At 67.1% G+C, this 114,210-nt stretch carries 104 protein-coding genes, 1 tRNA gene and 3 pseudogenes (2 of these 108 cut by a window edge); 63 read left to right on the top strand and 45 right to left on the bottom strand.

Annotation, left to right across the window (positions count from 1 at the left end):
• The 5 genes from NNX37_RS01545 to NNX37_RS01525 form a co-directional block, all read left to right on the top strand.
• Positions 1–237: the 3' end of an ABC transporter ATP-binding protein gene (locus NNX37_RS01545; RefSeq protein ID WP_255790894.1), read on the top strand. Its footprint begins 864 nt before the window's first position; the window shows 237 of its 1,101 coding nt (coding positions 865–1,101); its start codon lies beyond the left edge, outside the window; the stop codon is at positions 235–237.
• A gap of 1 nt (position 238) precedes the next feature.
• Positions 239–991: an ABC transporter permease gene (locus NNX37_RS01540; protein ID WP_255790397.1), complete on the top strand. Its 753-nt coding sequence runs from the start codon at positions 239–241 to the stop codon at positions 989–991.
• A gap of 2 nt (positions 992–993) precedes the next feature.
• Positions 994–1,755 (top strand): ABC transporter permease, encoded by a 762-nt coding sequence (locus NNX37_RS01535; protein WP_255790395.1) that lies wholly within the window; start codon positions 994–996, stop codon positions 1,753–1,755.
• The gene (locus tag NNX37_RS01530; RefSeq protein WP_255790893.1) at positions 1,755–2,705 is read left to right on the top strand and encodes an ABC transporter substrate-binding protein; all 951 of its coding nucleotides are present in this window, start codon (positions 1,755–1,757) and stop codon (positions 2,703–2,705) included. Before NNX37_RS01535 ends, NNX37_RS01530 begins: the two co-directional genes overlap by 1 nt.
• 85 nt (positions 2,706–2,790) lie before the next feature.
• Positions 2,791–4,008, top strand: a complete 1,218-nt coding sequence (locus NNX37_RS01525; RefSeq protein WP_255790394.1) for a pyridoxal phosphate-dependent aminotransferase — start codon at positions 2,791–2,793, stop codon at positions 4,006–4,008.
• Between the two features lie 185 nt (positions 4,009–4,193).
• On the opposite strand, the gene NNX37_RS01520 is transcribed toward NNX37_RS01525, so the two are convergent.
• Together NNX37_RS01520 and xseA are read right to left on the bottom strand one after the other, a co-directional pair.
• Entirely contained in the window at positions 4,194–4,430 is a 237-nt protein-coding gene (locus NNX37_RS01520) for an exodeoxyribonuclease VII small subunit (RefSeq protein ID WP_255790392.1), read from the bottom strand.
• A 72-nt stretch (positions 4,431–4,502) separates the two neighbouring features.
• Complete coding sequence (gene xseA, locus NNX37_RS01515) at positions 4,503–5,771, bottom strand: exodeoxyribonuclease VII large subunit (protein ID WP_255790391.1); 1,269 nt, start codon at positions 5,769–5,771, stop codon at positions 4,503–4,505.
• 144 nt (positions 5,772–5,915) lie between these two features.
• Between xseA and NNX37_RS01510 the strand changes: the two genes are divergently transcribed.
• The 8 genes and pseudogenes from NNX37_RS01510 to NNX37_RS01475 all read left to right on the top strand — a co-directional run bounded on the left by NNX37_RS01510 (position 5,916) and on the right by NNX37_RS01475 (position 13,729).
• Positions 5,916–6,737, top strand: a complete 822-nt coding sequence (locus NNX37_RS01510; RefSeq protein ID WP_255790389.1) for a hypothetical protein — start codon at positions 5,916–5,918, stop codon at positions 6,735–6,737.
• 67 nt (positions 6,738–6,804) lie between these two features.
• Positions 6,805–7,890 carry a 4-hydroxy-3-methylbut-2-enyl diphosphate reductase gene (locus NNX37_RS01505; RefSeq protein WP_255790388.1) on the top strand — a complete coding sequence of 362 codons (1,086 nt, stop codon included), beginning with the start codon at positions 6,805–6,807 and terminating at the stop codon, positions 7,888–7,890.
• Positions 7,891–7,911: 21 nt separating this feature from the next.
• The gene (ychF, locus tag NNX37_RS01500) at positions 7,912–8,997 is read left to right on the top strand and encodes a redox-regulated ATPase YchF (protein ID WP_229949860.1); all 1,086 of its coding nucleotides are present in this window, start codon (positions 7,912–7,914) and stop codon (positions 8,995–8,997) included.
• Between the two features lie 1,102 nt (positions 8,998–10,099).
• Positions 10,100–10,264, top strand: coding sequence for a hypothetical protein (locus tag NNX37_RS01495; protein ID WP_255790386.1), 165 nt, complete (start codon positions 10,100–10,102; stop codon positions 10,262–10,264).
• An 892-nt stretch (positions 10,265–11,156) separates the two neighbouring features.
• The gene (locus NNX37_RS01490) at positions 11,157–11,609 is read left to right on the top strand and encodes a hypothetical protein (RefSeq protein WP_255790384.1); all 453 of its coding nucleotides are present in this window, start codon (positions 11,157–11,159) and stop codon (positions 11,607–11,609) included.
• Positions 11,610–11,762: 153 nt separating this feature from the next.
• Positions 11,763–12,284, top strand: a complete 522-nt coding sequence (locus NNX37_RS01485; protein WP_255790383.1) for a hypothetical protein — start codon at positions 11,763–11,765, stop codon at positions 12,282–12,284.
• A 344-nt stretch (positions 12,285–12,628) separates the two neighbouring features.
• Positions 12,629–13,158: pseudogene (locus NNX37_RS01480) on the top strand (putative immunity protein).
• Positions 13,151–13,729 carry a GNAT family N-acetyltransferase gene (locus NNX37_RS01475; protein WP_255790381.1) on the top strand — a complete coding sequence of 193 codons (579 nt, stop codon included), beginning with the start codon at positions 13,151–13,153 and terminating at the stop codon, positions 13,727–13,729. The pseudogene NNX37_RS01480 and the gene NNX37_RS01475 overlap by 8 nt, the downstream one beginning before the upstream one ends.
• On the opposite strand, the gene NNX37_RS01470 is transcribed toward NNX37_RS01475, so the two are convergent.
• Entirely contained in the window at positions 13,726–14,337 is a 612-nt protein-coding gene (locus tag NNX37_RS01470; protein ID WP_255790380.1) for an NAD(P)-dependent oxidoreductase, read from the bottom strand. The two genes, NNX37_RS01475 and NNX37_RS01470, sit on opposite strands and share 4 nt — an antisense overlap.
• Before the next feature lie 371 nt (positions 14,338–14,708).
• Between NNX37_RS01470 and NNX37_RS01465 the strand changes: the two genes are divergently transcribed.
• The 6 genes from NNX37_RS01465 (at position 14,709) to NNX37_RS01440 (ending at position 22,762) form a co-directional block, all read left to right on the top strand.
• Positions 14,709–16,358 carry a peptide ABC transporter substrate-binding protein gene (locus NNX37_RS01465; protein WP_255790379.1) on the top strand — a complete coding sequence of 550 codons (1,650 nt, stop codon included), beginning with the start codon at positions 14,709–14,711 and terminating at the stop codon, positions 16,356–16,358.
• Between the two features lie 132 nt (positions 16,359–16,490).
• Positions 16,491–17,417, top strand: coding sequence for an ABC transporter permease (locus NNX37_RS01460; protein WP_255790378.1), 927 nt, complete (start codon positions 16,491–16,493; stop codon positions 17,415–17,417).
• Positions 17,410–18,363, top strand: a complete 954-nt coding sequence (locus NNX37_RS01455; protein ID WP_255790377.1) for an ABC transporter permease — start codon at positions 17,410–17,412, stop codon at positions 18,361–18,363. The genes NNX37_RS01460 and NNX37_RS01455 overlap by 8 nt, the downstream gene beginning before the upstream one ends.
• Complete coding sequence (locus tag NNX37_RS01450) at positions 18,360–20,054, top strand: ABC transporter ATP-binding protein (protein ID WP_255790376.1); 1,695 nt, start codon at positions 18,360–18,362, stop codon at positions 20,052–20,054. The genes NNX37_RS01455 and NNX37_RS01450 overlap by 4 nt, the downstream gene beginning before the upstream one ends.
• Positions 20,055–20,393: 339 nt before the next feature.
• Entirely contained in the window at positions 20,394–22,316 is a 1,923-nt protein-coding gene (typA, locus tag NNX37_RS01445; RefSeq protein WP_230020977.1) for a translational GTPase TypA, read from the top strand.
• Between the two features lie 62 nt (positions 22,317–22,378).
• Positions 22,379–22,762: a hypothetical protein gene (locus NNX37_RS01440; RefSeq protein ID WP_255790375.1), complete on the top strand. Its 384-nt coding sequence runs from the start codon at positions 22,379–22,381 to the stop codon at positions 22,760–22,762.
• Positions 22,763–22,878: 116 nt separating this feature from the next.
• Here NNX37_RS01440 and NNX37_RS01435 read toward each other — a convergent pair whose 3' ends face one another.
• Complete coding sequence (locus tag NNX37_RS01435; RefSeq protein ID WP_255790373.1) at positions 22,879–23,124, bottom strand: putative acetyltransferase; 246 nt, start codon at positions 23,122–23,124, stop codon at positions 22,879–22,881.
• A 142-nt stretch (positions 23,125–23,266) separates the two neighbouring features.
• On the opposite strand from NNX37_RS01435, the gene fdxA reads away from it, so the two are divergent.
• The 3 genes from fdxA to NNX37_RS01420 all read left to right on the top strand — a co-directional run bounded on the left by fdxA (position 23,267) and on the right by NNX37_RS01420 (position 26,257).
• Entirely contained in the window at positions 23,267–23,590 is a 324-nt protein-coding gene (fdxA, locus tag NNX37_RS01430; RefSeq protein WP_230020973.1) for a ferredoxin, read from the top strand.
• Positions 23,587–24,762, top strand: a complete 1,176-nt coding sequence (gene dapC, locus NNX37_RS01425; RefSeq protein ID WP_255790372.1) for a succinyldiaminopimelate transaminase — start codon at positions 23,587–23,589, stop codon at positions 24,760–24,762. Before fdxA ends, dapC begins: the two co-directional genes overlap by 4 nt.
• A gap of 202 nt (positions 24,763–24,964) precedes the next feature.
• Positions 24,965–26,257 (top strand): citrate synthase, encoded by a 1,293-nt coding sequence (locus tag NNX37_RS01420; protein WP_255790371.1) that lies wholly within the window; start codon positions 24,965–24,967, stop codon positions 26,255–26,257.
• A gap of 69 nt (positions 26,258–26,326) precedes the next feature.
• On the opposite strand, the gene galE is transcribed toward NNX37_RS01420, so the two are convergent.
• From galE to dapD, 3 genes are all read right to left on the bottom strand, one after another.
• Positions 26,327–27,343: a UDP-glucose 4-epimerase GalE gene (gene galE / locus NNX37_RS01415; RefSeq protein ID WP_255790369.1), complete on the bottom strand. Its 1,017-nt coding sequence runs from the start codon at positions 27,341–27,343 to the stop codon at positions 26,327–26,329.
• Positions 27,344–27,407: 64 nt separating this feature from the next.
• Complete coding sequence (locus tag NNX37_RS01410) at positions 27,408–28,277, bottom strand: hypothetical protein (protein ID WP_255790368.1); 870 nt, start codon at positions 28,275–28,277, stop codon at positions 27,408–27,410.
• A 13-nt stretch (positions 28,278–28,290) separates the two neighbouring features.
• Complete coding sequence (dapD, locus tag NNX37_RS01405; protein WP_255790366.1) at positions 28,291–29,271, bottom strand: 2,3,4,5-tetrahydropyridine-2,6-dicarboxylate N-succinyltransferase; 981 nt, start codon at positions 29,269–29,271, stop codon at positions 28,291–28,293.
• Between the two features lie 33 nt (positions 29,272–29,304).
• Here dapD and dapE point away from each other — a divergent pair, with 33 nt between their 5' ends.
• Entirely contained in the window at positions 29,305–30,396 is a 1,092-nt protein-coding gene (dapE, locus tag NNX37_RS01400) for a succinyl-diaminopimelate desuccinylase (protein WP_255790365.1), read from the top strand.
• A 78-nt stretch (positions 30,397–30,474) separates the two neighbouring features.
• On the opposite strand, the gene NNX37_RS01395 is transcribed toward dapE, so the two are convergent.
• From NNX37_RS01395 to NNX37_RS01380, 4 genes are all read right to left on the bottom strand, one after another.
• Positions 30,475–31,380, bottom strand: a complete 906-nt coding sequence (locus NNX37_RS01395) for an amino acid ABC transporter permease (RefSeq protein WP_255790364.1) — start codon at positions 31,378–31,380, stop codon at positions 30,475–30,477.
• Complete coding sequence (locus tag NNX37_RS01390; RefSeq protein ID WP_255790363.1) at positions 31,377–32,054, bottom strand: amino acid ABC transporter permease; 678 nt, start codon at positions 32,052–32,054, stop codon at positions 31,377–31,379. The genes NNX37_RS01395 and NNX37_RS01390 overlap by 4 nt, the downstream gene beginning before the upstream one ends.
• Before the next feature lie 83 nt (positions 32,055–32,137).
• Entirely contained in the window at positions 32,138–32,971 is an 834-nt protein-coding gene (locus NNX37_RS01385) for a glutamate ABC transporter substrate-binding protein (protein ID WP_255790362.1), read from the bottom strand.
• A 118-nt stretch (positions 32,972–33,089) separates the two neighbouring features.
• Complete coding sequence (locus NNX37_RS01380; protein WP_255790361.1) at positions 33,090–33,869, bottom strand: amino acid ABC transporter ATP-binding protein; 780 nt, start codon at positions 33,867–33,869, stop codon at positions 33,090–33,092.
• Positions 33,870–34,017: 148 nt separating this feature from the next.
• Here NNX37_RS01380 and NNX37_RS01375 point away from each other — a divergent pair, with 148 nt between their 5' ends.
• From NNX37_RS01375 to NNX37_RS01350, 6 genes are all read left to right on the top strand, one after another.
• Positions 34,018–34,788 carry an LOG family protein gene (locus NNX37_RS01375; protein ID WP_255790359.1) on the top strand — a complete coding sequence of 257 codons (771 nt, stop codon included), beginning with the start codon at positions 34,018–34,020 and terminating at the stop codon, positions 34,786–34,788.
• 48 nt (positions 34,789–34,836) lie between these two features.
• On the top strand, positions 34,837–35,178 hold the full coding sequence (locus NNX37_RS01370; protein WP_255790358.1) for a DivIVA domain-containing protein: 342 nt from the start codon (positions 34,837–34,839) through the stop codon (positions 35,176–35,178).
• On the top strand, positions 35,175–35,753 hold the full coding sequence (locus NNX37_RS01365; protein WP_255790357.1) for a DNA-3-methyladenine glycosylase I: 579 nt from the start codon (positions 35,175–35,177) through the stop codon (positions 35,751–35,753). Before NNX37_RS01370 ends, NNX37_RS01365 begins: the two co-directional genes overlap by 4 nt.
• Positions 35,743–36,978: a hypothetical protein gene (locus tag NNX37_RS01360; protein ID WP_255790355.1), complete on the top strand. Its 1,236-nt coding sequence runs from the start codon at positions 35,743–35,745 to the stop codon at positions 36,976–36,978. The genes NNX37_RS01365 and NNX37_RS01360 overlap by 11 nt, the downstream gene beginning before the upstream one ends.
• A 146-nt stretch (positions 36,979–37,124) precedes the next feature.
• Complete coding sequence (locus NNX37_RS01355) at positions 37,125–37,292, top strand: DUF3117 domain-containing protein (protein ID WP_146361313.1); 168 nt, start codon at positions 37,125–37,127, stop codon at positions 37,290–37,292.
• Positions 37,293–37,302: 10 nt separating this feature from the next.
• A complete protein-coding gene (locus NNX37_RS01350; RefSeq protein ID WP_255790353.1) occupies positions 37,303–38,943 on the top strand; it encodes a leucyl aminopeptidase family protein in 1,641 nt (546 codons plus the stop codon).
• On the opposite strand, the gene map is transcribed toward NNX37_RS01350, so the two are convergent.
• Entirely contained in the window at positions 38,940–39,719 is a 780-nt protein-coding gene (gene map / locus NNX37_RS01345; protein WP_255790351.1) for a type I methionyl aminopeptidase, read from the bottom strand. The two genes, NNX37_RS01350 and map, sit on opposite strands and share 4 nt — an antisense overlap.
• 50 nt (positions 39,720–39,769) lie before the next feature.
• Positions 39,770–40,405, bottom strand: a complete 636-nt coding sequence (locus NNX37_RS01340; RefSeq protein ID WP_255790349.1) for an O-methyltransferase — start codon at positions 40,403–40,405, stop codon at positions 39,770–39,772.
• Positions 40,406–40,732: 327 nt separating this feature from the next.
• Between NNX37_RS01340 and sigE the strand changes: the two genes are divergently transcribed.
• From sigE to NNX37_RS01325, 4 genes and pseudogenes are all read left to right on the top strand, one after another.
• Positions 40,733–41,338, top strand: a complete 606-nt coding sequence (gene sigE / locus NNX37_RS01335) for an RNA polymerase sigma factor SigE (RefSeq protein WP_255790347.1) — start codon at positions 40,733–40,735, stop codon at positions 41,336–41,338.
• Positions 41,339–41,341: 3 nt separating this feature from the next.
• Positions 41,342–41,434: pseudogene (locus NNX37_RS16595) on the top strand (zf-HC2 domain-containing protein); the annotation flags it as partial.
• A 108-nt stretch (positions 41,435–41,542) separates the two neighbouring features.
• Positions 41,543–42,262, top strand: a complete 720-nt coding sequence (locus tag NNX37_RS01330) for a hypothetical protein (RefSeq protein WP_255790334.1) — start codon at positions 41,543–41,545, stop codon at positions 42,260–42,262.
• Positions 42,263–42,310: 48 nt separating this feature from the next.
• Positions 42,311–42,757, top strand: coding sequence for a Sec-independent protein translocase family protein (locus tag NNX37_RS01325; protein ID WP_255790331.1), 447 nt, complete (start codon positions 42,311–42,313; stop codon positions 42,755–42,757).
• 25 nt (positions 42,758–42,782) lie between these two features.
• Here the strand turns inward: NNX37_RS01325 and NNX37_RS01320 are convergent, their stop codons facing one another.
• Genes NNX37_RS01320 through NNX37_RS01310 form a run of 3 tightly spaced genes read right to left on the bottom strand, consistent with a single transcriptional unit; the run spans position 42,783 to position 45,847 of the window.
• The gene (locus NNX37_RS01320) at positions 42,783–43,973 is read right to left on the bottom strand and encodes an Mrp/NBP35 family ATP-binding protein (protein ID WP_255790329.1); all 1,191 of its coding nucleotides are present in this window, start codon (positions 43,971–43,973) and stop codon (positions 42,783–42,785) included.
• A 4-nt stretch (positions 43,974–43,977) separates the two neighbouring features.
• Complete coding sequence (locus NNX37_RS01315) at positions 43,978–44,568, bottom strand: DUF1003 domain-containing protein (RefSeq protein ID WP_255790328.1); 591 nt, start codon at positions 44,566–44,568, stop codon at positions 43,978–43,980.
• Positions 44,561–45,847, bottom strand: coding sequence for a magnesium transporter (locus NNX37_RS01310; RefSeq protein ID WP_255790326.1), 1,287 nt, complete (start codon positions 45,845–45,847; stop codon positions 44,561–44,563). Before NNX37_RS01310 ends, NNX37_RS01315 begins: the two co-directional genes overlap by 8 nt.
• Before the next feature lie 119 nt (positions 45,848–45,966).
• Here NNX37_RS01310 and NNX37_RS01305 point away from each other — a divergent pair, with 119 nt between their 5' ends.
• Positions 45,967–46,878, top strand: coding sequence for a general stress protein (locus NNX37_RS01305; protein WP_255790323.1), 912 nt, complete (start codon positions 45,967–45,969; stop codon positions 46,876–46,878).
• Positions 46,879–46,948: 70 nt separating this feature from the next.
• Here the strand turns inward: NNX37_RS01305 and NNX37_RS01300 are convergent, their stop codons facing one another.
• Positions 46,949–48,532, bottom strand: coding sequence for an aminopeptidase P family protein (locus NNX37_RS01300; protein ID WP_255790321.1), 1,584 nt, complete (start codon positions 48,530–48,532; stop codon positions 46,949–46,951).
• 101 nt (positions 48,533–48,633) lie between these two features.
• Between NNX37_RS01300 and NNX37_RS01295 the strand changes: the two genes are divergently transcribed.
• Positions 48,634–49,491, top strand: a complete 858-nt coding sequence (locus NNX37_RS01295; RefSeq protein ID WP_255790318.1) for a PHP domain-containing protein — start codon at positions 48,634–48,636, stop codon at positions 49,489–49,491.
• Positions 49,492–49,512: 21 nt separating this feature from the next.
• Here NNX37_RS01295 and NNX37_RS01290 read toward each other — a convergent pair whose 3' ends face one another.
• Positions 49,513–50,409 carry a DNA-methyltransferase gene (locus NNX37_RS01290; protein WP_255790315.1) on the bottom strand — a complete coding sequence of 299 codons (897 nt, stop codon included), beginning with the start codon at positions 50,407–50,409 and terminating at the stop codon, positions 49,513–49,515.
• Positions 50,410–50,428: 19 nt separating this feature from the next.
• Positions 50,429–52,072, bottom strand: coding sequence for a DEAD/DEAH box helicase (locus tag NNX37_RS01285; protein WP_255790892.1), 1,644 nt, complete (start codon positions 52,070–52,072; stop codon positions 50,429–50,431).
• A gap of 403 nt (positions 52,073–52,475) precedes the next feature.
• On the opposite strand from NNX37_RS01285, the gene NNX37_RS01280 reads away from it, so the two are divergent.
• Positions 52,476–53,189, top strand: coding sequence for a ferritin-like fold-containing protein (locus NNX37_RS01280; protein WP_255790312.1), 714 nt, complete (start codon positions 52,476–52,478; stop codon positions 53,187–53,189).
• A 109-nt stretch (positions 53,190–53,298) separates the two neighbouring features.
• On the opposite strand, the gene NNX37_RS01275 is transcribed toward NNX37_RS01280, so the two are convergent.
• Genes NNX37_RS01275 through NNX37_RS01265 form a run of 3 tightly spaced genes read right to left on the bottom strand, consistent with a single transcriptional unit; the run spans position 53,299 to position 54,496 of the window.
• Positions 53,299–53,598 carry a hypothetical protein gene (locus tag NNX37_RS01275; RefSeq protein ID WP_255790301.1) on the bottom strand — a complete coding sequence of 100 codons (300 nt, stop codon included), beginning with the start codon at positions 53,596–53,598 and terminating at the stop codon, positions 53,299–53,301.
• An 11-nt stretch (positions 53,599–53,609) separates the two neighbouring features.
• Complete coding sequence (locus NNX37_RS01270; protein ID WP_255790299.1) at positions 53,610–53,834, bottom strand: DUF3107 domain-containing protein; 225 nt, start codon at positions 53,832–53,834, stop codon at positions 53,610–53,612.
• 47 nt (positions 53,835–53,881) lie between these two features.
• Complete coding sequence (locus NNX37_RS01265) at positions 53,882–54,496, bottom strand: TetR/AcrR family transcriptional regulator (RefSeq protein WP_255790296.1); 615 nt, start codon at positions 54,494–54,496, stop codon at positions 53,882–53,884.
• Between the two features lie 118 nt (positions 54,497–54,614).
• Here NNX37_RS01265 and moeB point away from each other — a divergent pair, with 118 nt between their 5' ends.
• The gene (gene moeB / locus NNX37_RS01260) at positions 54,615–55,805 is read left to right on the top strand and encodes a molybdopterin-synthase adenylyltransferase MoeB (protein WP_255790294.1); all 1,191 of its coding nucleotides are present in this window, start codon (positions 54,615–54,617) and stop codon (positions 55,803–55,805) included.
• Positions 55,806–55,812: 7 nt separating this feature from the next.
• On the opposite strand, the gene NNX37_RS01255 is transcribed toward moeB, so the two are convergent.
• Entirely contained in the window at positions 55,813–57,162 is a 1,350-nt protein-coding gene (locus NNX37_RS01255) for a glutamyl-tRNA reductase (RefSeq protein WP_255790292.1), read from the bottom strand.
• A gap of 144 nt (positions 57,163–57,306) precedes the next feature.
• Here NNX37_RS01255 and hemE point away from each other — a divergent pair, with 144 nt between their 5' ends.
• From hemE to hemL, 8 genes are all read left to right on the top strand, one after another.
• On the top strand, positions 57,307–58,368 hold the full coding sequence (gene hemE / locus NNX37_RS01250) for a uroporphyrinogen decarboxylase (protein ID WP_255790290.1): 1,062 nt from the start codon (positions 57,307–57,309) through the stop codon (positions 58,366–58,368).
• A gap of 3 nt (positions 58,369–58,371) precedes the next feature.
• A complete protein-coding gene (gene hemG / locus NNX37_RS01245; RefSeq protein WP_255790288.1) occupies positions 58,372–59,889 on the top strand; it encodes a protoporphyrinogen oxidase in 1,518 nt (505 codons plus the stop codon).
• A 74-nt stretch (positions 59,890–59,963) separates the two neighbouring features.
• Complete coding sequence (gene hemQ / locus NNX37_RS01240; RefSeq protein ID WP_255790285.1) at positions 59,964–60,671, top strand: hydrogen peroxide-dependent heme synthase; 708 nt, start codon at positions 59,964–59,966, stop codon at positions 60,669–60,671.
• Positions 60,668–61,861 carry a ferrochelatase gene (locus tag NNX37_RS01235; RefSeq protein ID WP_255790282.1) on the top strand — a complete coding sequence of 398 codons (1,194 nt, stop codon included), beginning with the start codon at positions 60,668–60,670 and terminating at the stop codon, positions 61,859–61,861. The genes hemQ and NNX37_RS01235 overlap by 4 nt, the downstream gene beginning before the upstream one ends.
• Positions 61,861–62,820: a hydroxymethylbilane synthase gene (hemC, locus tag NNX37_RS01230; protein ID WP_255790280.1), complete on the top strand. Its 960-nt coding sequence runs from the start codon at positions 61,861–61,863 to the stop codon at positions 62,818–62,820. Before NNX37_RS01235 ends, hemC begins: the two co-directional genes overlap by 1 nt.
• Positions 62,821–62,844: 24 nt before the next feature.
• Positions 62,845–63,708, top strand: a complete 864-nt coding sequence (locus tag NNX37_RS01225; protein WP_255790278.1) for a uroporphyrinogen-III synthase — start codon at positions 62,845–62,847, stop codon at positions 63,706–63,708.
• A gap of 34 nt (positions 63,709–63,742) precedes the next feature.
• Positions 63,743–64,726, top strand: a complete 984-nt coding sequence (gene hemB, locus NNX37_RS01220) for a porphobilinogen synthase (RefSeq protein ID WP_255790276.1) — start codon at positions 63,743–63,745, stop codon at positions 64,724–64,726.
• Positions 64,726–66,051, top strand: coding sequence for a glutamate-1-semialdehyde 2,1-aminomutase (gene hemL, locus NNX37_RS01215; RefSeq protein WP_255790274.1), 1,326 nt, complete (start codon positions 64,726–64,728; stop codon positions 66,049–66,051). Before hemB ends, hemL begins: the two co-directional genes overlap by 1 nt.
• Before the next feature lie 73 nt (positions 66,052–66,124).
• On the opposite strand, the gene NNX37_RS01210 is transcribed toward hemL, so the two are convergent.
• The 4 genes from NNX37_RS01210 to NNX37_RS01195 form a co-directional block, all read right to left on the bottom strand.
• On the bottom strand, positions 66,125–66,964 hold the full coding sequence (locus NNX37_RS01210; protein ID WP_255790272.1) for a MetQ/NlpA family ABC transporter substrate-binding protein: 840 nt from the start codon (positions 66,962–66,964) through the stop codon (positions 66,125–66,127).
• Between the two features lie 122 nt (positions 66,965–67,086).
• On the bottom strand, positions 67,087–67,875 hold the full coding sequence (locus NNX37_RS01205; protein ID WP_255790270.1) for a methionine ABC transporter permease: 789 nt from the start codon (positions 67,873–67,875) through the stop codon (positions 67,087–67,089).
• The gene (locus tag NNX37_RS01200) at positions 67,872–68,852 is read right to left on the bottom strand and encodes a methionine ABC transporter ATP-binding protein (protein ID WP_255790269.1); all 981 of its coding nucleotides are present in this window, start codon (positions 68,850–68,852) and stop codon (positions 67,872–67,874) included. The genes NNX37_RS01205 and NNX37_RS01200 overlap by 4 nt, the downstream gene beginning before the upstream one ends.
• Before the next feature lie 259 nt (positions 68,853–69,111).
• Positions 69,112–69,834, bottom strand: a complete 723-nt coding sequence (locus NNX37_RS01195) for a 3'-5' exonuclease (RefSeq protein ID WP_255790267.1) — start codon at positions 69,832–69,834, stop codon at positions 69,112–69,114.
• 75 nt (positions 69,835–69,909) lie between these two features.
• Here NNX37_RS01195 and NNX37_RS01190 point away from each other — a divergent pair, with 75 nt between their 5' ends.
• The 3 genes from NNX37_RS01190 (at position 69,910) to NNX37_RS01180 (ending at position 77,206) form a co-directional block, all read left to right on the top strand.
• Complete coding sequence (locus tag NNX37_RS01190) at positions 69,910–70,269, top strand: MGMT family protein (protein ID WP_255790266.1); 360 nt, start codon at positions 69,910–69,912, stop codon at positions 70,267–70,269.
• Between the two features lie 86 nt (positions 70,270–70,355).
• Positions 70,356–73,685, top strand: coding sequence for an ATP-dependent helicase (locus NNX37_RS01185; RefSeq protein ID WP_255790262.1), 3,330 nt, complete (start codon positions 70,356–70,358; stop codon positions 73,683–73,685).
• The gene (locus NNX37_RS01180; protein WP_255790261.1) at positions 73,682–77,206 is read left to right on the top strand and encodes an ATP-dependent helicase; all 3,525 of its coding nucleotides are present in this window, start codon (positions 73,682–73,684) and stop codon (positions 77,204–77,206) included. Before NNX37_RS01185 ends, NNX37_RS01180 begins: the two co-directional genes overlap by 4 nt.
• Positions 77,207–77,248: 42 nt before the next feature.
• Here the strand turns inward: NNX37_RS01180 and NNX37_RS01175 are convergent, their stop codons facing one another.
• The 4 genes from NNX37_RS01175 to NNX37_RS01160 all read right to left on the bottom strand — a co-directional run bounded on the left by NNX37_RS01175 (position 77,249) and on the right by NNX37_RS01160 (position 80,828).
• Positions 77,249–77,938 carry a hypothetical protein gene (locus NNX37_RS01175; RefSeq protein ID WP_255790259.1) on the bottom strand — a complete coding sequence of 230 codons (690 nt, stop codon included), beginning with the start codon at positions 77,936–77,938 and terminating at the stop codon, positions 77,249–77,251.
• A complete protein-coding gene (locus NNX37_RS01170; RefSeq protein WP_255790257.1) occupies positions 77,935–78,873 on the bottom strand; it encodes an ABC transporter ATP-binding protein in 939 nt (312 codons plus the stop codon). The genes NNX37_RS01175 and NNX37_RS01170 overlap by 4 nt, the downstream gene beginning before the upstream one ends.
• Positions 78,870–79,250, bottom strand: coding sequence for a GntR family transcriptional regulator (locus tag NNX37_RS01165; protein ID WP_255790256.1), 381 nt, complete (start codon positions 79,248–79,250; stop codon positions 78,870–78,872). The genes NNX37_RS01170 and NNX37_RS01165 overlap by 4 nt, the downstream gene beginning before the upstream one ends.
• Before the next feature lie 177 nt (positions 79,251–79,427).
• A complete protein-coding gene (locus tag NNX37_RS01160; protein WP_255790252.1) occupies positions 79,428–80,828 on the bottom strand; it encodes a phosphotransferase in 1,401 nt (466 codons plus the stop codon).
• A 142-nt stretch (positions 80,829–80,970) separates the two neighbouring features.
• On the opposite strand from NNX37_RS01160, the gene nudC reads away from it, so the two are divergent.
• Positions 80,971–81,933 carry an NAD(+) diphosphatase gene (nudC, locus tag NNX37_RS01155; RefSeq protein WP_255790251.1) on the top strand — a complete coding sequence of 321 codons (963 nt, stop codon included), beginning with the start codon at positions 80,971–80,973 and terminating at the stop codon, positions 81,931–81,933.
• Entirely contained in the window at positions 81,930–84,056 is a 2,127-nt protein-coding gene (locus NNX37_RS01150) for an ATP-dependent DNA helicase UvrD2 (RefSeq protein ID WP_255790249.1), read from the top strand. The genes nudC and NNX37_RS01150 overlap by 4 nt, the downstream gene beginning before the upstream one ends.
• 13 nt (positions 84,057–84,069) lie before the next feature.
• On the opposite strand, the gene NNX37_RS01145 is transcribed toward NNX37_RS01150, so the two are convergent.
• Positions 84,070–85,158, bottom strand: coding sequence for a ThiF family adenylyltransferase (locus NNX37_RS01145; RefSeq protein WP_255790247.1), 1,089 nt, complete (start codon positions 85,156–85,158; stop codon positions 84,070–84,072).
• Positions 85,159–85,327: 169 nt separating this feature from the next.
• Between NNX37_RS01145 and NNX37_RS01140 the strand changes: the two genes are divergently transcribed.
• A complete protein-coding gene (locus NNX37_RS01140; protein ID WP_255790246.1) occupies positions 85,328–85,912 on the top strand; it encodes a M48 family metallopeptidase in 585 nt (194 codons plus the stop codon).
• A 67-nt stretch (positions 85,913–85,979) separates the two neighbouring features.
• Here the strand turns inward: NNX37_RS01140 and NNX37_RS01135 are convergent, their stop codons facing one another.
• A complete protein-coding gene (locus NNX37_RS01135) occupies positions 85,980–87,488 on the bottom strand; it encodes a zinc-dependent metalloprotease (RefSeq protein WP_255790245.1) in 1,509 nt (502 codons plus the stop codon).
• 276 nt (positions 87,489–87,764) lie between these two features.
• Here NNX37_RS01135 and NNX37_RS01130 point away from each other — a divergent pair, with 276 nt between their 5' ends.
• The 4 genes and pseudogenes from NNX37_RS01130 to NNX37_RS01115 all read left to right on the top strand — a co-directional run bounded on the left by NNX37_RS01130 (position 87,765) and on the right by NNX37_RS01115 (position 92,979).
• Entirely contained in the window at positions 87,765–88,973 is a 1,209-nt protein-coding gene (locus NNX37_RS01130; RefSeq protein WP_255790244.1) for a YlbL family protein, read from the top strand.
• 212 nt (positions 88,974–89,185) lie between these two features.
• The gene (locus NNX37_RS01125) at positions 89,186–92,188 is read left to right on the top strand and encodes a UPF0182 family membrane protein (RefSeq protein ID WP_407079901.1); all 3,003 of its coding nucleotides are present in this window, start codon (positions 89,186–89,188) and stop codon (positions 92,186–92,188) included.
• Positions 92,189–92,278: 90 nt separating this feature from the next.
• Positions 92,279–92,352 (top strand) — tRNA-Met (locus tag NNX37_RS01120).
• A gap of 82 nt (positions 92,353–92,434) precedes the next feature.
• Positions 92,435–92,979 (top strand): annotated as a pseudogene (locus NNX37_RS01115) (DUF6328 family protein).
• A 91-nt stretch (positions 92,980–93,070) separates the two neighbouring features.
• Here NNX37_RS01115 and NNX37_RS01110 read toward each other — a convergent pair.
• Positions 93,071–93,805: a PspA/IM30 family protein gene (locus NNX37_RS01110; RefSeq protein WP_255790243.1), complete on the bottom strand. Its 735-nt coding sequence runs from the start codon at positions 93,803–93,805 to the stop codon at positions 93,071–93,073.
• Positions 93,806–93,907: 102 nt separating this feature from the next.
• The gene (locus NNX37_RS01105; protein WP_255790241.1) at positions 93,908–96,025 is read right to left on the bottom strand and encodes a TPM domain-containing protein; all 2,118 of its coding nucleotides are present in this window, start codon (positions 96,023–96,025) and stop codon (positions 93,908–93,910) included.
• Between the two features lie 325 nt (positions 96,026–96,350).
• Here NNX37_RS01105 and NNX37_RS01100 point away from each other — a divergent pair, with 325 nt between their 5' ends.
• The 4 genes from NNX37_RS01100 (at position 96,351) to NNX37_RS01085 (ending at position 100,606) form a co-directional block, all read left to right on the top strand.
• Positions 96,351–97,769 carry a S1C family serine protease gene (locus tag NNX37_RS01100; RefSeq protein ID WP_255790239.1) on the top strand — a complete coding sequence of 473 codons (1,419 nt, stop codon included), beginning with the start codon at positions 96,351–96,353 and terminating at the stop codon, positions 97,767–97,769.
• 237 nt (positions 97,770–98,006) lie between these two features.
• Positions 98,007–98,846, top strand: coding sequence for an electron transfer flavoprotein subunit beta/FixA family protein (locus NNX37_RS01095; RefSeq protein ID WP_255790238.1), 840 nt, complete (start codon positions 98,007–98,009; stop codon positions 98,844–98,846).
• A 67-nt stretch (positions 98,847–98,913) separates the two neighbouring features.
• Positions 98,914–99,861 (top strand): electron transfer flavoprotein subunit alpha/FixB family protein, encoded by a 948-nt coding sequence (locus NNX37_RS01090; RefSeq protein WP_255790237.1) that lies wholly within the window; start codon positions 98,914–98,916, stop codon positions 99,859–99,861.
• A gap of 1 nt (position 99,862) precedes the next feature.
• Entirely contained in the window at positions 99,863–100,606 is a 744-nt protein-coding gene (locus NNX37_RS01085) for a PIG-L deacetylase family protein (protein WP_255790236.1), read from the top strand.
• A 57-nt stretch (positions 100,607–100,663) separates the two neighbouring features.
• Here the strand turns inward: NNX37_RS01085 and NNX37_RS01080 are convergent, their stop codons facing one another.
• The 4 genes from NNX37_RS01080 to NNX37_RS01065 all read right to left on the bottom strand — a co-directional run bounded on the left by NNX37_RS01080 (position 100,664) and on the right by NNX37_RS01065 (position 103,867).
• Complete coding sequence (locus tag NNX37_RS01080; RefSeq protein ID WP_255790229.1) at positions 100,664–101,464, bottom strand: class I SAM-dependent methyltransferase; 801 nt, start codon at positions 101,462–101,464, stop codon at positions 100,664–100,666.
• 15 nt (positions 101,465–101,479) lie between these two features.
• Positions 101,480–101,947, bottom strand: coding sequence for a tRNA (cytidine(34)-2'-O)-methyltransferase (locus NNX37_RS01075; protein ID WP_255790227.1), 468 nt, complete (start codon positions 101,945–101,947; stop codon positions 101,480–101,482).
• Between the two features lie 41 nt (positions 101,948–101,988).
• Positions 101,989–102,957 carry a J domain-containing protein gene (locus tag NNX37_RS01070; protein ID WP_255790223.1) on the bottom strand — a complete coding sequence of 323 codons (969 nt, stop codon included), beginning with the start codon at positions 102,955–102,957 and terminating at the stop codon, positions 101,989–101,991.
• Positions 102,958–103,114: 157 nt separating this feature from the next.
• Positions 103,115–103,867: a nucleoside/nucleotide kinase family protein gene (locus tag NNX37_RS01065; RefSeq protein ID WP_255790222.1), complete on the bottom strand. Its 753-nt coding sequence runs from the start codon at positions 103,865–103,867 to the stop codon at positions 103,115–103,117.
• A gap of 158 nt (positions 103,868–104,025) precedes the next feature.
• Here NNX37_RS01065 and NNX37_RS01060 point away from each other — a divergent pair, with 158 nt between their 5' ends.
• From NNX37_RS01060 to NNX37_RS01045, 4 genes are all read left to right on the top strand, one after another.
• Positions 104,026–105,252 (top strand): cysteine desulfurase family protein, encoded by a 1,227-nt coding sequence (locus NNX37_RS01060; protein WP_255790219.1) that lies wholly within the window; start codon positions 104,026–104,028, stop codon positions 105,250–105,252.
• A complete protein-coding gene (gene mnmA / locus NNX37_RS01055) occupies positions 105,249–106,400 on the top strand; it encodes a tRNA 2-thiouridine(34) synthase MnmA (RefSeq protein ID WP_255790218.1) in 1,152 nt (383 codons plus the stop codon). The genes NNX37_RS01060 and mnmA overlap by 4 nt, the downstream gene beginning before the upstream one ends.
• 131 nt (positions 106,401–106,531) lie before the next feature.
• The gene (locus NNX37_RS01050; protein ID WP_255790217.1) at positions 106,532–106,909 is read left to right on the top strand and encodes a chorismate mutase; all 378 of its coding nucleotides are present in this window, start codon (positions 106,532–106,534) and stop codon (positions 106,907–106,909) included.
• Positions 106,893–108,011, top strand: coding sequence for a uroporphyrinogen decarboxylase/cobalamine-independent methonine synthase family protein (locus NNX37_RS01045; RefSeq protein ID WP_255790215.1), 1,119 nt, complete (start codon positions 106,893–106,895; stop codon positions 108,009–108,011). The genes NNX37_RS01050 and NNX37_RS01045 overlap by 17 nt, the downstream gene beginning before the upstream one ends.
• 13 nt (positions 108,012–108,024) lie before the next feature.
• On the opposite strand, the gene NNX37_RS01040 is transcribed toward NNX37_RS01045, so the two are convergent.
• The 6 genes in view from NNX37_RS01040 to NNX37_RS01015 are tightly spaced (at most 5 nt apart) and all read right to left on the bottom strand, a layout consistent with a single transcriptional unit that may run on beyond the window.
• A complete protein-coding gene (locus NNX37_RS01040) occupies positions 108,025–108,699 on the bottom strand; it encodes a DUF4166 domain-containing protein (RefSeq protein WP_255790213.1) in 675 nt (224 codons plus the stop codon).
• A 2-nt stretch (positions 108,700–108,701) separates the two neighbouring features.
• Positions 108,702–109,994 (bottom strand): DUF58 domain-containing protein, encoded by a 1,293-nt coding sequence (locus tag NNX37_RS01035; protein ID WP_255790212.1) that lies wholly within the window; start codon positions 109,992–109,994, stop codon positions 108,702–108,704.
• Positions 109,995–109,999: 5 nt separating this feature from the next.
• Positions 110,000–111,034 carry an AAA family ATPase gene (locus NNX37_RS01030; RefSeq protein ID WP_255790210.1) on the bottom strand — a complete coding sequence of 345 codons (1,035 nt, stop codon included), beginning with the start codon at positions 111,032–111,034 and terminating at the stop codon, positions 110,000–110,002.
• Positions 111,031–112,269: a DUF4350 domain-containing protein gene (locus tag NNX37_RS01025; protein WP_255790207.1), complete on the bottom strand. Its 1,239-nt coding sequence runs from the start codon at positions 112,267–112,269 to the stop codon at positions 111,031–111,033. Before NNX37_RS01025 ends, NNX37_RS01030 begins: the two co-directional genes overlap by 4 nt.
• Complete coding sequence (locus NNX37_RS01020; protein ID WP_255790206.1) at positions 112,266–112,976, bottom strand: DUF4129 domain-containing protein; 711 nt, start codon at positions 112,974–112,976, stop codon at positions 112,266–112,268. Before NNX37_RS01020 ends, NNX37_RS01025 begins: the two co-directional genes overlap by 4 nt.
• A gap of 2 nt (positions 112,977–112,978) precedes the next feature.
• On the bottom strand, positions 112,979–114,210 hold the 3' portion of the coding sequence (locus NNX37_RS01015; RefSeq protein ID WP_255790204.1) for a glycerophosphoryl diester phosphodiesterase membrane domain-containing protein. Its footprint extends 88 nt past the window's final position; the window shows 1,232 of its 1,320 coding nt (coding positions 89–1,320); the start codon falls outside the window, past its right edge — the gene reads right to left on this strand; its stop codon occupies positions 112,979–112,981.

The raw sequence follows: 114,210 nt of genomic DNA, 5'->3' as shown, positions 1-114,210 counted from the left end.
CTGGGCTGGGTGCCTGCAGGCCGCCGGGGCGCCATCACCGGCACCGGGGACCTGGTGCCGGGCGGTTCCCTCTATCCGGAGGGAACCAGCCTGCGCCGCGCGCTGGACGCTGCCCTCTCCTCCCCGTCCGGGCTGGGCGTGGCCGTGGACGCGGCCGGGCGGGTGACCGGCGTCGTCCGGGCCACCGAAATCCTGGCCCTGATCGAGGCCGCACGCCTGCAGCGGGCCGGGGGCTGAGATGGAATGGTTCCTGGCCCACACCGACGACGTTTTCCGGCTCGGCGGGCTGCACCTCTACCAGTCGGTGCTGCCCCTGGTGATCGGCGTCCTGATTGCCCTTCCCCTGGCACAGCTGGTGCGCGGCCGGCGGAAGATCCGGGGCTTCGTCCTCTCCGCAGGGTCGCTGCTGTACACCATTCCGTCGCTGGCCCTGTTCGTCACCCTTCCGGCCATCCTGGGCACCCGCATCCTCGACCTCGCCAACATCATCGTGGCCCTGACCATCTATGCCGTGGCGCTGATGCTGCGCGTGGGCATCGACGCGTTTGATTCCGTGGACGACGGCGTCCGCCAGGCCGCGGTGGCCATGGGCTACCGGCCGCTGCGCCGGTTCCTCACCGTGGATCTGCCGCTGTCCGTTCCGGTACTCATCGCCGGGCTGCGCGTAGTCTCGGTCAGCAACATCTCCATGGTCAGCGTCGGTGCCCTGATCGGCGTCGAAAACCTCGGGTTCTTCTTCACCGACGGACTGCGCCGCTATTTCCTGACCGAGATCGTGGTGGGGATCATCGCCACTCTCGTCCTGGCGTTCCTGATGGACCTTGTCCTGGTCCTGGCGCAGCGACTGCTCACGCCCTGGACCCGCGCCGGCGGATCCGGCCGGGCCGCGCGTAGCCGCGCCAACCGCGCCGGCGGCACGGACGGCGGGGGACCGGCACCCGCCGCCCGCCCGGCGGCGGCCGCGCCCGACGTCGCGCTGAAGGGGGCGTAGGCATGGTTGGCATCCCGCGCACCGACTACACCAGTACCAACGCCCTCGGGCAGGGTTGGGAATGGCTTCTGGACCCGGCTAACTGGTCCGGGCCGGCAGGCATCCCGGTGCGGACCCTGGAGCACCTGCAGTACACCGGCCTGGCCCTGCTGATCGCCGCGCTCATCGCGGTGCCGCTGGGCCTGTTCATCGGGCACACCGGACGCGGGCAGGTAGCGGTGGTGGCAGTCTCCGGGCTGCTGCGGGCACTGCCCACCCTGGGCATGCTCACCCTGTTCGTCCTGCTGGCCGGGCTGGGGCTGATGCCGCCCATCTGGTCACTGGTGCTCCTTGCCGTTCCGCCGCTGCTGGCCGGGACCTACGCGGGGGTCGCCTCGGTGGACCGGGCCGTCGTCGACGCCGCCCGCAGCCTGGGCATGAGCGAGGTACAGGTACTGTTCCGGGTGGAGGTCCCCAACGGGATGCGCGTGATCCTGGGCGGGCTGCGCGGTGCCACCCTGCAGGTGGTGGCAACGGCCGCCGTGGTGGCCACGATCAACCTGGGCGGCCTGGGCCGCTATCTGATCGACGGCCTGGCGGTGGGAGACTACGGGCGGGTCTTCGGAGGAGCGGTCATCATTGCCCTGCTGGCGCTCGCCGTGGATGCCGTGATTGCGTTGGGATCACGCTTTCTGATCCCGTCAGGACTCGGCCGCCCCGGCGCGGCCGGTACATCGACCGGCAGCGGAGTACCCGCCGCCGGCGCACAAGGAGGAAAACCATGATGCAGCACCCGCGCCCCACCGCACGGCGGAAGGCCCTGGCCGTCCTGGCCGGCGGCATGGCCCTGGCCCTGGCCGGCTGCAGCGGAGGAGGGGACCCGCTGGAGAACGAAGCCACCCCCGAAGCTTCCGGCAGCAGCACCGAGCAGACACTGGTGGTGGGCTCGGCGGACTTCCCGGAAAGCAGCACCATCGCCGAGATCTATGCCGGCGCCCTCAACGCGGCGGGCATCGAGACCGAAACCCGGCTCGGCATCGGCTCCCGCGAGGTCTACATCCCCGCCCTCGAGGACGGCTCGATCGACCTGATTCCGGAGTACACCGGAGCCCTGCTGGTCCACGCGGACCCGGAAACGGACCTGGTGGACGCCGGCGAGATAGTGGATTCCCTCAGCGAAAAACTGCCGGAGAACCTGGTGGTTCTGGAGCCCTCCGAGGCCGAAGACAAGGACGCCATGGTGGTCACTGCCGCCACGGCTGAGAAGTACCAGCTTGAGAGCATCGAGGACCTGGCCAAGGTCTGCGGTGAACTGACCCTCGGTGCACCTGCCGAGTTCGCGGAGCGGACCCAGGGCCTCGCCGGCCTGAAGGAAAAGTACGGCTGCGAATTCAAGGAATTCACTCCCATCGGTGACAGCGGCGGCCCGCTGACCGTCGACGCCCTGCTGAACGATGACGTCCAGGTGGCGGACATCTACACCACCACCCCCGCCATCGAGGAAAACGGACTGGTGGTCCTGGAGGACCCGAAGCAGAACTGGCCTGCCCAGCAGGTCATCCCGCTGATCGCCGATGACCGCGTGAACGACGAGGCCCGGAAGGTGCTGGACGAGGTATCCGCCCAGCTGACCACCGAAGACCTCATTGCCCTGAACCAGGCCGTCAGCGGTGACCAGAAGCTCGACCCGGCCGAGGCTGCGCAGGACTGGCTGGAGGAAAAGGGCCTGGCCTGACCCGTCCCGCCTTCCGGGCTGCAGGCGGCGTCCGGAGCAGCGAAACATACGCTGCTCCGGACGCCGCCTGTGGCATCCTAAGGAAATGGCAGAATTCAAGCAGTCGCACAAACTCCACAACGTCCTGTATGACATCCGTGGACCGTTGCTCGAACACGCGCAGCGGATGGAAGCAGCAGGCCACCGGATCCTCAAGCTGAACATCGGCAATCCCGCCCCGTTCGGTTTTGAAGCGCCCGAAGCCATCCTGGTGGACATGATGCGGCACCTGCCCAAGGCCCAGGGCTACAGCGACTCCCGCGGCATCTTCTCCGCCCGCACCGCCGTCGTGCAGTACTACCAAAGCCGCGGGATCAACAACATCGACGTCGACGACGTGTACCTGGGCAACGGTGTCAGCGAACTGATCACACTCTCGATGCAGGCGCTGCTGAACAACGGCGATGAGATCCTCGTCCCGGCGCCGGACTACCCGCTGTGGACCGCCTCGGTCTCGCTGGCCGGCGGCACGGCGGTGCACTACCTGTGCGACGAATCCGAGCACTGGTGGCCTGACGTGGAGGACCTCGCCTCCAAAATCACGGACCGCACCAAGGGCATTGTCCTGATCAACCCGAACAACCCCACCGGTGCCGTCTACCCGGAGCATGTGGTGAAGGCCATCGTGGACCTGGCGCGCAAGCACGGGCTGATCATCTTCTCGGACGAAATCTACGAAAAGATCCTTTACGACGACGCCGTGCACGTGAACTCGGCAACGGTCACCGGCGACGACGTTCTCTGTCTGACCTTCAGCGGCCTGTCCAAGGCCTACCGGATTGCCGGCTACCGCAGCGGGTGGATGGCCATTTCCGGGCCGAAGCGGGACGCAGCGGACTACATCGAGGGCATCAACCTGCTGGCGAACATGCGCCTGTGCGCGAATGTGCCCGCCCAGCACGCCATCCAGACCGCTCTCGGCGGCTATCAGAGCATCAATGACCTGATCCTGCCTGGCGGACGCCTGCGCGCCCAGCGCGACAAGGCGCACCAGATGCTCAACGCCATCCCCGGTGTCACCTGTGAACTGGCGCAGGGCGCCCTCTACCTGTTCCCGCGCCTGGACCCCGAGGTCTATCCGATCAAGGACGACGAACAGTTCGCCCTGGACCTGCTCAAGCAGCAGAAGATCCTGGTGTCTGTCGGCACCGCGTTCAACTGGGTGCGCCCGGACCACTTCCGGATGGTGACCCTGCCCAACGTGGAGGACATTGAGGACGCCATGACACGTCTGGCCGAGTTCCTGGGGAGCTACAAGCCGTAGGGGTCGGGCGGGGGCAGGGCCCTGCTGGGGGCAGGGCAGGCGACAGCCCGCCGCCCCTTAGCGCAGCGAACCACCCCTCGCCTCGCATGCTCGGTCAGGGAACCCTGGTTCGCTGCTTCCCCGCTCGTTCCTCGCTCGGCGATGCGGGGCTGGGCAGGGCTGTCCCAGCCCTGCCCAGCCCCGCCTTACTCGCCGGCAGCCTGCCCGCGGGCAGCGTCCAGGCGCTGGCGGGCGCCCTCGAGCCAGGATTCGCAGCGGGTGGCCAGATGCTCGCCGCGCTCCCACAGGGCCAGGGACTCCTCCAGGCTGGCGCCGCCGGTTTCGAGCCGGCCCACGACGGACAGGAGCTCGTCGCGGGCCTGCTCGTAGCTCATGGCCTCGATGTCTGCCGGTACTGCGGGTACTGCCGGTGTTTCACTCATGTTCTTGTCCTTTACGGGCTTTGCTGGGGCTGGGTAAACGGGCTGGGGAAACGGGGTGGGCAGCCGGGCCGGCTAGCGGGTGCCTTCGGTGGCCGTGAGTTCGCCGACGGCCACGCGGATCCGCAGCTGCGCGCCGGCCGGGACCGTTTCGGCTTCGCGCACCACGGAGCCGTCCTGGAGCTGGACGACCGCGTAGCCGCGGTCCAGGGTGTTCTGCGGCGACAGGGCACGGACCTGTGCGCGCAGATGGCCGATCCGGTCCGCATCGCGGCGGACCTCCGCAGTAACCGCGGACAGGGCGCGGGACCGCAGCCGGGAAACCTCTTCCTGGCGCCGGTCCACCATGGACAGCGGTGCGGCCAGGGCCGGGCGGGAGCGGACGTGGTTCAGCCGGTCCGTTTCCCGGCTCAGGACCGTGCCGAGGATGCGCCGCAGCTGGGCCCGTGACTGCCGGATCCGTGCCAGTTCCTCGCCGACGTCGGGCACCACGCGCTTCGCGGCATCGGTGGGGGTGGAGGCACGCAGGTCGGCCACGTCGTCGAGCAGGGGACGGTCCGCTTCGTGGCCGATGGCGCTGACCACCGGAGTCGAGGCCGCCGAGACCGCACGGACCAGATCCTCGTGGCTGAAGGCCAGCAGGTCCTCCAGCGAGCCGCCGCCGCGGGCAATGATGATCACATCCACTTCAGGCATGGCATCGAGCTCCGCCAGGGCCCGGGACACCTCGGCCACCGCATTGACGCCCTGGACCGCCACTTCGCGGACTTCGAACTCGACGGCGGGCCAGCGGAGCGCGGCATTGCGCATCACGTCCTTCATGGCGTCGGAGTTCCGGCCGGTAATCAGCCCGATCCTGCCCGGCAGCAGCGGCAGCGGGAGCTTGCGGTCCTCGCGGAAGAGTCCTTCGGCGGCCAGGGCATGGCGCAGGCGTTCAATCCGGGCGAGCAGATCGCCCAGCCCCACTGGCCGGATGTCGCGGGTCTGCATGGACAGGCGTCCGGTCTTGACCCAGAAATCCGGCTTCACCAAGGCCACCACCCGGGCACCGCGCTCCAGCGGCAGCTCCAACCGGTTCATGACCGTGCTCCACGCCGTCAGGGACAGCGAGACCTCGGCGTCGACGTCGCGCAGCGTGATGTAGGAGGCATTGGCCCGGCGGTTCAGTTCGATCACCTGGCCCTCCACCCAGGTGGCGGGGGCGCGGTCAATGTAGCTTTTGAGGTTCTTTGAAAGCAGGGCAAGCGGCCAGGGGTTCTCCGGGGACGTCTGCGCGGCCGTGGCGGGCAGGGTTGTCTGCTCCGGGGTATTCTCGGGACTCAACGGTCCGCTGTCGTCTTGCATCTGGATGCTCCCGCGGTGGATTGGCACTGGCTCTCGGTCCGGTGGAGGAACCGGCCCAGGCTTAATGTCTATCAGGTGCTTCCCCCGGTCCGGTTCTCCCGGCCTTCCAACGGCCGCCCGGAACCCCACGGACAAGGAACTTTTATGCGCACATTCGTCTCGGCCGTTTTCGGCCTGCTCGCCGTCCTGCTTGCCGCAGCGGCCTTCTGCGGGGCGTGGCTGAACACGAACGTGGTCTCGGAAAACGGGTTTGCCTCCCTGGGCGAGCCGCTGGCACGGGACGAATCCCTCCAGGATGAACTCGCGGTGTCCCTGTCCGACGCCGTGTCGGCGGAGGTTCCCGCACCGTTGGCCGGGCTGGTGGGGCCGCTCATTACGTCGGCCGTGGAACAGGTCCAGTCGCTGCCGGAGTACCCGGAGGCCTGGAGTGAGACGCTGCGCCGCTCGCATGCACTGACCTTCGGCAATGCCGCAGAGGGGGCGGGCAGCGCGGTGACGCTCGACGTCGCGCCCCTGGTGGGACTTGTCACCGGAAGCGTGGGAGGGGAACTCGGCACCTCGGTGCCGGCCCCGGAGCAGGTTCCGGTGGAGATTGGGGGAGCGGGGCATGCGGACCTGATCTCCAACGTCCAGCGGGCCGGCGAGGCCTGGCCGCTCCTGGCGCTCGCCGCCGCCGTCGCAGGCCTCCTTGCCCTGATCGCTGCACGACGCCGGTCCACGACGTTCGCGCTGTTGGGAGTGGGGGTGGCGCTTGCCGGTGCAGTGCTGTGGCTGGCGGCGGGGATGTTGCCGGGCATAGTGTCCGCGCAGCAGGTGGGCAGCGCGGTGGCGTCCGCCTTCGCGGAGGCCTTCGCCGGGCAGGCAGCGGACAGCTTCCGCACCTGGACCGTCGGCCTGATGCTGGCCGGTGCCGGAGTGTTCGTCGCCGGGCTCCTGGCGAGGGTGCTGAGCAGGTCCGGGCGGTAGCTCCGCTGTGAGCGTACCCACGGCGCGCGGGGACGGGATCGCATAGCCCACCCGATAGCATAGGGACATGACCAGCACAGTTATCTCCGTGCCGATGCCCACCGTGCCCCGGCGGCGCCGCACCCCCGAGGAAGTGGCAGCTGCCGCTCCCGTTTTCGGTCCGCGGCGCGTGCTGCTGGCGGCACCGCGCGGCTACTGCGCCGGAGTGGACCGGGCGGTCATCGCCGTCGAAAAGGCGCTGGAAGCCTACGGTCCGCCTGTGTACGTCCGCAAGCAGATTGTCCACAACCTCCACGTGGTCACCACGCTGGAGGAAAAGGGTGCAATCTTCGTGGACGAGACCGACGAGGTGCCCGAGGGCTCGCTGCTGATCTTCTCCGCCCACGGCGTCTCACCCGCCGTCGTGCAATCCGCGGCGGACCGGCAGCTGCGCACCATCGACGCCACCTGCCCGCTGGTCACCAAGGTGCACCGCGAAGCCGTCCGGTTTGCCCGCGACGACTTCGACATCCTGCTGATCGGACATGAAGGCCACGAAGAGGTCGAGGGCACCTACGGCGAAGCGCCGGAGCACATGCAGATCGTCAACGGTCCCGAAGACGTGGACAAGGTCACCGTCCGGGACCCGGACAAGGTCATCTGGCTCTCCCAGACCACCCTCAGCGTGGATGAAGCCATGCACACCGTGAATCTGCTGCGCGAACGCTTCCCCTCCCTGCAGGATCCCCCCAGCGATGACATTTGCTACGCAACGTCCAACCGCCAGGCCGCGATCAAGAAGATTGCCCCGGAAGCGGACCTGGTGCTCGTGGTGGGGTCGGCAAACTCCTCCAACTCCGTCCGGCTGGTGGAGGTGGCGCTGGAATACGGTGCCAAGGCCTCCTACCGCGTGGACTTTGCCAACGAGGTGGATGAAAGCTGGTTCGAGGGCGTGGCCACGGTCGGCGTGACCTCCGGCGCCTCCGTGCCGGAGAATCTGGTCCAGGACGTGCTGCACCTGCTGGCGCAGTACGGCTACGGCGACGTCGAAGAGGTAGTGACGGCCGAAGAGGACATCATCTTCTCCCTGCCGAAGGAAATCCGCGCCACGCTGAAGGCCATGGGGGACTCCTCCCGCGGCCTCGGCGGCCGCCGTCGTGCCGACGAGTCCTAGCGCCCGGTATCATTTACTAACGTGGCTCTTACTATTGGCATCGTCGGCCTGCCCAACGTCGGCAAATCAACCCTGTTCAATGCGCTGACCCGCAACAACGTGCTGGCGGCGAACTATCCGTTCGCCACCATCGAACCGAACGTCGGCGTCGTGTCCCTTCCCGATCCGCGGCTGGCCAAGCTGGCCGAAATCCACGGTTCGGCGCGCATCCTCCCGGCAACGGTGTCCTTCGTGGATATTGCCGGCATCGTCAAGGGCGCTTCCGAGGGTGAAGGGCTGGGCAACCAGTTCCTCGCCAACATCCGCGAAGCCGAAGCCATTGCCCAGGTTATCCGCGTGTTCGATGACCCCGACGTCATCCACGTGGACGGCAAGGTGGACCCGCGTTCGGACATGGAAACCATCAACACCGAGCTGATCCTGGCTGACCTGCAGACGCTGGAAAAGGCGATCCCGCGGGTGGAGAAGGAAGTCAAGATCAAAAAGCGCGACGCCGCGCAGCTGGCTGCCATGGAGGCCGCCCGCACCGTGCTGGAACGCGGCGACACGATCTTCTCCTCGGTGGCCAGCGACAAGCTGGACATGGAACACCTGCGCGAGCTGAGCCTGCTCACCGCCAAGCCGTTCATCTACGTGTTCAACGTCGACGACGCCGTGCTGGGCAACCCGGACCGCCAGGCCGAACTGCGCGAACTGGTGGCACCGGCGGACGCCATCTTCCTCGACGCCAAGCTTGAAGCCGACCTGGTGGAGCTGGACGAAGAAGAAGCCCGCGAAATGCTGGAAATGAACGGCCAGGAAGAATCCGGCCTGGACCAGCTGGCCCGCGTCGGCTTCCACACCTTGGGCCTGCAGACCTACCTGACTGCCGGCCCCAAGGAAACCCGCGCCTGGACCATCCGCAAGGGCGATACCGCGCCCCAGGCTGCCGGCGTCATCCACTCCGACTTCCAGCGCGGCTTCATCAAGGCCGAAGTTGTTTCCTTCGACGACCTGGTCGATGCCGGCTCCATGGCCGAGGCCAAGTCCCGCGGCAAGGTCCGCATCGAAGGCAAGGACTACGTCATGGTCGACGGCGACGTGGTGGAATTCAGGTTTAATGTATAGATTCTTCGCCTGAAGCATTGAGAAAGCCGCCCTCACGGAAACGTCGAGGGCGGCTTTATTTATACCCGAATCGATAGTTTTTCGAGAAGTAAATATCCTGGTGGGGTTCCTGGTCCAGAAGTGCTTTGGACGGTCGTAAACGGAAGGAATCTCCGGCCGACAGATGGTTCATTTCTCACGGTGGATCCGGTGTTGGCGGTCCGGTGGGCGTGGCGCTGATTGGTGCCGCCTCCGTTGCATTGATCAGCGGAGGCATGCCGATAGCAACGTCGAAGGCCCATGATGGGACAGCGGACTGGGCCAGGGGGGGCAAAGACGCTCTGATCGGCGGCCTTGGAGGCCTCGCCGGCGGTGTAGCGGCAGGAGTCAGCGGGAGTGTCCGGGGCTACATCCGGCGTTGCTGACTACAGACTCAATACCGCCGAGGGGGAGAGGACCGCGGGAGGATATATTCAGGCGGGAGGACTAGGCTTCGTAGTCAATGCAGGTTTCTGCTACGGCAGCGGCAAGCTCTCTGATCTGGCCACCTCAAGATTGCCCATTCCGCCCCTGTCGCCAGGGGCCAATTCTCATGTGACGCCTAGTTCACCTTGGACACCGATAGTGGAGGACGTTGTGGGGCGCGCAGCCGGGGTTACCCAAGCGGTGGTTGAGGAGACGATTGATGCAGGGCGTATCCCCAGCACAGAAGATCTGATTCCGGCCGTTATCAGCGGCGGGCTCAACGGCTCCGGTGGACCCATCGTTCGGCACCACGAGTTATCAAATTAGTATCAAGGGGGAACAGGTTTAATTGGATAAAGGGGAGGAGGATGAATTGAACCCACAAGCCGAGGGCAACATCTCAGCGGATCCGCCCAAAAAGCCGTCACGATCGTTGAAGAGTAATTTGGCCTTTTGGGGAATTTTGCCCACCTTTGGGCTGCTCGTCCTAGCGCTTACGGTTGGACCGTGGGTTATTACTTCCTATGACGACGACCACCGGGTACGAATGGAATGCACTGTCACTGATGCTGAGGGAGGCACCTATAGTCCTGCCGGCCGCAGTGTCGGTTCGAGGCCGGAGCTAATCATCAGGACCTCTGACTGCGGGACGTTGACCTTGATCCATGAATCTGACCAGGCCGCCAACGAGGTGATGGCTGCCGAGCTGGCACAGGGAGGTAGGTTCGAGTTCGAACTGGGCCAGGCAACGCGCACCTTGATGGGTTTCTTTGACGTCATCGGTATGACACCAGTGGTTTCTTCATACGAAAAAGTCGACTGACTCAGCTGAAGTCGAGGTGTTCTGCCTCCCAGAGACTGGTGGGCAGACGACCCAGCGCACCCGTCCGTTTTGCTTCACAGGGGCTGGATTCGGTGTCCTCCTGTTGGGACCACGTTTTCAGTCCATATAAACAACGCCTCGGCCTTCTGGCCGGGGCGTTGTTTATTGGACAGCCGAACTGGCTGTTGGCGGGCCTTGCCGTTACCGGAGGCGTTTTGGGCATGCGTTAGAGATCAAGAAACGCCCCCCGCAGTGTTGCCTGAAATCTCGGACCTGAGCTTCGCGTATTGGTGTTCCTGCGGGGACCGAGTCTGCTCTTCGAGGAGACCGAGCGGACGATGAGCAACGATCCGCTGAGAGGCGATCAGGCGGGGGCGTAGGCAGGGTCGGCGGGTCTGGTCGGCCTTTGGCGGGACTAATCAAGAGGTTGCCTGGCTACGGAACGTGGTTGAGTTTAGGTTTAATGTCTAGGTTTTTCGTCTGAAAAGAAATGCCGCCCTCGCCGGAAACGCTGAGGGCGGCATTTTTTGTAACCGGGGTCGATAGGTTTACGCTGACCTATTCGGGCAGAACTCCTTGGTCCAGAAGTGCGTTGGGCAGGCCGGATACTTGGACAAGAGAACAGAATCCTTGAAAGACACAGCCTGGGCGATCATGGGACTACCGGAGAAGATCACCGAGTATGCCCCGTTGGGGCCGGCTGAGCTGCAGAAGGCCTTACTGGAAGGAATGAACAGTGCCCGCCTTTAGGACACATATGTGGATGTTTACGGCGGCGGCCGCTGTGCTCCTAGTGGGGATGACCGGATGCGCTCAGAAGGGGTCAAACACGACAACGTCGGAGAAAAACGCCCCCGAGGAGACAATCAGTGCCAGAGAAGGACGGGACCGGGTGGTTGAGCTCGTTTTCAATACTGCCGAACAGCTCGACGTCACCGGGTGGTGGCCCCGCAACGGGTCAGCGGGGGCGCAGGAGTGCACCCCCGAAAGCAGCCATGGACTGGGGGATGCCACTGCCAGTTACAGCTACGACCGCTGGGCCCCTCAAGGAACGGACCATGTTGAGGACGCCCAGCGCGTCGCCGACTATTGGGAGTCCCTTGGCATGACCGTACGCACCATAAACCCGACAAAAGACCCGGTCGTGTTTGGCGAGGGGGGTCCCGTCCTCCGGGCTGAATTCGATACTGATGCACCTGAACAGTCGTACAGCATCGGGGCTACTGCCCCCTGCTCGCCGGGCGACGCTTGGACCTTGAATGAGGAGGACAGTGCAGAGCGGGATCAAGGCAAAGTACTCCCCGGAGACGAAGGCCTCGTGCTTCAGGAAGAGCCCCCGCAGTAACACCACGAAGCAATTACCCCTCCCGGCGCCCCGCCCGGAGGTTCCGGTGGGACCGGCTGGTCTTCTAAAGCCCTTAATCGAAGGAATGAATTGTCCGCCGCTAAGCCACATATAAGGATCCTCACGACCGCGGCTGCCGCGCTCATGATGGGAATGACAATAACGGCCTGCGCCGAGAAGGAGCCCAGTACGGCAATCAGTGCCAGGGAGGGACGGGACCGCGTGGTTGAACTCGTGTTCAATACCGCCGACCAGCTCGCGGTCACCGGGTGGTGGCCCCGCAACGGTGCGGCGGCGGCTGATGAGTGCATCCCCAAAAGCCGCAGCGGTATCGAGGATGCAACTGCCAGTTATAGCTACGACCGCTGGGCCCCCCGTGGAACCGACCATGTTGGGGACGCCAAACGCGTCGCCGAGTATTGGGAGTCCCTGGGCATGAGCGTACGCACGGTAAATCCGACAACCCACCCGACTGTCTTCGCCGAGGGCGGTCCCGTCCTCCGGGCTGAATTCGATACTTATGCGTCCGACGAGTCGTACAGTATCGGGGCTACTGCTCCCTGCTCGCCGGGCGACGCTTGGACCTTGAATGAGGAGGACAGTGCAGAGCGGGATCAAGGCAAAGTACTCCCCGGAGACGAAGGCCTCGTGCTTAAGGAAGAGCCTCCGCAGTAACTTCACGAGACAATCCCAGCCGCTCCGATACCGGGCGCCGACCGACAGTCGGGCAGTTCTGATTGGGTGTGTTCCCAGTAACCGTCTGAGCGCTGCTACTTTCTTTGCTGGACATCAAGGCGCCCATTCTTGAACGGGGAACGGACTCTTCACGTACGAGGGTGTTCCGCAGGCGAGCTGCTTCGACTGTTATAGGTAGCTTCAGAAGCAGCGCTCCCCTCTGGACCCGGCTGCGGCGAAGCAGCAGTCTTCAGGGCGTCCCGACTTCTGGCTGGGGTTCAGCGGGGAGGCGTCGTCCAGCAGCACCAGGGCGGGCCCGCAAGCCGGTGTGGCATCATCTGGAGATGGCGTCACCCCAGACTCTCAGCGATCCGAACCGGCGCGTCATCGCACGATGGGCGGCAGCATGCGCTGAACGTGTCCTCCCGCTCTACAAAGCAGATGAGGCCGCGGAAGAAACCGCCCGGAATGCGCTCGCCCGCACCCGTGCGTACAGTGCAGGATCGGGCACGGCCGCCGAAGAAATCAGCAAGCGGCTCGTCGTCGTAAAGATCGCGAATGCTGCGACCACGCCGGCCGGCGCTGCGGCAGCCCGCGCCGTCGCCCAGGCAGCCGCGGTCGCCCACATGGGCGCCATGCTCTGGGTGCGGCTGCCTACGCGGCGAAGGCAGTCTCGCTCGCGAACGCAGATCAAGCGGAGGCGGTCCAGCAGGAGATCCGATGGCAGCTGGCACATCTGAGCGAGAGCAAGCGAGAGGTGCTGCGGCTGCTTCCGCCCGTAGGTGCTGACTCCGCCGGTCCACTGGGAGAGGGACTGCTGTCACGCGGCATCCTGGGAGCGGCAATCCGTGAGATTCAGGTCCAGATTGCCTAGGTTCTACCGTCGCGGCCGCGGCACCAGCGCCATGACTGCGCAGGCCGGGCCGGACCCGGCAATACATGGCGCCGACTCCACGGCCCAAGGTGAAATCGCCCGGTCCTGGCCGGCGACTCAGGATCACCCCGTTCCCGACGACGTCGCCCGCCTTCTCGCCAGCGTGCCCGAATGGTTCGGGCAGCCCGACTCGAATGCCGAGTACATCGACGCTGCCCGAAGCAAGGAAACCTGGACCGTGCGCGACGTCGACGGGTCCGTGGTCGGGGTCACCTTGGTGGACCGGCACTTTCCGCACGTGGCGGAGATTCACCTGACCGTGGTCGAGCGCGCCGCTCACGGCACCGGCGTCGGCACTGCGATGCTCGCGGCCATCGAAGCCGGCGCGGTCCGGCGCGGGGTACGAATCCTTGAGGTGAAGACCCTCGGCCCTTCGCATCCGGACTCCGGCTACGCGCGAACCCGACACTTCTATGAGACGTGGGGATTCCTGCCCCTGGAAGAGACGGACCTGTGGGGAGACGCCACACCGTGCCTGATCATGGTGAAGCCGCTGGGTTCGGCGCCCTAGCTGCTCACGCCCAGGGCCTTACCGACGGTGGAATCGTCCGTGAGGATCTCCAGCATGCAGGCCGCAAGGTCGCGGCGGGGGACCGAACCTCGCAGCTTTCCCTCGCTGCCTACCTCCAGGGCACGCCAGGTGCCGGCCGGGTCCTTGTCGGTGAGACCGGTCGGGCGGACCAGTGTCCAGTCCAGCCCGGAGCCGGTCACGGCGGACTCCTGCTCGTTGTGGTCAGCCAGCGGTTTGGCCAGCGCAACCCGGGTGATCAGGCCGAGCGGGCCGGGCAGCTGCGAGGAGGAATCTCCCGCTCCCAGTGAGGACTGCACAACGAGGCGCCGTACGCCCTGCGCCTGCATCGCCTTGACGGTTGCCCGGGTAACTGCAGCCCTCTGGTGGGGGACTCCCTTGGCTCCGCCCACGGTGACGAACACAGCGTCGGCCCCGGACACCGCCGCGGACACTGTTTCAGGATCCGCAGCGTCGCCGGTGCGCGCGGAAACACCGGAGGGTGCACGGCCGGACCGGGAGAGCGCCGTGACCTCATGGCCGGCGTCCTGTGCGAGGGAAGCGAGCCGCGCACCGGTGCCCTGCGAGCCGCCGATAATCGTAATCTTCATGGAACCCCTACTTCGAGATGTCGTGCAGTTGGTACCCCATGAGCATCCTCCCACTCATGGCTGGAACCGACTCCTCCCTTGCCCGGGCGAGACACAAAAGCGCGCCATATGACATGTCATTGCATGTAATACAGGCCTCGTATGCCAAATCGTTACCAGACGGTATGGTTCGGCCTTTTCCCACGTCATCAGGGTCTTTGGCGCCATGTGATCGGCAGCACGGTGCCCATAAGGGTGCCACATGGCGGACTTGGTTACGTCTAGGCAACAAAGTGGGCTTATGCTTTTGGCTTTGTGAGTCGGTTCACCATTTGGCAGAGCCGCAACACCGGCGTTATCAACGCCGGAACCGAACAGAACTAGGAGGCGGAATGCGCGTCACACGCACTTCCAAAATGCTGAGCGTAGCGGCACTTGCCGCACTTACGCTGAGCGCCTGCGGTGGAGGATCCGACGAATCGGCCGAAGGCTCGGGTGAGACCGAGGGCAACAGCACCGCGATCATCACTGCCAACGGCACCGAACCGCAGAACCCGCTGATGCCGGTCAACACCAACGAAGTTGGCGGCGGACGCATCATGGACCTGCTCTTCGAAGGCCTGGTCAGCTACGACGCTGACGGCAATACGGTCAACGAACTCGCCGAGTCCATCGAGACCGAAGATTCCCAGACCTACACCATCAAGGTGAAGGCGGACCAGAAGTTCACCAACGGCGAGGCCATCACGGCCAAGTCCTTCGTTGACGCCTGGAACTTCGGTGCAGCTGCCAAGAACGCCCAGCTCAACTCGTACTTCTTCGAGAGTATCGAAGGTTACGACGTGGTCAGTGCGGAAGGTGCAACGGCCGACACGATGAGCGGTCTGACCGTGGTGGATGACAGCACGTTCACCGTGAAGCTCAGCCAGCCGGAATCCGACTTCCCGCAGCGACTCGGCTACACCGCCTTCTTCCCGCTGCCCGCCGAGGCCCTTACGGACCCCGCCGCGTTCGGCGAGGATCCCATCGGCAACGGCCCGTACATGCTCGACGGCGACGACGCCTGGCAGCACGAGATCCAGATCGACCTGGTCGCTAACCCGGACTACACCGGAACCCGTGTACCGCAGAACGGCGGAGTGACCTTCAAGTTCTACTCCTCCTTCGACGCAGCCTACGCAGACCTGCAGTCCAACGAGCTGGACATCCTCGACACCATTCCCAACATGGCGCTGAAGACGTTCAAGACGGATCTGGGTGAAGGCCGCTTCGACGAGAAGGCCTACGCCGGCAACCAGACCATCACCGTCCCCGGCTACCTTCCGGAGTTCTCCGGTGAAGCGGGACAGCTCCGCCGCCAGGCCATCTCCATGGCCATCGACCGGGACGAGATCACCGAGGTTGTCTTCTCAGGATCGCGTGAACCGGCCACTGAATTCACCGCTCCGGTCATCGAGGGCTACAACGACAGCATTCCCGGCAACGAGGTGCTCGAGTTCGACCCCGAGAAGGCCAAGGAACTCTGGGAAGAAGCCGAGGAGCTTTCGCCCTGGCCCGCTGACCAGCCCTTCACCATCGGCTACAACGCCGACGCCAACCACAAGGAATGGGTTGACGCCGTAGCAAACGGTCTGAAGAACAACCTTGGTATCCAGGCCGAAGGCAAGCCCTACGCAACGTTCAAGGAACTGCGCGCAGACGCTAGCGCCAAGACGCTGACCGGTGCCATCCGCACCGGCTGGCAGGCCGATTACCCGTCCCTGAACAACTTCCTCGGCCCGCTGTACGGCACCGGGGCGGGTTCCAACGACGGCGAATACTCGAGCGAAGAGTTCGACAACCTCCTGAACGAGGGCCTTGCGGCTTCCACGCCGGAAGAGGGCGCGGAAACGCTCAACAAGGCGCAGGAAATCCTGCTGAAGGACCTTCCCGTTATCCCGCTGTGGTACCAGGTGGCACAGTCCGGCTGGAGTGAAAACGTGGACAACGTTGAAACCGGCTGGAACGGCGTCCCGGTGTACTACAACGTCACGGCCAAGTAGCAGTATCTAGACCGACCGATCCGGGGCCCGGCCAGAAGGCCGGGCCCCGGCTTGTATTCGGGTTCTATCAGGAACAGGCATACAAAAAATGCGAGACTTCAATCCCCCACAGCTGGCAGGAGAGCACCCCTAATGGCCGGCTACGTCATTCGACGCTTCCTCCAAATGATCCCCGTTTTCTTCGGGGCCACCTTCCTCGTTTACTTCCTCGTGTTCTCCCTGCCGGGAGACCCCATCGCCGCGCTCTTCGGCGATAAGCCGGTTAACGAAGCCGTTGCCGCACAGCTGCGCAGCCAGTACAACCTGGACCAGCCCTTCATCATCCAGTACCTGCTCTACCTGCAGAACCTGGTCACCTTTGACCTGGGTGTCGACTTCTCCGGCCGCGAAGTTTCAGCCGTCCTGGCCCAGGCCTTCCCGGTCACGATGCGCCTCGCCGTGCTGGCACTGCTTTTCGAAGCGGTCTTCGGTATTGCCTTCGGCCTCATGGCCGGCCTGAAGAAGGGCAAGATCTTCGACAGCACCGTCCTGGTTGTGTCGCTGATCGTGATCGCGATCCCGGTGTTCGTGCTTGGCTTCCTGCTGCAGTTCCTCGTGGGCGTCAAGCTCCAATGGACCAGCCCCACCGTCGGCGGCGACGCCGGCTGGGCGGACCTGATCCTGCCGGCAGTGGTCCTGGGCCTGGCGTCCTTCGCCTACGTCCTGCGCCTGACGCGCACCTCGGTCATCGAGAACATGAACGCCGATTACGTCCGCACCGCCACCGCCAAGGGCCTTTCCCGTCCGCGCGTGGTCACCGTGCACATCCTGCGCAACTCCCTGATTCCCGTGGTGACCTTCCTCGGGGCGGACCTGGGTGCGCTCATGGGCGGCGCCATCGTCACCGAAGGCATCTTTAACGTCCCCGGAGTGGGACAGCGACTTTACCAGTCAGTCATCAGGGGAGAGGGGCCGACGATCGTGTCGATCGTGAGCGTCCTCGTTTTCGTCTACGTCATCGCCAACCTCCTGGTAGACCTCCTGTACGCCTGGCTTGATCCGAGGATCCGTTATGCATAAAGACACCACACACATCGAGCACTACGTCGCCCCGCTGGAGGAAACCCCTCTGGCGGCGACGGACAGCGTCAAGGAAGATGTCCAGCCGCTAAGCCTCTGGGGGGAGGCCTGGCGCAACCTGCGCACCCAGCCGCTGTTCATCATTTCCGCCCTGCTTATCCTGCTGATTCTCACGGTTGCGGCTTTCCCCGGCCTGTTCACGAATGCGTCACCGGATGAAAACTGCCTGTTGGCCAATTCCAACGGGGCGCCCACGGCGGGTCACCCGCTGGGCTTCACCTTCCAGGGCTGCGACGTTTACGCCCGGGTCATCTACGGCACACGCGCGTCCGTCCTGGTGGGTCTGCTGACCACCATCGCCGTCGTGATCATTGGCGGCATCGCGGGAGCACTGGCGGGCTACTACGGCGGATGGCTCGACGCCATCCTCGCCCGGGTCGGCGATATCTTCTTCGCCCTGCCGCTGATCCTCGGCGCCATCATCATCATGCAGCTGCCGGCTTTCCGTGAGAACCGCACGGTCATCACGGTGGTCTTCACGCTGCTGATCTTCGGGTGGCCCCAGGTGGCCCGCATTACCCGCAGCGCAGTGATCTCGGTCCGCAACTCGGACTTCGTGGTGGCGTCCCGCTCCCTCGGTGTCTCGCGGTTCTCGGCGCTGGTGAAGCACGTTATTCCCAACTCCACCGCTCCCGTGATCGTGATCGCCACGATCTCGCTGGGAACGTTCATTGTTGCGGAAGCCACGCTGTCCTTCCTGGGCATCGGGCTGCCGCCGGGCATCATGTCCTGGGGAAATGACATCTCGGCTGCCCAGTCCTCGTTGCGGTCCAACCCCTCAACGCTGCTCTGGCCTGCGGCCGCCCTCTCCATCACCGTGCTGAGCTTCATCATGCTCGGCGACGCGGTCCGTGATGCTCTTGATCCGAAGGCGCGCAAACGATGACCATCAATACCCCCAACACGCCCGTCCAGCCGCTGCTGGAAATCCGCGACCTGGCAATCACGTTCACCACCGCCAACGGCGACGTTGAAGCAGTCCGTGACGCACACCTGACGATCATGCCCGGCGAGACCGTGGCCATCGTGGGGGAGTCCGGCTCCGGCAAGTCGACGACGGCGCTGGCGGCCATCGGCCTGCTGCCCGGCAACGGCAGGGTCAGCTCAGGCCAGATCCTCTTTGACGGCGAGGACATTTCCAATGCCAGCGCCAAGCGGATCCAGGAGCTGCGCGGCAACTCGATCGGCATGGTTCCGCAGGACCCGATGTCCAACCTGAACCCGGTATGGAAGATCGGTTTCCAGGTCAAGGAAACCCTGCGCGCGAACGGGCTGCCGCATTCCGCGGCGGACATTGCGAAGGTCCTGGAACAGGCGGGCCTGCCGGATGCGGCAAACCGCGCCAAACAGTACCCGCACGAGTTCTCCGGCGGTATGCGCCAGCGGGCACTGATCGCCATTGGCCTGTCCTGCCGGCCGCGGCTGCTGATCGCCGATGAGCCGACGTCGGCGCTGGACGTCACCGTCCAGCGGCAGATCCTGGACCACCTGGGCACCCTGACTGATGAACTGGGCACCGCGGTGCTGCTGATTACGCACGACCTCGGCCTTGCCGCGGAACGGGCACAGAAGGTTGTTGTGATGTACAAGGGACGGGTGGTGGAATCCGGGCCGGCCCTGGAAATCCTGACCAACCCCCGCCACCCATACACGCGCAAGCTGGTGGAATCGGCGCCGTCGCTGGCCTCCAAGCGCATCGACTCGGCGAAGAGCCGCGGCCTGGAAAGCACAGACCTGCTCACCTCCGAAGACGGTGCCAAGCTGAAGGCTGCGGATAACGTCATTGAGGTGAAGGACCTGACGAAGGTCTTCAAACTCCGCAGCGGGCTCGGCAAGTCCACCGATTTCACCGCCGTGGACAACGTGTCCTTCAATATCAAGCGCGGCACCACCACGGCCGTCGTGGGCGAGTCCGGTTCGGGCAAGTCCACGGTGGCACGCATGGTGCTGAACCTGGAGACGCCCACCAGTGGATCCATCCTGTTCGACGGGGTGGACATGACCACGCTGAACAGCAAGCGCCTGTTCGAGTTCCGCCGCCGGGTCCAGCCGATCTTCCAGGATCCGTATGGATCCCTGGACCCGATGTACAACATCTTCCGCACCATTGAAGAGCCCCTTCGGGTGCACAAGATCGGTACGCCCAAGAGCCGCGAGGCCAAGGTGCGCGAGCTCCTTGACCAAGTGGCCCTGCCGTCCTCCGTCATGCGCCGCTTCCCGAACGAGCTCTCGGGCGGCCAGCGCCAGCGCGTAGCCATCGCCCGTGCGCTGGCACTGGATCCCGAGGTTGTCATCTGCGACGAAGCGGTTTCTGCGCTGGACGTCCTGGTGCAGGCCCAGATCCTGAACCTGCTGGCGGACCTGCAGTCGGAGCTGGGACTGAGCTACCTGTTCATTACCCATGACCTGGCGGTGGTCCGGCAGATTGCGGACTTCGTCTGCGTGATGGAAAAGGGCAAGCTCGTGGAGACCGGCACCACTGACGAGGTGTTCGACGCCCCGCAGCAGGCCTACACACAGGCACTGCTCGCCGCCATCCCGGGATCCCGGCTGGAACTGCCGCCGCAAGTCGCCTAGCGGCCCGGAAGCACATGCACTGAAGGCGGGGAACCGGACAGGTTTCCCGCCTTCGCTGCGTCCGGAACGGCCCCCCGCGCCGCGCCTGCCTTCGGCCCTGTCCGGGCCCCGGAGCAGCCTGCTCCGTTTCTCCCCGCAAAGGCACGCATTAGGGATCGTATGGTATTGCGACTAGAATGTTAGCGTGCCCGCTGACGGCGGGGCCTTCGGTGGATTCTGACTGGTGATTGAGCAAGCGATTGAATCAGCATTCGTACAGAACAGCCGGAAACGCCGGTACCAATCCGGCCGAAAAAAGATACACCCCGAACTGATCTCCTATGAATTGAGTCCTCACGCATGTCAGAAACCAACACGGCCGTAAATACCGCAGTACGAAGCGATCTCCGCAACGTTGCGATTGTGGCCCACGTTGACCACGGTAAGACGACTCTCGTCGACGCCATGCTGAAGCAGACAAACTCGTTTGCCGCCCACGGTGACGTGGAAGACCGCGTGATGGACTCCGGTGACCTGGAGCGCGAAAAGGGCATCACCATCCTGGCCAAGAACACCACCGTGTTCTACAACGGTCCGGCAGCCAAGGGTGAAACCATCACCATCAACGTCATCGACACCCCCGGCCACGCCGACTTCGGCGGCGAGGTCGAGCGCGGTCTGTCCATGGTCGACGGCGTTGTGCTGCTCGTTGATGCCTCTGAAGGACCGCTGCCCCAGACCCGCTTCGTGCTGCGCAAGGCGCTGGCCGCGAAGCTGCCGGTAGTCCTCCTGGTCAACAAGACCGACCGTCCCGATGCCCGGATCGACGAAGTTGTCAGCGAGTCCATGGACCTGCTGCTCGGCCTCGCCTCCGACCTCGCCGACGAAGTTCCGGACCTCGACCTTGACCTGGTCCTGAACGTTCCCGTTGTCTACGCCGCCGCCCGCGTCGGTGCAGCCTCCCTGGAGCAGCCGGCCGACGGCTCAGCCCCCGCGAATGACAACCTGGAACCGCTGTTCCAGACGATCATCGACCACATCCCGGCTCCCACGTACGACCCCGAGGGTGTCCTCCAGGCGCACGTCACCAACCTGGACGCCTCCCCGTTCCTCGGCCGCCTGGCCCTGCTGCGTATCTTCAACGGCACCCTGCGCAAGGGCCAGACCGTTGCCTGGGCCCGCCACGACGGCACCATGAAGACCGTCAAGATCACCGAGCTGCTGGCGACCAAGGCACTGGACCGCGTTCCCACCGAATCCGCCGGACCGGGCGAGATCGTGGCTGTTGCCGGCATCGAGGACATCACCATCGGTGAGACCCTGACCGACGTCGACAACCCCAAGCCGCTGCCGCTGATCACCGTGGACGATCCCGCGATCTCCATGACCATCGGTATCAACACCTCGCCGCTGGCCGGCCGGGTCAAGGGTGCCAAGGTCACGGCCCGCCAGGTCAAGGACCGCCTCGACAAGGAACTGATCGGCAACGTGTCGCTGAAGGTCCTTCCGACCGAGCGTCCGGATGCCTGGGAAGTCCAGGGCCGCGGCGAGCTCGCCCTGGCCATCCTCGTGGAGCAGATGCGCCGCGAAGGCTTCGAGCTGACTGTCGGCAAGCCGCAGGTAGTCACCAAGATCGTTGACGGCAAGGTCAACGAGCCGATGGAGCACATGACCATCGACGTACCCGAGGAATACCTGGGTGCCGTCACGCAGCTGATGGCTGTCCGCAAGGGCCGGATGGTCAACATGGCCAACCACGGCACCGGCTGGGTCCGCATGGAATTCATCGTTCCGGCCCGCGGCCTGATCGGCTTCCGCACCAAGTTCCTGACGGAAACCCACGGCGCCGGCATCTCCTCGTCCATCGCCGAGGGCTACGAGCCCTGGGCCGGTCCGATCGAGTACCGCACCAACGGTTCGCTGATCTCCGACCGCTCCGGCGTCGTCACCCCGTTCGCCATGATCAAGCTGCAGGAACGCGGTTCCTTCTTCGTGGAGCCCACCTCCGAGGTTTACGAAGGCATGATCGTCGGCGAGAACTCCCGCGCCGATGACATGGACGTGAACATCACCAAGGAAAAGCAGCTCACCAACATGCGTGCCGCGTCCTCGGATACCTTCGAGAACCTGACCCCGCCGCGGAAGCTCACCCTGGAAGAGTCGCTCGAATTCGCCCGTGAGGACGAATGCGTCGAGGTCACCCCGGAGTCCATCCGCATCCGCAAGCTGGTCCTGAACGCGAACGACCGCGCCAAGGCCAACCGCGCCCGCGCCAAGGCCTAGTCATTTCCGCTACGGCTGACACCGGCAAGAGGTCCCCGCGCTGGCGGGGGCCTCTTGCCGCCGTGGGCGGCGGAATCCTCGCCGCAGTGCTGGGCACCTCCCTGCACGGCCACGTGGTCTACGCCGGCGACAGCGGTCTGCCCGTCGGTGCGTTGCTGGCCGTGGTGTTCAGCTGCGCTGTGGCCCTGCTGATCGGCCTCTGGCAGCGCAGCGCGCTGCTCAGCGCCGTGACCGGCGTGGTTACGTACCTGGTGCTGGGGCTTTTCTCGCTGGCCCTGGTCAGCGAAGTGCCGCTGATCGTGACCGGCTCGTCCGCGCCGGAGCAGCCGCCGGTGGTTATCGCCGGGCTGGTGTGGCTGTTCGGGCAGGCTGTTGCCACTGTGGCAGCCGTCCTTGCCTGTGCACGCGTGCTGGGCCGGGACCGCGCAGCAGGAACCGCCGGGTAGCTCCGCGCAAGTTTTAAAGGCAAAAGGCCGTCGGAACCATTGGTTCCGGCGGCCTTTTTGCATCCGCCCTGCATCCGCCCTGCATCCGCCCTGCATCCGCCCTGCATCGCCCTGCATCAGCCCTGCAGCGGGCGTGCCCGCGCAGAGCGCCGCGGGGGAGCCGGCGGGACGGGCTTGGCAGCGGTGACCAGCGGATAGGCAATCACGACGTCGCCGCGCCGGGTGGATACAGTGCATTCCTCTGCCCCGATGTCGGTGAGGGTGCCGAGTGCGTCGGTAAAGCCGCCGTCGATCCGGTAGCGGACCACCACCCGCACACCGGGCTGCAGTCCGCGCAGCAGGGCGGCGGGGTCGGAAGTCATCCCACCATCCTACGGCGGGGCCGGAGTAGTCACCGGGACGCTCCGGCTGGGAGATAATGGACAAGGCTACTAACGTGGAACCAACACCCAGCGACCCGCCGTCCTACCGGCCGACGGTCCGCAGATCAGGAAGGCAAGGGACGTGACGTACGTAATTGCGCAGCCATGCGTGGATGTCAAAGACAAGGCATGTATTGAAGAGTGCCCCGTGGACTGCATCTATGAAGGCGAACGATCCCTCTACATCCACCCGGACGAATGCGTCGACTGCGGTGCCTGTGAACCCGTCTGCCCGGTGGAGGCCATTTACTACGAGGATGACACTCCCGAGGAATGGGCCGACTACTACAAGGCCAACGTCGAGTTCTTCGACGTCCTGGGTTCCCCCGGCGGCGCAGCCAAGGTAGGCAACACCCACACCGACCACCCGATCATCGCGGCCCTGCCGCCGCAGAACCAGGCATGAGCACGGCGGCGTCCCGGGCCTTCGGCCTGGATTTGCCGGAATACCCCTGGGACGCCATGGCGCCGTACCAGCGCCGGGCCGCAGAGCACCCTGACGGGGCCGTGAACCTCTCCATCGGTACTCCCGTCGACCCCACGCCCTCCGTCGTCCGTGAGGCGCTGGCAGCGGCAGCGGACGCTCCGGGCTATCCCACCACCCACGGCACCGCCGATCTGCGCGCCGCCGTCACGGAATGGTTTGCCCGGCGCCGGAACGTCCCCGGACTGGATCCGGAGGCAGTGCTGCCCACCATCGGTTCCAAGGAACTCGTCGCGTGGCTGCCGCTGCTGCTCGGGCTGGGGGAGGGCGACGTCGTCGTCCGCCCTGTGGTGGCCTACCCCACCTACGACATGGGTGCAGTTTTCGCCGGGGCGACGGCGGTCGCTGCCGATTCCCTGTCGGATCTGGATGAGGAGACACGTTCCCGCGTGCGGCTCGTCTGGGTGAACTCCCCGGGCAATCCCACCGGCATCGTGCGCTCCGCAGACTCGCTGCGCACGCTCGTGGAAGAGGCCCGCGCCGTAGGTGCCGTAGTCGCCTCCGACGAATGCTACGCCGAGCTCGGCTGGGACTCCTGGGATCCCTCCCGCGGCGGCGAACCCGTCCCCAGCATCCTGGATCCGCGGATCAGCGGCGGAAGCACCGAGTCGCTGCTCGCCGTGTACTCCCTGAGCAAGCAGTCGAACATGGCCGGCTACCGTGCCGCGTTCACGGCCGGGGACCCGGCACTGATCGCGAACCTGGTCAACAGCCGCAAGCATGCCGGAATGATTGTTCCGGCCCCGGTGCAGGCCGCCATGGCCGCGGCGCTGCGCGATGATACGCATGTGGCCGCGCAGAAGGACCTCTACCGCTCCCGCCGGGACCTGCTAGTCCCTGCCCTGGAAGCCTTCGGACTGAAAATCGAGCACTCCGAGGCAGGACTGTATCTCTGGGCGAGCGCGGGAGAGGACACCTGGGCGACCGTTGCACGTTTCGCGGAGCTCGGCATAGTGGTGGGCCCGGGGGTCTTCTACGGCGACGCGGGGGCAGGATTCGTCCGGATTGCCCTCACCGGCACCGATGAGGGCATCAGCGCCGCTGCGCAGCGCCTGCACGCAGCTGCCGGAGCCGGCAGCACCGGGCACGGATAAGCACCGGGTAGGAATAGTATTGGGCACTGCACCGTCATGCGGCGCCTGGCCATGTTGCGCTTGTACAACAGTGCCCGCCCCGATTAGTGGTAAGGGCACTGAAACCGGTAGCGTTTTAGCGAAATAGTTTAGTGGAATGCACTATGTCCGCCGGAAGCGGATGTACATAGCGGCGGTTTCGAAAACTCCTAAAGGAGAATTAATGACTGAGCAACCAAGTGCCAAGCTCCAGTACGGGCCAAACCCGGAAGACGAGCTTGTACTGCCCCGCGTTGCCGCAGCGGAGGGAAACAACGGCTTCGACGTTTCCAAACTGCTGAAGCAGACCGGTACCGTCACTTTTGACCCCGGCTTCATGAACACGGCGGCCACCACCTCCGCGATCACCTACATCGACGGCGACCAGGGCATCCTGCGGTACCGCGGCTACCCGATTGAGCAGCTGGCCAAGCACTCGAGCTTCCTCGAGACCTCGTACCTGCTGATTTACGGGGAACTGCCGACGCCCACCGAGCTGGAGAACTTCGACCAGCGGATCCGCCGCCACACCCTGCTCCACGAGGACCTCAAGGGCTTCTTCGGCGGATTCCCGCGCGATGCACATCCGATGCCGGTGCTCTCCTCGGCGGTCAGCGCCCTCTCCACCTTCTACCAGGATTCCCTGGACCCGTTCGATGAAGAGCAGGTGGAGCTCTCCACGGTCCGCCTGATGGCGAAGCTGCCCGTGATCGCGGCCTACGCGCACAAGAAGTCCATCGGCCAGCCGATGCTCTACCCGGACAACTCCATGAACCTGGTGGAGAACTTCATGCGGCTGTCCTTCGGCCTGCCGGCCGAGCCGTACGAAATGGATCCGGACCTGGTGAAGGCCCTGGACCTGCTGCTGATCCTGCATGCAGACCACGAGCAGAACTGCTCCACCTCCACGGTCCGCCTGGTCGGCAGCTCCAACGCCAACATGTTCGCGTCCGTTTCGGCCGGCATCAGTGCACTCTTCGGCCCGCTGCACGGCGGCGCCAACGAAGCGGTCCTGAACATGCTCCGTGACATCCAGTCCACCGGCATGCAGCCAGAAACCTTCATGGAGAAGGTCAAGAACAAGGAAGACGGCGTCAAGCTCATGGGCTTCGGACACCGTGTTTACAAGAATTACGATCCGCGCGCCAAGATCGTCAAGGCGACGGCGCACGACATCCTGGCCAAGCTCGGCGGCAACGACGAGCTGCTGGACATCGCCATGCGCCTCGAAGAGAAGGCCCTGGCCGATGATTACTTCATCGAGCGCAAGCTGTACCCGAACGTGGACTTCTACACCGGCCTGATCTACAAGGCCATGGGCTTCCCGGAGAAGATGTTCACGGTCCTGTTCGCCATTGGCCGCCTGCCGGGCTGGATTGCCCAGTGGCGCGAAATGATGCAGGATCCGCAGACGAAGATCGGCCGCCCGCGCCAGCTTTACACGGGCGCGCCGGAGCGGAACTACCCGCAGCGCTGATCTGGTTGGAAAGAGAAAAAGGGAAGGTCCCCGGAGAATTCCGGGGACCTTCCCTTTTTTGTTTATTTACTACTCGGCGGCATAACCCTGGGGGTTGTTCTTCTGCCAGCGCCAGTGGTCCTCGCACATGCTCGCCAGCGTGCGTTCGGCACGCCAGCCCAGGTCCGCGTGCGCAGCGGCGGGATCCGCATAGCTGACGGCGGCATCCCCGGGGCGACGGGCGGCGAACTCGTACGGGATTTCCCGGCCGGCCGCAGCTGAGAAGGCGGCCAGGACCTCCAGGACGGAAGAACCGTTTCCGGTGCCAAGGTTCCAGCGGTGCACACCGGGGGCTTCACCCAGGAAGTTCAGGGCGGCCAGGTGGCCGGCGGCGAGGTCCACTACATGGATGTAGTCGCGGACTCCGGTGCCGTCCGGTGTGGGATAGTCGTTGCCGAAAACCATAACCTTGTCGCGGCGGCCCACGGCAACCTGTGCCACGAACGGCAGCAGATTGTTCGGGATGCCCGTGGGGTCCTCGCCGATCCGGCCGGATTCGTGGGCACCGGCAGGGTTGAAGTACCGCAGTAGGGCAATGCTCCAGCGGGGATCCGCGGCGCCCAGATCACTGAGGATGTCCTCGATCTGCTCCTTGGTGCGCCCGTAGGGGTTCACTGCATCCATGGGGGAGTCCTCGGTGAGGGGAACCTCTTCGGATGCACCGTACACGGTTGCGGACGAGCTGAAGACAATGGTCCGGACGTCGTGGCGGTCCATGGCATGGAGCAGGTTGATGGTGCCGACCACGTTGTTGGAGTAGTAGTACAGGGGCTTGGCCACGGATTCGCCCACGGCTTTCAGACCGGCGAAGTGGATGACGGCGTCGATGGACCGCCCTTCGAAGGCCGCGTCGAGTGCGTCCTTGTCCAGCAGGTCTGCCTGGATGAACTCGGCCTTACAGCCGGTCAGCTCCTGGACCCGCCGGAGGGATTCCCTGCTTGAGTTCAGGAGGTTATCCACGACCACCACGTCATGGCCTGCTTCGAGCAGGGCGAGAGTGGTGTGGGATCCGATATAACCGGTGCCACCGGTGACTAGAATACGCATGGTCCTAAGCCTAAACGCTTCCGCAGCGGGATCCGCAGCGTAGTTGGCCGAAGACACGGACGGTCTAGTCCGCCGGAAGGGTGAATGCGGTGACGGCGACCTGGCCTGCGGCGGCATCCGACTCTTCCCAGACTGCCGTGCCCCGGTGCCAGGTCCGGCCCTCGTAGCCCACCGACTCGATGCCGAGGGACTTGGCATTGGCGACGAACCACTGCGCCACGGACCAGCCGTAGGCGCCCTCGACATCGGCCAGGTAGAGGGGGCCCAGCACGGAGCCGTTGAGCGGTCCGTAAATTTCCTCGACGGCGGCAGCACTCTGCGCGGGATCAGCGGTGGCAGTAGGGGTGTGCAGGGTGCAGGACAAGGCTGCGGGGGTCTGCCCGGTGAGGGCGGACGCGAAGGCCCGGGCAGGGCCTTCGTGCTTGGCATAGGCATCAGGGAAGGCGCTGCGCTGGACGGTCTGTGCTGCTTCCGTGATCGGGAGATCCAGGTAGCCGGGCACCTGCTCCAGCCCGTTGTAGAACGCGTTGGCGGCGTAGAAGGGGTCCATGACCTGTTCCTGGCTGCCCCAGCCCTGGGATGGACGCTGCTGGAAGAGACCGCGGGAGTCCGGGCCGGCGTCGTCACCGTAATCCACGTTGCGCAGGCCCGATTCCTGCAGTGCCGTGGCCAGGGCTATCGAAACGGCGCGCGGCGGCAGCCCGCGGGCCACCGCCACGCCGGAAATAGTCGAGGCATGTGCCGCCTGCTCGAGCGTCAACCGGTATTCCGCGCCGCCCACGACGGCGACGCAGCGTTCGGCAATCACCGGCGTCTCCTTCTTTCCCGTGAGGGCGGATACCGCGAACAGCGCGGCGAACGCGGCCAGGCAAAGCACCAGCAGCAGGAGCAGCACCCGGAAGCTGCGCGTCTCATGCTGCTGGAGCAGTTGCATGGTGACAGGGCCGCTAGTTCGCGTGCAGCGCGGAATTCAGCTCCACGGTGCGTCCGTTGCGGGGCAGCGCCTCCACGGCGCCGGTGGCGGAATTGCGGCGGAACAGCAGGTTCGGAACGCCGGAGAGCTCGGCGGCCTTGACCAGGCGGGGCTCGTCGCTGTCCAGCACACTGACCCGGGTGCCGGCCGTGACGTACAGCCCTGCCTCCACGACGCTGTCATCGCCGATGCTGATGCCGACGCCGGAGTTCGCGCCCAGGAGGACGCGTTCGCCCAGCGTGATCTTTTCCTTGCCGCCGCCGGAGAGGGTGCCCATGATGGAGGCGCCGCCGCCGATGTCGGTTCCGTCGCCCACTACAACACCGGCGGAGATGCGGCCTTCGACCATGGAGGTGCCGAGGGTTCCGGCGTTGAAGTTGACGAAGCCTTCGTGCATCACGGTGGTGCCCTCGGCCAGGTGCGCACCCAGCCGGACCCGTCCGGCGTCGGCGATGCGGACGCCGGAGGGCAGTACATAGTCGGTCATGCGGGGGAACTTGTCCACGCCGTAGACGGTCACGGTGCCGCGGCTGCGCAGCCGCAGGCGGACGGCCTCGAAGTCGGCCACGGCGCAGGGGCCGTGGTTGGTCCAGACCACGTTGGGCAGGGCGGCAAAGATGCCGTCAAGGTTGATGCTGTTCGGCGTTACCTGGCGGGTGGAAAGCAGATGCAGGCGCAGGTACGCGTCCGCTGTGTCTGCGGGGGAGGCGTCGAGGTCGATCTCGGTGGCGAGCACTTCGCCGTAGGTGCCGCGGATGCCGTCGGCCATGGCTTCGGCGGCGGCCTCGAGATCAGCCTGCAGCTCCTCGTCGGGAACGGAGGCGCCCAGCAGAGGGCGGGGGAACCAGACATCCAGGACAACACCGTCGGAAGTGACGGTGGCCAGGCCGAGGCCTGAGGCAGTGCGGCCGGCGTTGTCGGAGTCGGCGGGGGTGGGGGTAGAGCGTGAAGTCATGAGCCCCAGTCTACCGAGCGGTACTGTGGGATAGTGACTGACGCAGCTGTGATCCCCCTGGACCTGACCGGCGACGTGGCAGACCTGACGGCCGCCCTGATGAATGTCGAGAGCGTTTCCGGCAACGAAACCGCCCTCGCCGACGCCGTCGAAACCGCCCTCCGCGCCTACCCGCACCTTGAAGTATCCCGGGACGGTGACTCCGTAGTGGCCCGGACCCGGCTGGGGCGGGCGGAGCGGGTGATCCTCGCCGGTCACCTGGATACCGTGCCCCTGCCGACGGTGCCGGGATCCCGCGGAACCGTGCCTTCGGCGTGGGACGGCGAGGTCCTCTACGGCCGGGGCGCCACCGATATGAAGGGCGGGGTGGCAGTCCAGCTGGCCCTGGCGGCCTCGCTGACGGAACCGGCCCGGGACGTTACCTACGTTTTCTACGACCACGAAGAAGTCGAGGCCTCGCTCAGCGGGCTCGGACGGCTGGAGCGCAGCCATCCGGAGTGGCTGAAAGCGGACTTCGCCGTTCTCCTGGAGCCGACCAACGGGACAGTGGAGGGCGGCTGCAACGGCACCATGCGCTTCCACGCCACCACCACCGGCCGCGCCGCGCACTCGGCCCGCGCCTGGATGGGGGAGAACGCCATCCACGCAGCGGCAGACATCCTGGTGCGGCTGCGCGACCACTCACCGGCCACGGTGAACGTGGAGGGCCTGGACTTCCGCGAGTCCCTCAATGCCGTTCGGATCTGGGGCGGGACCGCGGGCAACGTGATCCCGGATGCGACGACCGTGGAAATCAATTACCGCTTTGCCCCGGACAAGGGCATCGAGGAAGCCGAAGCCTACGTCCGGGAGCTGCTGGCAGGGTTCGACGTCGTCCGCACCGACGCGGCGGCCGGTGCCCGGCCGGGGCTGAACCTGCCCGCTGCTGCGTCCTTCGTGGCCGCCGTGGGCGCCGAGCCGAGGCCGAAATACGGCTGGACCGACGTCGCCCGGTTCAGCGCGCTGGGGATTCCCGCCGTGAATTTCGGCCCCGGAGACGCCCTGCTGGCCCATACCGACAACGAACACGTGCCTGCCTCCGCCATCCGGGACTGCCTCGCCGCACTGCGGTCCTGGCTGGGCTAGGACAGCAGAAAAGGAGGGGACCGGCGGTGCCGGTCCCCTCCTTTTTCGTTGTGCAGTGCAGACTGCCTCCGGGTGGGGCTATTTGGCCGCGCCCTTTGCTGGTGCGGCAGCCGGTACCGGAGCTTCGATGCCCTCGGGCTCGATGGTGTCCTCAATCTTCAGGACCTTGCCGGCCCGCGCACCCAGGCGCCGGGAGAGGCGCTGGGCGGCGAAGGTGAGCAGCCAGTTGATGGCAATGAAGATCGCCGCGGTCACCAGCAGGGCGGGCAGGATGTTGCCCTCTCCCGAGGCCAGACGGCGGGCGTACTCCAGCAGTTCCGTGTAACCGATGAAGGTACCCAGGGCGGAATCCTTGAGGATCACCACGAACTGGCTCAGCAGGGCCGGCAGCATGGCCACCAGGGCCTGCGGCATCTCGATCGTACGCAGCGACTGTCCCGGCGTCAGGCCGATGGCCAGGCCGGCCTCGCGCTGGCCCTTCGGGAGACCGAAGACACCGGAGCGGACCAGCTCCGCGATTACCGAACCGTTGTAGAGGGTGAGGGAAATGACCACCGCAAAAAACGGGACCTGTGCCGGTTCAACGGACGTGGACTTGGAGAGGAACTGGTAGAAGAACACCATCATCAGCAGCACGGGAACAGCGCGGAAGAATTCCACCACGATCCCGCAGATCCAGCTGATCGGCTTGAAGGACGACAGGCGCCCGATGCCGAAGAGCAGCCCGAAGGCAATGGACGTCACCACGGCAACGGCGGCGGCCTTCAAGGTGGAGAGCAGCCCCGGGAGGATGTAGAACTCCCACGTTCCCCACTCCAGGAACGGCGTCCACTTGGCTGCCTCGAACTGGCCCTTCTCGGCCAGACCGGACACGGCCATCCACAGCAGCGCCAGAATCAGCAGGACACCCAGGAGGTTGCCGATCCTGATGTTCCGGCGGGTCTTGGGCCCGGGAGCGTCAAACAGGACGTTCTGTGCGCTCATCGTGCCACCGCCAGTTTCTTCGAGGCCCAGGTGGTGAGCAGGCCGATGGGGATAACGATGATGACGTAGCCGATGGCAAAGGTCAGGAAGATCTGCGTCATCAGGTTGGGGTGGAACTCGATCATGGTTTTCATCGTGCTGGAGGTTTCCACGGCAACACCGGCCGTTGCGGCCACGGTGGTGTTCTTGACCAGGGCGATCAGCACGTTGCCCATCGGGGCAATGGCGCCGCGGAAGGCCTGCGGCATGATGATGATCCGTGCCGCCGGAAGGAAGCCCAGACCGATGGCCCGCGCTGCTTCGGCCTGTCCCAGCGGAACAGTGTTTACACCGCTGCGGATCGCCTCACAGAAGAACGCCGCGTGGTAGATGGTCAGCGACAGGACGGCGAGGCGGAAGAAGTTGGTGGTGAAGTCGCTGGACAGGCTGACGTTCAGCTGCGACCACAGCGCAAGCGAACCGAACACCATGATGATGGTCAGCGGTGTGTTGCGGAAGATATTGACGTAGGCGGCACCGAACCACTGCAGGCTGGGGATCGGGGAGATCCGCATCAGCGCCAGGACGGTACCGAGAATCAGCGACCAGAGCGCCGCCCAGAACGCGAGCTGGATGTTTACCCAGAAAGCGCCGACGACGTCGTACTGCTCGAAGAGGGCAGTAAAACCCTCCATGTTTCACCTCTTTATGGTGGGAGAAGCCCGCAGCGGGGAAGCCGGCGGTGCCGGCTTCCCCGCGCAGGGTGGAACGGAATGAACTAGGCGCAGGCGTCCGTCTTCGGCGGGTTCAGCTCTGCATTGAAGGTGTAGTCGACGCCCTCGGTGTTCTTCTTGATGGCTTCGTCCCAGGCACCGTCTTCCACCATCTTGGCGATGGCGGTGTTGATGTCTTCACACTTGACGAGTCCTTCTTCCTTCGGCAGGCCGACGCCGTAGCGCTCCTCGGAGAAGGTGTTGCCGAGAACCTTGAACTTGCCCTTGTTGGCGTCGGTGGAGGCCAGGCCGGCAAGGATGATGTCGTCGGTGGTGACGGCGTCGATGGAGCCGCCCTGCATGGCGGTCACGCACTCGGCGTAGCTGGGCTGCTCCAGCAGGTTCACACCGGCGGCGTAGGAGTCCTTGATCTTCTGGGCGGAGGTGGAGCTGCCGACCGAGCAAAGGGTCTTGCCGTCCAGATCGTCGGGGCCGGTGATGTCGCTGTCGGACGGAACCAGCAGGTCCTGGCCGGCGACGAAGTACGGACCGGCGAAGGCAATGGTCTCCTTGCGGGCGTCCGTGATGGAGTAGCTCGCGAGGATCATGTCCACCTGGTCGTTCTCGAGCATGTTTTCGCGCTGCGGGGAGGGCGTCGAGATGAACTCGATCTGGTCCTCCTCGTAGCCGAGCTCACCGGCGACGTACTTGGCGACGTCGACATCGAAGCCGGTGTAGGCATCTCCGTCCTTGAAGCCCACGCCCGGCTGGTCGAACTTGATGCCGATGCGGATCTTCTCGCCGGAGCCTTCCGTGCTGCCGGAATCGCCGCCGCAGGCGGACAGGGTCAGTGCTGCCGCGGCGGCGATGGCCGCGGCGGCGTAACGGGTCTTGCGCATGTTTTTCTCCTTGCATTGCGGTCCTCCGCGAAAAAGCGGAGTTCCTAGCCTCATAAGGGTTGCTGCCAAGTGGTGAAACCCCGGTACTGCTGGTGGAGCTGGTAGTGCCGGAAAACTGCTAGTGGGACAGGATCTTGCCCAGGAAATCCTTGGCGCGGTCGCTCTTCGGGTTCGTGAAGAACTCCTCGGGAGTGGCTTCTTCGACTATCTGGCCGTCGGCCATGAAGATCACCCGGTCCGCAGCCTTGCGGGCGAAGCCCATTTCATGGGTCACGACCACCATGGTCATGCCGTCCTTCGCCAGGCCCACCATGGTGTCCAGTACCTCGTTGATCATTTCCGGGTCCAGGGCCGAGGTGGGCTCGTCAAAGAGCATGACCTTCGGTTTCATGGCCAGGGCACGGGCAATCGCCACGCGCTGCTGCTGGCCGCCGGAGAGCTGCGCCGGGAGTTTGTTGGCCTGGTTGGCCACGCCCACGCGTTCCAGCAGTTCCATGGCGAGCTTCTTCGCCTCAGCCGGCTTGGACTTGCGGACCTTGACCGGTCCCAGCGAAACGTTGTCCACGATGGACTTGTGGGCAAACAGGTTGAAGGACTGGAAAACCATGCCGACGTCGGCACGCAGCTTGGCAAGTGCCCTGCCTTCGGACGGCAGGACGGCGCCGTCAACGGTGATTTCGCCGTCATCGATGGTCTCAAGGCGGTTGATGGCACGGCACAGGGTCGACTTGCCGGACCCGGAAGGTCCGATCACCACCACTACCTCGCCGCGGGCAATATCGAGATTGATGTTCTGCAGGACATGGAGGTCCCCGAAATGCTTGTTCACGTTCTTCAGCGAAACAAGCGGTGCAGCGGATTCAGGCACGGATGTGCCTGGTGATGTGTCACTGGTCATAAGGAAAATCTAACCATTGATTATTGCCGGCGTGTGACACGATCCACCGGGGCAGGTAATTGTGACTCAAGCGCAACCTGTCCGGTGCGAACCCGGCCGATGACGCCGGCCGCGTTGCCACCGGCGTCATCATGGATAGCCTAGAGGCATGCCTATCAGTGATGATCCCCGTCCCGTGCCCGCCGACCTGCCGCGAAAGCGGGGCCCGGTGGAGCTGCGCCGGGGAGCGGCCCTGACTCCGCAGTCGGACCGTTTCCTGCTGGACACGGCGGGTTCCGCCCATTTCACGCATACCGACCCCTGGCGGGTGCTGCGGATCCAGAGCGAGTTCGTGGAAGGATTCGGCACCCTGTCCGAGCTGGGGCCGGCGGTGAGCGTGTTCGGTTCCGCCCGCAGCGTCCCCGGATCGCGCTATTACAAGCTTGCGGAAGAGGTTGGCCGTCTGCTGGCCGAAGCGGGCCTGGCGGTGATCACCGGCGGCGGCCCCGGCTCCATGGAAGCGGCCAACAAGGGGGCAGTGGGAGCAGACGGCCTGTCCGTGGGTCTCGGCATTGAACTTCCCTTCGAGACCGGCTTGAACGAATGGGTGGACCTGGGCGTCAACTTCCGGTACTTCTTCGTCCGCAAAACCATGTTCGTCAAGTACGCGCAGGGGTTCATCGTGCTGCCCGGCGGGTTCGGAACCCTGGATGAGCTCTTCGAAGCCATGACCCTGGTACAGACACAAAAGGTCACATCGTTCCCGATCGTGCTGATCGGCACCGATTTCTGGAATCCGCTGTTGGGTTGGATCCGTGAAACCCTGCTCGCCGAGGGAATGGTGGGTGAAACGGACCTCAAGCTGCTGCACGTGGTGGATGACCCGGCGGAGGCGGTGCGGCTGATCATTGCCGACGCGGCCGGACACGTTTCCCCCTAGGGGGCAGGGGCAGGACAGGGAAACCGCGGCGTCTGGCACCATTGTCCTGTGACACTCCTCCTGGTCTTCCTTGCCATTGCCGTACTGGGCCTGGCAGCCGTCTTCGGCATCGGCAGGCTGCGCCCGGCGTCGTCCGGAACCGCTGTCCTGAATACCGTGCAGGGCCTGGCGGAGCCGGACCCCCGGCTGCCGCCCGTTCTGCTGCCCGAGCATCCCGCAGCCGGCGACGTTGCCCGGCTGCGGTTCCCGGTGGCACTGCGCGGCTACCGGATGGACCAGGTAGACGCGGTGCTGGACCGGCTGGCCGCAGCGCTCGCCGAACGTGATGCCCGGATCCGCGAGCTTGAAGCGGGCGGCGGGGATACCGTCGCCGGCGGGAGCGGAAATTGAGCGCTGTACCGGGTGTTGACGGCCGGCTGCGCTGCGGCTGGGCACTGGCCAGCGAGGATTACCAGCGGTACCACGACACTGAATGGGGCCGCGCCGTGGAAGGGGAGCCGGCACTCTTTGAGCGGCTGAGCCTGGAAGCCTTTCAATCCGGCCTCAGCTGGATCACCATCCTGCGCAAGCGGGAGGCTTTCCGCGCCGCCTTCGCCGGATTCGACCCGCAGGCCGTGGCGGCCTTCGGCGACGCCGACCGGACGCGCCTGCTGTCCGACCCGGGCATTGTGCGCAACGCCGCGAAGATCGATGCCGTGATCAGCAACGCCCGCGCGCTGCTGGCACTGCCGGACGGTGAGAGCCTCGGCGGCCTGCTGGCGCCCTACCGGGCACCCGCGGACCGGCCTGCACCGCAGACGCCGGCCGAGGTCCCCGCTTCCACAGCTGATTCCGCGGCCCTGGCCAAGGACCTGAAGAAACGCGGTTTCCGCTTCGTCGGGCCGATCACCGCCTATGCGATGCTGCAGGCGACCGGCTACGTCAACGACCACCTCGCCGACTGCTGGGTCCGCCATGGCGACTGAAGCACCCCGGCGTCCGTCCGCAAACGACAGGGCACAGGCCGCGGTGTACCGTGCCCGCACCGCCGTCCAGCGGTGGCCCTGGTACGTCCAGGTCCTGGCCCTGTGGCTGGCCGCCCGGCTCTTTTCCTTTGCGGTCCTGGCCGCCACCGCCCGGTTCCAGCCGGCGGGTCCGTGGGGAGGCGCGTCTCCGTCGTACTGGAACTTCATCAATATCTGGGATGCCGAGTGGTATTCCCGGATCTTCGCCGACGGCTATCCCGCGAGTGTGCCGCGTGACGCGGCCGGCAATGCCCAGGAAAACGAATGGGCCTTCTACGCCCTGTTCCCGCTGCTGGTGCGCGGGCTCGACGCCGTCACGCACCTGGGCTGGGCCGTCCTGGCTCCCGTGGTTGCCATTGTCGCGGGTTTTGCCGCGTCACTGGTTATCTACCGGCTGTTCCGGCTCCGGGCAGGACACGGTACTGCGATGTGGGCCGTGGTCTTCGTGGCGGTCTTCCCCGTGTCGCCGATCCTGCAGATCCCCTATGCGGAGTCCCTGAACCTGCTGCTCCTGGCAGGAGCGCTGTATCTGTTCGTGGCCGGCCGTTATCTCACGGCCATCCCGGTCGTGGCCCTGATGTGCCTCTCCCGGCCCGTGGGGGTTCCCTTCGCGCTCGCCGTCGGCGTGGTGCTGGCCGTGCGGTTCCTGCGCCGGCGCCGGGTGGACTTCCCGGCCGGCGAGGCATGGCGGCTCACGGGGCTGGCGGCGGCGGCGGGATTCTCCGCGCTGGCCTGGCCGGTCATCGCCTGGGCGTCCACGGGAGACCTCCGCGCCTACACGGATACCGAGAGTGCCTGGCGGTTCGGGGACCTGGTCCCGTTCAAGCCCTGGCTGACCATGTCCGGGTACCTCTTCGGTCCGCTGTTCGGGCCCCTGGTGCTGGTAGTGCTCGTCGGAGCCGCGGCGCTCTACCTGATGTCTGCACCGGTCCGGCGGCTCGGACTGGAACTGCAGCTGTGGTGTGCGGCCTACCTGCTGTACCTGCTGGTGTTCCTGAACCCGCAGACCAGTACGTTCCGGCTCCTGCTGCCGCTGTTCCCGCTGGCACTTTCGACGGCGTGGCTCAGCCGGTCCAGGGCCTACCGCAGGACCGTCGCTGCAGCGTTCGCGGTGCTGCAGATTGTCTGGGTGGTGTGGCTGTGGCGGTGGACGGAATTACCCGGCGGAGGGGATTACCCACCCTAGTTTGTGGCACGCGACACACGGAATTTCGTTTGCCCGGTACTTGTGCGGAATAATGACAGCAATTGCCGGGCGGATATTTTACTTTCGCAGGCAGCGGATTACAGGTGATCCGGGTAAACCGGGCGCTGTGAAAGGGGAATCTCAAAATGGCTGCGATGAAACCACGTACTGGCGACGGTCCAATGGAGGTCACAAAGGAGGGGCGCAGCCTTATTCTGCGGGTGCCGATAGACGGCGGCGGCCGCTTGGTAGTTGAGCTTAATGTGGAAGAAGCAGGCAAGCTCAAGGACTGCCTTCTGGGCGTTACGGGCTAGCCTTTAATCCATGCAGCTGCCTCCGAAGTCTTCAGCCCGGACCGGATCCACTCCGGCATCGCCCTTCATCACCGCATCGCTGCCGGGAGTCACTGCCCTGGCGGCACTGAACCCGCGGACTGGAACGGCGGAGTCCGGCAGCGGGCTGCAGCCGGTCCCGGAGGAAGGCGTGGATATCCTCGCCGTCGCCATGACTCCGGCTCCGGCCGGTTCGGGCGGGGAGGACGCGGACGAGGCAGCGAACCCGGTTCCGCAGCCGCGGCGCGGCGCGGTCGAAGCGGCAGTACGCTACGGCGTCGACGTCGCTGCACGCGCCCGCAGCGCCAAGGTGACCGGCAGGGCGGGTGAGATCCTTGTGATCGAGCCGCCCCGCGATGCCGCGGACCTGCCCGCCAAACTGATTTATGTAGGCGCCGGCGATGAGTCGCCGGCTGCCCTGCGGCGGGCCGGTGCCGCCCTTGCCCGCGCCACTATGGGCGCCCGGCGGATCCGGGGCAGCGTTGTGGACGGATTGGACCCGGACCGGCAGGAAGCCTTCCTTGAGGGCTTCCTGCTGGGCGGGTACCGTCCGCCCCGGACCGGCGTCACAGACGCTCCGGCACCGATTGCCGCATCCCTTGAACTGACGGGACTGGACGAGGCAGCAGCCGCCCGTGCAGCCGTGACCGCCCGCGCCGTGTGGACTGCCCGCGACCTGACCAACACTCCCGCCGGGACGGCCACGCCGGACTGGATCGCGGAGCAGGCCCGGAGCATCGCCGGGAACAGCGGACTCACTGTGCGGGTCCGCGCCGAAGATGAACTCACGGCCGAGGGGTTCGGCGGGCTGCTTGCCGTGGGCTCCGGATCCGAGCATCCGCCGCGGTTGGTGGAGGTTGTCTATCAGCCCGACGGCGGCGAGGCGCCGCATGTGGTCCTGGTGGGCAAGGGCATCACCTTCGATTCCGGCGGAATCTCGCTCAAGCCGCGGGATGCCATGATGACCATGAAGACGGACATGGCCGGCGCCGCCGCCGTACTGGCCGTCACCGAGGCTGCGGCTGCGTTGAAGCTCCCGGTGAAGGTCACCGCGGTACTGGCTTTGGCCGAGAACGCCATCGGCGCTGCCTCGTACCGGCCCGCCGACGTCGTCACCACTTACAACGGGACCACCGTGGAAGTGGGCAACACTGACGCCGAAGGACGGATGGTCCTCGCCGATGCCCTGGCGTACGCTGCCGCCGAGCTCGCTCCCGATGTGCTGGTGGATGTCGCCACCCTGACGGGTGCGGCTGCCCTGGGGCTGGGAATGCACCACGCAGCCCTCTTCGGCAACACCCCGGAGCTGCTCGCGCGGCTGGAAGCGGCCGGACGGATCTCCGGCGACGCCGTGTGGCAGCTGCCGCTGGTGGCCGACTACGGCTACGTGCTGGACTCCGACATTGCCGATGTTTCCCACATTGCGCCCGTCCAGGCGAAGTTCGGTGCCGGGGCGATTGTTGCCGCGCTGTTCCTGGAGAGGTTCACCGGCGGCGTTCCCTGGGCACATATCGATATTGCCGGGCCCTCGCGCGCCACCAAGGACAGCCGCGAACTGACCAAGGGAGCCACCGGCTTCGGCGTGCGGCTGCTGCTGTCCTATCTCGTCGGGCTGGGCCGGACGGGAAGCTAGCGGGCGGTCTTCGGCAGAGTGAGGATTTCCGCTCCGTCGGCGGTGACCGCGATCGTGTGTTCGCTGTGGGCCGTCCGGCAGCCCGTGGCGCTGCGGAGCGTCCACCCGTCTGCGTCGGTGACCAGGGCGGCGGTATCCGCCATGACCCACGGTTCCAGGGCAAGCAGCAGCCCGGGGCGCAGTTTATAGCCGCGGCCCGGCCGTCCGTTGTTCGCAATATGGGGGTCCTGGTGCATTGTGGACCCGACGCCGTGCCCGCCGAATTCGGTGTTGACCGGATATCCCGCATCAGTGAGGACCGAGCCGATGGCGTGTGAGATGTCCCCGATGCGGGCACCGGGGCGGGCTGCGGCTATTCCTGCAGCCAGGGCGCGTTCGGTCGCGTTGACCATCGCGGCATCCTCCGGGGAGGGGGAGCCGCCCACGGTGAAAGTGATGGCCGAATCGGCGACGATTCCGGCGAGGGATACGGCCAGGTCCAGGGTCAGCAGGTCGCCGTCGGCCAGCACGGAGTCGTGCGGGAGGCCGTGCAGCACGGCATCATTCACGGACGTGCAGATGTAATGCCCGAACGGACCGCGTCCGAACGACGGCGCGTAGTCCACGTAACAGGACTTGGCGCCGGCCTCGACGATCATGGTCCTGGCCCACTGGTCGATATCCAGCAGGTTCGTGCCCGCAGTGGTGCGGGCCTTGACCGTCTGCAGGATATCGGCAACCAACGCACCGGTGTCCTTCGCCCGGGACAGCTCTGCTGGGTTGAGGATCTCGATCATGTGGCGCCTTTCCTGGGGAACCTGCGCACAGGCATGTGTGATGGAGCGGGCTAGGTGGTCTTCACGGCCAGAAGCAGGCCGTCACCCGTGGGCAGCAGGGCCGAGGCGAGGTCTTCGTTGTCCCGGATGGCCTTACCCACCTTGCGCATGGTGTTGGTGGTGGCCTCACGGACGGCCGGATCCGCCACCTTGCCGTGGTCCAGCGCGTCATTGACTACCAGCAGCCCGCCGCGCTTGAGCAGGCGGACCGCCTGGTTGACGTAGAGCGGGAACGAAGGCTTGTCCGCGTCAATGAACACCATGTCGTAAGCGGCATCCGTCAGGCGGGGGAGTACCTCGGCGGCGCGGCCGGAGATGGTGCGGGTGCGGTTGCCCGGAATGCCCGCCTCGGCGTAGGCCTCACGGGCCGCACGGAGGTGGTCGACGTCGGAATCTATGGTGGTCAGCACCGCGTTGCGGCCCAGGCCGCGGAGCAGGCATACGCCGGATACTCCTGCACCCGTGCCGATCTCCACCACCGTGGTGGCCTTGCTTGCCGCGGCCAGGACGGTCAGTGCCGCACCCACCCCGCTGGAGACGGCGCTGACGCCCAATTCAAAGGAGCGTTCACGCGCGCGGATCAGCACCTCATCCTCGGTCGGCAGGGCCTCCGTGTAGGACCAACTGGTCTGCTTGTCGGCGCGCATGGGTTTATCACTTTCGGTCCGGAGGAATTCCTGCTTCGACAAGCTTAAGGCCAAGCAGGGCGTAACCGCGTATGCATTACCCTCGATGCCTTGTTCCGGTACCAGGCGTGCTGCTAAAGGCGTGCTAACAGACAACTCCCAGATTGATGCGTGACCATTATTAGCAGTAATGCACATCCCCGCCGGATCCGCCGCGGCGCCCCTGCAGGGCAGCCGCAGTTCCCGCCCCGCACATCCCGGTTTTCCGCCGACGAACGGGACCGCGCGAAGCGGCTGTCGAGGTGGAATGCAGGAGCGGTGCACAGCTTGGAAGGGAGGAGGAAGACTATGGCAACCACGCCGGACACAGCAGCGGACATGGCCGCGGAATGGGTGCGCCCCACGTGGGAGGAAGTGGTCCAGGCGCATTCGGCGAAGGTATACCGGCTCGCCTACCGGCTGACCGGCAACAAGCACGATGCCGAAGACCTGACCCAGGAAGTCTTCGTCCGGGTCTTCCGGTCACTGGCCAATTTCCAGCCGGGCACCCTCGACGGCTGGCTGCACCGCATCACCACCAACCTCTTTCTGGACCAGGCCCGCCGCCGCAGCAGGATCCGTTTCGACGGCATGACCGAGGAAACGCAGAGCAAGCTGCCCAGCAACGGCCCCGGCCCGGAGCGGAGCTTCGAATTCAACAATCTGGACGTGGACATTGCCCGCGCACTGGAAGAACTGCCGCCCGACTTCCGTGCCGCCGTCGTCCTGTGTGATCTGGAGGGCCTCTCCTACGACGAAGTTGCCCGCGTGCTGGACGTCAAGCTCGGCACCGTCCGCTCCCGGATCCACCGCGGCCGGGCCATGCTGAAGGAAAAGCTCTCACACCGTGACCCGCAGCTGCGGCCGGCTGCGCGTCCCCGCCTTAAACTGCCCCGAGTCGCGGGAGCAAACTGAAGAGTGCGACACCCCACGCGGCATTTAGGAAGTTACATCGACGGCGAAACGCCCCTTCGGCGCCAACGCGCCATCGAGGCACATCTCTCCCGGTGTGCCTCCTGCCGGGCCGCCGCCGCTGAAGAGCGCCGGCTGCGCAGCCGGCTGCGTTCTCTCAAAGTTCCTCCGGCCGGGCCGGAGCTCTCGGCACGGATTGCGGAGAGCGTGACTGCAGCGCAGTCCGCCTGCCGGGAATCCGCCGCTGGGCGGGATCCGAAAATGCTGGACCGGCGCAGCCATGCCCTGGCCGCTGCCGGGGCGGTGGCTGCTGCGGGTGCGGTGCTGCTGGGCGGTGCCTATATCGCCGGAAGCATCCTGGAGGTCCCCGCCCCGGCAGGTGCAGAGGCCGCCATGAGCGCGGGGTGGGAGGAAGTTGCGGGAGACGGAACCCTCACAGCCGATCAGCTGCAGCAGCTGCGTGCACATGGCTGGTCCTGCCCCGAACTGGCGGATCTGGGGTTGACGCTGGAGTCCGCCCGCTCCCTCAAGGTCAACGGGCGTCCTGCAATCGAAATGACCTTCACTGCAGACGGCGAACGGCTGATGCTCGTGGAGCAGCATCCGCTGCCGGGTGAGGACGGCCAGCCGGTGATCAACGGCGTGACAGGACGGCCCGTCGCCGCAGACGGGTTCTCCGCAGCGGGGTCGCCGGCGGGTGCGGCGGTTTTCGGCTCGGACGAGCATCCCGGCCGGAAGGTGGTGGCGGCGGGCAGCGTCACCTACACCTTCGAATCCAGCCTGCCGGTGAAATCACTCCCGCGGGCTGTGGAGGAGCTGTCGCTGCTCGAATCCGCCCGCCTCGCACGGGCCGGCGCCGATCCGGAGCCGATGGAGCGCATTGTCCGGGGCCTGGCCATGTTTACGCGCGCCGGCTGGAGCCTCTAGCGTGCAGGCAAGTAGCTCGCTGCTCCCGGGAAAAGGTAGTCTTCAAGAGTGGTAGGAATCAACGGTTACGAGTTCATCCTTCTGGCAATAATCGCCGTCGTGATACTGGGTCCTGAACGCCTGCCCGAATACGCTTCGCAGCTGGCCCGGCTGGTGCGGGAAGTGCGGCGGATGGCCTCCGGTGCCCGTGAACAACTGCGCGAAGAAGTGGGCCCCGAAATTGACGAGGTGGACTGGCGGAAGCTGGACCCTCGGCAGTATGACCCGCGGCGCATCATCAAGGAAGCGCTGCTGGATGATTTCGAGGACGCCGCCAAAGCCGTGAAGGGGCAGCCGTCCGCGGCGCCGGCCCCTCCGGTTTCAGGCGCGCAGCCTGCCGCACCCTCCCCGGTATCCGCTGCGGCGCCGTCAGCGGAGAGCCGGCCGCCTGCGGTCAAACCGCTGGAACGCCTTGCTGCGGGAGAGCCTGCCCCGTTCGACATCGAAGCAACGTAGGGCCACTCCTCACCTCGCCGGGCGCCTAGACCGGGCTGACTCCTAGGCTGCGTCCGGCCAGGCCGCGGGGACGGTGTGCCAGTTCCCGGGCAATGCGCCGCAGTTCGGTTGCCGCGGTATCTTCCCGGGGGTCTTCCGCAGCGCCCACGGAGTGTCCCGCAGCCGTTGCCTCCGCGTCCGCCAATACGACGGGCAGGCCGCCGTCGCCGCCTTCACGGAGGGCAACGTCGAGGGGGATGCTGCCCAGCAGCGGAACGGGATAGCCCAGCGTCTCGCCAAGCCGGCCGGAAACCGCGGCACCGCCGCCGGAACCGAACACTTCCAGGCGTTCGCCGCCGGGCAGTGCCAGCCAGGACATATTCTCAATCACGCCGGTGACCTTCTGCCCGGTCTGCCGGGCCACGCTGCCCGCGCGTTCGGCGACGTCCGCCGCAGCGCTCTGCGGAGTGGTCACCAGCAGGATTTCGGACCCCGGCAGGAGCTGCCCTACGGAGATGGCGATGTCTCCGGTGCCGGGGGGAAGATCCAGGAACAGGACGTCGAGGTCCCCGAAATACACGTCGGTCAGGAACTGTTCCAGTGCGCGGTGCAGCATGGGTCCGCGCCAGGCCACGGGCTGGTTGCCGTCCACGAACATCCCGATGGAAATGGTCTTGATGCCGTAGGCCACCGGGGGAAGGATCATCTCGTCCACACGGGTGGGCGGCCGGGTAATTCCGAGCAGGCCGGGCACGGAGAACCCGTGGACGTCGGCGTCGACAATCCCCACGCGCAGGCCGAGCGAGGCCATGGCCGCTGCGAGGTTGACGGTGACGCTGGACTTGCCCACGCCGCCCTTGCCGCTGGCCACGGCGTACACCCGGGTCAGCGAATCGGGGCGGTTGAACGGGATGGTCCGTACCGGATCGCCGCCGCGCAGGCGGTCCTTGAGTGCGTTGCGCTGCTCCGGCGTCATCACCTCCAGGTTCACGTCCACGGTGTTCACTCCGGGCACCGCGGCAAGAGCGCGTTCGACGTCGGCCGTGATGGTCTCCCGCAGCGGACAGCCGGCAATCGTGAGCAGGACGTCGACGCTCACGCCGCCCTCGGCGTTGAGCCGCACGTCCTTAAGCATCCCGAGTTCGGTGATGGGCCGGCGCAGCTCCGGGTCCTGAACGGTGTCCAGGGCGCGGCGCACCTGCGCTTCCAATGCGGAAGCAGATTCGGATACTGGCACGGCTCTAGCGTTCCCTCCCGCCGGGATTCAGTTTCGGCATGCTGTCGGTGCCTTCCGGGCCGCGGCGGCGCCGCCGCGTGCCGCCGTCCTCGCGGTCATCGTTGGCCTCGAGGAGTTCCTCCAGCAGTCCGCGGATTTCGGAACGCACGTAGTCGCGGGTGGCAACCTCACGCAGGGCGATCCGCAGTTCGGCGATCTCGCGGGTGAGGTACTCGGTGTCCATGAGATTGCGTTCGGCGCGTTCGCGGTCCTGCCGCACCGAGACGCGGTCCCGGTCATCCTGCCGGTTCTGGGCCAGCAGCAGCAGGGGAGCGGCGTAGGAGGCCTGCAGGGAGAGCATAAGCGTCAGGACGGTGAAGCCCAGCGCCGCGCTGTCAAAGCGGGCCGATTCCGGCCCCCAGGTGTTCCAGGCCAGCCACACGAGGCAGAAGACCGTCATGTAGACCAGGAACTGCGGGGTGCCCATGAACCGGGCAAAGTTCTCCGTGGCATGGCCGAAGGCGTCGGGGTTCGGGGAGAGCCTCGGGAGCCATCGGGTCCGCGCAGAGCGGGGAGTGTCGAGGCCGGCGGTTGTTGACTTGATCTTTTCAGCCATGTGTCCTTCCCTGCTGCGTTATCGGGCCGGTTTCGTCGGAGATGCGCCAGTCGTCCGGCAACAGGTGGTCCAGCACATCGTCCACTGTCACCGCACCGACCAGGCGGCCGGCGTCGTTGATCACCGGCAGTGAGTTCAAGTTGTAGGTGGCCAGCATCCGCGACACTTCGCTGATGGTGGCGTGGTCACGCACCGGTTCCAGGTCCGTGTCCAGGATGTTGCCCAGTGCTTCCGGCGGTGCCGAGCGCAGCAGCTGCTGGATGTGCACCACGCCGAGGTACTTGCCCGTGGGTGTTTCCAGCGGCGGCCGGCAGACGTAGATCGAGGAGGCAAGTGCGGGGGTGAGCTCTTCGCGGCGTACGTGCGCCAGTGCTTCGGCCACGGTGGCCTCGGGCGGCAGGATGACCGGCACGGGGGTCATCAGCGATCCGGCCGTGTCTTCGTCATAGTTCAGCAGGCGCCGCACGTCCCGGGCGTCCTCGGGCTCCATCAGCGCCAGGAGCTCTTCCTTCTGCTCCTCGGGCAGCTCGTTGAGGAGGTCCGCGGCGTCGTCGGGGTCCATTTCCTCCAGCACGTCCGCGGCCCGTTCCAGGTCCAGGGACTGCAGGATCTGGACCTGGTCGTTGTCGGGCAGCTCCTGCAGGACGTCTGCCAGGCGTTCGTCCTGCAGCTCGCTGGCCACTTCGATCCGGCGCTTGCCGCTCATCTCGTGCAGTGCGTCGGCGAAGTCCGCGGCCTTGAGGTCATCATTCTGGGCGACAAAGGACGTGGCGGCCTGGGGGCCGGTGGCATCCCAGTGCTTAATGTCCTTCCAGTCCAGGATCATCTGTTCCCCCCTGCGGCGCAGGGACCGCAGGCGGGAGGGGGAACCGCCGCGGCGGACGAAGAGGTTGGAGACGTGCCAGTCTCCGGCGCGGTTCTGCTCAATGGCAATGTCTTCAATGGTGGCTTCGCCGCTGCCGTCGCGCAGCTGCACGCGGCGGTCAAAGAGTTCCGCGACCACCAGCATTTCGGCCCCGCGCTGTTCGAAGCGGCGCAGGTTGACCAGCCCGGTGCAGATGATCTGCCCCGGATCCATTGAGGTGATGCGGGTGAGGGGGACGAAGACGCGCTTCTTGCCGGGGACCTCCACGACAATGCCTACGGCCTGGGGCGGCCGGCCGGGCCCGCGGTCAAGCACGACCGCATCGCGCAGCCGGCCGAGACGGTCACCCAGCGGGTCGAAGACGTCAAGGCCGAGCAGGCGCGCAATAAAGACTCGGGTTGGATTTGTGCTCACCTTATAAGGCTACTTTGTGCCCGCCGGTAACGCGGTATCACGGGGTACGCGGGAGGTGAGTCCGTTCACTGCGAGCGATACGTTCACCGTCCGGGGCAGGTATGGGCGAGAATGGAGCAATGTCGAACCTATTTGGTGCCACCCCTCCGCGTGACGCGGGCCGCAGCCTGCCCCAGGGTGAAACGGTGGGCCGCTACACGGCCTACCTCGACGCCCAGAAGGCCGTGGACTACCTTGCCGACAACAAGTTCCCGGTCCAGCTGGTCTCGATTGTCGGCAATGAACTCAAGTCCGTTGAACGGGTGACCGGCCGCCTGACGTACCCCCGCGTGGCGGGCTCCAGCGCGTTGACGGGTGCCTGGTTCGGTCTCTTTGTGGGCCTTGCCCTGATGCTCTTCGGGGGCAGCGCGGCCGCGGTCTCCATCCTTCCGTCCATGGCGCTGGGCGCCGTTTTCTGGGTGCTCTTCGGGGTCCTGGCCTATGCCCTGCAGCGCGGGCGCAGGGACTTCACCTCCACCAGCCAGGTCATCGCCACCAGCTACGACGTCATTGTGGCCCGCGAGGCTGCCAATGACGCCCGGCAGCTGCTGCACCGGCTGCCCATGGTCGGCCAGGCCGGGCATCCGCAGGCCCCGGCCGCCGGTCCCCGCCATGACGCACTACGCCCGCCGGCAGGCGGACAGCAGGCACCGGAACGGCCGTCCGGCTGGGCCAACCCCTACGGGAGCCCGGCCCCGGACTCCGATCCCGCCGGGCAGGCTCCGGCCGGCGGCGCACACTCCGTGGAAGCCGGAGCAGAAGCAGCCGCCTCCGGCGCCAAGCCCGCTACGCCGCGCGGCCAGTTCCCGGACCTTCCGGACGGCCGCCCGCAGTACGGTGTCCGCCGTCCCGCCCAGCCCGCCGTGCAGTCCGATTCCGTGCAGCCGGATTCTGCGCAGCCGGCCGTACAGCCGGACTCTGCACAGCCGGAGGCATCGCAGCCTGTGTCCGGGCAGCCCGAAGGCCCGCGGGACGAGCAGCCCCGCCAGTAGGACGTACCGACCATGAAAAAGGTCCGCATCCCTTCGGGGATGCGGACCTTTTTCTGTGGAAACCGGAAGGTTACTCGGCGGCGTAGATGCCGGCCATCCAGTCTTCGACGTCTCCCGGGTTGCGCGGCAGGGCGTCGCTGAGGTTCACGGGCCCGTCGGCGGTGATGAGGACGTCGTCCTCAATCCGCACGCCGATGCCGCGGTATTCCTCGGGCACGGACAGGTCGGTGTCCTTGAAGTAAAGACCGGGTTCGATGGTGAAGACCATGCCCTCGGTGATGGTGCCGTCCAGGTACAGCTCGGCCCGGGCCTGGGCGCAGTCGTGCACATCCATGCCCAGGTGGTGGCTCACGCCGTGCGGCATCCACCGGCGGTGCTGCTGGCCTTCGGGGGACAGGGCTTCCTCCAGGGGAACGGGCAGCAGGCCCCAGGCATCCAGGTTTTCGGCCAGGACCTTCACGGCTGCGGCGTGGACGTCGCGGAACTTGGCACCGGGCTTGGCAGCCGCGAAGCCTGCATCGGCGGCGTCGAGCACTGCCTGGTACACCCGGCGCTGGACCTCGGTGTAGGTGCCGTTGACCGGCAGGGTGCGGGTGATGTCGGCTGTGTAGAGGCTTTCGGCCTCAACTCCGCCGTCCAGCAGCAGTAGGTCCCCGGCGGAGACGGCGCCGTTGTTGCGGATCCAGTGCAGGACCGTGGCGTTGTTGCCGGAGGCGGCGATGGTGTCGTAGCCCAGGTCATTGCCTTCTTCCCGGGCGCGGGCAAAGAAGGCGCCTTCGACGACGCGTTCGCCGCGGGGATGGGAAATGGCGCGGGGGAGTGCCTTAACCACTTCGGTGAAACCGTTGACCGTAGCGGCAACGGCTGCCTTCATCTGCTCGATCTCCCACTCATCCTTGACCAGACGGAGTTCGGAGAGGGCCTCGGTCAGTTCCCCGTCGAGGGCATCCAGGGCGCTGAGATCGGCGTTTTCCGGGTCCAGGGCGGTGTTGTAGCGGACGGTGTCCACCAGGGCATCGACCATTTCGTCGACGCTGCGCAGCAGGCGCACGGAGATGCCGCCGAACTGCGGGTCGCCGATGTTGTTGGTGATGGCGGTTTCCGCCTCGTCGAGGTGCCGGGTGGGCAGGCCGATCAGCGCGCTAATTTCCGCCAGGCCGAGCCGGTCCCCGATCCAGAACGAACCGTAGCGGGCGTTGGAGTAGAACTCGTCGCTCTCAGTGCCGGCCAGCGGGCGGAAGTAGAGCACGGCAGTGTGGTTGCCGCCGTCGTCGCCTGCACCCGGTTCGGTGGGCTCCATCACCAGCACGGCATCCGGCTCACGGTCCACGCCGAGGCCGGTCAGGTGCGCAAAGCCGGAGTGCGCGCGGAAGCGGTAGTCGGTGTCATTGGAGCGCACCTTCAGCGGGCCGGCCGGGATAACCAGCCGTTCGCCGGGGAAACGCTCGGAGAGGGCGCGGCGGCGGCGGGCTGCGAACGGCGCCACGGCGTCGGGTTCGGGCAGCTCGCCGGATTCCGCGGCCCAGCCGGAGGACATGAACTTCTTGAAGGCTTCGGAGGAGGGGCGCTGGGACCGGTTGTTGACCCGGTCTTCCAGCGGCTGGCCTTCGGAGGGCTCGGGCAGGGATGTCGTCGAATTCGCTTCAGTAGTCACCCCTCCATGGTCTCACTGCCTTCGGGGCGGGCAAAACATCCCGGACTACCCGGGGTCCGGCCCGGCACGGGACACCGCGTCCGGGGGCGTAGATTGAAAGCGTGAAAATCGACCTGCACACACACTCCTGCGTGTCCGACGGCACCGAGCAGCCGGCGGACGTGATCGCCTCCGCCGCCGCAGCCGGACTCGATGCCATTGCCCTCACCGACCACGACACCACGGCGGGCTGGGACGACGCCGCTGCTGCCGCCCGGAGCCACGGGATCACTTTCGTGCCCGGAATGGAGGTCTCCTGCCGCAGCAGCGAGGGAATCAGCGTCCATGTGCTTTCCTATCTGCATGATCCGCGCCATCCGGGACTGCTGGAGGAAATTGCCCGGTCACGCGCGGCCCGCGTCTCCCGGGCGGAACTGATGGTGCAGCGGCTGGCGGAGGATTTCCCCATCGACTGGGCATCCGTGCAGGAACAGGTGGCCCCGGGAGCGACCATCGGGCGCCCGCACATTGCCGACGCCCTGGTGGCCGCCGGCGTCGTGCCGAACCGGTCGGCTGCCTTCAGCGGGATCCTGACGGCGAGGTCGCCCTATTTCGTGGCGCATTACGCGCCGGATCCGGCGCTGGCGGTGGAACTGATCCGGAAGGCCGGCGGAGTGCCTGTCTTCGCACACCCTGTCGCTTCCTCCCGGGGACGGGTGGTGGGAGAGGCGGTTTTCGCCGAAATGATCGGCGCCGGCCTGCTGGGTGTGGAAGTGAATCATCGGGATAATCCCGAGCCGGGCAGGGAATGGCTCCGCCGGCTGGCAAAGGAGCATGACCTGCTGGTCACGGGTTCCAGCGACTACCACGGCACCGGGAAGCCGAACCTGCTGGGCGAGTTCACGACGGAACCGGCGGTGCTGGAACGCATCGCCGGGCTGGGAACCGGGGCCGCCGTCGTCGGCCCGCTGCCGCGGTAGGGGACGGTCCGGATCCAGGACCTAGATACCGGCCGCAGGCAGCGGCGAGCCCGTGTCGGCGGAAACCACCGTCGCGGCCGACCCCAGCCGCCGGGCCATAACGTCGATCGCCTGCGGGTTGGCATCCACGCAGACGAATTTCCGGCCCAGCTTGGCTGCAACGGCGCCCAGCGTGCCGGACCCGGCAAAGAAATCCAGCACCCAGTCGCCCTCGCGGCTGCTGGCTGCGACGGCACGCCGCAGCAGCCCCTCGGGTTTCTGCGTGGGATAGCCGGTCTTCTCCCGGCCGGTGGGGGACACGATGGTGTGCCACCAGACGTCGGTGGGCAGCTTGCCCAGTGCCACCTTTTCGGGCGTCACGAGACCCGGGGCCATGTACGGCTCACGGTCCACCTCGGCGTTGTCGAAGTGGTAGGTCTCCGGGTTCTTGACATAAACCAGGATGTTGTCGTGCTTGGCGGGCCAGCGGTTTTTCGCCCGTCCACCGTAGTCGTAGGCCCAGATGATTTCATTCAGGAAGCAGTCGCGGCCGAACAACGCGTCCAGCATGACCTTCGCGTAATGCACCTCGCGGTAATCGAGGTGTACATACAGGGTGCCGTCGTCGGCCAGCAGCCGCCAGGCCTGCGCGAGCCGGGGTTCCAGGAACGCCCAGTAGTCCTCGAAGGCGTCGTCGTAGCTGGAGAGCAGCCCCTTGACCGTGCTGTAGCTGCGGCCCTTGAAGCCGATCCGGTCGCCGCCGCCGTCCAGGTTGCGGACCATGGTGGTCTGCTGGCGGCGCTGGGCCCGCCCCGTGTTGAAGGGCGGGTCCACATAAATCATGGTGAAGGAGCCGTCCGGCAGGGTCGGGAGGAACTCCGCGTTATCCGCGTGTACCACCAGCGACCCGCCGTCCGGCGTCCACAGAGGGGTGCTCATGGCAGGGCCTGCGCCGCTGCTATTCGGCGGCCGGGCCGGTCTTGGGAACAACCTCGCCGTTGCGGCGGCGGGTCCGGCTCCGGCGCGGGCGGTCGGCGGCCGTGCCGTCCGCTGCCGGAGCCGCGGTCCGCGTTTCGGCCGGACGGGTTTCTGCGGTCCGGGTTTCAGCGGGACGGTCTGCGGACCGGGAGTCACCGGAGCGGGACTCGCCCCGGCGGGAGCCCTGTCCGCCGCTGCGGGCACGGTCGGAGGAACGCCCGGAACCGCTGCGCTCCGGACGCCCGGAGCCGGAGCGGCCGCCCTCACGGGAGGAGGATGCGCTGCGTCCGCCGGACTTGCCGGTTTCGCCGAGATCCTCGATCTTTTCGGCATCGATGCCCGCGTGGGTGCGCTTGTTGCGGGGCAGGCGGCCCTTGGTACCTTCGGGGATGTCCAGATCGGTGTACAGGTGCGGGGAGGAGGAGTAGGTTTCCACCGGCTCCGCCTGGTCCAGGCCCAGGGCCTTGTTGATCAGGCCCCAGCGGGGGACATCGTCCCAGTCCACGAAGGTCACCGCGGTGCCCTTGTTGCCGGCGCGGCCGGTGCGGCCAACGCGGTGCAGGTAGGTCTTTTCGTCTTCGGGGCACTGGTAGTTGATGACGTGGGTGACGTCGTCAACGTCGATGCCGCGTGCGGCGACGTCGGTGGCCACCAGCACATCGACCTTTTCATTGCGGAAGGCGCGCATGGCCTGCTCGCGGGCACCCTGGCCCAGGTCGCCGTGCATGGCAGCGACAGCGAAGCCGCGGTCCACGAGCTCTTCGGACAGCTTCGCGGCGGTGCGCTTGGTCTTGGTGAAGATGATGGTCCGGCCGCGGCCGCGTGCCTGCAGGATGCGGGCCACTACTTCGGCCTTGTCCAGGTTGTGCGCCCGGTAGACCACCTGCCGGATGTCCTTCTTCGTCAGGCCTTCATCGTCGGGATCAGCGGCCCGGATGTGGGTGGGCTTGGTCATGTAGCGGCGGGCCATGGCGACGACGGCGCCCGGCATGGTGGCCGAGAACAGCAGGGTCTGGCGCACGGCCGGGGTGGCGGCCATCAGCGTTTCAACGTCGGGCAGGAAGCCGAGGTCCAGCATTTCGTCGGCCTCGTCAAGGACAACGACCCGGACGTTCTTCAGCGACAGGTGCTTCTTGTTGTAGAGATCGATCAGGCGGCCGGGGGTGCCGACCACGATTTCGACGCCGGCTGCCAGGGCTTCCGTCTGCGGTTCGTAGGCACGGCCGCCGTAGATCGTGACGATGCGGGCGCCGCGGCGGCGGGCAGCGGTGGTGAGGTCGCCTGCCACCTGGACTGCCAGTTCACGGGTGGGCACCACGATCAGGGCCTGCGGCGCGCCGGGAACGGCGAGTTCGGCGTAGCCCGCGTCTTCGGGACCCACCACCCGCTGGAGAGCGGGAATGCCGAAACCGAGCGTCTTGCCGGTACCGGTCTTGGCCTGGCCGATGATGTCGTGGCCGCCGAGGGCAACGGGCAGCGTCATGGACTGGATGGGGAAGGGATGGGTAATCCCGGCGTCGGCAAGGGATTCGACGATGTCTGCTCGGACGCCGAAGTCGGCGAAGGTCAGTTCGGGAATCTCTGCAGCCTTCGCCTCGACGGCGAGGGTGTCGGCGACCGCCAGCGCTTCGGTGCTGTCATCGGCAGTGAGGTGACGATCGTCAACCTCGGAAAGTTCAGTGTTCAATTAAATACCGTTCAGTTTAGGCAGCGCGGGGGCGCCAGGCTCGACGAGTGGCTGTTACAGCCCATCCCGGAGCGGATGGCACGCACGCGGTGCGTCCAGCGGAAGCCGATCGCGGGCTAACAACTGCTGGCCGCCTGTGCTCCATTGGCCACGGCGGCGGCCGAAAAATCAAGATCGCGTAGGGTTTGCGGGTCTGGTCAGTACAGCAAAAACATCAACTTCAAGGACAGACGACCGGGCATCCAATTTCTACTTTCCCAGTCTACCCGCCAGCCGCAGAACACCGCGCATCCGGCTGCGGGCGCGGCCCGCGCCGGCGGCGGCGGGTACGCTGGCGGGTATGACTAACGGGCACCAAACGGACCATCCGGCCGCATCCGGGGCGGCCGCGCAGCACACCGGCGACACTTATCAGCGGTTCCTCACGGACCTTTTCGGAGCCATCGCCTACGGCGAACTGTCGGCGTTTGAACGGATGTCCTCCGACGCCCGCTTTTCCCCGACACTGCATGACCGCGCCACCCTGGGACGCCTCGCGGTGCATGAATACGCGCACTTCGAACTGATCTGTGACCGGCTCAGTGCCATGGGCGCGGACCCGGAAGAAGCTATGCGGCCCTTCCAGCCCTCCGTGGACGCGTTCCACGACCGCACCCGGCCGGCGGACTGGTACGAGTCCCTGATGAAGTTCTATGTCACGGATGCCATCTCCGACGATTTCTACTCCGCGGTCGCGTCCCGGCTGGACGCGGAAACCAACAGCCTCTTCCAGGGGCTCAAGGCCACGGAGCAGCCGGGCGAAATCCTGCTCGGCAGGCTGCGGGAAGCCCTGGCGGATGACCCGCGCCTGGCCTCGCGGCTGGCACTGTGGGGCAGGCGGCTGGTGGGTGAAGCACTCACCCAGGCCCAGCGGGTCCTGATGGAACGGGCCTTCCTGGGCGGGCTGCTCGATGGTGAAGGGCAGGGTGCCGTGGACGCCGAAATCAAGTCGCTCACGGCGCAGCTGACACGGAACCATTCAAAACGCATGAGTCTTCTCGGCCTGACGGCCTAGCCGTACACCGGGCTTATCCCGGGTGCAGGACATAGAAAAGGGCGGTGCCGAAGCACCGCCCTTTTCCGTGTCCTGTTCCCGCGTCCGGGCCGGCACCGCTACACCGGAGCTACAGGCGCAGGATGCGCTCGGTCTCGGCTGTGTCCGCCCTGGCACGGCTGCGGCCGATCGGAACCGCGGCCACGATGGGCGCCAGGATCGATACGGCAACCGGAACAGCCCAGCCGACCCAGTCCGCTTCAAAGGAAGCGGCGCCTGCGGCCCGCAGCACCAGCCAGGTGAGCAGTGCGGCGCACACGGCAATGCCGGGCAGCAGCAGCGCACCGTAGAGGTCACGGTGGCGGTCAACGGCCCACACCGCGAAACCTGCGGCGACGGCGGCCAGTGTAACCAGGATCAGGCTGAGCATGGCGCGGCGGGCTAGAGGGCCCCGAAACCGACCCGACGGACTTCCTCGGCACCGATCTCGACGTAGCCGATGGAAGCGCCGGGAACAACGATCAGCCGGCCCTTGATGTCCTTCAGCCGCAGCAGCGCGCTGCTGGCGAGGGACTGCTCGACGGCGTCGGCAACTTCATCGGCACTCTGGCCGGATTCGAAGACAATTTCGCGGGCTACATTCTGAATGCCGATTTTTACTTCCACCGTGATGCCTCCTGATTAACGATTTACGAACTAATCCGAAATCTACTCTAGATCTCTTTGGGGAACCGGCTGATTCCGCGCCAAGCTAAACGGTAGACCAGCTCGCTGGCCGCATCGATGTCCAGGTCGCCGTCCGTTTCCAGCCAGTACCGGGCGCTGACCTGCGCCATTCCGGCCAAGGCCCGGCCCAGCAGGGTGGCCTCGAGGTGGGAAAGCTTGGTGTCTTCGGCAATGACCCCGGCAATGCTGTTGGCGAAGCGGGCATTGAATTCCTCGATGCGGGCGCTGACCTCGGCATCATTGGTGAGGTCGGATTCGAACACCATCCGGTGTCCCTGGCTGTCCTGCGCCACGAAGCGGAAATAGGCCCGCATGGTCTCCCGGACCCGGAGCTTGTTGTCCGTGGTGGAGTTCAGTGCCGTGGCCAGGAACTCGGTGAGTGTATTCAAATGGTTGTCCAGCAGGGCCATGTACAGCTCCCGCTTGCCGGGGAAGTGCTGGTACAGGACGGGTTTGCTGACGTGCGCCGCCTCGGCGATCTCATCCATGGCCGCGCCGTGGAAGCCGTTGCTGACAAACACTTCCTGCGCTGCGCGGAGCAGCTGCCGGCGGCGTTCCTCCCGCGGGAGCCGAACCGGTTTGCCGGCTGCCTGGTTACTCACTGGTGGACCTCTCAACAGTTCCGGAGCACTGAGCTGCACGGACAATGACCCTTAGTTTACCTGCGGGTATTCGAAGCGACAGGCCCAACCGCCATACCCGTGGCTTAGATTGGACTTCATGACCATAGCAAGTGCATCCGTTCCCGCCGGCGAACTACCGCCCCTGGTGGCGCCCGGCGAGGACCTGACCCGCGATGAAACCGAACGCTACTCCCGGCACCTCATCATCCCCGGCTTCGGCGCCGAAGCGCAGCGCCGGCTGAAGAACGCCCGGGTGCTGGTGGTGGGGGCCGGAGGCCTGGGATCACCGGCCCTGCTCTATCTGGCGGCCGCGGGAGTGGGCACGCTGGGAATTGTCGACGACGACGTCGTGGACGTCTCCAACCTGCAGCGCCAGGTCATCCACGGCGTGTCCGACGTCGGCACCCCCAAGGCGGAGTCGGCCGCCCGCTCCGTCGCGGAACTGAACCCGCTGGTCCGCGTCATCCTGCACCGGGAACGGCTGGACAACTCCAACGTCCTGGAGATCTTCTCCGGCTATGACCTGATTGTGGACGGAACCGACAACTTCGCCACCCGCTACCTGGTCAACGACGCCGCCGAAATCCTGGGCAAGCCGTACGTCTGGGGATCGATTCTCCGGTACGACGGCCAGGTCAGCGTGTTCTGGGGCGAACACGGACCCACCTACCGGGACCTGTTCCCGCAGGCGCCCCCGGCAGGGTCCGTGCCGTCCTGCGCGGAAGGGGGAGTGCTCGGGGTGCTGTGCGCGCAGATCGGCTCGGTCATGGTCAACGAGGCCATCAAACTCATCACCGGAACAGGGCGGACCCTGCTGGGCCGGGTCCTGGTGTTCAATGCCCTGGAGATGAGCTGGCGCGAACTCCGAGTCCGCCGGGATCCGCAGGCCGAACGCGTGACCGAACTGAGCGACTACCAGGCCTTCTGCGGCATTGCGCCCGCGGAACCCGGCCCGGCCGGAGCCGAAGTCGAGGTGACGGAACTGCGGGACCTGCTGGCGGAACGCTCGGCAGGAGCACTGGACTTTGAGCTGCTGGATGTCCGCGAGCCGGGGGAGCATGAGATTGTCCGCATCGACGGCGCCCGCCTGGCGCCGCGGGCCGCGGTGCTGGCGGGGGAGTTCCGGCCGGACCGGGACCGGCCGGTGTACGTGCATTGCAAATCCGGCGTGCGGTCCGCGGAGGTCGCAGCCTATCTGCGCCGCGAGGGGTATCCGGAGGTCTACAACGTGACCGGCGGGATCCTGGAGTGGGTGCGCCGGGTGGAACCGGAGAAGCCGGTCTACTGAGGTTCGCTTACGCGGACTTCGGCTCGGCGTCGTCTTCGCCGGTGCCGGCAGCGGTGTCGTCCGCAGCGGAACCGGAACCCTTGGCGGGTGCGGCGGCGTCGCCGCGCTCCACAGTGATGCCGTACAGGGCCTCCAGGCCCCGGATGTAGTCCTCCTGCTGGCCGCCGGCGGCCAGCTCACGGGCCCGGACCGTGGGGACGTGGAGCAGCTGCTTCACCATGCGGCGCATGGCGAACTCCACTTCCTGGGCGGCGCCGGTGCAGCCGTGCTGGGCGCGGACCTTCTCCAGCTCCGATTCGAGCACGTCCAGGGTGTGCCGGCGCAGGGCGACGATGGCCGAGTCCATCTCGCGGCTGAGCTGCTGCTTCGAGAAGTTCTTCGCCGCGTCGGCAACGATGGTGCTCGCCTGCTTCAGGGATTCGGCCTGCTCGGCCGGTGCGGCCAGCCGGACGGATTCCAGGGTGATCAGCTCGACGCCGTCAATTTCGCGGACCGCCGGCTCAAAGTCATGGGTCAGCGCAAGGTCAATGATGATGAGCGGCTTGCCGGCTGCCTCGCGGACCCGGCGGACATCTTCGGCGCTGACCTGGCTGTCGCTGCCGCTGCAGCCGATGACGACGTCGGCGCGCGTCAGCGCGGCGGGCAGGGACTCGCGGGTCAGGGGCTTTCCGCCGCGTGAGGCGGCGAAGGACTCCGCACGGTTCGAGGAGGAATAGACGCTGATGTCGGTGCAGCCGCGCTCCTTGAGGAGGGCCATGGTGGCGCCGGCGTACGCGCCGGTACCGAACACCACCACCGATTTCTTCGACCAGTCGCGGTCTTCGGACAAATCCGTGGCCAGGCCCAGGGCCACCGACACAATGGAAAGCCCCCGTTTACCGAGGGCTGTCAGGGCGCCAACATCCTTGGCGGTGCGGGAAGCGGTCTGGAATAAGCGGGTGAGGCCGCCGCTGGCGGTTCCGCTCTCCTGGGCTTCAATAAGTGCCCGGCGCACCTGGCCGGCGATTTCGCGTTCGCCCACGACGGCGGAATCCAGTCCCGCGCCGACGGCGAACAGGTGCTGGGGAACGGATTCGCCGGTGTTCGTGGCGAAGGAGCGGGAGACGAGGTCTTCGCTCATGCCGGAGTGCCGGCTGATTTCTGCAACAACAGCCGAACGGGCGGCTTCAATATCGGCGTCCGAGCCGGTTTCGCAATACACCTCCAACCGGTTGCAGGTTGCGAGGACAACGGAGCCGGAGACGGCGGTTCCGGAATCGACCAGCGAAGACGAGACCTCGGATGCGCCGGCACTCAGCCGGGCGACAGTCTCCAGGTCTACGTCGGTGTGCGTAGCAATGAGGGAAAGTAGAACCACAGTAGGTCAATACTAGCCACGCCCGGGAGGATACCTTCAATCGGTCCGGCCGGAAATGGATCGTTAGAGGTGTGAGAAGCGCCACCGGGGCCGCCCGGAAGGGCCCGGTTATCGCTTGCCCCGGATTTTGGAGAGAATCAAGGTATGACTCTTAGCGCCACTCACCCGCTGCTGGATGGCCGCACGGCCGACTCGCCCCTGATCACTGCGTACCGCGGCGGCACTCCCGCCCGCCGTCCGGTGTGGTTCATGCGCCAGGCCGGCCGCTCCCTGCCCGAATACCTTAAGGCCCGGGAGGGGATCGGCATGCTTGATTCCTGCCTCCGTCCCGAGCTCGCGGCGGAGATCACCCTGCAGCCGGTGCGCCGGCACGACGTCGATGCGGGCATCTTCTTCTCCGACATCGTGATTCCGCTGAAACTGGCCGGCGTGGACGTGGACATTGTTCCCGGCGTCGGGCCCGTGCTGGGCCGCCCGGTGCGGACCGCCGCCGACGTCGCCGCCCTGCCCCGGCTGACCGAAGAGGCGTTGGAACCCATCCGCGAGGCCGTCCGGCTGACGGTGGCCGAGCTCGGCTCCAAGCCGCTGATCGGGTTCGCCGGTGCACCGTTCACCCTGGCCGCCTACATGGTGGAGGGCAAGCCGTCCCGCGACCACCTCGGCCCGCGCACCATGATGCACGCCGATCCCGACGCCTGGCAGGCCCTGACGGCCTGGGCCGCCGACGCGTCCGGAATGTTCCTGCGCGCGCAGCTGGAAGCCGGCGCCAGCGCCGGCCAGCTCTTTGATTCCTGGGCCGGCTCCCTCGGACTGGCGGACTACGTTCGGCACGTGGCCCCGGCCTCCTCCCGGGCCCTGGACCATGTCCGCGGCCTCGGCGCGCCGCTGGTTCATTTCGGCACCGGCACCTCCGAGCTGCTGGTGGCCATGCGCGACGTCGGCGTGGATGTGGTCGGCGTGGACTACCGGCTGCCGCTGGACGAAGCCAACCGCCGCCTCGGCGGGACGACGCCGCTGCAGGGCAACATCGACCCGGCGCTGCTGCGCGCCCCGTGGGACATCCTGGAAGCACACGTCCGCGAGGTCCTCGCCGCCGGTGCCTCCGCGCCGGGCCATGTGGTCAACCTGGGCCACGGCGTGCCGCCGGAAACCGACGCAGCCGTCCTCACACGGGTGGTTGAACTGATTCATTCGGTGGAGCCGTAACCCATGCCGCACCGTTTCCTCGCCAAGCCGGAGAACGCAGCCGGCCGGAGTGCCCGTAAAACCGGTGCACAGCATCCGCCCGAAACGCCGGCAGGCCCCTCCGCCGTCGTCGTGGGCGGCGGCATCTCCGGGCTGATCGCGGCCCGGGACCTGCAGCGTGCGGGCATCCGCGTCACCGTACTGGAGGCATCGGAAACGTTCGGCGGCTGCGTGGGGCGGCACACCGTCGCCGGCATCCAGCTGGACAGCGGCGCGGAGTCCTTCGCCACGCGCTCACCCGCCGTTCCGGAACTGATCGGGGAACTTGGCCTGGCCGACTCGGTGGCGGCACCCAACCCGGCAGGGTCCTGGCTGCAGCTGGCAGCGGAAGACCTGCCCTCGGGTGCCCAGCGGATGCCAAGCAGCGGACTGCTCGGCATCCCCGCCGACCCGAGGCACCCGGACATTGTCCATGCCCTCGGGCGTGCCGGTGCGGCCCGGGCGGCCATGGACAAGGTCCTGCCGGTGGGTTCCCTGAACCGCCGCGGGTCCATGAGCCTGGGCGAGGTGGTGCGGACCCGGATGGGCGAGGCAGTGCTCCGCCGGCTCGTCACCCCCGTGGTCGGCGGCGTCTATTCCTCCGACCCCGACATGCTCGACGTCGACTCCGTGGCGCCGGGGCTGCGCGCTGCCATCTCCCGGCACGGCTCCCTTGCCGCAGCCGTGGGTGCTCTGCGTGCGGCCGCCCCCGCCGGATCCGCAGTGGCCGGACTCGACGGCGGCATGGGCCGGCTCACCGAGGCCCTGGTTTCCGACCTCGAAACCTCCGGGGCCCTCCTGCGCACCGGCATCCGTGCCGAATCCCTGGCCCGTGACGCCGAAGGCTGGCGGATCCGCTGCAGCGACGGGCAGGAACTGGCCGCCGACGCCGTAGTGGCGGCCGCCGAAGGTCCGGCCGCCGTGGACCTGATCGCCACCGCACTGCCCGAGGTATCCGCCTACCGGCCGCAGCCGGGCCCGGGCGTTGCCCTGGTAACCCTCGTGGTGGACCTGCCGGAACTGGATGCCATGCCGCGCGGCACCGGAGTGCTCGTGGCCCGGGACGTGGAGGGCATCGATGCCAAGGCCATCACCCACGCCACCGCCAAATGGCAGTGGCTCGCGGATTCCACCGGTCCCGGAACCCACGTGCTGCGCCTGTCCTACGGCCGGGCACTCTCCCCGGAGGACGCCGTGGCGGAACCGGCGCACGTGGACCGCGCGGATGACGATCTCTTCCGGCAGGCCGTTGCCGACGCGTCCGGCCTGCTGCAGGTCCGGATCAAGGCCGACGACGTCGTGGGCTGGGACGTTGTCCGGTGGGTGGGCGCCCTGCCCTCCGCCGTCGTCGGGCATAAGGACCGGGTGGAGGCCGTCCGTGCGGCCGTAGCCGAAGCACCGGGACTGGAAGCGGTGGGGGCCTGGCTGGCCGGCACCGGCCTGGCAGCAGTCACTGCCGACACCCGGACCCGGATGGCAGCGCTTTCACGCGCCCTGCTGTGACCTTGCACACTTTCTACACATGGTAGAAGTGCTGTGTTTCGACTTACCTATATGCAAAGGGCAGACTGTTAAACATGAGTGAGACGATGGACCGCAGCCCCGCCGAGGCGGCCGGCAACGAAGAACAGTTCTTTACCCTCTGGACCGTTTTCAAGCGGTCCTCCACGCCCAAAGCACCTGTTTCCGACGGTGCGGTTGAAGCCTTTGAAGCCCTCGCCAAGGACCTGACCGCCGGCAACGTCACGCTCCGCGGCCTCTACGATGTCTCCGCCATGCGCGTGGATGCGGACGTGATGGTCTGGCTGCACGGCAGCGCGCCCGAAGCGCTGCAGGCGGCCCTGCGCCAGGTGCGCCGGACCGAGCTCTTCGCCGGCACCGAGATCGCCTGGTCCGCCATGGGCGTGCACCGCGATGCGGAGTTCTCCAAGAACCACTGGCCGTCCTTTGCCCGGGGGATCGACCCCGAGACCTGGATCTGCGTCTACCCGTTTGTCCGCTCCTATGAGTGGTACCAGCTGCCCGCCGAGGAACGCGGGAAGATGCTGCGCGACCACGGCATGCTCGGCCGCGAATTCCCCCAGGTCCTGGCCAACACCGTGGCCTCCTTCGCCCTTGGCGACTGGGAATGGATCCTGGGCCTGGAAGCTCCCAATCTGGTTGATCTCGTCGACATGATGCGCCACCTGCGTGCCACCGAGGCCCGCAACCACGTCCGTGAAGAAGTCCCGTTCTATACCGGCCGGCGTATTCCGGCCGCCGAAGTTGCCGAGGTACTCAAATGACATCCGCTGTTTCCAACGAGCCCGCTTTCGACCCGTTCGAGGGCGTCGATGACAACGGCCGCATGGCCCCGAAGCACTATGACGCCATCCTGCTGGCCTCCTTCGGCGGTCCCGAAGGCCAGGAAGACGTCATCCCCTTCCTCCGCAACGTCACTGCCGGCCGCGGAATCCCCGATGAACGGCTGGAAGAGGTGGCCACCCACTACCGCGCCAACGGCGGCATCAGCCCCATCAACGAGCAGAACCGTGCACTGAAGGCGGCACTGGAAGCCGAACTCGCACGCCGCGGCGTCGAACTGCCCGTGCTCTGGGGCAACCGGAACTGGGCGCCGTACATCAAGGACGTCCTCCAGGACGCCTACGACAACGGCTACCGCCGCATCCTCATGATCACCACCAGCGTGTACTCCTCGTACTCCAGCTGCCGCCAGTACCGCGAAGACCTGGGCATGAACCTCCTGAAGACCGGCCTGGACAAGAAGCTGCACGTGGACAAGGTCCGCCAGTACTTCGACCACCCCGGCTTCGTGGAACCCTTCGTCGAAGGCGTCCGCGAGTCCGTGGCCAAGGTCCGGGCCCAGCTCGCCGCCAAGGGCGTGGAGAACGAAAAGATCGAGATCCTCTTCTCCACCCACTCGATCCCCACCGCCGACGCCGAAGCCTCCGGCCCGCGCGACCGCGAGTTCGAAGAAGGCAGCGCCTACGTCGCCCAGCACCTGGCCAATGCCCGCGCCATCATGGACCGCATCCCCGAAGCCGCAGGCCTGGACTGGCAGCTGGTCTACCAGTCCCGCTCCGGCGCCCCGCACATCCCCTGGCTGGAACCGGACATCAACGACGCGATTGCGGAACTGCCCGCCAAGGGCGTCAACGGCGTAGTGATTGTTCCGCTGGGCTTCGTCAGCGACCACATGGAAGTCCTCTGGGACCTCGACACCGAGGCCATGGATACCTGCAAGGAACTGGGCCTGGCGGCTGACCGCACGCCGACCCCGGGCATCCACGAAACCTTCGTGTCCGGCCTGGTGGACCTGCTGCAGGAACGCACCCTGGAAAACAACATTGCCATCCGCCCCGCCATGACCGACCTCGGCCCCTGGTACGACGTCTGCCGTCCCGGCTGCTGCGCCAACCTGCGCGGCGAAAAGCCGACCATCGCCGGCGCCGACTCCACCGTGGGCGTCGAGTAGTGGCACAGTCGCCCGTCCTCATCGGCACCCGCGGCAGCGCCCTGGCCGTCACCCAGACCACCACCGTCGCCGAGGCACTGTCGGGGCTGGGCGGTTTCGACATCGAACTGGTGCGGGTGCGCACCGAGGGTGACATCAACCGTGCCGCCCTGTCGCAGATCGGCGGCACCGGCGTCTTCGTGGCAGCGCTGCGGGAATCGCTGCTGCGCGGTGACTGCGACGTCGCCGTGCACTCGCTCAAGGACCTGCCCACCGCTCCGGCGGACGGCCTGGCCCTGGGCGCGGTTCCGGAACGCGTGGACGTCCGCGACGTCCTGTGCGCCCGGGACGGCCTGACCCTGGCACAGCTTCCCGCCGGGGCGAAGATCGGCACCGGTTCCCCGCGCCGCGCCGCCCAGCTGCGGGCCGCCCGCCCGGACCTCGAGATCGTGGATATCCGCGGCAACGTGGACACCCGCCTGGGCCGGGTTGCCGGCCTGGTCGAAGGCGCCCCCGGAGACCTCGACGCCGTGGTGCTGGCTGCCGCCGGACTGGCCCGACTGGGCCGGCTGAACATGGTGACCGAGTACATCGACCCCGCCGTGATGCTGCCCGCCCCCGGACAGGGAGCCCTGGCCGTGGAATGCCGTGCCGCGGACGCAGCCGACGGCGGCCGGCTCGCCAAGGCACTTGCTGCCTACGACCACGCCGACAGCCGCCTCACCGTGGCTGCCGAACGGGCCATGCTCGGCCGGCTTGAAGCAGGCTGCACGGCTCCGGTCGGGGCACTGGCCCGCGTCGACGCCGACGGCATCACGCTCGAGGCAGTGGTCTGCAGCGACGACGGCACGCGCCTGATGCGCCGCACCGCCGTCGCCGGCGAACGCACTGAAGACGCCGCCCGTGCCCTTGGCGTGCAGGTGGCCGAGGAGCTGCTCGCAGCAGGCGCCGGGCAGCTCACCGACCTGCCCGCCAGCTGATGCCCGGCTTCGGGAGCCGCTGAGATGGCAGCCAGGCATCAGGGTCCGGACCTCGCCGGACTGTTTGTGGTTCTTCCCCGCACCCCGGACCGGGCTTCGGCCATGGTCCGGGAGCTGGAAGACTGCGGGGCATCCGTGGCGCTGATGCCCCTGATCGACTTCCAGTTCCCCGCGGACACCGCCCTGCTGGACCGCGCCCTGAATTCGCTGAAGGCCGGCCGGTTCGCCTGGGTGGTCTTCACCAGTGTCACCACGGTCCGGGCCGTAACCCGCCGGTGCGCAGCGCTGGGCATCCGCCCCGACGCCGTGGTTCCCGCGGACACCCGCATCGCGGCCGTCGGCGCGGGCACGCGGCAGGCGCTGGAGGAGATCGGCTTCGATATCGACTTCCTGCCGGACACTGACCAGTCCGCCCGCGGCCTGGCCGCCTCCTGGCCGGATCCGTCCGGATCCGATCCGGAGGGCGGGGACCTGCGGGTGCTGCTGCCGCAGGCCGACGTCGCCGATCCGTCCCTGAACGACGCCCTGACCTCACTGGGCTGGGACGTGCGGGCCGTGACCGCGTACTGCACCGTGGACTACCCCGCCGCCGGCGTGCGCTTTACCCCGGCGGTCCCCGGGGAGGGGCTGCTGGACCCGGAAGCCTTTGCCGCGTCGGCACCCGCCGGACCCCGCGCCGTCGTCCTCACCTCGCCGAGCATTGCCCGCCGGTTCGTGCGCCGCTGCGCGCCGGTCCCCGCCGGAACCCTGCTGGTCGCCATCGGCGAGAGTACGGCGGCACGGATGCGCGAGCTGGGCGTGGACGCGGATGCCGTGGCGAAGCAGCCAACCCCGGCGGGAATAGCGCAGGCACTGTCCATTGCTATGTCTACGGGTCCTACCCCCTAGTTCCCCATCTTTACCGGAAGGCAGAATTACCTCCATGAGCTTCCCCCAGCACCGCCCCCGCCGCCTCCGCACCACCCCCGCCATGCGGCGGCTGACCGCAGAGTTCCGGCTGGATCCCGCCGAACTGATCCTTCCGGCCTTTGTCCGCGAGGGCATCACCGAGCCCAACCCGCTCACCTCCATGCCCGGCGTCGTCCAGCACACCCTGGACAGCCTCAAAAAGGCCGCCTCCGAAGCGGCAGAGCTGGGCATCGGCGGCATCATGCTCTTCGGCATCCCCGCCGAGCGTGACGCCGTGGGCAGTGCCGGCACCGATCCCCAGGGCATCCTCAACCGCGGCATCGCTGCCGTCCGTGAGGAAGTGGGCGACGAGCTGGTCATCATGAGCGACGTCTGCCTGGACGAATTCACCGACCACGGACACTGCGGGGTCCTGGACGAAAACGGCGTGGTGGACAATGACACCACCCTGGACATCTACGGCCGGATGGCCGTGGAGCAGGCGCGCGCCGGCGCCCACGTGCTGGGCCCGTCCGGCATGATGGACGGGCAGATCGCCGTCATCCGCCACGCGCTGGACACCGCCGGCTACACCGACGTCTCCCTGTTCGCCTACGCGGCGAAGTATGCCTCCGCGTTCTACGGCCCCTTCCGCGAAGCCGTGGACTCGCAGCTGAAGGGTGACCGCCGCACGTACCAGATGGACGCCTCGAACCGCCGCGAAGCGCTGCTCGAGGTTGAGCTGGACCTCGAAGAAGGCGCCGACATGGTGATGGTCAAGCCGGCCATGAGCTACCTCGACGTGCTGGCCGACGTGGCTGCCATGTCCCCGGTCCCCGTGGGCGCTTACCAGATCTCCGGCGAGTACGCGATGATTGAAGCGGCTGCCGCCAACGGCTGGATCGACCGCCGCCGGGCCATCGAAGAGTCCGTGCTGGGCATCAAGCGGGCCGGCGCCAACATGATTCTCACCTACTGGGCCACCGAGCTGGCGGCCTGGCTGAAGGAAAGCAAGTAATGTCCTCACCTGTCTCACCGTCTTCCTCCGAAGAACTCTTTGACCGCGCCCGGGCCCTGATGCCCGGCGGCGTGAACTCCCCGGTCCGGGCCTTCGGCTCCGTGGGCGGCACTCCGCGCTTCATGGTCTCCGCCAAGGGCCCGTACATTACGGACTCGGAGGGCCGCGAATATGTTGACCTCGTCTGCTCCTGGGGTCCGGCCCTGGTGGGCCACTCCCACCCGGACGTCCTGGCGGCCGTCCATGCCGCCGTCGACAACGGGCTGTCCTTCGGTGCGTCCACTCCGGCCGAAGCGGAACTGGCGCAGCTGGTCATGGACCGGGTGCCGGGTGTGAAGCGCCTGCGCATGGTCTCCACCGGCACCGAAGCCACCATGACCGCCATCCGGCTGGCCCGCGGCTACACCGGCCGGAACCTGGTCATCAAGTTCGCCGGCTGCTACCACGGCCACCTCGACGGGTTGCTGGCCTCCGCCGGCTCCGGCCTGGCCACCCTGGCGCTGCCCGGCTCGGCCGGCGTCACCGAAGCCACCGCCGCGGAAACGCTGGTGCTGCCGTACAACGACGTAGCCGCCGTCGAGAAGGCCTTCGCTGAACACGGCGCGAACATTGCCGCGGTCATCACCGAAGCCGCACCCGCGAACATGGGCGTGGTCACCCCTGATGAGGGCTTCAACGCCGCCCTGTCCCGCATCACCTCCGCGCACGGCGCCCTGCTGATCCTCGACGAGGTACTCACCGGGTTCCGCACCGGACCGGGCGGTTACTGGGGGCTGACCGGCGCGAAGGAAGGCTGGACGCCGGACCTGTTCACCTTCGGCAAGGTCATCGGCGGCGGCATGCCCGTAGCCGCGCTCGGCGGCCGTGCCGACGTGATGGATTACCTGGCCCCGCTGGGCCCGGTCTACCAGGCCGGCACCCTGTCCGGTAACCCGATCGCGATGGCAGCCGGCGTGGCCACGCTGAAGGCCGCCACCGCCGAGGTCTATGCCACGGTGGATGCACGCTCCGCGGAGCTCTCCGCCGCCGTCTCCGCCGCACTGGAAGCCGCGGGCGTGGACCACAGCATCCAGCGCGCGGGCAGCCTGTTCAGCGTCGCTTTCGGCACCTCCGCCACCGGCGTGCACAACTATGAGCAGGCCCAGGCGCAGGAGTCCTTCCGCTATAAGCCGTTCTTCCACTCGATGCTCGACGCCGGCGTGTACCTGCCGCCGTCCGTGTTCGAGGCCTGGTTCCTCTCCGGCGCCCACGACGACGCCGCGATGAACCGGATCTACGACGCCCTCCCCGCCGCCGCGAAGGCGGCAGCCGAGGCGCAGCCGTAGGTCCGGCGGTTTAGGGCAGTAAAAAACCCCGCACCTCCCTTTGACGGGAGGTGCGGGGTTTTTCGTGTCCGGCCTAGAAAGCGGCGGTCACGTCACCGTTCGGCCAGGTCTCTTCAATGAAGGCCTTGGTTTCGGGGGAGTGGAGCAGTTCCTCGAGCTTGTCGATCCGTGCGTCCTTGTTGCCGGTCTTCCAGACGAGGAAGTTGGCGTACGGGTTGTCATCGGCGGATTCCACCAGCAGGGCGTCGTCCGTGTTCAGCCCGGCTTCGAGGATGTAGTTGCCGTTGATGATGGCAAGGTCCACGGTGGGATCACTGAGGTCATTGACCAGCAGTTCCGGCTGGTTTTCCTGGAAGTCCAGGTCCTTGGGATTCTGTTCCTCGGTCAGGGTCAGCACGGAGGAGTCGTCCGCGATGTCCTTCATGAGTCCGGCCTCTTCAAGCATCTTGAGGGCGCGTGCCTGGTTCGAGGGGTCGTTGGTGACCATGACCCGGGCGCCCTCCTTGATGGTGGAAACGTCCTCGTGCTTCTCCGAGAACGCGGCGTAGGGCTCCACGTGGATGCCGGCGCCGTGCTCGAAGTCGTAGCCCTGGCTCTCCATCTGGGATTCCAGGTAGGGCAGGTGCTGGTAGAAGTTGACGTCGCTGTCGCCGTCGTTGAGGGAAATGTTCGGCGTCACGTAGTCGTCGAACTCCTGGATTTCGAGGTCCAGGCCGGTGCCCTCGGCGAGGTTGTCGCGGACAAACTCCAGGATCCGGGCGTGCGGCGTGGGGCTGGCACCCACGGTGAGGGTGACCGGCTTTTCCGGGTCAAGGCTGTCTACGGCGCTGGAGGCGGAATCAGATCCGCCGCAAGCCGTCAGCGCCAGAGCCGTGGCCACACCGGTGGCAACGAGGGTAAGTGTTTTACGCATCGAATGCGTTCCTTTCACGTAACCCGGGAAGCGGATGTCCGCCGTCCGGGGAAGGTGCAGCTAGCGGCTACTGGCTGCAGGTCCGCAGGGCCCGGGCATGCCGGGCTCTGCGAAGACGGAGGTTAGACCGTGGTCTTATCGGGTTCGCGGGCGGTGCCGGCGGGGGCGGCGGCGGGGCTGATGCCTTCTGCCGCGGCAGCCGGGCGGCTGCGCCGTCCGGTACCTGAGGCCGACCGGTGGTCCACCCGGCGCGAGGCGAAGTCGCCGGCCAGCTGGATGATCTGGACGAGGGCCACGATGATGATGATCGTGACCACCATGACCTGGGTGTCGAAGCGCTGGACGCCGTAGTTGTAGGCCAGTCGGCCGAGGCCGCCGCCGCCGACGATGCCGGCCATGGCGGAGTAGCCCACGAGGGTCACCAATGTGGTGGTCAGGGCGGCGACGAGTCCGGGCAGGGCTTCGCGCAGCAGCACCTTGGTGACCACCTGCATCTTGGTTGAGCCCATCACCAGGGCCGCATCGATTTTGCCGCCGGAGACGTCGCGGAGCGCGTTTTCCACCAGCCGGGCAAAGAACGGGATGGTCGCGATGCTCAGCGAAACCGAGGCCGCCACGGGGCCGATCGAGGTGCCGGTGATGAGGCGTGCCAGCGGAATCAGGGTGACCATCAGGATGGCGAACGGCACGGACCGGGTGATGTTGACGATGATGTCGCTGACAATCCGGTTGACGATCTTCATGGGGAGCAGGCCCCCGGGGGCGCTGACGTGCAGGAACACGCCCAGCGGCAGCCCGATCAGCAGGGTGAAGAACCCGGCGATGCCCACCATCTGGAGGGTCTCCACCACGGCCTCCGGCAGGGCCTTGGTGATTCCGGGGTTGTCGAAGAGTCCGGTCAGGAAGTTCATGCTGCCACCTCCACGGTGACGCCCTGCAGGGCGAGGTATTCATGGACGGCGGCCATGTCGGTGTGCGTATCCAACTGGATGCGCAGCCGTCCGAAGCGGGTGCCGGCCAGCAGCTCTACGCTGCCGGCAAGGACGTTGACGTCGGTGTCGAATCGGCGGGTCAGTGCGGACAGCACCGGATCCGAGGTGGTCTGGCCCGTGAACAGCAGTTCCAGGACCGGACCGCCGGGCGACGGCGGAGTGACGGGCAGCGGGATCAGCTGCTTGGCCAGCCGGCCGCGTAGGTCCGAGGCAACCTCGCGCAGCGGGCCGTGTTCCACGACGCGTCCGGCTTCCAGCAGGGACACCGAATCGCAGATCCGCTTCACCACGTTCATCTCGTGCGTGATGATCAGGACCGTCAGGTCCAGGCGGCGGGTGAGGTCGGAAATGAGGTCCAGGATGTCATCCGTGGTGCCGGGGTCCAGCGCCGAGGTTGGCTCGTCGCACAGCAGCACATCCGGATCGGAGGCCAGCGCCCGGGCAATGCCCACCCGCTGCTTCTGTCCGCCCGAAAGCTGCGCGGGGTATGCCCCGGCGCTGCCTTCCAGTCCCACGAGGGCCAGGAGTTCCTTTACCCGGGCATCGATGACGCTCTTCTTGGTGCCGACGAGTTCCAGCGGATGCGCGATGTTGGCTGCGGCTGTGCGGGAATCCATGAGGTTCGCGTGCTGGAACACCATTCCGATGCGGCGGCGGGCCGCACGGATCTCGGAGTCCTTGACCGCGGTCAGCTCACGGCCGTCGATCGTGACGGAGCCCGACGTCGGCCGGTCCAGCAGGGTCAGGCAGCGGACCAGCGTGGACTTACCGGCACCGGAGTGCCCGATGATCCCGTGGATCGACCCCTTGGGCACGCTCAGGCTCACGCCGTCCAGTGCGGTGACGGTTCGCTCGCCCTGCCGGTAGACCTTGCGAAGGTCGGTAACTGTGATCATTCGTCCTCGTCATATGCGTTAGATGGCCGGCCCGGAGCATGCGGAAAGGGGCACGGTTCTGTGCCGTGCCTGGATGCCGGCCGTGCGGAGGGGTGTCTGCCAATCTCGTGGCGCGAGACGTCACGCGCGTTCAGTACGCGCGGGTACGCCTGGGGCGCCATCAGCGCCAAACACAGTAACCAGTATCGCATGATGGCTGCGGCGACCCGGCCAAAGTGACGGCCTGTGAAGAGGTTCGCAGGAGGGATGCAGCCAGGAATCAGGCGGGATCCAGGACGGAACCGGGTTCGTGGTCCGGTGCGGCCCGGAACGGCCAGCTTCCGTCAATGACGGCTTCCGGGTCCCGGCGCCGGAGGTAGTCCTGGAAGCTGGCGGCCTGGCCGGCGGCCCAGCTGACCTGGGAATCGTGCAGGGTGCGTGCGTCGCACTGGAGTTCCGGATACTTTTCCGCCATGACCGCGGCCACGGACAGGGTGGCCGCGACGTCGGCGGCGGAGGTGTGGGCATTTTCGAAGCCGACGCCGTAGTGCTCGGCCATGGCTGTAAGGGTGCGCTTGCCGCGGCGGAACCGGTCCACCTGCTTGTCCAGGATGTACGGGTCGATCACCGGCATCGGATGGGGGACCGTCAGCCCGAAGCGCTCGCATTCGCGGGCCAGGACAGTGAAGTCATAGCAGGCGTTGAACGCCAGGACCGGAATCCCGGCGGCAAACATACCGGCCAGCACCTCCGCCACCTCGGCTGTGACTGCGGCGGGGTCCCCGCCCTCCGCCTGAGCACGTTCGTTGGTGATGCCGTGGATGGCTGCCGCCTCGGCCGGGATCGGAATCCCGGGGCAGGCAAGCCACTCGTGGTGCTGCAGGGTCTCGTCCCGGCCGTTGACCAGGATGATGGATGCGGTGACGATCCGCGCGGTCTGCGGATCCCGGCCCGTGGTCTCTAAATCGAAGGCGGCCCGGGGGAGTTGATGCCAGCTGTTCATGCACTAAACCTATCCGGGAGCGGTGACATTCCCGTGATTGGCCCAGAGCCCGGCGGCGTCGGTAGCCTACTGGATATGCGCAGGGACTACGCCGACGCGGTGCTGGCTGTGGCCGATCTCATACCGCCCGGACGCGTGCTGTCCTACGGAGACATTGCCGAGCTGCTCGACGCCGGCGGTCCGCGCCAGGTGGGTGCGGTACTGTCCGCCCGCGGCTCCGAGGTGTGCTGGTGGCGGGTCCTGCGGTCCTCGGGGCAGCCGCTGAGATACCACGAGGTGCGCGCCTGGGAGCACTACCGGCAGGAGGGCACCCCGGTGCGCGGGACGGCGGACGACGACGGCGCCGGCTACCGGGTGCGGATGGACAGTGCCCGCTGGCAGCCCGGCGACGCGGAATGGAAACTCCTGGACAGCCTCCGGGAAGGTCTGCGTTAGTCCGGCCCGGGCGGCGTCGACCCGGACACCGGGAGCTTCGAAGCGTCGATATCAGGAATGTCGGAGGGACATGATGAAGTGGAACCATGAGCGTTGAACTCCAACTCGTCGGGCCGGCTGCAAGCGCGTTGTCCGCGCCCCGGCTCAGCGCGGACCAGCAGGCCGTGGTGGACCTGCCCACGGGCAGCGGCCCCGTCCTTGTCCTGGGAGCGCCGGGAACCGGCAAGTCCACCGTCCTGGTGGAAGCCGCCGTCGCACGGATTGAACGCGACGGGCTGGACCCTTCCCATCTGCTGATGCTGGCCCCCTCCCGGCTTGCCGCGGCCGGCCTGCGGGATGCGCTTTCGGCCCGGCTGCAGGGAACCCTGAGCACCGCGCCCGCCAGGACCTGGGCCTCCTACGCCTTCGACCTGATCCGGCGAGCCAAGACCGAAGGCCGCCTGCCGTACCTCACGCGGGCGCCGAAGCTGCTCTCCGGCGCCGAACAGGACGTCATCATCAAGGAACTGCTGGCCGGACACGGACAGCAGGGAGTGCCGGAACTTCCGTGGCCTGACAGCCTGGACCAGGCACTGGGCACCCGCGGCTTCCGCCAGGAAATCCGCCAGCTCTTCGACCGCGTGATCGAGTACGGCATCTCCGCCGAAGAACTGCGTGAACTGGGGCAGCGGCACGGCCGTCCGGACTGGGAAGCGGCCGCAGAGCTTTACGCCGAGTACCGGGACGTCCTGGACCTGCGCATGCCCGAGTCCTTCGACCCGGCAGGCATCATTACTTCGGCCCTGAATATCCTGCACTCGGACCCGGAGTTCCTGGCCGCCGAGCAGGAGCGCCAGCAGCTGGTGCTGGTGGATGACCTGCAGGAAGCCAACCCCGCCATCCACAGCCTTTACGCACTGCTGGCCGGTAGCGGAGATTCCATCGCCGCCGCCTGCCCCGACACCGTGGTGCAGGGTTTCCGCGGTGCGCGCCCGGACCTGGTGGGCCGGCTGGCCGAACGCTTCGAGGGCAGGCTCGATACCCGTGTCCTGACCACTTCACACCGCCTGACCGGTTCGCTGGCCGGTGCCTGGACGCGGACTGCCTCGAGGATTTCCGTGGTCGGCCGGCTGCCCTCCTACCGCACCGCCGTGGCGGATGCACGGTTCGTCGGGACGGATCCCGGGGGCGGCAACGTCCAGGAGGCACCCGAGGCACCCGAGGCTCCGGAAACAACTGAGGCTCAGAAGGCCACGGAGACCCCCGAAGTCCCGGAGATACCGGCTGCGGGCACGGCCGAGGCGCATGTCGTGGACACTCCCATGCACGAGCAGCGTTACGTGGCACAGCGGATCCTGGAAGCCCAGCTGCTGCAGGACCGCTCGCTCGAGGACATCGCCGTCATTGTCCGCACCGGCGCCCAGCTGGCTGCCCTCCAGCGCTATCTCACCGGACAGGGGATTGAGGTCAAGGTTCCCGTCGCGGAACGGGCGGTGCGCGATGAAGCCGCCGTCCGTCCGCTGCTGGACGCGTTTGCCGTCGTCCTGGACCCGGAACTGCTCACCCCCGAACTGGCAGTGTCACTGCTGACCTCGCGCATCGGCGGCGCGAGCACGCTGGAACTGCGCCGGCTGCGGCAGGCACTGCGCCGCGAAGAGCGCAGCGCCGGCGGCGGACGGACCAGCGACGCACTGCTGGTGGAATCGCTGCTGGACCCCGAGTCGGAGTCCGGGCGGGCACTGGCCGGCCTGAGCTGGGATGCCCGTCCGGCCGCCCAGCGCATTTCCGCCATGCTCGCCGCCGGGCGGGAGGCTGCCCGGGAACCCGGTGCCACGGCGGAAACGGTCCTGTGGGCACTGTGGTCCGTCTCCGGCTGGTCCAAACGGTGGGCGGAAACGGCCCTCTCCGGCGGCCCGGGTGCTTCCCGCGCGGACCGGGACCTGGACGCGATCATGGCCCTGTTCCAGACCGCGGAACGGTACGTTGACCAGCTGCCCGGTTCCACCCCGGCGCAGTTCCTGGATTACCTCACCAGCTCCGAACTGCCCATGGATACCCTGGCGGCACGGGCCCAGCGCCGGGAGGCCGTGGAACTGCTGACCCCTGCCAGCGCGGCAGGCCGCGAATGGCCGATGGTGATTGTCGCCGGCATCCAGCAGGATGTCTGGCCCAACCTCCGCCTCCGCGGCGAACTGCTGGGCAGCGGGGAACTCGTGGCGGCCGTGGAACACGGGGACAACTTCCGTGCCCACCGCAGCCCGCTGACGCTGATGCAGTCCATCCGCTTCGACGAACTGCGCAGCTTCTCCACCGCCATCTCCCGCGCCCGCGAAGTGCTGATCTGCACGGCGGTCTCCTCCGAGGACGAACAGCCCTCCGCCTTCCTGGACCTGGTGGCACCGCTGGAGCCGGGAGCCGAGAAACGCCAGCGCACCGAGGTCCTGCGCCCGTACACGCTGCGCTCACTTGTCGCCGAACTGCGCCGGTACGCCCAGCAGCCGGACGAAGACCCGGAGCTGGCCGCCGAGGCCGTCCATCACCTGGGCACCATGGTGAACCACGCCGTACCGGTCCCGGGAGCCCACCCCGGGAAGTGGTGGGGACTCGCGCCGCTGTCCAGTGAAGCTCCGATCCTGCCCCCGGAGGCCCGGATTCCGGTGTCGCCCTCCAAGGTCGACGCCGTGCTGAAATCTCCGCTGAGCTGGTTCGTCTCCGCGGCCGGCGGCGAGCAGGCCACCGACTTCGCCCGGTCCCTGGGCACGCTGGTGCACTCCATCGCGCAGGACATGCCGGATGCCGCCGGCAGCGAATACGTGCAGGAGCTGCAGAAACGCTGGCCGTCCCTGGGCATGAAGGACAATTGGGAAGGCCAGATGGATTATCAGCGGGCCGAAACCATGGTCCGCAAACTGGCTGAATACGTCATCACCATGCGCCGCAGCGGCCGCTCGCTCGTCGCGGTCGAAAAGGACTTTGAGGTGGAACTGCCGGTGGAGATCGACGGCGCGGTCCGCACCGCCCTGCTGCGCGGCCAGATCGACCGGCTGGAAGTCGATGCCGAGGGGCGGCTGTTCATCGTGGATCTGAAGACCGGCAAGTCCGCCCCGAAGAAGGACGACCTGCAGGGGCATCCGCAGCTGGCCGCCTACCAGGAGGCCGTGCGGGAAGGTGCCCTGCCGGACGCCCCGGCGGTACCCGGCGGCGCGGCCCTGGTGCAGCTGGGCACCACGAACAAGGGGGTTTCCGTGCAGGAACAGCAACCCCTGGACCCGGACGACACCACGGCGCGGGACATGGTCCGCAACGCGGCCGTGCTGATGTCCGCGGCGTTCTTCGAAACAGTCCACGATCCGGGCCGCAGCGGCTTTGGCGGCAACGGCTGCCGGCTGCCCGAAATCTGTCCTCTCTGCGCTGAAGGAAAGCAGGTCACCGAGTGAGTGCGTCCGTAACCGACGAGGTTCCCGGCGGGCTGCCGCAGGCCGCGCCCGTCCCGAAGTACTCCGCCCTGGAACTTGCGGAACTGCTGCATACCGATCCGAACAAGCGGGTGGAGAACCCCACCGACGACCAGATCGGCATTATTGAGGGCCCGCTGGAACCCCTGCTGGTGATCGCCGGTGCCGGGTCGGGCAAAACCAAGACCATGGCGGACCGGGTGGTCTGGCTGGTGGCCAACGACCTGGTCCGGCCCGAACAGATCCTTGGGGTTACCTTCACCCGCAAGGCGGCCGGTGAGCTGGCCTCCCGCATCCGCGCGCGCCTGAACCTGCTCTACCACCAGCTCGACGCCGGACCCGGCGGAGCAGCGGATCCGGATACCGCCGGCGGCGGCGAGGAACGGATGGAGCCGAGTGTCTCCACCTACCATTCCTACGCGAACGGCATCGTGAACGACTACGGCCTGCGGATCGGCGTCGAACGCGATTCCGTGATGCTTGGCGGCGCGCAGTCGTGGCAGCTGGCCAATGAAGTGGTGGAAGCCTACTCCGGAGACTACGAACATTTCACGGCCGCCAAATCCACCCTGGTCGGCGCAGTGCTGCAGATGGCCGGTGAATGCTCCGAACACCTGCGCACCCCTGCCGAGGTCCGTGCCGAACTCGCTGCCCACGTGGACGCGGTCACAGCCCTGCCCTATCAGTTCGGCAAACCCAAGGAACCCACCCAGGCCGCCCGGAAGCTGGTTAACCGGCTGCGGACGCGCATCTCCGTGACCGAACTGGTGGAGGCCTACCAGCGGGCCAAGGCGGAACGCCGGCAGCTGGACTTCGGCGACCTGGTGGAGCTGGCGGCACGGATCGCGGCCACCATCCCCGAAGCGGTGGAGATGGAACGCGCCAAGTACAAGGTGGTCCTGCTGGACGAGTTCCAGGACACCTCCCACGCGCAGATGGTCCTGTTCTCCAACCTGTTCGGCGACGGCCGCTCCGTCACCGCCGTCGGGGATCCGCACCAGTCCATTTACGGGTTCCGCGGGGCCTCCGCCGGCCAGCTGGGCACCTTCCGGGAGAAGTTCCCGCTGTTCACCGACACCGGCCGCCAGCTCGCGCCGCTGGCCAATCTGTCCGTGGCCTGGCGGAACTCCACCTCCGTGCTGGCCGCGGCCAACACCGTCTCCACCGCGCTCAACGGCGTTGCCCCCTGGCTCAAGCACCAGCGCCTGCCGCACGTACCCGAGCTGCAGGCCAGGGACAATGCCCCCGTGGGCGAGGTGTATCTGGGCCGTTACCTCTGTGATGTCTCGGTAGAGCCCGGCAAGGGCACTCCGGAGCGGATCCTGGGAGAGGCGGAAGCCGTGGCGGAGCAGGTGGCCTTCCACCGCAGCCGCAAAGTCGAGCTGGGCGGGTTTGATGACCGCGGCAAGGAACAGACCCCCACCGTGGCGGTGCTGTGCCGCGGACGCAAGCAGTTCGAGCCGATCCGCAGGGAACTGGAGCAGCGCGGCATTCCGGTGCAGATTGTCGGCCTGGGCGGACTGCTGTCCACCCCTGAAGTGGTTGACCTGCTCGCGGTCCTGCGGGTCCTGGGTGATCCGGGACGTTCGGATTCCATGCTTCGGATCCTGGCCGGAGCCCGGTGGCGGATCGGACCTGCCGACCTCATGGCGCTGGCGGACTGGTCCCGGCACCTGGTCCGGGTCCGTGAACGCGCCGTCCGGGTGGCCGACGCCGCCGATATCCACGGCCCGGATGAAGCTCCGGACCTGGTGGTGGAGGCGGACCTGGTGGAGGCCGGCAGTCTGGTGGAAGCCGTGGACTCCCTGCCGCGTCCCGGCTGGGTCTCCAGCGCCGGACGGTCCCTCTCCGAGGAGGGGCTGAAGCGCCTGACGCAGCTGCGGAACGAGCTCCGGGACCTGCGCGGGTTTGTCGGCGAGGATCTGACCACGCTGATCGGCGAGGTGGAGCGCCGAATCCTGCTCGACATCGAGGTCGCGGCAAAGCCCGGGGTTACCCTGCACGAGTCCCGGCGGAACCTGGACGCATTCATCGACGCCGCAGCCACGTTCAGCTCCTCCGCGGAGCGGGTGGACCTGGCCGCCTTCCTCGCCTGGCTGGAAGCCGCCAACTCCGAGGAAAACGGCCTGCCCGTGACACCGCTGGAACCGAGCCGCGAAGCGGTCCAGCTCCTTACCGTCCATGCGTCCAAGGGGCTGGAATGGGACATCGTGGTGGTCCCCGGACTGAACGAAGCCTCGTTCCCCAGCGACAAGGATTCGCGCTGGAGCAGCGGAGATTCCTCCATCCCGTGGACCCTGCGCGGCGACAGCCTGGACCTGCCGCAGTGGGACTGGGAACAGGTGGACCAGAAGTCCTGGCTGGACAGCGAAAAGCTCTTCAGCGAAGACGCCAAGGGGCACGCCGAACGGGAGGAACGGCGGCTGGCCTACGTGGCGTTCACCCGCGCCAAGTCCGTGCTGATATGCACCTCCTCCGCCTGGGGCGGAGGACGGTCCAAACCACTGGGTGTGTCACGGTACCTCCAGGACCTCTACGACCTGGAACAGTCCGGCGCCGCGGGCTACCGGCTCCTGCACTGGGTGGCGCCCGAAGACGAGGGCACGGAAAACCCTGCCAACGCCGAGACGGAGCGGGCCAAGTGGCCGATTGATCCGCTCGGACCCCGCAGGCAGGCAATGGAAGCCGCTGCGGAGGCCGTCCTGGAGTCTGCCGGACACCGGGCGGCACGGGCCGCGGCCCGGGAGGAAGGCCGTGAAGAGGACGACGTTTCCGAGGGGGAGGCCGCACCGGATACGGCTCAGACTCCGGCCCCCTCCGGACGGTGGAGCCGGGAAACGGAACTCGTCCTGGCCCGGCACCGTCCGCCGAACGAAGTGGTGCAGGTGGAACTCCCCGCCCACATTTCAGCGTCCATGCTGGTGGATCTGAAGGACAACCCGGCGGAGGTCACCCGCCAGCTCCGCCGGCCGGTTCCGCGCCAGCCGGGGATGGCCGCCCGCAAGGGCACCGCCTTCCACGCGTGGGTCGAGGAATTCTTCGGTACCAGCGGGATGCTGGACATTGACGAATACCCGGGGGCCGCCGACGCCTATGTGGATGAGGCCTATCAGCTCGAGGACATGATCGCCACGTTCGAGGCATCGGACTGGGCGCAGCGGACGCCTGCCTTCATCGAAGTGCCGGTGGAGACCAAGGTGGACACCGTCGTCGTCCGCGGCCGGATCGACGCGGTGTTCCAGGACGCGGACGGCACCTGGGACCTCATCGACTGGAAAACCGGCGCTCCGCCGTCGTCGCAGAAGCTTGATGTGCGGTCCGTGCAGCTGGCGGTGTACCGGCTGGCGTGGGCGCGGCTCAAGGGGGTTCCGCTGGAGAAGGTGCGCGCCGCCTTCTACTATGTGGCGGCGGACAAGCTGATCCGCCCCTACAACCTGGCCGGCGAAGCCGAACTCGAGGAGATCATCCGCGAGGCGGCAAAAACCCCGTCCGCCGGGTTCTGATCCGACGGACGGGGTTCGGTTGCTGAACCGGTTGGGGGAGGGTCAGGGAACGGCTCGCCGAAGCGTGGCGTAGGACGTGAGGGCAAGCAGTGCACCGGTAGCCAGCAGCCAGCCGGCCAGGGAGAGCGGCGTCAGTTCCACTATCCAGGCGCCGACTGAAGCCCAGGCCTCCCGCCAGGTGATCAGTGCGACGATGCCCAGCAGGACGGCGCCGGCGCCCACCAGCGCTGCCGTGAGTCCAATCGTCCGCCACCGCTTGTAGATGGTCGAACTCCAGAAGCCCAGCAGGAACAGCAGGATGGTGACCGCGAAATAGAAGAGGATCTGGGTGTACCAGGCGCCCTCGGCAATCCACGGGATGGCGAAGATGGCGCCATTCATGCCCCAGCCGTCGGTCGCCTGCTCCACCAGCCCCAGTACCCAGTACAGGACCGCCAGAGCCAGGGCGACCAGGGAGAACAACCCGATCGTGCCGATGTAGAAGGCGCGCCGGCTGACGCTGAGGGCCTGCGAGAAGGGGAAGAGCAGGGTCATGGCCTGGATCCCCAGGGCAAAGAAGTACCACATGACCGCCTGCCCGGAGCCCGAAATGACGTTCGAGGCATCGTCCGGGATCATCGCGAAGATGGCCAGCGAAATCAGCGTGGAGGATGCCAGGATAATCAGCGGAATCCACAGGTAGATCCACTTATTGGTCAGCTGCATCCGCGCCACGGCTACTGCACGGTTCATTGGAACGCCTCCAGGCTGTCTGTTGCCGCAGTGCCGGACGGCTTCTCTACGCCGTCGGCCTGCAGGGTCTTGCGGACAATGAGTTGCTGCAGGGACACCGGCGTCAGCTGCAGCCCAAGCTCGGCGGCTTCCCGGCGCCCGGCGTCGTCGAGCCGGTGCTCTACGGTCACCGAAGCGAGGGACCCCAGGGCTTCGCGGTGCAGTACCTGATACCCGGCGATGAAGGCCTCGACGATGTCCGCCGTGCCGCTGATGGTCACGGCACTGCCCCTGATGTTCTCTGCGTCGTCATTCAGGACAATCCTGCCGTTGTCGATCACGATCACATGCTCCAGGAGAAGGGCGACCTCGTCGATCAGATGCGAGGAGAGCATGATGGTGCGCGGATGCTCGGCGAAGTCTTCGACCAGCCGGTCGTAGAAGATCTGCCGGGCCACGGCGTCGAGCCCCAGGTAGGGTTCGTCAAAGAAGGTGATGTCCGCCCGTGATGCCAGTCCGAGAACCACTCCCACGGCGGACAGTTGGCCGCGGGAAAGCTTCTTCAGCCGGCGCTTGACCGGGAGCGAGAATTCCTCCGCGAGCGAGGCGGCGAACCCGGCATCCCAGTTGGGATAAAGGAGCCCGGCGGATGCGAAAGCGTTGGCAGCGGTGAAATCGTCCGGGTACTTCTGCGATTCGCGGACGAAGCACAGCCGTCGCAGCACCCGGTCATTTTCGAAGGGGTGTTCTCCGAAGACCCGTACCTCGCCGGAAGACTCAAAGCCCTGGGCCGTGAGGATGGACATCAGGGTTGTCTTGCCAGCCCCGTTGCGTCCGAGCAGCCCGTAAATGCGGCCGCCGGAGATATCCAGGTTAACGTTGTCGAGCGCTAGCTGGTCCCGGTAACGGCGTGTGAGGTTCCGGGTTTCTATTACGTTCGTGGTGCCGGCAGTCATGGCGCCATGCTCCCTTCGGTGTCGACGGCGCTGCGCTGAATCAATCCGGCGAGCTGGGTGCCGTCAATACCCAGCTTCCGAGCTTCGGTTGTCAGCGGTCGGACGTACTGCTCATAGAACTGTTCCCGCCGCTTTCTGAGGACGGCTTCCCTGGCTCCGGGCGCCACGAACATGCCGATGCCCCTGCGCTTATAGAGGATTCCCTCATCCACGAGGAGATTGATGCCCTTGGCCGCCGTTGCCGGGTTGATCCGGTAGAAGGCCGCGAACTCATTGGTGGAAGGCACCTGGCTTTCCTCCTTGAGGGTTTCGTCAAGGATGTCGCCTTCGACGCGTTCGGCGATCTGCTGAAAGATCGGCCTGCTGTCATCTATCAAAGCGGCTCCTGTGTTTTCATGCCGGCGACCCAAGTTCCCGGTTCACTACTTCCTTGGTTCATTACTGATGTAACTAACCTAGGGCAGGAACCGGAACATTGCAACAGTTTTAAAAGAAAAACGGTGCCCCGCCGGAATCGGCGGGGCACCGGAGTGCGGGCGTGCGGGCTGGCGGGGCTATTTCTCCGGAACCGGGGTCAGCGGGAGGGCCGTGGTTTCGGTGCCCGGCTTGTTGCCGTCACCGTCACTGTCGCGCGGAGCGGTGTCGCCGGAGGCACTGTCTTCGTTGGTGCCGGCGTCCGGTTTCCCGGCAGGGGCGTCCGCGGCGGGGGCTGCAGCTTCAGCCGGGCCGGGTTCCCCGGGCGTTCCTCCGTCAGGTGCGGCCATTCCCTGCGCAGTCCCGTCGGGTCCGCGGTTCTCCGTTGCCGTTGAGGTATCCGTGCCGTTTTCCGTGGCCGGCTCTGTTCCGGTATCGGCTACGCCGGCGTTGTCCGCGCCCGACACGGCAGGAGCCATGGCCGGGGCCATGGGGACGACGGTAACCTTGGCAGCCGCCGGCCGGGCTGCGGCTGCGGCTCGGGCTGCGGCTTCTGCCTGGGCACCGGCAGCAGCTTCGGCCCGGGCATCGGCAGCGCGGGCCTCGCTTTCCCGCCGGTCAGATGCTTCCTGCGCCCGTACATCCTCTTCGAGGGTGCCGAGCATCTCCACGGCTTCGTCCACCATGGTGGAGTTCTCGGCGGCGACGCCGCGCACCAGCCACTGGGCGAGGGCGAATTCCGCGGACAGGGCTGCACGGCGGATCAGATGCGGGTCTTCGGGATCCTTGCTCGCCGCCAGGTAGGCGCCGTGTACGGCCTCCGTGAAGCGGGGATCGTTGGCGGCGATCAGCCAGGCAAAATCATCCGCCGGGTCGCCGACCCGAAGATCGGTCCAGCCGGTCACCGCGCTGACCCGTTCGCCGGTGAGCAGGATGTTGTCTTCATGCAGGTCGCCGTGGACCACGGTGGGCTTGAAACGCCAGAGTGAGACGTCCTCCAGCGCGTGTTCCCAGCGCCGCAGCAGGACGGAGGGGATCTTTCCGGTGGTGGCTGCCTGATCCAGTTCATTCAAACGCCGCTGGCGGAACTCGTTCGCGCTGTAGCTGGGCAGGTCCGCGGAAGTGACCAGGTCGCGGGGGATGGCATGGATAGCGGCCATGGCGCGGCCGATCTCCGCTGCTACGGAACCTCCGGCCGTCATCAGGGAGTCGATGCTGCGGAGGGCGCCGGGGAGGTGCGAGTAGACAAACGTGCACAGATCACCCTGGCGGACGGTGCCCGCCACGTACGGCAGGGCAAACGGCAGCTCGGCCCGGACCGCAGGCACAAACGTGCGCAGGACCAGCAGCTCGGTCTCCAGGCGCATGCTGGCCTCGAGATGTTTGGGGGACCGGACGCGCCACCTGCGGCCGGCATCGTCAATCAGCAGTGCCGCGTCAAAATCCGCAGCGTCGTCCGGGGAACCGGCAACGCCGGTGGGGGTCAGCCCTGGGACGGCAGCGCTGGCCATTGCAGCCAATTCCATGGGGGTCCGTTTCACATGTTCAACCGTAGGGGCAGATGTGCTCCGGATAACCATTGCCGGGCGGCGAGTCGCCTAAACCGTGAGGAAAACCTCAGACCGGGTAGGGCGCAGGGGGCCAACTACAGTTTGGGGGGAGGTAGTCAGTACGGTAGGTGGTATGAGTATCCCGGCACCGGCAGCAGAAGTTTTTCCCCTGGGTTTGTTACCGCTTGCCCGGACGGCCGTGGACCGGGGGTCCGACCGCCGTGTCGCCCCGGATCTGTTCGACACCATCCGCGCCGACGGCGGGACCCGCGTGATGTACCTGGCCGGCGGCCGCGCCCTGGTCCGCGACGGCGCGCTGGTGCTCCTGGACCCGCCGGCGTCGGGCTTCGGTGATGTCCCCGTCTACCTCGGCCGGACCCTGGAGGATGCACAGGTGCCGCTGGGCACCGACGTCGTCCTGATGACGCTGCCCGAACCGGATCCCGCGCTCGCCGTCGACGGCGCCGCCTGGGTGAGCCTGCGCGAATCTGCCACGCATCTGGGCGCGCTGGATGCCGGACTGTTCGTCGAGGCAGCCGCAATAGCCAACTGGCACGCCGTGCATACCCACTGCCCGCGCTGCGGGGCGCAGACCGTTCCTGAACAGGGCGGCTGGGTCCGCCGCTGCCCCGAGGATGACAGCTCCCACTTCCCGCGCACCGACCCCGCCATCATCGTCGCCGTTGTTGACGAGGAGGACCGCATCCTGCTGGGCTCGGCCGCAGCCTGGGCCGGAAACCGGTATTCCACGCTCGCCGGCTTCGTGGAACCGGGGGAGTCGCTGGAGGCCGCGGTCATCCGCGAAGTGGCCGAAGAGTCCGGGGTGGTTGTCCACAGCCCGCAGTACCTCGGGTCGCAGCCGTGGCCGTTCCCGTGTTCACTGATGCTCGGTTTCACCGCCCGGGCTGTAAACGCCGAGGCACGGGCCGACGGCGTCGAAATGTCCGACGTCCGCTGGTTCAGCCGCGCGGAACTCACCGACGCCGTGTCCAGCGGCGAAATCACCATCGCAGGACCCATTTCCATCGCCCGGAACCTGATCGAGCGCTGGTACGGCGGGACCATTATTGAACCGGAGGCCAACGCCCGCCCATGAGCAGTGAATCACCCGAAGCACGAATCCTGGCAGGGCTGGACGACGAGCAGCGCGCAGTAGCCACCACCCTCACCGGCCCGCTCTGCGTCCTGGCCGGTGCCGGCACCGGTAAAACCCGTGCCATCACGCACCGGATGGCGTACGGCGTGGCCACCGGCGTCTACAAACCGCAGCAGGTGCTGGCGGTGACGTTCACGGCCCGGGCCGCAGCGGAAATGCGGACCCGGCTGCGGGACCTCGGCTCCGGCGGTGTGCAGGCGCGGACCTTCCACGCTGCGGCTCTGAAGCAGCTGCAGTACTTCTGGCCGCACACCGTGGGCGGAGCGATGCCCGGGCTGCTGGACCACAAGGCCCAGATCATCGCCGAAGCCGCGCGCCGACTCCGGCTGTCCACCGACCGCGCTGCCATCCGCGATGTCGCAGCGGAGATCGAGTGGGCGAAGGTCTCCATGCTCACCCCGGACAGCTACGTGAAGGCAGCCGGGGACCGGGAGCCGCCGGCGGGCTTTGACCTGACTGCTATTTCACGGATCTTCCAGTCCTACGAGGACGTCAAGGTGGACCGCAACATCATCGACTTCGAGGATGTCCTGCTCATCATGGTGGGAATCCTGCAGGAAGACGAGCGGGTGGCGGCCATGGTCCGGGACCAGTACCGGCACTTCGTCGTGGACGAGTACCAGGACGTTTCGCCGCTGCAGCAGCGGCTCCTGGACCTGTGGCTGGGGCCGCGGGACGAACTGTGCGTGGTGGGCGATTCCAGCCAGACCATCTACTCCTTTACGGGTGCCACGCCGCGGCACCTGCTCGACTTCACCAAACGGTTCCCGAACGCCGACGTCGTCAAACTGGTCCGCGACTACCGTTCCACCCCCCAGGTGGTCGGTTTGGCGAACCGGATCCTCGCCGCCCGCACGGCCGAAGGGGAGCGGAACCGGACGGCACCGGCCTGGCCCACTCCGCTGGAGCTGGTGGCCCAGCGGCCCGCCGGCCCGGAGCCGACGTTCACCGAATGCGCCGACGACGAGGCAGAGGCCGCGCACGTAGCCTCGTCCATCAAGGCACTGATCGAACAGGGAGTCCAGGCCAGTGAAATTGCTGTCCTCTTCCGCACCAACGGGCAGTCGCAGGCCTACGAACAGGCGCTGGCGTCGGCCGGCGTCGGCTATCAGCTGCGCGGCGGCGAACGGTTCTTCGCCCGCCGTGAGGTCCGCGACGCCGTGCTGCAGCTGCGCGCGGCGTCCCGGTCCGTGGGCAACGAACCTGTGCCGCAGCTGGTGCGGGACATCCTGGCTTCCCTGGGCTACACCCCCGAGGCGCCGGCCGGCGGCGGAGCCACCCGCGAGCGGTGGGAATCGCTGGCCGCCCTGGTGTCCCTGGCCGAAGAGCTGCAGGTCACCCGGACCCGCGACCCGGACAGCATCTTCACGATGCAGGACTTCGTGGCGGAACTTGAGGAACGTGCTGCAGCCCAGCACGCGCCCCGGGTCCAAGGGGTGACCCTCGCGTCCCTGCACTCCGCGAAAGGCCTCGAGTGGGATGCCGTCTTCCTGGTAGGGCTGAGCGAAGGCCTCATGCCGATCTCGTTTGCCGACACCCCTGAATCCGTCGATGAGGAACGGCGGCTGCTGTACGTCGGCATTACCCGTGCCCGCGAGCACCTGGCCCTGTCCTGGTCCACGGCCCGGACGCCGGGCGGGCGTGCCAACCGGAAACCGTCGCGGTTCCTGGACGGGCTGCGGCCCCGGACCGAGCGGGACGCCGGCCGTACCGCAGGACCGGCAAGGCAGACCCGGCGCAAGGTCACCGGTCCGGCAAAGTGCCGCAGCTGCGGTGCCCTGCTGACCACCGGGGCCGAACGCAAGGTCGGACGCTGCGGGGACTGCCCTGTGACGTACGAGGAGGCTACCTTCGACGCGTTGCGCGAATGGCGCCGTGCGACGGCCGCCGAGGCAGGCATTCCGGCTTTTGTGGTGTTTACCGATGCCACGCTGGTTGCCATTGCCGAAGACCGCCCGCCGTCCCTGAACCGGCTGGCCACCCTCCCCGGGGTGGGACCGTCCAAGCTGGAGCGCTACGGCGAAGCAGTCCTGAAGGTGCTTTCGGAGAGCACCGAGGCCTAGCCGGGCGGCTGCCCTAGGCCACCCGGGTGCCCCTGCGCTGCAGCCGGCAGCCGCAGGCCGGATGGTAGTCCAGCTTCCTCAGCTGCGGGTACCCGTCGGAGGTCCGCAGCCGCAGGACCGCGGAAAGCACCGCCGGCTGATTGATCCCGTCCAGAAACACCAGTGCTGCCATGGCTGCAGCCCCGGCGGCGAGCACCGACCCGGCAAGTTCCTCGCCCTCGGGACCGAACGGGTTTCCGGAGGGGGCGGGTACCTCCCGGCTGCCCTTCGTGAGGGCTCCGACGGCGGCGTACCACCCCGGATCGGTGTCTGCCCGGTGCCGGTCCAGGCATTCCAGGCACGGTGTGAGTCCCGGGACCACCAGCGGGCCGACGTCCCATCCGCCTTCCTGTGCGGTCAGTATCAGGCGCGGAACGCTGCCGTCACCTCCGGGAAGCTCCGGCGGCCGGTCCGGCGGAACCGCGCCCACCGCACGGACGGCGACGGCGAGGTCCACCGCGGCGGGGACCTGACGGCCACGGCCGGCGGACATGGTCAGCACCTGGACAGTGGGATCCACCCGGAACAGGTGGCGCTTCACGGCAGCTGCGCGGTTCATTCCGATGTCCGTCATGGCATAGGCGCTTCCGACATCCGCGGGGGACACCACCGCCGGATCCGACAGCAGCAGGGTTCCAATACCTGCGGAGGCAAGGGTCCGTGCCAGCAGGGCCCCTGCCCGTCCCAGTCCGTCCACGGAGACGGCTGCCGTGGCACGGCGCCGGATGGATTCCTCGCCGTTGACCCGGTAGGCGGACGAGAGACGCTGCGCGTCGGGGAGCAGCCGTTCCGAACGCAGGGAGGGGATGGGGTCCGCTGTTCCTTCCTGCGGTACCAGCAGCGGGCCAAGCACCTGCAGCAGCGAAGCTGCTCGGTCCGGAGGCAGGGACAGGCCCGCTGCCGCCTCCTGCTCCGTTCCGTCCGGAACACCCTGCCGCAGGACGGCCAGAAATGCGATGTCCTCGTCCTGGAGGTTGCGCAGCAGCAGGGACCCCGGACCGATCCCCAGCTGACGGGCCCCCGGCGAAACCTCGAGCACGTGAATTCCCGGATTGATCCGCATGGTCTGCTCCCGTGGTCTGGTTCTTCCTGCCCGGCTCCGGAGCGTATCCTCCGCACCGGCAGCGCTGCCCGCTCATCCGGGCTGGGAACCATGCTGGCACGCCAAACCCCGGCGGACGGCGTTATCCACAGGCAGCAGGGGTGTCAGCGGCGGCGGCTACGCTTGGAATATGCCTTCCCCGCACCAGACCGTTGACGCCTCCATCCCGGCCACCACCAGCAATGGAACACCCATTCAGGTGCGCCGGTCCGCCCGTCGGAAGCGGACCGTCAACGCTGTTTTCCGTGACGGGGTCGCCCTGATTTCCATCCCTGCACATTTCTCCGCCGCCCAGGAAGCCGAATGGGTGCGGAGGATGGTGGTGCGGCTGGAAGAGCGCGTGGCCGGTGCGTCGGATTCCGGGACCGGGGAAGATGACCTGATGCTGCGTGCCGCGGAACTGTCCCGGACCTATCTCTCCGGCCGGGCCCGTCCGGAGTCCGTCCGCTGGGTCAGCAACCAGAACTCGCGCTGGGGGTCGGCCACGCCGGGCAGGGGAACCATCCGGCTGTCAGACAAGCTGCAGGGCATGCCGCAGTGGGTGGTGGACTACGTGCTGCTGCATGAACTCGCCCACCTGCTCGTACCCTCGCACGGTCCGGCCTTCTGGCGTCTGCTGGAAGGTTATCCGCAGACAGAGACCGCCAAGGCATTCCTTTCCGGCGCCGCTTTCGCCAGCGCCCGCGGCCTGAAGGGGGAGATGGGGGAGGACTGAGCAGCCCTTTAACGCAGTTACTCCAGAGACTGCTGCCTCTGGAGTAACTGTGGTGGAGCGGTCAGCGTCAGCTGGCTCCGGGCCTGCCGTCCCCGCTGTTTCCGTTATCGGTGTCGCCTTCGCTGCCGGCCTGGTCGGCGCCGCCGTCGGTGGATCCTGCGTCCGGGGTCTCGGTTCCTGCGTCCGGGACCTCCGGGACCTCCGGGGCGTCCGGAGCAGACTCCTCCGTTCCCTCCGCAGGGGTATCGAATCCGCCCTCGAGCAGGCGCTTCAGGGCGGCATCAACGTCGGAGTCGGCAGCCTCCAGCAGCTCGCGCCGCCGGCCGAAGCCCTTCGGATCGTCCAGGTCCTCGGAAGTGGGCATCAGGTCCGGGTGCTCCCAGACGGCGTCGCGGCCTTCGATGCCGCGTTCCTCCGTCAGGTGCGCCCAGAGAGCGGCGGCATCGCGCAGCCGCCGCGGACGGAGCTCAAGCCCCACCAGGGAGGCGAAGGTGTGCTCTGCCGGGCCGCCGCTGGCACGGCGCCGGCGGATCATTTCGCGCAGGGCGCCTGCCGAGGGAAGGTTCGCCGTGGCTGCTGCGGTGACTTCGTCCACCCAGCCTTCCACCAGTGCCAGTGCGGTCTCGAGCCGTTCCAGGGCCGCGTCCTGCGCCGGCGTGCGCTGGGGCTGGAAAACGCCGCCGGAAAGGGCGGACTGGATGGATTCCGGATTGGACGGATCGATGTCCCGGGCGGCTTCCTCGATCTTGGACATATCGATGTGGATGCCGCGGGCATAGCTTTCAATGGTGCCGAAGAGATGCGATGCGAGCCACGGAGCCCGCGCGAAGAGGCGTGCATGCGCGGCTTCGCGTACGGCCAGGTACAGGCGGATCTCCGCCTCGGGCACGTCCAGGCCTTCGCCGAAGGCGGCAACGTTGGCGGGCAGCAGCGCCATGGTTCCGGCGGCCAGCGGCAGGCCGATATCGGTGGAGCTGACCACTTCCTTGGACAGTGCTCCCACCGCCTGGCCGAGCTGGATGCCGAACATCGCCCCGCCCATATTGGCGAGCATGGAGGATGCTCCGCCCATCATGGACTTCATTTCCTCGGGCATCTGCGCCGTGATGGCGTTGGACAGCGCCTCCGAAATACTCACGGCCACGGGCTCGGTCAGGCGGCGCCAGGAATCCATGGTGGCTTCCACCCATTCCGCCCGCGACCAGGCGCGGCCGAGGCTGGCGGTGGACGCAAAATCGGTGGCAGGGTCCAGCCAGAGCTCGGCCAGGTGCAGAGCCTCGTCAACCTCGCGGGCCTGGGCCGGGCTGGTGGAGGGGTCGCTGCCGGTTGCCGCGACCCGCCTGGCGTTGTCCTTGGCGAGCTGCCAGTTCACCGGACCGTCCGAGGATGAGCTGAACATGGCCTGGACCTGCTGGAAGATCATCGCCATCGCGTTGGGGTCCGAGGGCAGTCCGGCGGCCTTCGCCAGCTCGGAGGGATCCATGCCCCCTGCTCCGCCGGCGCCGAACAGGCGCGCGAGCATTTCGGACAGCGGATCCTGCGGGTCGTCGCCGCGGTCGGATGGATTGGAGCTCATGGGATAACCACCGGTCCTGTGGAAGAAAATAAAGCGGAAAGTTCGGCTTGCGGTGCCCGACACCGGCCGAGCATATTCCCACCACGTTACCGGCAGCGGCCAACCCCTGTCCCGCACAGCCTGTTTTCGTTCGCTGTAGGCAAAGCCTGCTCTGCACACCCGGGCATGGAGCCGGGCGTAGGCTTGCAGGGTTGGCAGCCCGACAGCGGGCACCGGCACGTTACCGCAGACGCACAGCACGAGCACAGCACACGAGCGCAGGAAAAGGTTGGTCAGTTGCGCCCCTCTCATGACGACAGCAGGACCGCGGCGCAGGGCGGGCCGGTCAGTCCCGCACCCGGGGAGTTCCCCGTCCCGGCCCCGCAGCCGGACGGCAGCTACTCCGTGTACCCCTATCAAGGCCTGGGCGCCGGACGCCCGGCACCGGCGAAACGCACCGCCCGCTCCCGCGCGATGATCGTCTCGGGAGCGCTCGCCGTCGTACTCGGTGCCGCCGCAGTGCTGCTGCCCGCCCAGTACGTGGTGGAGTCCCCGGGACCCACGTTCAATACGCTGGGCAGCGCCGGCGACTCGGAGATCATCGAGATCGAGGGGCGCCGGAGTTATCCCACGAAGGGTGAACTGGACCTGACCACCGTGTACGTTTCCGGCGGACCCAGCACCAATATCAGCATCTTCCAGGCCATGGGGGGTTGGGCGAACAACGACGACGTCGTGTACCCCACCGAATTCCTCTACGCGCCGGGAACCACCAGCGACGAGGTGGACGAGGAAAACGCCGCTGCCATGACGTCGTCGCAGGAATCCGCCGTCGCCGCTGCCCTGACGCAGCTGGACATTCCCTTTACGCAGGAACTCACCGTCGCCGCCGTGGTTGAAGGATCGCCGGCCGAAGGCGTCCTGCAGGCAGGAGACACCGTGACCGCGGTGGGTGACACCCCGGTTGACGGCATCGACAGCCTGCGCGCGGTACTGAACGACGGCGGCGGCTCGGCTGCGGAGATCACGGTGCGCCGGGACGGGAACGAAGTCACCGAATCCGTGACGCCGCGGCAGTCCGACTCGGGTGTTTATCAGCTCGGCATTGAGCTGGCGACGTCCTTCGAGTTCCCCTTCGAGATCAGCATCGGCGCGGGAATGGAGCAGGTGGGCGGACCGTCTGCCGGAATGATGTTCGCCCTGGGGATCGTGGACCGGCTCACCCCGGAACCGCTCACGGGCGGCAGGCACTTCGCCGGAACCGGGACCATCGACGCGGCCGGCAACGTCGGTCCCATCGGCGGAATCCGGCAGAAACTCATCGGGGCGTCCGACGCCGGCGCGGAGTATTTCCTCGCCCCCGCGGACAACTGCGGCGAAGTTGTCGGGCACATCCCCGACGGCCTCGAGGTGGTGAAGGTGTCCACCTTGGACGAGGCTGTCCAGGCGGTGGAAAAGCTCGCCGCCGGTGGAAGCGCGGCGGACCTGCCTCAGTGCACCCCCTAGTGGTGGATGGCCCGCCCTAGTTACGATCGGGACAAGGTTGTTTGCGGCACCGGATCGAAGTGGCAGCCACAGAGCAATCCAAGGCAGAATGACTTACGGACGGCTTCCCGGCCGTCCGGCGGGGACACAGGGCGGAAGACACGGCCCGAAGTCATTCCCGCCGGTGAACCCCGGGGAGGCCGCGAGCCGACGCACCGAACGATGAGGTAACTGTGACTTCCGGACCAAACGGCCCATTTTCCCGACCCGGCACGGCCACGGCCGTCGGCAGGCGACGACGGCGCAGCCCGCTGATCGCGACGCTGATCGTTGTTGCCGTACTGGTCATTGGCTTTGTGTATTTCTCCCAGGTCTACGCAAACGTCCTTTGGTACAACCAGCTGGGTTATCTGGAAGTCTTCGTCAAGGAGAACCTGACCCGGATCTCCATGTTCCTGGCGGCGTTCCTCGTGATGGCCGCCGGCGTGTTCGCCAGCATCCGGGTGGCTTACACCTCGCGGCCGATCTATGCGCCGGACAGTGCGCTGCAGGACAATCTGAACCGCTATCAGGCCCAGCTGGAGCCGGTCCGCAAACTGCTGATGATCGGCATCCCGGTGTTGGTCGGCGGCTTCGCCGGCACGGCTGCCATGTCCATGTGGCAGCAGGCCCTGCTCTTCTTCAACCGGCGCGACTTCGGCCAGACCGATCCGCAGTTCAACATGGACTTCAGCTTCTACCTGAACACCCTGCCGTTTATCGGGTTCCTCGTAGGTTTCCTGATCAGCGTCGTCGTTATTGCCGGAATTGCCGGCCTGCTGACCCACTACCTTTACGGCGGCATCCGGCTGGAGGAGAAGGGCGTGTTCGTGAGCCGCCCGGCCCGCCTGCACCTGGCCATCATCGCCGCAGCCTTCCTCATCCTGCAGGGCATCAACTTCTGGCTTGACCGTTACGACACCCTGCTGAGCACCTCCGGAACCTGGACCGGCGCCCTTTACACCGACGTGGAAGCCGTCATCCCGACGAAGGCGATCCTGGCCGTCGCCTCCGTGATCGTTGCCGTCCTGTTCATCCTTTCCGCCGTGATCGGCCGCTGGCGCCTGCCCATCATCGGCACCGCGATGCTGATCATTACGGCCATCGTGGCCGGCGGCGTCTACCCCTGGATTGTCCAGCGCTACCAGGTGCAGCCCTCGGAACTGAGCCTTGAACGCGAGTACATCCAGCGCAACATCGATCTCACGCGGGAGGCCTACGGGCTGGAGGACACCGAAGTCATCCCGTACGACGCCACGGTGAACGCCAACGCCGGAGCCCTGGAGCAGGACGCAGGCACCACCGCCAACATCCGCCTCCTGGACCCTAATGTCGTTTCCGACGCGTTCGGCCAGCTGCAGCAGTTCCGCCAGTACTACCAGTTCCCCCAGACCCTGAACGTGGACCGGTACGAGATCGACGGCGAGGTACAGGACACGGTCATCGCCGTCCGCGAACTGAACGTCGGCGGCGTGCCCACCGGCTGGGTCAATGAACACATCCTCTACACGCACGGCTACGGCGTGGTGGCGGCACGCGGCTCGACCGTCGGACCGGACGGCAAGCCGAGCTTCATGGAATCGGGAATCCCCTCCACCGGCGTCCTCACCGACGGCGGCGCATACGAACCGCGGATCTACTTCGGCGAGAACTCCCCGGCGTACTCAGTGGTCGGCGCCCCCGAGGGCACCGCTCCGGTGGAAATCGACCGTCCGCAGACGGGCAACTCGGAAGAGGAGTCCCAGACCACCTTCAACGGTGACGGCGGCCCCAGTGTCGGGAACTTCTTCAACCAGCTGGTCTACGCCATCAAGTTCCAGTCCACCGAGATGCTCCTGGCGGATACGATCAACGAGGAATCACAGATCCTGTATGACCGTGATCCCCGCGAACGCGTGGAAAAGGTTGCACCGTACCTGACCGTTGATTCCAATGCCTACCCGGCGGTCATCGACGGCCGGGTGAAGTGGATCGTGGACGGATACACCACAAGCAAGTACTTCCCGTACTCCACCCAGCAGGAGCTGCAGGACGCCACGACCGACTCACTGACTCCCGGTGCCGCGGCCCTGCCGCAGGAACAGGTGAATTACATCCGCAATGCGGTGAAGGCCACTGTTGACGCCTACGACGGCTCGGTCGAACTGTACGCCTGGGATGATGAGGATCCGCTGCTGAAGTCCTGGCAGAGTGTCTTCCCCTCCACCCTGAAAAAGTACAGCGACATGTCCGCGGACCTGATGGCCCACGTCCGTTACCCGGAGGACCAGTTCAAGGTGCAGCGCGAGCTGCTCGGCAAGTACCACGTCACCGACCCGGATTCCTTCTACCAGAACGACGATGCCTGGAGTGTTCCGGCCGATCCCACGGGCGGCAACGGCAACATCAAGCAGCCGCCGTACTACCTGTCGCTGCAGATGCCCGGCCAGGATGAAGCAACCTTCTCCCTGACGACGCCGTTTATTCCCTTCGTGAATGAAGGCGGGGACCCCCGCAACGTCCTTTACGGCTTCCTCTCGGCGGAAGCGGACGCAGGTACGGGTGAACCGGGGGTCAAGAGTGAGGACTACGGCAAGCTGCGGCTCCTGTCCCTGCCCACGGATACCGCTGTGCCCGGCCCGGGCCAGGCACAGAACACGTTCAACTCCGACCCCACCGTGTCCAACGCCCTGAACCTGCTGCGCCAGGGCGCCTCGGAAGTCATCAACGGCAACCTGCTGACCCTGCCGGTCGGCGACGGCATCCTGTACGTCCAGCCGGTCTACGTGCAGTCCTCCGGTGAAGCGTCGTACCCGACGCTGCAGCGCGTGCTGGTGAACTTCGGAGAGAAGGTCGGCTTCGCTCCGACCCTGGATGAAGCGCTGAACCAGATCTTCGGCGGCGACTCCGGTGCGGCCACCGGCGACGCCGGCAACGTCGGAGCCACACCGCCGGCTCCGGAAGACGGGGCCGACGTCACGGCCCAGTCCGAACTGGCAACGGCACTTTCCGACGCCGGACAGGCCATCCAGGACGGCCAGGCAGCCCTCGGCCGCGGCGACTTCGCGGCGTACGGCGAGACGCAGGCCCGGCTCCAGGACGCCATCGCCCGCGCAACCGCAGCGCAGGAGCGGATGGAGGGCGACACCGGCGGGGACGACGCCGAAGCACCGGCCGACGACGCCACCGCACCGGCGGAGGACGGCGAAGGCAGCTAACCGGCCGCGGCGGAGCACCCCCGTGCTCCGCCGCCGGCCGGCAGCCGGTTTGCACCCCTGACCTGCGGCGGGTAGAGTTAGATATTGCGCCGCGGGGTGGAGCAGTTCGGTAGCTCGCTGGGCTCATAACCCAGAGGTCGCAAGTTCAAATCTTGCCCCCGCAACAAAAGGAAGTCCCCCGAGGATCCGCAAGGAACCTCGGGGGACTTCTGTTTTGCCCGCCGGAGGACAAACTAGACTCCCCGTATGGGCGATACCCCGGCGGAACGGGACCCGGACCGCGGCGAGACCCCGCTGCAGAAACAGGACCGGAACTGGACGGACCTGCTGCAGGAACTGCGGGTGCTTCAGACCGGCATCCAGATCCTGACCGGTTTCCTCCTGACGCTGCCGTTCCAGCAGCGTTCACGGCGCTGAATCCGGCCCAGGTGGGCATTTACCTGTCCCTGGTAGTGCTGTCGGTCCTTGTCACTGCACTGCTGCTGTCCACGGTGGTGATGCACCGCACCTTCTTTCAGCGGCGGATCAAACGGGACCTGGTGGACAGCGCGGACCTGCTGCTGCAGGTCACGCTGGTCCTGGTTGGGCTGATACTGGTCGGCACCATCGGCCTGGTGTTCGACCTGGTGCTCTCCGGTGCCGCGGGCGCCGTTGCCGCAGTGTCGGTCGCGGTGCTGGTGGCGCTGCTCTGGCTGCTGCTTCCCCTCCTCCTGCGGCGGCGTGCGCTGCGGCGCCGCGCCTGGCAGTCCCGGCACCGGCGGCACCGGGGCGGACAGCCAACGGACGGATAGCCGAAGCACCGGCAGCCGGGGGACAGGCAGACGAAGGGCGGGCACCGGCAGCGGTGCCCGCCCTTCGGCAGTACTGGTTGCAGCGGAGCGCTTAATCCTCGATGGCGGACTTCGTGCCCGAAGACTTCAGGGCCGCCAGGCGGGCTTCCACCTCGGTCTGCTCGCCGAGATCCTCGAGCGACTCGAACTGTGCGTCCAGGGAAGAGGACGCGAGCTCGTTGGCGCCGCGGACGCGTGCTTCTTCGCGGCGGATCTTCTCTTCAAAGCGGCCGACCTCGGACGTGGAGTCCATCACGTCGATGCTCTTCATGGCGTCGTGCATCTGCGTCTGGGCCGAGGCGTTGCGGGCGCGCGCAATCAGTTCATCGCGCTTGCTTTGGAGCTGGTCCAGCTTGCCCTTCATCTGGTTCAGCCCGGTCTTGAGGCGCTCGACGATTTCTTCCTGGGAAGCGATGGTCGGCTGGGCGCCCTTGGCTTCGTTTTCGGAGGCAATCTGCCGCTGGAGGGCTACCTTGGCAAGGTTGTCGAATTTCTCGGCATCCGCTGTGTTGCCGGCGGCGCGGAACTCGTCGGCCTTGCGGGACGCAGCCAGGGCCTTGTTGCCCCAGTTCTGGGCATTCTGGATGTCCTCGTTGTAGTCGTCCTGGAGCATCCGCAGGTTGCCGATGGTCTGCGCTACGGCGCTCTCGGCTTCGGCGATGTTGTTGCTGTAATCGCGCACCATCTGGTCGAGCATCTTCTGCGGGTCCTCGGCCTGGTCGAGGATGGCATTGATGTTGGCCTTGGCCAATTGGGTGATACGTCCGAAAATCGACTGCTTAACCACGGTGTCTGCCTTTCAATCTGCTGTGTTCGGAAAAATCCCGTCTCCGCCATGGGACGTTACGGGTACATCTTGGTGTACTTTCGCGTGTTTGGCTCGTACCGTCTAGAAGTTTCCGCCGGACGAGCCGAAGCCGCCGCCCCCGCCGAAGCCGCCGCCCCCGCCGCCCCCGCCGAACCCTCCGCCTCCGCCGAACCCGCCGAACCCGCCGCCGCCCCATCCGCCGCCGTGTGAGCCGCCGCGCAGGATGGAATCAATGAGGATACCGCCCAGGAGGGCACCTCCCAGCCCGTTGCCGCCGCCTCCGCCGCCGAACCCGCCGCCAAAGCCGCCGCCGCCGAAACCGTCAACGTCCTGCTGCGCCATTTCCGCAGCCTGGGCGGCCAGGGCATTGGCCTGCTGGGCATAGGCCAGGGCACTCACCGGATCGCCGGCCTGCATGGCCACGGCCTGCTGCAGGTTCCGTTCCGCCTCGGCCAGGCGCGTGCGTGCCTCGCTGCCCACGCCGCCGCGGCGTGCGCGGATGTAGTCGGAGGTACCGGAGATCTGGGCCTGCGCGGCCATGATGGTGTGCTGCAGGGAATCGCGTGCCCTCCGCTCCTGTTCCTGGCGGTCACGGATCCCTTCCAGTGCTGCATCCAGCTGGCTGTTGGCTGCCTCCAGCCGACGCAGCAGATCCACCGGGTCAATCGGCCCGGCCTGCGTCGCCTGGTGAACTGCGTCAAGGGCGGCACGGACTCCTGCCGCCGGGCCGGCGAGGCCCGGGGTGGTTCCCCCCGCTGCGATGGCGCCGGCCTGGGCCAGGTCCTGGTTGGCATCCGCTACGGCGCGCTGGAGCTCCTGCCGGGCACTGTCGAGTTCCTGGCTGCGCTTGTCGATGGCATCCAGCAGCACGTCCGCCTGATGGACGGCTTCTTCGGCCGCGCGGACGGAAACCACCGCCGAGGACGTGTCACCTTCGGACAGCTTCTCGTTCGCTGTTGCGGCCGCATTGGTCACGAACGCCAGGCGCTCATGGGCCTGGTCGATGTTGTCACTGACCTGGCTGACAGCCGAGGCGGCATAACGGGAGCGGAGCGAATCGAGTGTTGCCGCCGAGGTGCTCAGGCGTGAGGAGGTCTGATCCGCAGCTGCCCGTGCCGCCGCCAGTGCGGCAGGGGCATTCTTCTCCAGTTCCCGGAGGGAATCGAACTCCTCCTTGTGCGCCTGCAGGGAATCGTTCACCGCCTCGCACCGGCGGATGATTTCCTTCAGCCAGGCGCGCTGCTGCTGTTCAGTGTCCGGAATGTGGTCATCGAGCTGCTGCTGCAGCTTGAAGGACTCGCCCATGTGGGCGCGTGCCGCGGCCAGGTCCGCGGAGAAGGTGGTGACGGCGTTCTCGCCGTAGGCGGCCATCGCAAAACCGAGCTCCTGCTCGCTGGACTTGATGGCATCGTCGGCAGCGACGAGCAGGCTTCCGGCACGCTTGCGCAGGTCGGGAACGCTCATGGTGTCCAGCGGATCCACCGGTGCAGCCGGTCCCTGCTGCTGAACGGGAGCGGCAGCGACGGACTTGCGGCGGCGGCTGCGGATCAGCAGGGCTGTTCCCAGTCCGCCGGCAACCACAACGCCGCCGACCAGCAGGGGCGCAATGTCCGCTCCGCCGGATTCTTCCGCGGCGGCAACTTCTCCGTTTCCGCCGCGGGCAATGTCTTCCAGCGACTCAGCGGCGTTCACCGCGCTGTTGGCCCACTGTGCGGACGAAATGTCGGAGGACCCCAGCAGGGGATCGGTGGCCGCGGCGAGGATGGCATTGCGGCGTGCCTGGTTCAGGACGCTCTGGTCCCCGGTGGAAACCTGGATTTTACGGTCCTCGGTGGCAATGCTCAGGAGGGCTTCCTTGGCGCCCATCCCTTTGCCGCGGACCACCTGCTCCGACCAGGCGGCCGGGTCCGAGGGGCTGGTGAAGGAATCCACGTAGACGACGTAGAGGGTGTACCCGGTGTTCCGCTGCACCTCGGAAATGGCCGCATCCACCTCGGAAGCATCGCCGCCCAGCACGTTGGCCGGGTCCACTACGTATTCGCCGGGCGGTATCCGCACGGGGGACTCAACCGGAACCTGGACCACCGATCCGACTGCGGACCGGGAGGGGTCCACGGGCCCGGCGAAGGCAGCGGCCGGGACCAGGACCGTCACTGCACTCAGGCCTAGTACGGCCCCCAACCTGTTCCGTGACCGCATAAAATATCCTTTGGTTGTCCTGCTCGGTTCCAGGGGCCGTAGGGGGCAGCACATGCGGCCACGGACCTTGGTACCGATTCTAGGGGCCGTCCAATGCCGCGTCCACCGCGTACCAGGCGGGCCAACGGTCCGTGGACGTCGGGCATGGCCGTCTGACCTGCGCTTTTGCCGCTTTCCTCGCGCATGCTGCCGGTACAACGACATTCGGGATGTTCACAGCTGATGTCCAGCAACCGTCCTCGTATGTCCCAGCTTGCACTGTCATAGTGGTAACAACACGTTGTGGCTAGACCATGGGTAAACGAACCTTGAAAGGACAACCCACATGACTGAGCAACACGGGGGAGCCGACGAGCGTCCGCTGCCTCCCCGGCCGCCCGCTCCGCCGTCGTCGTTCTCCGGCGCGGCGCAGGGGGACCAGGCCTCCACCGGCAACGGCCCCGCCGCCCACGGAGCGGCTCACGGATCGTCCCCGTACGGGTCGGCGGACCCGGGTACGGCGTTCTCCGCCCCGGCCGGCACCGCGCCGGCAGGTGAGTCCCGGTCAAAGAAGTTCGGGGCCGGAACGCTGGTGGCGGGCATGCTGCTGGCAGGGCTGTTCGGCGGCGGTGTGGCCGTGGGCGCCGGCGCCCTCATGGAGGACAGCGACACCGCCGGCTCGGCCACCCAGCCGCAGACGGTTGTGGTGAACAACGAAGACAGCGTCAATGCAGTCACGGCCGCGGCAGTGAAGGCGGCTCCGAGCGTAGTGACCATTGAAGTCGCCGCTTCGGGCAGCACCGGCACCGGGTCCGGGATCATCCTTGACGACGACGGCCATATCCTCACGAACACGCACGTGGTGACGCTCGGAGGCACCGCGGCGGACCCCGTGGTTGAAGTCCAGACATCCGACGGGCGGGTACTGACCGCCACCATCGTCGGCACGGATCCCGTATCGGACCTCGCCGTGATCAAGGTGGATGCCGACGACCTCACGCCGGCCGCCCTGGGGGACTCCGGGAAGCTGAACGTCGGGGACACCGTGATTGCCATCGGCGCGCCCCTTGGCCTGTCCGGAACCGTGACGGACGGTATCGTCTCCACGCTGAACCGCACGATCAGTGTCCAGTCCTCCGCTGCACCGGAGGAATCGGAAAGCTCCGATGAACCCGAGGACAACGGTTTCGGTTTCCGCTTCGCTCCGCCGGACGGGTCGTCGCAGAACCAGAGCGCCGCGGAGAGCTCGATTTTCCTCAACGTCATCCAGACAGACGCCGCGATCAACCACGGCAATTCCGGCGGCGCACTGGTGAACAGTGAGGGCGAAGTCATCGGCGTGAACGTTGCTATCGCTTCCGCAGCGTCGGGTTCCGCCGGTGAGGACAGCGGCAACATCGGTGTCGGATTTGCCGTCCCGATGAGCTACGCCGAGCGGGTTGCCGAGGAAATCATCGACAACGGTTCCGCTTCGCACGGCTACCTCGGCGTTTCCGTCACCCCGGCAACCGCGTCCGACTCGTCGTCGACCTTCACGGTAGGGGCCGAAGTGGCCGAGGTGGTGTCCGGTTCGCCCGGTGAAAAGGCAGGCCTGCGGGAAGGGGACGTGGTCACTTCGGTGAACGGCATCCCGGTAACCGATGCCCAGTCACTCACCGCTGCAATCCGCATGCAGCCGGCCGGCGGCAAGGCGACCATCGACTACACCCGCGGCGGCAGCGAGGACAGCGCGGACGTTACCCTCGGCGATTCAGCGAAGCAGTAGCGGCGCTGTTTCGGCAGGGCAGCGGTTAGCGGCGCTGCATCCAGCAGGACAGGAAGGGCCGCCTCCGGAAGTATCCGGAGGCGGCCCTTCGGCTGTCTGCAGGCCTTGCATTTGCACCGACGGGAAAGCCCGGCCAGTGTGTGATTAGCTTTAAACGCACCGCTCCATCGGGCGGTGCGCGTCGGCGGGAGGATTTCCAGGCCGCCGGAACCGATTTTCCTACCGGAAAGGCGCCGAATGCAGGAGTCAGCCACCCGTCCGCTGAACATTGTTGTCTTGGTCAAGCATGTCCCGGACGCGCAGTTTGACCGGCACCTCACCGGACCCGGGCACACCCTGGACCGCGCCGAGAGCATTCTCTCCGAGCTGGACGAGTATGCCCTCGAAGCCGCGCTGCAGCTGGCCGAGGCACGCGGCGGGGAGAGTGCCGGGAACCGGGTGACCGCCCTGGCCATGGGGCCGGCGGCGGCAGTCAACGCGGTGAAGAAGTCCCTGCAGATCGGCGCCTACGCCGGCGTGCATTTGGCCGACGACGCCCTCGCCGGCTCCGATGCGGCCGGTACCTCACTGGCTCTTGCCGCTGCCGTGCGTGCCGTCGCAGAGTCCAGCGGACCGGTGGATCTGGTCATCACGGGCATGGCGTCCACCGACGGTGAAACCTCGCTGGTTCCCGCCCAGCTCGCCGAACGGCTGCAGCTGGCACAGGTGACCTTTGCCTCCGAACTCGAAGTGGCCGACGTCGACGGTGCTCCGGTGGTCAAGGCCCGCCGCGACGGCGACTCCTTCACCGAGACCGTCGAGGCACCGCTGCCGGCCCTCGTCTCGGTGACGGACCAGGCCAACAGCCCGCGCTACCCGAATTTCAAGGGGATCATGGCGGCCAAGAAGAAGCCCGTCACCGTGCTGACGCTCGCCGACATCGGCGTGGACCCCGCCCAGGTGGGGCACGACGGCGCCTGGACGGCCGTAGCCGCCTCTGCGCCGCGGCCGCCGCGCTCGCAGGGAACCATCATCACCGACGACGGCACCGCCGGCGTGCAGCTGGTGGAATACCTCGCCGCCCAGAAACTCATCTAAGACTTCTCCCTGCTTTGCTTTCCGGCGCTCCGCAGGCGCCGCCGCCTACGTCCCGAAGGAGCGCATCATGGCGTCCGTCCTGGTTTTTCTTGATGTCCCAGCCCTGCCCCTGCCGCGGGCTGCCCGCGAACTGCTGACCCTTGCCGGCACCGTCGGCGAACCGGTGGTCGCCGCGGCACACCGTGCGGATCAGGCCATGCTCGATGCGCTTGCCTCCCACGGCGCCGTAAAGGTCTACGAGCCGGCAGGGGAACTGGACACCGTCCTGGTGGCCGCCAAGGCTGCCTTCCTGGCCGACGCTGCGAAGACCGAACAGCCCGCAGCCATCCTCCTGGGCAATTCCTTCGAAGACCGGGAGATCGCCGCCCGCACCGGCATCAAGCTGGGGTCCGGCGTCATCACCGATGCAGTTGCCGTGGCGCCCGATCTCGCCGTCACCAAGTCGGTGCTGGCCGGGTCCTACACATCAACGTGCCGGGTGCGGACGGGCACGCCCGTCATTACGGTCAAGGCCAACAGTGTCGAGCCCGCGCCGGCTGATCCGGCTGCCGCGGCTCCGCAGCGCGTCGAGGTGCCGCTTTCCGACGCCGGCCCTGCCGCACGGGTGACCGGCCGTTCCGGAAAGCGCGTCAGCGGACGTCCCGAACTCGCCGAGGCCCGGGTCATCGTTGCCGGGGGACGCGGCATGGACGGGAACTTCGGTCCCGTGGAGGAACTGGCGGACCTGCTCGGCGGAGCCGTGGGGGCCTCGCGTGCTGCCACGGATGCCGGCTGGATCGAACATTCCGCCCAGGTGGGACAGACCGGCAAGACGGTGTCCCCGCAGCTGTACATTTCCGCCGGCATCTCCGGCGCCATCCAGCAGAAGGCCGGCATGCAGACCGCCAAGGTCATCGTTGCGGTAAACAAGGACGCCGACGCTCCGGTGTTCGAGATCGCAGACTTCGGCATTGTCGGCGATGTGTTCTCCGTGCTGCCCCAGGCCGCCGACGAAATCCGGAAGCGCAGGGCCTAACGTGTTCCCGACGTCGGCTCCCGCCCGGGTCCTGGCCTTCGCCGCGCACCCGGACGACATCGACTTCGGCGCTGCGGGGACTTTGGCCCGCTGGGCACGCGAGGGTACGGAAATCACCTACTGCATCATGACCGCCGGCGATGCCGGCGGCTTCGACCCCGCCGACCGCTCCGTTGTCAGTGCGCTCCGCAGCGCGGAACAGCGCGAAGCAGCCCGCCAGGTGGGGGTGCAGGACATTGTGTTCCTGGGGGAGCGGGACGGCTATCTGGAGGTTAACCACGCGGTGATCGCCCGTGTGGTGGAGCAGATCCGCCGGGTGCGTCCCGACGTCGTACTCTCCCTGCATCCCGAGCGGAACTGGGACCGCCTCCAGGCGAGCCATCCGGACCATCTGGCCTGCGGCGAAATCGTCACCCGGGCGGTTTACCCTGCCGCCGAGAACCCCTTTGCCTACCCGGAACTCGCGGAGCAGGGGCTGGAAGCGTACAAGGTGCCGTGGCTGGTGTTTTACGGTGCGCCGCGCGAGCGGGAGAACATTGCCGTGGACGTCAGCTCCACGGTGGAAGTCAAACTCGCTGCCATCCGGGTCCACGCGAGTCAGCATCCGGACCTTGAGGGCATGGACGCCTCGGTCCGGCGGTTCCTGCAGGACAACGCCCGCCGCCACGGCCTGCCCGAGGGTTCAAGTGCGGAGACGTTCCACGCGGTCGGCGTGAATACCCCGGAGACCATCGCCGGGTTCTAGCGGCCTTCGGGGCCGCCGGCCGCCCCTGCCCCTGCCCCCGGACCGTGATCGGGCGGACTAGGGGCGTACGGCGGTGGCGATCAGGGTGTCGGCATTGAGTTCGAAGTCATCGCCCAGCTCTGAAAGGAACGCGGTGCGGACCCGGTCCACGGCTGCCGGGTCCTCGGGCAGCAGCATCCGGTAGCCGCCGCCGAGCACCAGCGACCAGGCGAGGGACGGACTGAGCTGGACGCGTCCGGGCGTGGCCGCCACGGTGATGTCGGTCAGGCCCAGGGACTCGAGCCAGGACGCGAGTTTCTCCGGTGTCTGAAGCCGCTGCACGTTGTCCGCTCCCGGCTGCGGAAGGGTCTCAAGCTCGGGCCGTTCCTGCAGGCAGGCTTTCCACAGCAGCTCCCTGAAGGGCTCCCAGGATCCTTCCGCCCAGGTGCTGAGGGCGAAGTGCCCCCCGCTGCGGAGCAGCGACGCGAGGTGGGCGGCGCCGGCATCCATGTCCGGCAGGAAAAACAGGGAGTAAGCGCAGACCACCGCGTCATAGGGCGCCTCGGCCGTCCACGCCGTGATATCGGCCTGCGCCAGATAGACGTTACTGAGTGCGAGGGTGTCTGCCTTGGCCTGGGTCAGGGACAGCATCCGGGCGCTGAGATCCACCCCGTCGACGAGGCCGTCGGGGCCGGCGAACTGGGCGGCCGGAATGGTGGTGGCACCGCTGCCGCAGCCGGCGTCCAGGACCCGGTCACCGAGGGCGATGTCCGCCGCCGCCACGAGGGCGTTTCCCATGGGATTCCAGAGCGAAGGTGCGAGCCGCTCGAAGTCGGCGGCGCCGTCGTCGAACGCGTTGCCGAGGTGGAGTTCAGGCATGGGAAGTGTCCTTCGCTAGAGCTGGGCACCGGCGAAGCCGTGCTGGCGCCAGGCTTCGTAGACGGCTATGGAGGCGGAATTTGCCAGGTTCAGGGAGCGCAGGGTCGGCAGCATGGGCAGCCGGACCCGGGCGGTGACATGCGGATCCTTCTTCACCTCGTCCGAAAGCCCGACCGATTCGCGGCCGAACATCAGGACGTCTCCGGCGCGATACTCGACATCCGTGTAGGACGTGTCGCCGTCCGAGGTGAAGGCATAAACGCGTTCGGGCTGCAGGGCCTCCCAGGCATCCTGCAGGCTCGCGTGGACATGCAGGACGGCAAGGTCATGGTAGTCCAGGCCGGCGCGGCGCAGTTTGGAATCCTCCAGGCTGAAGCCGAGGGGCTCAACCAGATGGAGTTCGGCGCCTGTGATGGCGGCAAGGCGAATGGCGTTTCCGGTGTTACCGGGGATTTCAGGGGAGTGGAAAAGGATACGGAACACAGCCCCATCCTATGCCCGGCGCCGGTGCCCGGGAGCATCCGTCACCGGGTGGACGCGTCGATCAACGGTGCCAGCACCGGCAGCTGGACGGTGTTCGGCTGTGGGCCCTCGGCAAAGAACCGGCGTAGTTCCCGCAGCAGGCCGCCCGGGTTCGCGATGTGCAGCGTGGCGGGTGCTGACCGGCTCAGCGTCGGCGGGTAATCGACGATGGGCTCGAAGGGGTTGCCGTTGGGGCTGTGGAGGACAAGCCAGCCAGTGGCGTTGCACTCGGGAAAACGGGTCTGGAGGGTACGCACTGCATCGGCCAGCCGCAGGGTGGAAACCTCCCGGCCCCTGTGCAGCAGATGGTGTCCGTCCCACCGGTAGTTGCCGGGTGAAGCCATCAGCGACCCCAGGACGGCCATGCGGTAGCCGCCCAGCATTACGTGGCCGACGTCGAGGTTGCCGCCGCGCGGGCCCGCGTCCGGAATATGGAGGCCGTTGACCAGGCGCGCGGCCGGGTATTCATCCAGGAGCTCACGCTCCAGCAGACGGATGGTCCGGTTTTCCGCGTCGAAGCGTCCGGCGGCATTGGAACCTATCCGCGCGAGGAAACCCGGACGGCGCGGTACGCCGTGGACCTGCTGCCCGGCCAGGGTGAGGGGGATGAGGGGAGGATTCTTCGGGGAGAAGTCGGGGACGAAGACCGGCGGCCGGTCCAGATCCGCGGCGGTCCGTTCCGGCGCGGAGCGGGGCCCCGCGGCCCGGCTGGCAGGGCGGCCTGCGCCGGTGCCGCTGTCCGCGGCCGCAGCGCCTGTGCCCCGGGCGAGCCGGTGATCATACGAGGCCTTTTGCCGCGGGTCCGAGAGCACCCGGTACGCTTCCATGACCCGGTGGAAGCGCTCGCTCGTGCCGCCCTGATCCGGGTGGGCGCTGCGGGCGGCTTTCCGGTAGGCGGTCTTGATTTCGACCGCCGATGCCGCGGGCGTCAGGCCCAGGACCTCGTAGAGCGTCGGGTCTGACGGGCTCAAAGCGGTTCCTCTCGGGGGCGGGTTCGGCTGCGTGAGGCAAGTCTACCGGTCGTCCCTGCGCCGCGGCCTGGGCGGGGAGGGCTATTCGGGCAGATGAATTCTCCGCGCCAATGAGTGTCCGGGACGGCCGTGCGTGAGGAGCTTTCCAGGCGTGCGGTCACCCTTGCTTCCGGTAGCCGGCGCCGCTCCCGTTGATCACCCGCAGCGTGTCCGCGCGGCTGTTGTCCAGCACCAGGTCCGCCCGTGCGGCGGGGTTCGCCGCAGCGAAATAGAGCTGTTGTCCGCCGACATACCGGTCCTTGCCCGGAGTCAGCACGCCGGCCTGCCGGGGACCCGTCCCTGTGCCGTCCCTGGCTGCCATACGTGCAGCCGTCACATCGAACGGCACATCCAGGAACACGGAGAAGTCCCAATAGTGACGGAGCTCCTCCCGGTGCAGGAAAAGCCCGTCGATAAGCACTACGGCATCCTTTGCGGCCATCACGGGTTCGGGATCCAGGACCGCGTCCGTGGAGAGGTCGTGGCCGCGGTCCCGGAACGCGGCGGCGCCGGAGGCCAGGGGCGCCAGGACGTACTCTGTGAACTGGTCCAGGTTGTAGGAATCCAGCCAGAAACCTTCCGGCGAGCAGCGTCCACGCCGGTGCCGGACCACACGTACATGGTGGAAGTCATCCGTGCCGACCCGCAGAATTTGCCGGCCAGCAGCACCGCCGGCGGAACTAAGGGCAACCGCAAGGTCATCCGCGAAGGTGGTTTTACCTGCTCCGTCCACACCGTCGACTGCTACCAGCAGACGCCTGCCCGGCCGCCGGGACAGCAACAGCACGGCCAGATCCGACATCACTGCGTTCCGTTTCCGCGCAGGGTGCGGGTGCAGAACCTGCCGGGTCACCGGATCATGAGGCTGCATCGGGTCAGTCTGCCACGACTCCCCGTCCCGGAAGGGTCACGGAATAAGCGGGTCTCGGGAGCAGCCAGGGGCCTGTGGTGCAGCGGTCAGGCTGGACCGTCAGGAAAATCGCAGCCACCCGAATCGGTTACCGGAGCCGAGGCGGCTAGAATTGGCTGGTGCCCGTGTATCTAGATCACGCGGCGACCACGCCGATCTCGGCTTCGGCCCTCGCCGCACTCACCTCAGAACTCAGCCGCAGCGGCAACCCTTCGTCGCTGCACGGTTCGGGCCGCCGCGCCCGAATGGTGGTGGAAGACTCCCGGGAAATCCTGGCCGCTGCTGCAGGCTGCCATCCCTCCGAGATCATTTTCACCTCCGGCGGCACCGAAGCGGACAACCTCGCCGTCAAGGGACTTTTCTGGGCCCGGCGCGACGCCGATCCGGTGCGCAACCGGATCCTGGTCTCCGGCATCGAACACCATGCAGTGCTGGACGCCGTCGAATGGCTGGAGAAACACGAAGGCGCGGTGCCGGTCTGGATTCCGGTGGACAGCGACGGCGTCATTTCCCTCGAGGCCATCCGCCGGGAACTCGAGGCCAATGCGGACAGTACGGCGCTGCTCACCGCCATGTGGGCGAACAACGAAGTCGGTACCGTCCAGGACATCCGCGCGATCGCTTCCCTGGCCCACGAATACGGTGTGCCCGTGCATTCGGATGCGGTCCAGGCTTTCGGTGCGCTGCCCATCGGCTTCCGTGCCGCCGGCCTGGACACGATGGCCCTCAGCGCCCATAAGATCGGCGGTCCGGTGGGCGTAGGGGCGCTCGTCGTGGGCCGGTCAGTGAAGCTGACTCCCGTGCAGCACGGCGGCGGGCAGGAACGCGATATCCGCTCCGGAACCCTGGACACCGCAGGAATCGCAGCCTTCGCTGCCGCAGCGCAGGATGCGACCGAGCACCTTGCGGACGAGTCCGAACGCCTGCGCACCCTGCGGAACTACCTCATCACCGGCGTGGAGCGGGCCATTCCGGAGGCCGTCCTGCGCGGGGCACGTGACGACGACGGCGGAGGGCGCCGCCTGCCGGGCAACGCCCACTTCACGTTCCCCGGCTGCGAGGGGGATTCGCTGCTCTTTTTGCTGGATCTGGCCGGCGTCGAGTCCTCGACGGGGTCCGCCTGCACGGCCGGCGTCCCGCGCCCCTCGCACGTACTCCTGGCGATGGGACTGACCGAAACCGAGGCTCGCGGGGCCCAGCGGTTCAGCCTCGGGCATACAACGACCGCCGAAGACGTTGACACTTTGTTGCAGGCACTTCCAGAAGCATATGAGCGGGCCAAGAAGGCCGGCATGGCCGGACACGTAAGCAGCATCCAGACAGCAGGAACAGGTTTTACTTCATGAAGGTTTTGGCAGCAATGAGTGGCGGAGTCGACTCCGCCGTGGCCGCGGCACGGGCAGTTGAGGCCGGACACGACGTCGTCGGCGTCCACCTGGCGCTGTCCCGGATGCCGGGCACCCTGCGTACCGGCAGCCGCGGCTGCTGCACCATCGAGGACTCACGGGACGCCTGGCGCGCCTGCGACATCCTCGGCATCCCCTACTACGTCTGGGACTTCTCCGAGCGGTTCAAGGAAGACGTCGTGGACGACTTCGTGGCCGAATACGCCGCCGGCCGCACCCCCAACCCCTGCATGCGCTGCAACGAACGGATCAAGTTCGCCGCCCTGCTGGAAAAGGCGCTGGCGCTGGGCTTCGACGCCGTGTGCACCGGCCACTATGCCAAGGTGATCACCAACGCCGAGGGCGATCCGGAGCTGCACCGTGCCGCCGACTGGGCCAAGGACCAGTCCTACGTGCTGGGTGTGCTCACGGAAGAGCAGCTGCGCCACTGCATGTTCCCGCTGGCCGAAACGCCGTCCAAGGCCGAGGTCCGGGCCGAGGCCGAGCGCCGCGGCCTGTCCGTGGCCAACAAGCCGGACAGCCATGACATCTGCTTCATTCCCGACGGCGACACCCGCGGCTGGCTTGAAGAGCGGATCGACATGACCGAGGGCGACATTGTCGATGAGACGGGCGAGAAGCTCGGTACCCATCCCGGCGCCAATGCGTTCACCGTGGGCCAGCGCCGCGGCCTGAAGCTGGGCACGCCCGCCGCGGACGGCAAGCCCCGCTTCGTCCTGGAGATCCGGCCCAAGGAAAACAAGGTTGTGGTCGGGCCCGAGCAGCTGTTGAACATCGACCAGATGCGCGGAATCAAGATTTCGTGGGCGGGACGTCCCATCCCCGAGATCGCCGCCCGGACGAAGTTCGACTGCAGGGTCCAGGTGCGGGCGCACGGAGACCCCGTGGCAGCCACCGGCTGGATGGAAGACGTCACCGATGACGCCACCGGAGACCTCCGTGAGGAGCTTGTGGTCCGCCTGACGGAACCCATGCGCGGAGTTGCCCCCGGCCAGTCCATGGTGCTCTACCAGGGCACCCGTGTGCTGGGCCAGGCGACCATCGACTCGGCGCGTTCCCTGGAATGGAACCCGGCCGCCGTCGCCTAGCCGGTCCCGGAACACCTGGCGCCGGGTTCCGTTTGGGGATCGCGGTCGGGCTGTTTCGCAAAACCCGCGTAACCTGCTCCGGGCAGGGAACCGGGTCCACCTAAACTGGACCAATGAGCCATACAGGACCAATGAGCGAATCACCCGACGAAGACTTTGATCCGCGGGCAAGTTCCCTTTCCGGGAAGGTTGCCGAGGACGTGATGGAAGAGCTGCTTGCCATGCGCAGCAGCATCGACAACATCGACGCGACCCTTGTGTACCTCCTCGCCGAGCGTTTCAAGGCAACCCAGCGGGTGGGCCACCTGAAGGCGGAGCACCATCTGCCGCCCGCCGATCCGGGACGGGAAGTGGCCCAGATTGCCCGCCTGCGCCGCCTCGCCGAGGACGCGCACCTCGACCCTGCCTTCGCGGAGAAGTTCCTGAACTTCATCATCAGCGAGGTAATCCGCCACCATCAGGCGATTTCCCAGACCCGCAACGGCGGAACAGATGCCGCAGGGGCCTGAACCGGATCAGGGGCCGGCAGCTCCGGAAGCCCCCTCCCGCCCTGAAGCGCGCAACGGCCTGGTCACCGCGACGGCGGCGGGCAGCTGGCCGGGGACGGATCCGGTCGAATCCAGCCGGGTGGTCCGCGGCGAGCTGGGTGATCCGCATCTGCCCTTCCTGGTGGAACTGCCGCAGCGCGGTCCCGGCGCGGACGCGCTGGGACGCAGTGCCTCCCTGCTGGTGGATCTTTTCGTGGACATCCAGCCGCATGGCTGGCGCCTGGTGGAACGCCCGGGCAAGGACCACCGCCGCGCGGTTTCCCTGCTGGCCCAGGACCTGAACGTCCTGGCGGACGTCATCGGCGCGGAGGAACGTACCGGCGAGGCATTGAAAATCTCCCTCCGCGGGCCGCTCTCGCTTGCCGCGAACCTGTATCTGCACAACGGTGAGCGGGCGCTGTCCGACGCCGGAGCCCGCCGGGACATGGTCCAGTCGTTCACCGCCGGGATCGGGGACTACGTGGCCCGTGCGGCGTCGTCGGCCCCCGGGGCGCGGATCACGGTGCAGATCGAGGAACCGGACATTGCCGCCGTCCTGGCCGGCGGAATCCCCACGGCCAGCGGGTACCGCACCCTCCGGTCCGTACCCTCCTCCGAGGTCTCCGGCGCCTGGCACCAGGTCTGTGACGCAGTCGAGGCGGTGGGCGCGGACGCAGTCTTTTCCCTGCCCCGGGCAGAAGGCTTCGGTCCGCTCCGGTCCGGTACGCAGTCTCCGTTTGAACTGGCACTGGGGGCCGGTGCGCAGGGCGCGGCCCTGGCAGCGGACGGGCTGGACGCCCGGGACTGGGAAGGCATTGCCGAGGCCGTCGAAAGCGGCCGGCGGATCTGGCTGGGTATGCTGCCCGTGCCGGCAGCCGGAACCGAACTGCCCCAGGTGAGCGCCCTGGTGGAGCGGGTGCTGCGGCCCTGGCGGAAACTGGGGCTGTCGCTGCAGGACCTGCCCGCGCTTCGGCTCACGCCGTCAGCTGGCCTCGCCGAGTTGTCTCCGGAGGCAGCGCGGAAGGTCCTGGCACGCCTTACACAAACGGCTTCCGCCCTGGACCAGGTGGTCGCCGAGGCCTAGCCGGATCACCGCGCTAGGTGCGGTGCTGCCAGCGTTCGGGTTCGACGCCGGCCGGCAGGGTGCCGTCGAATCCGCGGTATGTGTAGCTAAAGGCGCCGTCGTATTCGAAGACGGTGCCGACCTGACGCTGGATCACCCGGGTACGGATCCGGAACTGTTGCTGCTGCGGGTCCCACCACTGTTCCACCTGCGCGTCGGCACCCGCGACGCGGGGGAGGGGCAGCCGCAGCGGGCCCAGGAAGAGCCTGCTGCCCGGCGAATTCATGTGCAGGTGCCCGTCCTCCGTGACCCGCAGCACCAGGTCCGTTGCGAGGTTGCGCCGCCGTCCGAGATAGTCGGTCAGCGTTCCGGGGCCGGTCAGCACCGTGGTGTCTTCGAAGATCCGGCGCCGGCCGGGAAAATCAAAGCTGCGGACGGCGGTCAGTGCAGGCCTGCCCCACGGGTCGCGGTGCGGAAAGTTGCGGACGGAGAAGGGGACCGAGGTTCCGAACTCCGGGAAGAACGCGTTGGACACCGGAACCAGCGGCAGCAGCGGCCGCAGCCAGGGCCGCGGACAGCCGGCCCGGAGGAAGACGCCGTTGCCTTCCCCGAACCGGCCGCTGTCCGCCCCCAGGCTGAAATACTGCTGCAGCTCCGGCTGCAGGCGTTGAAAACGGGGCCCCAGGACCTGCCGGTACACGGAGTCCACGGCTACAGCCTTCCGGTGGCCTTGAGCCGCAGATACATGTCTGCCAGTTTCGGGGCCAGTTCGTGCGGCGGCTCGTCCACGACTTCCGCGCCCATGGAACGCAGCTGCGCGCTGACGGCAGCCCGGTCCAGGAGTGCCCGCTCGGCGGCAGCGGCACGGAAGACCGCCGGCGTCGTTCCGCCGCCGCTGCGCAGCTCGTCCAGGCCCGGATCCCGGACGGAGGCAACCACCACCACATGCTTTTCCAGCAGCCGGGGCAGGACCTGGACCAACCCTTCCTCGACAGCGCCGGAATCCAGCGCGGAGATGAGGACCACCAGCGAGCGGCGCGCGGTCACGGCCTGCACTGCTCCGGGCAGCAGGGAGAAGTCCGCCTCAATGAGTTCGGGCTCCAGCGGAGCCACGGCCGAAACGAGCCGGCTCAGCAGATTTTCCCGGCCGCCGGAGTCCACGCGTGCCCGGATCCGCCGGTCAAAGGCCAGGAAGTCCACCCGGTCCCCGCCGCTGCGGGCCAGCACTGCCAGGAGCAGGGTGGCTTCGATGCCGGTGTCCAGGCGGGGTTCGTCTTCGATCCGGGCAGCCGACGTCCGGGAGGTATCCAGCGCAATGACCACCCGGCGGTCGCGTTCCGGACGCCAGGTCCGCACCACGGTGTCCTGGCGCCGGGCGGTGGCTCGCCAGTCGATGGAACGGACATCGTCTCCGCGGACGTATTCGCGCAGGGAGTCGAATTCGGTTCCGGCCCCGCGGAGCTGCACCGAGGTGTTGCCGTCCAGCTCCCTCAGCCGGCGCAGTTTGGAGGGCAGATGCCGTTTCGAATGGAAGGGAGGCAGTACGCGGATTTCCCCCGGCACCGGGAGGGTCCGCTGGCGCGCCGCCAGCCCCAGCGGCCCGAAACTGCGCACCGCCACATGCCCGCTCGTCAGGATTCCGCGGCGGGCAGGTTCCAGCAGGACGTCCATGGTCCGGGCTTCACCGGCGGGGACAGTTGTACGCTGCTGCGGGTTCCGGGCGCCGGCGGAGGGCTGCCAGCCGTCGCGGACCACGGCCCGCAGGCGGCGCCCGGCATCATTGCGCAGGACCAGGGTTCCCACCGCGGTTTCGCTCAGCCGCACGCTGTCCGGCAGCCTGCGCTCCACCCTCAGCCGCCGCGGCGGGGCAGCCAGCAGCAGGTCCAGTCCGGCAGCGGCTGCCAGGAAAGCCAGCCACAGCAGGATGGACGCGGCACCGGGATACAGGACGACGGCGACGGAGCCCAGGAGCGCCAGCAGGACAAACCGGCCCGAAACAGCCATCAGCGCTACCGCGGAACCGGCACGGTGGCGAGGATGCTTCCCAGCACGTTGTCTACGTTGACCCCGTCCATCTGGGCTTCGGGGCGAAGCGCCACGCGGTGCCGCAGGGCGGGAAGGGTCAGCGCCTTGACATCGTCGGGGGTGACGAAGGTTCGTCCCGAGAGCCAGGCCCAGGCCCGGGCAGTATTCAGGAGGGCCGTGGCTCCGCGCGGCGACACCCCCAGCTGGAACGACGGCGCCGCGCGCGTCGCGCGCACGACGTCCACGATGTAGGCAAGGACCTCGGGGGCCACGGCGACGCGGGCGACTGCTTCGCGGGCCAGCTCCAGGTCCCGGGCGGAAGCCACCGCACGGACGCCCGCTGCGGCCAGGTTCCGGGGATCAAAGCCGCTGCTGTGCCTGCGGATCACTTCGATCTCATCGTCCCGGCCTGGAAGGTCAAGCGTCATTTTCAGCAGGAAGCGGTCCAGCTGGGCTTCGGGGAGCGGATAGGTACCCTCGTATTCCACCGGGTTCTGCGTTGCCGCAACAATGAACGGTTCCGGCAGGGGACGGGTGACGCCGTCCACGGTCACCTGGCGTTCCTCCATGGCTTCCAGCAGGGAGGCCTGCGTCTTGGGCGGGGTGCGGTTGATTTCATCTGCGAGCAGGATGTTGGTGAACACCGGCCCCTCCCGGAAGGAGAATTCAGAGGATCGGTTGTCATAGATCAGGGAACCGGTGACGTCGCCGGGCATCAGGTCCGGAGTGAACTGGACCCGCTTGGTGTCCAGATCCAGTGCCGCGGAAAGGCTCCGGACCAGCAGCGTCTTGGCCACGCCGGGCACCCCTTCGAGCAGTACGTGCCCCCTGGCCAGCAGGGCAATAATCAGCCCGGTGACGGCCGCATCCTGGCCAACCACGGCCTTGGCCACTTCCCGGCGGACCTGTGCGAGGGCTGCACGGACGGGATCCTCTTCCGGGGGAAGGGGCGGAGCCTGGGCGGTGCCGTTGGCCGCTCCGGAGGGCGCGGGTGCATACGGTTCGTACTGCTGGTTCATGATGAAGTGGCCTCTTCCTCTAGGTCTTTCAGGTCCTGGGCCCAGTGCACGAGTTCCGCGCCGGTTCCGGGCAGTCGTTGGTTGAGCAGATAGTCGGTCGCGGGATAGCTCCGGCCGGAGGCGCCTGCCGCCGCACGCGTTACGTCGTCGGCGGTGGCTCCCGGGCCTAGCCGCAGATGCGCGGCCAGCCGGGTCATGGCCGCGGCACGCAGGGTTGCGGCCGCATGGCCGACGGATTTGCTGTCCTGGTAAAGGCGGGCCCGGCCCTCGGCGGTTTCCGCGGCATGGACGATCACGGGCAGGGGCTCCTCGACCAGCGGGCCAAGCCTGCGGCCGCGCCAGAATGCTGCCAAGGCGGCGACCAGCAGGAACCAGAAGAGGAGCGGATTCACCCACGGGGGCAGGAAGGAGAAGGGATCGACGGGTGCTTCGGACGGGGGAACGTCGAAGGGGCCGGCCTGGTACCACACCAGAGTTTCGTCCGCGCCGAGGGTGCGGAGGGCCAGGGCAGCGTTGCCCTTGAGGTCAAGGGTTTCGTTGGAGAGCAGGTCCGCGCTGCCCAGCACCACAGTGGATCCGCCCTTGGTAGCCGCGTAGGAACCTGCGGCGTCGGCCCCCTGGCTGCCGGGTGCCGGGAAGCAGGTGACGGGCCCCCGGTAGGTCTTGCCGCCGGCCTCGATGGTGCCGGCGGCCTCCGCGTCGTCGTTGGTGCAGTCGGCGTCGAGCCGGTGGAGGGCGGGATCCTGGGGGAGGAGCCCGGCGGAAAGGATCTGCGGGGCCAGATCGGCCAGCTGCTCAAAGGACGGCTCCACCAGCACCACCCGGCCGGCCTCGTCGGCCAGGTCCTTGCGCTGCTCACTGCTGAGGAAGCCGGAGGGATCAAGGAACAGCAAAGTGGCCCCGGGATTGTCTGCCAGGGCAGCCTGTGCCTGTGCCAGCTGCTCGTAGTGCTGCACGTCCACACCCTGGCCCGCCAGAATCTCGGCGGCGGCCATGGCACCGTCCGGAGCCGGATTGGCGGGGGACAGTGCGCTGGTGTCCTGATCCGTGCGCCCCCAGACCGAGGCGAGGACCACCGCGCACAGCAGCAGGACAAGCAGAAGCGGGACCCGGTGCCGGCGCAGCCAGCCCGTAACCCGGCTGCGGGCCGCCGGCGGATGCAGTCCGTCGCCGCCCGCCCCGTTCCGGCTCTCCGATTCGGGGACGGCTTCCTTTTCACCGGCAGCCACGCTCATTTCGGCACCGCCAGCACGGGTTCGTCCGTTTCGGAGGACGAGGGACGGGCGGTTTCCAGAGCAGTGTCCAGGGCCTGTGCACGGAGGCAGTCGGCTTCGTCCGCGCTCCCCTTGCCGTAGAGGACCTCGTCAAAGAGCTGCCGCAGCCCCATGATCTCCGAACGGTATTCCGGGAAGGCGGTTGCCAGACGGGCGCCCGCTTCGGCTGCAGTCCGGGCGGGCCGGGCATCGAAGATGACGCGTTCCTCCGCCGAACGGACCATGGCCCGGAAATGCTCGGCCACGGCGTCGTTCCAGCGGCGCCCGGCCGCAGCCTGTTCCGCGCGGGCACGGTGGTCCGAGGCCCGCTCCACCACGTCGTCGGCAAAGACCTCGGTCCGCTTCCGGACAGAGGCGTTCAGCCGCGGACGGATGATCAGGACAGCGACAGCCACCAGGACGACGGCGGCCAGCACCAGTACCAGGACACCCGGCCCGACGCCCAGGCCGTCCGCATCCTGGAGCATATCGTTCAGCCAAGCGCTCACGTGCTCCCAAAGACGGTCAAGCAGGCCCGGTTTGGCGTCTTCGTAGACCCGCTTCGCCAGCTCGTCCCGGGCCCATTCCCGTGCCTGGTCCGTATCCGGTTCGATCGGGGCATCGGGGTCCAGCGTGCCGGGGAACCGATCCGCTGCCGGACCCGCCGGCAAACGCGCAGAGGACAGCATCTCTACTGCGTGCCCGCGGGCGGACCGTACGGCCCGTGCACCACGGGGACCGCTTTCCTGCCGGGCAGGAAGCCCGGGTCCAGGATCTGCGGGTTCTCCTGGTCCTTCATCAGGGCAAGGTCGAAACCTTCGCGGCGGATCCGCAGGTCGATGTACAGCAGGGCGGTGACGGCACTCTGGAAGGCACAGGTGAGGGCTGCCACGAGCAGGCTGACCACGAAGAGCAGGACAACGCTGAGGACTGTCACGGCGACGTTATCCACTACTGTGAGGGCGCTGATGCCGAAGGTGAGCGGCACGGAAAGGATCTGGGACAGGACGTTCACGGTCAGGCTGGTGAGGGCCAGGATGCCGAACGTCCGCCACCAGTTGCCTTTCGTCAGCTGCCAGGACCGCCTGACGGCAGGAAAGACCCCGATGCCTTCCAGCACCAGCGCCGCCGGTGCCAGGGAGAGTTTGACCGACACCCAGGCAGCGGCGGCAATGACGGCGAAGAAGGCCGGAATGACGACGATAAGCCCCATCGCCTGGAAGGCGTCGAGGATCAGGTACCCCAGCAGGACAAGGACCGTGACGCCGGCGGCGGCTCCGGCCAGCATCAGCAGGGCGAGGCCCGCCAGCGGGCCGAGGCTGCCGCGGGCCAGCTGCCAGACCTGGCCGAAGCGGGTGTTGAGGTTCAGGGCGGACCGCGCCACGGGCAGCACCAGGAGACCCTGGACAATCAACACCCCTGCCAGGGACAGCCCGCCCAGGGTGGAAACCGAACCCACCGCCATTCCCACCAGGGGACCGGTGACTTCTCCGCTGGAGGCCCCGCTCTGCAGCCACCCTTCAAAGGAAGCGACCAGGCCTACGCCCAGCACGACGATCAGCAGGGTGATCACGGCCTGGACGACAAACGCATTGCCGAAGGCGGCAAGCGCATTGCGGCGGCATGCCTGGAAGGCTCCGTCCATGATTTCGCCCAGTCCCAGGGGACGCAGTGGGATGACACCCGGCTTGGGCGGCGGTGTATAGCCGGGCGGAGGGACGGTGCCGCCCGAATAGGGGTTCCGCTGGCCCCAGGCGGATCCCTGCGCGGCCGGCTGCTGTCCCCACGGATTGCCCTGCTGCGCCCACGGGTTGGTCCCGGGCTGCGGTATCCCGGGCTGCTGCGGGCCGGGCGGCGGCGGGACCGGCTGCCCGCCTGCAGGGCTCCACGCGCCGGAGCCGGACTCGTGGTTCCACGGCTGCC

Origin of the sequence: Arthrobacter zhaoxinii (genome assembly GCF_024385505.1) — a bacterium.
GTDB classification, from domain to species: Bacteria; Actinomycetota; Actinomycetes; order Actinomycetales; family Micrococcaceae; genus Arthrobacter_B; species Arthrobacter_B zhaoxinii.
This window is presented reverse-complemented; position numbering and strand designations above follow the sequence as displayed.

Coding starts and splice junctions, on each gene's coding strand:
- NNX37_RS01540 (WP_255790397.1), top strand. CDS start 239: ATGGAATGGTTCCTGGCCCACACCGACGACGTTTTCCGGCTCGGCGGG.
- NNX37_RS01535 (WP_255790395.1), top strand. CDS start 994: ATGGTTGGCATCCCGCGCACCGACTACACCAGTACCAACGCCCTCGGG.
- NNX37_RS01530 (WP_255790893.1), top strand. CDS start 1,755: ATGCAGCACCCGCGCCCCACCGCACGGCGGAAGGCCCTGGCCGTCCTG.
- NNX37_RS01525 (WP_255790394.1), top strand. CDS start 2,791: ATGGCAGAATTCAAGCAGTCGCACAAACTCCACAACGTCCTGTATGAC.
- NNX37_RS01520 (WP_255790392.1), bottom strand. CDS start 4,430: ATGAGTGAAACACCGGCAGTACCCGCAGTACCGGCAGACATCGAGGCC.
- xseA (WP_255790391.1), bottom strand. CDS start 5,771: ATGCAAGACGACAGCGGACCGTTGAGTCCCGAGAATACCCCGGAGCAG.
- NNX37_RS01510 (WP_255790389.1), top strand. CDS start 5,916: ATGCGCACATTCGTCTCGGCCGTTTTCGGCCTGCTCGCCGTCCTGCTT.
- NNX37_RS01505 (WP_255790388.1), top strand. CDS start 6,805: ATGACCAGCACAGTTATCTCCGTGCCGATGCCCACCGTGCCCCGGCGG.
- NNX37_RS01485 (WP_255790383.1), top strand. CDS start 11,763: ATGACAATAACGGCCTGCGCCGAGAAGGAGCCCAGTACGGCAATCAGT.
- NNX37_RS01470 (WP_255790380.1), bottom strand. CDS start 14,337: ATGAAGATTACGATTATCGGCGGCTCGCAGGGCACCGGTGCGCGGCTC.
- NNX37_RS01465 (WP_255790379.1), top strand. CDS start 14,709: ATGCGCGTCACACGCACTTCCAAAATGCTGAGCGTAGCGGCACTTGCC.
- NNX37_RS01460 (WP_255790378.1), top strand. CDS start 16,491: ATGGCCGGCTACGTCATTCGACGCTTCCTCCAAATGATCCCCGTTTTC.
- NNX37_RS01455 (WP_255790377.1), top strand. CDS start 17,410: ATGCATAAAGACACCACACACATCGAGCACTACGTCGCCCCGCTGGAG.
- NNX37_RS01450 (WP_255790376.1), top strand. CDS start 18,360: ATGACCATCAATACCCCCAACACGCCCGTCCAGCCGCTGCTGGAAATC.
- typA (WP_230020977.1), top strand. CDS start 20,394: ATGTCAGAAACCAACACGGCCGTAAATACCGCAGTACGAAGCGATCTC.
- NNX37_RS01435 (WP_255790373.1), bottom strand. CDS start 23,124: ATGACTTCCGACCCCGCCGCCCTGCTGCGCGGACTGCAGCCCGGTGTG.
- dapC (WP_255790372.1), top strand. CDS start 23,587: ATGAGCACGGCGGCGTCCCGGGCCTTCGGCCTGGATTTGCCGGAATAC.
- NNX37_RS01420 (WP_255790371.1), top strand. CDS start 24,965: ATGACTGAGCAACCAAGTGCCAAGCTCCAGTACGGGCCAAACCCGGAA.
- galE (WP_255790369.1), bottom strand. CDS start 27,343: ATGCGTATTCTAGTCACCGGTGGCACCGGTTATATCGGATCCCACACC.
- NNX37_RS01410 (WP_255790368.1), bottom strand. CDS start 28,277: ATGCAACTGCTCCAGCAGCATGAGACGCGCAGCTTCCGGGTGCTGCTC.
- dapD (WP_255790366.1), bottom strand. CDS start 29,271: ATGACTTCACGCTCTACCCCCACCCCCGCCGACTCCGACAACGCCGGC.
- NNX37_RS01395 (WP_255790364.1), bottom strand. CDS start 31,380: ATGAGCGCACAGAACGTCCTGTTTGACGCTCCCGGGCCCAAGACCCGC.
- NNX37_RS01390 (WP_255790363.1), bottom strand. CDS start 32,054: ATGGAGGGTTTTACTGCCCTCTTCGAGCAGTACGACGTCGTCGGCGCT.
- NNX37_RS01385 (WP_255790362.1), bottom strand. CDS start 32,971: ATGCGCAAGACCCGTTACGCCGCCGCGGCCATCGCCGCCGCGGCAGCA.
- NNX37_RS01380 (WP_255790361.1), bottom strand. CDS start 33,869: ATGACCAGTGACACATCACCAGGCACATCCGTGCCTGAATCCGCTGCA.
- NNX37_RS01375 (WP_255790359.1), top strand. CDS start 34,018: ATGCCTATCAGTGATGATCCCCGTCCCGTGCCCGCCGACCTGCCGCGA.
- NNX37_RS01360 (WP_255790355.1), top strand. CDS start 35,743: ATGGCGACTGAAGCACCCCGGCGTCCGTCCGCAAACGACAGGGCACAG.
- NNX37_RS01355 (WP_146361313.1), top strand. CDS start 37,125: ATGGCTGCGATGAAACCACGTACTGGCGACGGTCCAATGGAGGTCACA.
- NNX37_RS01350 (WP_255790353.1), top strand. CDS start 37,303: ATGCAGCTGCCTCCGAAGTCTTCAGCCCGGACCGGATCCACTCCGGCA.
- map (WP_255790351.1), bottom strand. CDS start 39,719: ATGATCGAGATCCTCAACCCAGCAGAGCTGTCCCGGGCGAAGGACACC.
- NNX37_RS01340 (WP_255790349.1), bottom strand. CDS start 40,405: ATGCGCGCCGACAAGCAGACCAGTTGGTCCTACACGGAGGCCCTGCCG.
- sigE (WP_255790347.1), top strand. CDS start 40,733: ATGGCAACCACGCCGGACACAGCAGCGGACATGGCCGCGGAATGGGTG.
- NNX37_RS01315 (WP_255790328.1), bottom strand. CDS start 44,568: ATGGCTGAAAAGATCAAGTCAACAACCGCCGGCCTCGACACTCCCCGC.
- NNX37_RS01305 (WP_255790323.1), top strand. CDS start 45,967: ATGTCGAACCTATTTGGTGCCACCCCTCCGCGTGACGCGGGCCGCAGC.
- NNX37_RS01290 (WP_255790315.1), bottom strand. CDS start 50,409: ATGAGCACCCCTCTGTGGACGCCGGACGGCGGGTCGCTGGTGGTACAC.
- NNX37_RS01280 (WP_255790312.1), top strand. CDS start 52,476: ATGACTAACGGGCACCAAACGGACCATCCGGCCGCATCCGGGGCGGCC.
- NNX37_RS01275 (WP_255790301.1), bottom strand. CDS start 53,598: ATGCTCAGCCTGATCCTGGTTACACTGGCCGCCGTCGCCGCAGGTTTC.
- moeB (WP_255790294.1), top strand. CDS start 54,615: ATGACCATAGCAAGTGCATCCGTTCCCGCCGGCGAACTACCGCCCCTG.
- hemE (WP_255790290.1), top strand. CDS start 57,307: ATGACTCTTAGCGCCACTCACCCGCTGCTGGATGGCCGCACGGCCGAC.
- hemG (WP_255790288.1), top strand. CDS start 58,372: ATGCCGCACCGTTTCCTCGCCAAGCCGGAGAACGCAGCCGGCCGGAGT.
- hemQ (WP_255790285.1), top strand. CDS start 59,964: ATGAGTGAGACGATGGACCGCAGCCCCGCCGAGGCGGCCGGCAACGAA.
- NNX37_RS01235 (WP_255790282.1), top strand. CDS start 60,668: ATGACATCCGCTGTTTCCAACGAGCCCGCTTTCGACCCGTTCGAGGGC.
- NNX37_RS01225 (WP_255790278.1), top strand. CDS start 62,845: ATGGCAGCCAGGCATCAGGGTCCGGACCTCGCCGGACTGTTTGTGGTT.
- hemB (WP_255790276.1), top strand. CDS start 63,743: ATGAGCTTCCCCCAGCACCGCCCCCGCCGCCTCCGCACCACCCCCGCC.
- hemL (WP_255790274.1), top strand. CDS start 64,726: ATGTCCTCACCTGTCTCACCGTCTTCCTCCGAAGAACTCTTTGACCGC.
- NNX37_RS01210 (WP_255790272.1), bottom strand. CDS start 66,964: ATGCGTAAAACACTTACCCTCGTTGCCACCGGTGTGGCCACGGCTCTG.
- NNX37_RS01205 (WP_255790270.1), bottom strand. CDS start 67,875: ATGAACTTCCTGACCGGACTCTTCGACAACCCCGGAATCACCAAGGCC.
- NNX37_RS01200 (WP_255790269.1), bottom strand. CDS start 68,852: ATGATCACAGTTACCGACCTTCGCAAGGTCTACCGGCAGGGCGAGCGA.
- NNX37_RS01195 (WP_255790267.1), bottom strand. CDS start 69,834: ATGAACAGCTGGCATCAACTCCCCCGGGCCGCCTTCGATTTAGAGACC.
- NNX37_RS01190 (WP_255790266.1), top strand. CDS start 69,910: ATGCGCAGGGACTACGCCGACGCGGTGCTGGCTGTGGCCGATCTCATA.
- NNX37_RS01185 (WP_255790262.1), top strand. CDS start 70,356: ATGAGCGTTGAACTCCAACTCGTCGGGCCGGCTGCAAGCGCGTTGTCC.
- NNX37_RS01175 (WP_255790259.1), bottom strand. CDS start 77,938: ATGAACCGTGCAGTAGCCGTGGCGCGGATGCAGCTGACCAATAAGTGG.
- NNX37_RS01170 (WP_255790257.1), bottom strand. CDS start 78,873: ATGACTGCCGGCACCACGAACGTAATAGAAACCCGGAACCTCACACGC.
- nudC (WP_255790251.1), top strand. CDS start 80,971: ATGAGTATCCCGGCACCGGCAGCAGAAGTTTTTCCCCTGGGTTTGTTA.
- NNX37_RS01150 (WP_255790249.1), top strand. CDS start 81,930: ATGAGCAGTGAATCACCCGAAGCACGAATCCTGGCAGGGCTGGACGAC.
- NNX37_RS01145 (WP_255790247.1), bottom strand. CDS start 85,158: ATGCGGATCAATCCGGGAATTCACGTGCTCGAGGTTTCGCCGGGGGCC.
- NNX37_RS01140 (WP_255790246.1), top strand. CDS start 85,328: ATGCCTTCCCCGCACCAGACCGTTGACGCCTCCATCCCGGCCACCACC.
- NNX37_RS01135 (WP_255790245.1), bottom strand. CDS start 87,488: ATGAGCTCCAATCCATCCGACCGCGGCGACGACCCGCAGGATCCGCTG.
- NNX37_RS01105 (WP_255790241.1), bottom strand. CDS start 96,025: ATGCGGTCACGGAACAGGTTGGGGGCCGTACTAGGCCTGAGTGCAGTG.
- NNX37_RS01100 (WP_255790239.1), top strand. CDS start 96,351: ATGACTGAGCAACACGGGGGAGCCGACGAGCGTCCGCTGCCTCCCCGG.
- NNX37_RS01095 (WP_255790238.1), top strand. CDS start 98,007: ATGCAGGAGTCAGCCACCCGTCCGCTGAACATTGTTGTCTTGGTCAAG.
- NNX37_RS01090 (WP_255790237.1), top strand. CDS start 98,914: ATGGCGTCCGTCCTGGTTTTTCTTGATGTCCCAGCCCTGCCCCTGCCG.
- NNX37_RS01080 (WP_255790229.1), bottom strand. CDS start 101,464: ATGCCTGAACTCCACCTCGGCAACGCGTTCGACGACGGCGCCGCCGAC.
- NNX37_RS01065 (WP_255790222.1), bottom strand. CDS start 103,867: ATGCAGCCTCATGATCCGGTGACCCGGCAGGTTCTGCACCCGCACCCT.
- mnmA (WP_255790218.1), top strand. CDS start 105,249: ATGAAGGTTTTGGCAGCAATGAGTGGCGGAGTCGACTCCGCCGTGGCC.
- NNX37_RS01050 (WP_255790217.1), top strand. CDS start 106,532: ATGAGCGAATCACCCGACGAAGACTTTGATCCGCGGGCAAGTTCCCTT.
- NNX37_RS01045 (WP_255790215.1), top strand. CDS start 106,893: ATGCCGCAGGGGCCTGAACCGGATCAGGGGCCGGCAGCTCCGGAAGCC.
- NNX37_RS01035 (WP_255790212.1), bottom strand. CDS start 109,994: ATGGCTGTTTCGGGCCGGTTTGTCCTGCTGGCGCTCCTGGGCTCCGTC.
- NNX37_RS01030 (WP_255790210.1), bottom strand. CDS start 111,034: ATGAACCAGCAGTACGAACCGTATGCACCCGCGCCCTCCGGAGCGGCC.
- NNX37_RS01025 (WP_255790207.1), bottom strand. CDS start 112,269: ATGAGCGTGGCTGCCGGTGAAAAGGAAGCCGTCCCCGAATCGGAGAGC.
- NNX37_RS01020 (WP_255790206.1), bottom strand. CDS start 112,976: ATGCTGTCCTCTGCGCGTTTGCCGGCGGGTCCGGCAGCGGATCGGTTC.